105 protein-coding genes, 1 tRNA gene and 1 riboswitch (2 of these 107 cut by a window edge) are annotated in these 112,078 nt (G+C 73.2%); of the genes, 51 read left to right on the top strand and 55 right to left on the bottom strand.

Annotated features, from left to right (window positions below):
* From OHA81_RS17960 to OHA81_RS17945, 4 genes are all read right to left on the bottom strand, one after another.
* On the bottom strand, positions 1-1,509 hold the 5' portion of the coding sequence (locus tag OHA81_RS17960; RefSeq protein ID WP_329197192.1) for an ATP-binding protein. 450 nt of this gene lie to the left of the window's left edge; the window shows 1,509 of its 1,959 coding nt (coding positions 1-1,509); it begins with the start codon at positions 1,507-1,509; the stop codon falls past the left edge of the window.
* 8 nt (positions 1,510-1,517) lie between these two features.
* Positions 1,518-3,116 (bottom strand): acyl-CoA carboxylase subunit beta, encoded by a 1,599-nt coding sequence (locus OHA81_RS17955; protein WP_329197190.1) that lies wholly within the window; start codon positions 3,114-3,116, stop codon positions 1,518-1,520.
* Entirely contained in the window at positions 3,113-4,789 is a 1,677-nt protein-coding gene (locus OHA81_RS17950; protein ID WP_443056775.1) for an acyclic terpene utilization AtuA family protein, read from the bottom strand. Before OHA81_RS17950 ends, OHA81_RS17955 begins: the two co-directional genes overlap by 4 nt.
* Positions 4,790-4,860: 71 nt before the next feature.
* On the bottom strand, positions 4,861-5,694 hold the full coding sequence (locus tag OHA81_RS17945; RefSeq protein ID WP_329197187.1) for a TIGR03084 family metal-binding protein: 834 nt from the start codon (positions 5,692-5,694) through the stop codon (positions 4,861-4,863).
* 504 nt (positions 5,695-6,198) lie between these two features.
* Between OHA81_RS17945 and OHA81_RS17940 the strand changes: the two genes are divergently transcribed.
* Positions 6,199-7,821 carry an alpha/beta fold hydrolase gene (locus OHA81_RS17940; RefSeq protein WP_329197186.1) on the top strand — a complete coding sequence of 541 codons (1,623 nt, stop codon included), beginning with the start codon at positions 6,199-6,201 and terminating at the stop codon, positions 7,819-7,821.
* A gap of 99 nt (positions 7,822-7,920) precedes the next feature.
* On the opposite strand, the gene OHA81_RS17935 is transcribed toward OHA81_RS17940, so the two are convergent.
* Positions 7,921-8,877 carry an EamA family transporter gene (locus tag OHA81_RS17935; RefSeq protein WP_329197184.1) on the bottom strand — a complete coding sequence of 319 codons (957 nt, stop codon included), beginning with the start codon at positions 8,875-8,877 and terminating at the stop codon, positions 7,921-7,923.
* 76 nt (positions 8,878-8,953) lie between these two features.
* Positions 8,954-11,776: an FAD-binding and (Fe-S)-binding domain-containing protein gene (locus tag OHA81_RS17930; RefSeq protein ID WP_443056571.1), complete on the bottom strand. Its 2,823-nt coding sequence runs from the start codon at positions 11,774-11,776 to the stop codon at positions 8,954-8,956.
* On the opposite strand from OHA81_RS17930, the gene serC reads away from it, so the two are divergent.
* Together serC and OHA81_RS17920 are read left to right on the top strand one after the other, a co-directional pair.
* Positions 11,748-12,869: a phosphoserine transaminase gene (serC, locus tag OHA81_RS17925; RefSeq protein ID WP_329197182.1), complete on the top strand. Its 1,122-nt coding sequence runs from the start codon at positions 11,748-11,750 to the stop codon at positions 12,867-12,869. The genes OHA81_RS17930 and serC overlap by 29 nt on opposite strands.
* Positions 12,870-13,079: 210 nt before the next feature.
* Positions 13,080-16,208 carry a sacsin N-terminal ATP-binding-like domain-containing protein gene (locus tag OHA81_RS17920; protein ID WP_329197180.1) on the top strand — a complete coding sequence of 1,043 codons (3,129 nt, stop codon included), beginning with the start codon at positions 13,080-13,082 and terminating at the stop codon, positions 16,206-16,208.
* A gap of 28 nt (positions 16,209-16,236) precedes the next feature.
* Here the strand turns inward: OHA81_RS17920 and OHA81_RS17915 are convergent, their stop codons facing one another.
* Together OHA81_RS17915 and OHA81_RS17910 are read right to left on the bottom strand one after the other, a co-directional pair.
* Positions 16,237-18,732 (bottom strand): HAD-IC family P-type ATPase, encoded by a 2,496-nt coding sequence (locus OHA81_RS17915; protein WP_329197177.1) that lies wholly within the window; start codon positions 18,730-18,732, stop codon positions 16,237-16,239.
* 125 nt (positions 18,733-18,857) lie between these two features.
* The gene (locus OHA81_RS17910; protein ID WP_329197176.1) at positions 18,858-19,148 is read right to left on the bottom strand and encodes a DUF2530 domain-containing protein; all 291 of its coding nucleotides are present in this window, start codon (positions 19,146-19,148) and stop codon (positions 18,858-18,860) included.
* Positions 19,149-19,341: 193 nt separating this feature from the next.
* Here OHA81_RS17910 and OHA81_RS17905 point away from each other — a divergent pair, with 193 nt between their 5' ends.
* Entirely contained in the window at positions 19,342-20,769 is a 1,428-nt protein-coding gene (locus OHA81_RS17905; protein ID WP_329197175.1) for an NCS2 family permease, read from the top strand.
* 9 nt (positions 20,770-20,778) lie between these two features.
* Here OHA81_RS17905 and OHA81_RS17900 read toward each other — a convergent pair whose 3' ends face one another.
* Positions 20,779-20,961 carry a ribbon-helix-helix protein, CopG family gene (locus OHA81_RS17900; RefSeq protein ID WP_328969847.1) on the bottom strand — a complete coding sequence of 61 codons (183 nt, stop codon included), beginning with the start codon at positions 20,959-20,961 and terminating at the stop codon, positions 20,779-20,781.
* Between the two features lie 201 nt (positions 20,962-21,162).
* On the opposite strand from OHA81_RS17900, the gene OHA81_RS17895 reads away from it, so the two are divergent.
* The 4 genes from OHA81_RS17895 (at position 21,163) to OHA81_RS17880 (ending at position 25,189) form a co-directional block, all read left to right on the top strand.
* Positions 21,163-21,600, top strand: coding sequence for a MarR family winged helix-turn-helix transcriptional regulator (locus tag OHA81_RS17895; protein ID WP_190182830.1), 438 nt, complete (start codon positions 21,163-21,165; stop codon positions 21,598-21,600).
* Positions 21,601-21,627: 27 nt separating this feature from the next.
* Positions 21,628-22,962, top strand: coding sequence for an MFS transporter (locus tag OHA81_RS17890; RefSeq protein ID WP_329197172.1), 1,335 nt, complete (start codon positions 21,628-21,630; stop codon positions 22,960-22,962).
* Positions 22,963-23,402: 440 nt separating this feature from the next.
* Entirely contained in the window at positions 23,403-23,963 is a 561-nt protein-coding gene (gene thpR / locus OHA81_RS17885; protein WP_329197170.1) for an RNA 2',3'-cyclic phosphodiesterase, read from the top strand.
* 233 nt (positions 23,964-24,196) lie between these two features.
* Positions 24,197-25,189 (top strand): aldo/keto reductase, encoded by a 993-nt coding sequence (locus OHA81_RS17880; RefSeq protein WP_329197168.1) that lies wholly within the window; start codon positions 24,197-24,199, stop codon positions 25,187-25,189.
* Positions 25,190-25,217: 28 nt separating this feature from the next.
* Here the strand turns inward: OHA81_RS17880 and OHA81_RS17875 are convergent, their stop codons facing one another.
* Entirely contained in the window at positions 25,218-25,907 is a 690-nt protein-coding gene (locus OHA81_RS17875; RefSeq protein WP_329197165.1) for a GDSL-type esterase/lipase family protein, read from the bottom strand.
* A gap of 76 nt (positions 25,908-25,983) precedes the next feature.
* Between OHA81_RS17875 and OHA81_RS17870 the strand changes: the two genes are divergently transcribed.
* Positions 25,984-26,973, top strand: a complete 990-nt coding sequence (locus OHA81_RS17870) for a WD40 repeat domain-containing protein (protein ID WP_329197163.1) — start codon at positions 25,984-25,986, stop codon at positions 26,971-26,973.
* A gap of 63 nt (positions 26,974-27,036) precedes the next feature.
* Here OHA81_RS17870 and OHA81_RS17865 read toward each other — a convergent pair whose 3' ends face one another.
* Positions 27,037-27,945 carry a DUF3027 domain-containing protein gene (locus OHA81_RS17865; RefSeq protein WP_329197161.1) on the bottom strand — a complete coding sequence of 303 codons (909 nt, stop codon included), beginning with the start codon at positions 27,943-27,945 and terminating at the stop codon, positions 27,037-27,039.
* Positions 27,946-28,299: 354 nt separating this feature from the next.
* Between OHA81_RS17865 and OHA81_RS17860 the strand changes: the two genes are divergently transcribed.
* From OHA81_RS17860 to OHA81_RS17840, 5 genes are all read left to right on the top strand, one after another.
* On the top strand, positions 28,300-29,658 hold the full coding sequence (locus tag OHA81_RS17860) for an MFS transporter (RefSeq protein ID WP_329197159.1): 1,359 nt from the start codon (positions 28,300-28,302) through the stop codon (positions 29,656-29,658).
* A 104-nt stretch (positions 29,659-29,762) separates the two neighbouring features.
* Entirely contained in the window at positions 29,763-30,746 is a 984-nt protein-coding gene (locus OHA81_RS17855; protein ID WP_329192635.1) for an IS481 family transposase, read from the top strand.
* 176 nt (positions 30,747-30,922) lie between these two features.
* Complete coding sequence (locus tag OHA81_RS17850) at positions 30,923-31,420, top strand: DUF2771 domain-containing protein (protein WP_329197157.1); 498 nt, start codon at positions 30,923-30,925, stop codon at positions 31,418-31,420.
* A 7-nt stretch (positions 31,421-31,427) separates the two neighbouring features.
* The gene (locus OHA81_RS17845) at positions 31,428-32,156 is read left to right on the top strand and encodes a futalosine hydrolase (RefSeq protein ID WP_329197155.1); all 729 of its coding nucleotides are present in this window, start codon (positions 31,428-31,430) and stop codon (positions 32,154-32,156) included.
* Complete coding sequence (locus tag OHA81_RS17840) at positions 32,140-33,021, top strand: 1,4-dihydroxy-6-naphthoate synthase (RefSeq protein WP_329197153.1); 882 nt, start codon at positions 32,140-32,142, stop codon at positions 33,019-33,021. Before OHA81_RS17845 ends, OHA81_RS17840 begins: the two co-directional genes overlap by 17 nt.
* Before the next feature lie 58 nt (positions 33,022-33,079).
* On the opposite strand, the gene OHA81_RS17835 is transcribed toward OHA81_RS17840, so the two are convergent.
* On the bottom strand, positions 33,080-33,463 hold the full coding sequence (locus OHA81_RS17835) for a cold-shock protein (protein ID WP_030961842.1): 384 nt from the start codon (positions 33,461-33,463) through the stop codon (positions 33,080-33,082).
* 175 nt (positions 33,464-33,638) lie between these two features.
* Between OHA81_RS17835 and OHA81_RS17830 the strand changes: the two genes are divergently transcribed.
* Positions 33,639-33,908, top strand: a complete 270-nt coding sequence (locus tag OHA81_RS17830) for a hypothetical protein (protein WP_329197150.1) — start codon at positions 33,639-33,641, stop codon at positions 33,906-33,908.
* A gap of 10 nt (positions 33,909-33,918) precedes the next feature.
* On the opposite strand, the gene OHA81_RS17825 is transcribed toward OHA81_RS17830, so the two are convergent.
* Complete coding sequence (locus tag OHA81_RS17825) at positions 33,919-34,572, bottom strand: HAD family hydrolase (protein ID WP_329197148.1); 654 nt, start codon at positions 34,570-34,572, stop codon at positions 33,919-33,921.
* Between the two features lie 460 nt (positions 34,573-35,032).
* Positions 35,033-36,046 carry a hypothetical protein gene (locus tag OHA81_RS17820; RefSeq protein ID WP_329197146.1) on the bottom strand — a complete coding sequence of 338 codons (1,014 nt, stop codon included), beginning with the start codon at positions 36,044-36,046 and terminating at the stop codon, positions 35,033-35,035.
* A gap of 97 nt (positions 36,047-36,143) precedes the next feature.
* Between OHA81_RS17820 and OHA81_RS17815 the strand changes: the two genes are divergently transcribed.
* The 3 genes from OHA81_RS17815 to OHA81_RS17805 all read left to right on the top strand — a co-directional run bounded on the left by OHA81_RS17815 (position 36,144) and on the right by OHA81_RS17805 (position 41,125).
* Complete coding sequence (locus tag OHA81_RS17815; protein WP_329197144.1) at positions 36,144-38,669, top strand: helicase C-terminal domain-containing protein; 2,526 nt, start codon at positions 36,144-36,146, stop codon at positions 38,667-38,669.
* A gap of 110 nt (positions 38,670-38,779) precedes the next feature.
* The gene (locus OHA81_RS17810; protein ID WP_329197143.1) at positions 38,780-39,370 is read left to right on the top strand and encodes a DUF4291 domain-containing protein; all 591 of its coding nucleotides are present in this window, start codon (positions 38,780-38,782) and stop codon (positions 39,368-39,370) included.
* Positions 39,371-39,481: 111 nt separating this feature from the next.
* Positions 39,482-41,125 carry a DNA repair helicase XPB gene (locus tag OHA81_RS17805; protein ID WP_329197142.1) on the top strand — a complete coding sequence of 548 codons (1,644 nt, stop codon included), beginning with the start codon at positions 39,482-39,484 and terminating at the stop codon, positions 41,123-41,125.
* Here the strand turns inward: OHA81_RS17805 and OHA81_RS17800 are convergent.
* Both OHA81_RS17800 and OHA81_RS17795 read right to left on the bottom strand, forming a co-directional pair.
* Positions 41,091-41,954 (bottom strand): glycosyltransferase family 87 protein, encoded by an 864-nt coding sequence (locus tag OHA81_RS17800; protein WP_329197140.1) that lies wholly within the window; start codon positions 41,952-41,954, stop codon positions 41,091-41,093. The two genes, OHA81_RS17805 and OHA81_RS17800, sit on opposite strands and share 35 nt — an antisense overlap.
* A gap of 149 nt (positions 41,955-42,103) precedes the next feature.
* On the bottom strand, positions 42,104-42,289 hold the full coding sequence (locus OHA81_RS17795; RefSeq protein WP_329197139.1) for a hypothetical protein: 186 nt from the start codon (positions 42,287-42,289) through the stop codon (positions 42,104-42,106).
* Positions 42,290-42,848: 559 nt separating this feature from the next.
* Between OHA81_RS17795 and OHA81_RS17790 the strand changes: the two genes are divergently transcribed.
* Together OHA81_RS17790 and OHA81_RS17785 are read left to right on the top strand one after the other, a co-directional pair.
* Positions 42,849-44,840: a HelD family protein gene (locus tag OHA81_RS17790; RefSeq protein ID WP_329202356.1), complete on the top strand. Its 1,992-nt coding sequence runs from the start codon at positions 42,849-42,851 to the stop codon at positions 44,838-44,840.
* A 301-nt stretch (positions 44,841-45,141) separates the two neighbouring features.
* Positions 45,142-45,657: a hypothetical protein gene (locus OHA81_RS17785; RefSeq protein WP_329197137.1), complete on the top strand. Its 516-nt coding sequence runs from the start codon at positions 45,142-45,144 to the stop codon at positions 45,655-45,657.
* Between the two features lie 169 nt (positions 45,658-45,826).
* Here the strand turns inward: OHA81_RS17785 and OHA81_RS17780 are convergent, their stop codons facing one another.
* Positions 45,827-46,513 carry a copper homeostasis protein CutC gene (locus tag OHA81_RS17780; RefSeq protein WP_329197135.1) on the bottom strand — a complete coding sequence of 229 codons (687 nt, stop codon included), beginning with the start codon at positions 46,511-46,513 and terminating at the stop codon, positions 45,827-45,829.
* A gap of 103 nt (positions 46,514-46,616) precedes the next feature.
* Between OHA81_RS17780 and OHA81_RS17775 the strand changes: the two genes are divergently transcribed.
* Positions 46,617-47,258, top strand: a complete 642-nt coding sequence (locus tag OHA81_RS17775; protein WP_329197133.1) for an HD domain-containing protein — start codon at positions 46,617-46,619, stop codon at positions 47,256-47,258.
* Between the two features lie 106 nt (positions 47,259-47,364).
* Positions 47,365-48,585 carry a Cmx/CmrA family chloramphenicol efflux MFS transporter gene (locus OHA81_RS17770; protein ID WP_329202354.1) on the top strand — a complete coding sequence of 407 codons (1,221 nt, stop codon included), beginning with the start codon at positions 47,365-47,367 and terminating at the stop codon, positions 48,583-48,585.
* Between the two features lie 105 nt (positions 48,586-48,690).
* Here the strand turns inward: OHA81_RS17770 and OHA81_RS17765 are convergent, their stop codons facing one another.
* A complete protein-coding gene (locus OHA81_RS17765) occupies positions 48,691-48,957 on the bottom strand; it encodes a DUF4031 domain-containing protein (protein ID WP_329197132.1) in 267 nt (88 codons plus the stop codon).
* Positions 48,958-48,964: 7 nt separating this feature from the next.
* Positions 48,965-49,339 (bottom strand): hypothetical protein, encoded by a 375-nt coding sequence (locus OHA81_RS17760; RefSeq protein WP_190187163.1) that lies wholly within the window; start codon positions 49,337-49,339, stop codon positions 48,965-48,967.
* Between the two features lie 158 nt (positions 49,340-49,497).
* Between OHA81_RS17760 and murQ the strand changes: the two genes are divergently transcribed.
* Genes murQ through OHA81_RS17745 form a run of 3 tightly spaced genes read left to right on the top strand, consistent with a single transcriptional unit; the run spans position 49,498 to position 52,498 of the window.
* On the top strand, positions 49,498-50,421 hold the full coding sequence (murQ, locus tag OHA81_RS17755; RefSeq protein ID WP_329197130.1) for an N-acetylmuramic acid 6-phosphate etherase: 924 nt from the start codon (positions 49,498-49,500) through the stop codon (positions 50,419-50,421).
* 52 nt (positions 50,422-50,473) lie between these two features.
* Positions 50,474-51,955: a PTS transporter subunit EIIC gene (locus tag OHA81_RS17750; protein ID WP_329197128.1), complete on the top strand. Its 1,482-nt coding sequence runs from the start codon at positions 50,474-50,476 to the stop codon at positions 51,953-51,955.
* Between the two features lie 45 nt (positions 51,956-52,000).
* Positions 52,001-52,498: a GNAT family N-acetyltransferase gene (locus OHA81_RS17745; protein ID WP_329197126.1), complete on the top strand. Its 498-nt coding sequence runs from the start codon at positions 52,001-52,003 to the stop codon at positions 52,496-52,498.
* On the opposite strand, the gene OHA81_RS17740 is transcribed toward OHA81_RS17745, so the two are convergent.
* Both OHA81_RS17740 and OHA81_RS17735 read right to left on the bottom strand, forming a co-directional pair.
* Positions 52,499-53,209, bottom strand: coding sequence for a hypothetical protein (locus tag OHA81_RS17740; RefSeq protein ID WP_329197124.1), 711 nt, complete (start codon positions 53,207-53,209; stop codon positions 52,499-52,501).
* Positions 53,206-53,424 carry a hypothetical protein gene (locus OHA81_RS17735; protein ID WP_329197123.1) on the bottom strand — a complete coding sequence of 73 codons (219 nt, stop codon included), beginning with the start codon at positions 53,422-53,424 and terminating at the stop codon, positions 53,206-53,208. The genes OHA81_RS17740 and OHA81_RS17735 overlap by 4 nt, the downstream gene beginning before the upstream one ends.
* 113 nt (positions 53,425-53,537) lie before the next feature.
* Here OHA81_RS17735 and OHA81_RS17730 point away from each other — a divergent pair, with 113 nt between their 5' ends.
* Positions 53,538-54,377, top strand: a complete 840-nt coding sequence (locus OHA81_RS17730; protein WP_329197121.1) for a helix-turn-helix domain-containing protein — start codon at positions 53,538-53,540, stop codon at positions 54,375-54,377.
* Complete coding sequence (locus OHA81_RS17725; protein WP_329197119.1) at positions 54,361-54,627, top strand: DUF397 domain-containing protein; 267 nt, start codon at positions 54,361-54,363, stop codon at positions 54,625-54,627. Before OHA81_RS17730 ends, OHA81_RS17725 begins: the two co-directional genes overlap by 17 nt.
* On the opposite strand, the gene OHA81_RS17720 is transcribed toward OHA81_RS17725, so the two are convergent.
* A complete protein-coding gene (locus tag OHA81_RS17720; protein WP_329197116.1) occupies positions 54,611-55,798 on the bottom strand; it encodes a S8 family peptidase in 1,188 nt (395 codons plus the stop codon). The genes OHA81_RS17725 and OHA81_RS17720 overlap by 17 nt on opposite strands.
* 229 nt (positions 55,799-56,027) lie before the next feature.
* Here OHA81_RS17720 and OHA81_RS17715 point away from each other — a divergent pair, with 229 nt between their 5' ends.
* On the top strand, positions 56,028-56,381 hold the full coding sequence (locus OHA81_RS17715) for a protease inhibitor I9 family protein (protein ID WP_329197114.1): 354 nt from the start codon (positions 56,028-56,030) through the stop codon (positions 56,379-56,381).
* 34 nt (positions 56,382-56,415) lie between these two features.
* Here the strand turns inward: OHA81_RS17715 and OHA81_RS17710 are convergent, their stop codons facing one another.
* Positions 56,416-56,826, bottom strand: coding sequence for a nuclear transport factor 2 family protein (locus OHA81_RS17710; protein ID WP_329197112.1), 411 nt, complete (start codon positions 56,824-56,826; stop codon positions 56,416-56,418).
* A gap of 144 nt (positions 56,827-56,970) precedes the next feature.
* On the opposite strand from OHA81_RS17710, the gene OHA81_RS17705 reads away from it, so the two are divergent.
* Positions 56,971-57,441 carry a hypothetical protein gene (locus OHA81_RS17705; protein ID WP_329197110.1) on the top strand — a complete coding sequence of 157 codons (471 nt, stop codon included), beginning with the start codon at positions 56,971-56,973 and terminating at the stop codon, positions 57,439-57,441.
* Between the two features lie 19 nt (positions 57,442-57,460).
* Here OHA81_RS17705 and OHA81_RS17700 read toward each other — a convergent pair whose 3' ends face one another.
* Positions 57,461-59,050: an alpha/beta hydrolase gene (locus tag OHA81_RS17700; RefSeq protein ID WP_329197107.1), complete on the bottom strand. Its 1,590-nt coding sequence runs from the start codon at positions 59,048-59,050 to the stop codon at positions 57,461-57,463.
* A 12-nt stretch (positions 59,051-59,062) separates the two neighbouring features.
* On the bottom strand, positions 59,063-60,622 hold the full coding sequence (locus tag OHA81_RS17695) for an alpha/beta fold hydrolase (protein ID WP_329197106.1): 1,560 nt from the start codon (positions 60,620-60,622) through the stop codon (positions 59,063-59,065).
* A gap of 200 nt (positions 60,623-60,822) precedes the next feature.
* Between OHA81_RS17695 and OHA81_RS17690 the strand changes: the two genes are divergently transcribed.
* Positions 60,823-61,740 (top strand): DUF4436 family protein, encoded by a 918-nt coding sequence (locus OHA81_RS17690; protein ID WP_329197104.1) that lies wholly within the window; start codon positions 60,823-60,825, stop codon positions 61,738-61,740.
* A 12-nt stretch (positions 61,741-61,752) separates the two neighbouring features.
* Here OHA81_RS17690 and OHA81_RS17685 read toward each other — a convergent pair whose 3' ends face one another.
* From OHA81_RS17685 to thrC, 6 genes are all read right to left on the bottom strand, one after another.
* On the bottom strand, positions 61,753-62,496 hold the full coding sequence (locus OHA81_RS17685) for a beta-glucanase (protein ID WP_329197102.1): 744 nt from the start codon (positions 62,494-62,496) through the stop codon (positions 61,753-61,755).
* A gap of 70 nt (positions 62,497-62,566) precedes the next feature.
* Entirely contained in the window at positions 62,567-63,193 is a 627-nt protein-coding gene (locus OHA81_RS17680; RefSeq protein ID WP_329197100.1) for a phosphoribosylanthranilate isomerase, read from the bottom strand.
* A 247-nt stretch (positions 63,194-63,440) separates the two neighbouring features.
* Complete coding sequence (groL, locus tag OHA81_RS17675; protein ID WP_190187179.1) at positions 63,441-65,063, bottom strand: chaperonin GroEL; 1,623 nt, start codon at positions 65,061-65,063, stop codon at positions 63,441-63,443.
* A 338-nt stretch (positions 65,064-65,401) separates the two neighbouring features.
* Positions 65,402-65,608 (bottom strand): cold-shock protein, encoded by a 207-nt coding sequence (locus OHA81_RS17670; protein WP_030009783.1) that lies wholly within the window; start codon positions 65,606-65,608, stop codon positions 65,402-65,404.
* A 407-nt stretch (positions 65,609-66,015) separates the two neighbouring features.
* Positions 66,016-66,294: a MoaD/ThiS family protein gene (locus OHA81_RS17665; RefSeq protein WP_329197098.1), complete on the bottom strand. Its 279-nt coding sequence runs from the start codon at positions 66,292-66,294 to the stop codon at positions 66,016-66,018.
* Positions 66,295-66,336: 42 nt separating this feature from the next.
* Positions 66,337-67,632 (bottom strand): threonine synthase, encoded by a 1,296-nt coding sequence (gene thrC / locus OHA81_RS17660; protein WP_329197096.1) that lies wholly within the window; start codon positions 67,630-67,632, stop codon positions 66,337-66,339.
* A gap of 17 nt (positions 67,633-67,649) precedes the next feature.
* Positions 67,650-67,807, bottom strand: a riboswitch (SAM riboswitch).
* Between the two features lie 207 nt (positions 67,808-68,014).
* On the opposite strand from thrC, the gene OHA81_RS17655 reads away from it, so the two are divergent.
* Complete coding sequence (locus OHA81_RS17655) at positions 68,015-68,965, top strand: glucosyl-3-phosphoglycerate synthase (protein ID WP_329202352.1); 951 nt, start codon at positions 68,015-68,017, stop codon at positions 68,963-68,965.
* Positions 68,966-69,036: 71 nt separating this feature from the next.
* Complete coding sequence (locus OHA81_RS17650; RefSeq protein ID WP_329197094.1) at positions 69,037-70,473, top strand: alpha,alpha-trehalose-phosphate synthase (UDP-forming); 1,437 nt, start codon at positions 69,037-69,039, stop codon at positions 70,471-70,473.
* Positions 70,474-70,992: 519 nt separating this feature from the next.
* On the opposite strand, the gene otsB is transcribed toward OHA81_RS17650, so the two are convergent.
* The 3 genes from otsB to OHA81_RS17635 form a co-directional block, all read right to left on the bottom strand.
* Positions 70,993-71,844 carry a trehalose-phosphatase gene (gene otsB / locus OHA81_RS17645; RefSeq protein ID WP_329197092.1) on the bottom strand — a complete coding sequence of 284 codons (852 nt, stop codon included), beginning with the start codon at positions 71,842-71,844 and terminating at the stop codon, positions 70,993-70,995.
* A 33-nt stretch (positions 71,845-71,877) separates the two neighbouring features.
* The gene (locus OHA81_RS17640) at positions 71,878-72,114 is read right to left on the bottom strand and encodes a DUF3263 domain-containing protein (protein WP_329197090.1); all 237 of its coding nucleotides are present in this window, start codon (positions 72,112-72,114) and stop codon (positions 71,878-71,880) included.
* A gap of 74 nt (positions 72,115-72,188) precedes the next feature.
* A complete protein-coding gene (locus OHA81_RS17635) occupies positions 72,189-73,493 on the bottom strand; it encodes an extracellular solute-binding protein (protein ID WP_329197089.1) in 1,305 nt (434 codons plus the stop codon).
* A gap of 209 nt (positions 73,494-73,702) precedes the next feature.
* On the opposite strand from OHA81_RS17635, the gene OHA81_RS17630 reads away from it, so the two are divergent.
* From OHA81_RS17630 to OHA81_RS17620, 3 genes are all read left to right on the top strand, one after another.
* Positions 73,703-74,635: an ROK family protein gene (locus tag OHA81_RS17630; protein WP_329202350.1), complete on the top strand. Its 933-nt coding sequence runs from the start codon at positions 73,703-73,705 to the stop codon at positions 74,633-74,635.
* The gene (gene nagA / locus OHA81_RS17625) at positions 74,635-75,786 is read left to right on the top strand and encodes an N-acetylglucosamine-6-phosphate deacetylase (protein ID WP_329197087.1); all 1,152 of its coding nucleotides are present in this window, start codon (positions 74,635-74,637) and stop codon (positions 75,784-75,786) included. The genes OHA81_RS17630 and nagA overlap by 1 nt, the downstream gene beginning before the upstream one ends.
* Positions 75,787-75,887: 101 nt before the next feature.
* The gene (locus OHA81_RS17620; RefSeq protein ID WP_329197085.1) at positions 75,888-76,814 is read left to right on the top strand and encodes a 1-phosphofructokinase family hexose kinase; all 927 of its coding nucleotides are present in this window, start codon (positions 75,888-75,890) and stop codon (positions 76,812-76,814) included.
* Positions 76,815-76,821: 7 nt separating this feature from the next.
* On the opposite strand, the gene OHA81_RS17615 is transcribed toward OHA81_RS17620, so the two are convergent.
* Positions 76,822-77,850 (bottom strand): CBM35 domain-containing protein, encoded by a 1,029-nt coding sequence (locus OHA81_RS17615; protein ID WP_329197083.1) that lies wholly within the window; start codon positions 77,848-77,850, stop codon positions 76,822-76,824.
* 68 nt (positions 77,851-77,918) lie between these two features.
* Positions 77,919-79,598, bottom strand: a complete 1,680-nt coding sequence (gene cdgB / locus OHA81_RS17610; RefSeq protein ID WP_329197081.1) for a diguanylate cyclase CdgB — start codon at positions 79,596-79,598, stop codon at positions 77,919-77,921.
* A 313-nt stretch (positions 79,599-79,911) separates the two neighbouring features.
* Between cdgB and OHA81_RS17605 the strand changes: the two genes are divergently transcribed.
* On the top strand, positions 79,912-80,481 hold the full coding sequence (locus OHA81_RS17605; protein WP_443056570.1) for a flavin reductase family protein: 570 nt from the start codon (positions 79,912-79,914) through the stop codon (positions 80,479-80,481).
* Between the two features lie 30 nt (positions 80,482-80,511).
* Here the strand turns inward: OHA81_RS17605 and arfB are convergent, their stop codons facing one another.
* Positions 80,512-80,937, bottom strand: coding sequence for an alternative ribosome rescue aminoacyl-tRNA hydrolase ArfB (gene arfB, locus OHA81_RS17600; protein ID WP_190187189.1), 426 nt, complete (start codon positions 80,935-80,937; stop codon positions 80,512-80,514).
* Positions 80,938-81,107: 170 nt separating this feature from the next.
* On the opposite strand from arfB, the gene OHA81_RS17595 reads away from it, so the two are divergent.
* Positions 81,108-81,683, top strand: coding sequence for a TerD family protein (locus OHA81_RS17595; RefSeq protein WP_136213763.1), 576 nt, complete (start codon positions 81,108-81,110; stop codon positions 81,681-81,683).
* Positions 81,684-81,809: 126 nt separating this feature from the next.
* On the opposite strand, the gene OHA81_RS17590 is transcribed toward OHA81_RS17595, so the two are convergent.
* Both OHA81_RS17590 and OHA81_RS17585 read right to left on the bottom strand, forming a co-directional pair.
* Positions 81,810-83,231 (bottom strand): M1 family metallopeptidase, encoded by a 1,422-nt coding sequence (locus tag OHA81_RS17590; protein WP_329197077.1) that lies wholly within the window; start codon positions 83,229-83,231, stop codon positions 81,810-81,812.
* 35 nt (positions 83,232-83,266) lie between these two features.
* Complete coding sequence (locus tag OHA81_RS17585; RefSeq protein ID WP_329197075.1) at positions 83,267-83,794, bottom strand: GlcG/HbpS family heme-binding protein; 528 nt, start codon at positions 83,792-83,794, stop codon at positions 83,267-83,269.
* Positions 83,795-83,963: 169 nt separating this feature from the next.
* Here OHA81_RS17585 and OHA81_RS17580 point away from each other — a divergent pair, with 169 nt between their 5' ends.
* The 3 genes from OHA81_RS17580 (at position 83,964) to OHA81_RS17570 (ending at position 86,850) form a co-directional block, all read left to right on the top strand.
* Positions 83,964-85,307 carry a sensor histidine kinase gene (locus tag OHA81_RS17580; protein ID WP_443056569.1) on the top strand — a complete coding sequence of 448 codons (1,344 nt, stop codon included), beginning with the start codon at positions 83,964-83,966 and terminating at the stop codon, positions 85,305-85,307.
* Positions 85,304-85,927 carry a response regulator transcription factor gene (locus tag OHA81_RS17575; protein WP_329197073.1) on the top strand — a complete coding sequence of 208 codons (624 nt, stop codon included), beginning with the start codon at positions 85,304-85,306 and terminating at the stop codon, positions 85,925-85,927. Before OHA81_RS17580 ends, OHA81_RS17575 begins: the two co-directional genes overlap by 4 nt.
* 419 nt (positions 85,928-86,346) lie before the next feature.
* The gene (locus OHA81_RS17570) at positions 86,347-86,850 is read left to right on the top strand and encodes a hypothetical protein (protein WP_329197071.1); all 504 of its coding nucleotides are present in this window, start codon (positions 86,347-86,349) and stop codon (positions 86,848-86,850) included.
* Between the two features lie 69 nt (positions 86,851-86,919).
* Here the strand turns inward: OHA81_RS17570 and OHA81_RS17565 are convergent, their stop codons facing one another.
* Both OHA81_RS17565 and OHA81_RS17560 read right to left on the bottom strand, forming a co-directional pair.
* Positions 86,920-87,606 carry a pentapeptide repeat-containing protein gene (locus OHA81_RS17565; RefSeq protein WP_329197069.1) on the bottom strand — a complete coding sequence of 229 codons (687 nt, stop codon included), beginning with the start codon at positions 87,604-87,606 and terminating at the stop codon, positions 86,920-86,922.
* A gap of 37 nt (positions 87,607-87,643) precedes the next feature.
* Complete coding sequence (locus OHA81_RS17560) at positions 87,644-88,138, bottom strand: GNAT family N-acetyltransferase (RefSeq protein WP_329197067.1); 495 nt, start codon at positions 88,136-88,138, stop codon at positions 87,644-87,646.
* 117 nt (positions 88,139-88,255) lie between these two features.
* Here OHA81_RS17560 and OHA81_RS17555 point away from each other — a divergent pair, with 117 nt between their 5' ends.
* Positions 88,256-89,635, top strand: coding sequence for an NAD(P)/FAD-dependent oxidoreductase (locus OHA81_RS17555; protein WP_329197066.1), 1,380 nt, complete (start codon positions 88,256-88,258; stop codon positions 89,633-89,635).
* Between the two features lie 73 nt (positions 89,636-89,708).
* Here OHA81_RS17555 and OHA81_RS17550 read toward each other — a convergent pair whose 3' ends face one another.
* The 3 genes from OHA81_RS17550 to OHA81_RS17540 form a co-directional block, all read right to left on the bottom strand.
* On the bottom strand, positions 89,709-90,080 hold the full coding sequence (locus OHA81_RS17550) for a hypothetical protein (protein WP_329197064.1): 372 nt from the start codon (positions 90,078-90,080) through the stop codon (positions 89,709-89,711).
* Positions 90,081-90,229: 149 nt separating this feature from the next.
* Positions 90,230-90,304: transfer RNA gene (locus OHA81_RS17545), tRNA-Thr, on the bottom strand.
* 16 nt (positions 90,305-90,320) lie between these two features.
* The gene (locus tag OHA81_RS17540) at positions 90,321-91,088 is read right to left on the bottom strand and encodes a hypothetical protein (RefSeq protein WP_329197063.1); all 768 of its coding nucleotides are present in this window, start codon (positions 91,086-91,088) and stop codon (positions 90,321-90,323) included.
* 173 nt (positions 91,089-91,261) lie between these two features.
* Between OHA81_RS17540 and OHA81_RS17535 the strand changes: the two genes are divergently transcribed.
* From OHA81_RS17535 to OHA81_RS17525, 3 genes are all read left to right on the top strand, one after another.
* Complete coding sequence (locus OHA81_RS17535) at positions 91,262-92,353, top strand: ABC transporter ATP-binding protein (RefSeq protein ID WP_329197061.1); 1,092 nt, start codon at positions 91,262-91,264, stop codon at positions 92,351-92,353.
* Positions 92,354-92,557: 204 nt separating this feature from the next.
* Positions 92,558-92,971: a hypothetical protein gene (locus OHA81_RS17530; protein ID WP_329197059.1), complete on the top strand. Its 414-nt coding sequence runs from the start codon at positions 92,558-92,560 to the stop codon at positions 92,969-92,971.
* Positions 92,972-93,043: 72 nt separating this feature from the next.
* Positions 93,044-93,814, top strand: coding sequence for a nucleotidyltransferase family protein (locus OHA81_RS17525; RefSeq protein ID WP_329197058.1), 771 nt, complete (start codon positions 93,044-93,046; stop codon positions 93,812-93,814).
* Between the two features lie 190 nt (positions 93,815-94,004).
* Here OHA81_RS17525 and OHA81_RS17520 read toward each other — a convergent pair whose 3' ends face one another.
* The 6 genes from OHA81_RS17520 to OHA81_RS17495 form a co-directional block, all read right to left on the bottom strand.
* Positions 94,005-95,576 (bottom strand): DoxX family protein, encoded by a 1,572-nt coding sequence (locus tag OHA81_RS17520; protein WP_329197057.1) that lies wholly within the window; start codon positions 95,574-95,576, stop codon positions 94,005-94,007.
* Positions 95,577-95,739: 163 nt separating this feature from the next.
* The gene (rlmB, locus tag OHA81_RS17515; protein ID WP_329197055.1) at positions 95,740-96,711 is read right to left on the bottom strand and encodes a 23S rRNA (guanosine(2251)-2'-O)-methyltransferase RlmB; all 972 of its coding nucleotides are present in this window, start codon (positions 96,709-96,711) and stop codon (positions 95,740-95,742) included.
* Positions 96,712-96,805: 94 nt separating this feature from the next.
* Positions 96,806-98,206, bottom strand: a complete 1,401-nt coding sequence (gene cysS, locus OHA81_RS17510) for a cysteine--tRNA ligase (RefSeq protein WP_329197053.1) — start codon at positions 98,204-98,206, stop codon at positions 96,806-96,808.
* A 137-nt stretch (positions 98,207-98,343) separates the two neighbouring features.
* The gene (gene ispF, locus OHA81_RS17505; RefSeq protein WP_329197050.1) at positions 98,344-98,883 is read right to left on the bottom strand and encodes a 2-C-methyl-D-erythritol 2,4-cyclodiphosphate synthase; all 540 of its coding nucleotides are present in this window, start codon (positions 98,881-98,883) and stop codon (positions 98,344-98,346) included.
* Entirely contained in the window at positions 98,873-99,637 is a 765-nt protein-coding gene (ispD, locus tag OHA81_RS17500; protein ID WP_329197049.1) for a 2-C-methyl-D-erythritol 4-phosphate cytidylyltransferase, read from the bottom strand. The genes ispF and ispD overlap by 11 nt, the downstream gene beginning before the upstream one ends.
* A 263-nt stretch (positions 99,638-99,900) precedes the next feature.
* Complete coding sequence (locus OHA81_RS17495) at positions 99,901-100,383, bottom strand: CarD family transcriptional regulator (protein WP_003953493.1); 483 nt, start codon at positions 100,381-100,383, stop codon at positions 99,901-99,903.
* 615 nt (positions 100,384-100,998) lie between these two features.
* Between OHA81_RS17495 and OHA81_RS17490 the strand changes: the two genes are divergently transcribed.
* Positions 100,999-101,667: a DUF461 domain-containing protein gene (locus OHA81_RS17490; RefSeq protein ID WP_329197048.1), complete on the top strand. Its 669-nt coding sequence runs from the start codon at positions 100,999-101,001 to the stop codon at positions 101,665-101,667.
* A gap of 133 nt (positions 101,668-101,800) precedes the next feature.
* On the opposite strand, the gene OHA81_RS17485 is transcribed toward OHA81_RS17490, so the two are convergent.
* Entirely contained in the window at positions 101,801-102,481 is a 681-nt protein-coding gene (locus OHA81_RS17485; RefSeq protein WP_030387286.1) for a response regulator transcription factor, read from the bottom strand.
* Positions 102,478-103,731, bottom strand: a complete 1,254-nt coding sequence (locus OHA81_RS17480; RefSeq protein WP_329197047.1) for a sensor histidine kinase — start codon at positions 103,729-103,731, stop codon at positions 102,478-102,480. Before OHA81_RS17480 ends, OHA81_RS17485 begins: the two co-directional genes overlap by 4 nt.
* Positions 103,732-103,996: 265 nt before the next feature.
* Between OHA81_RS17480 and phoU the strand changes: the two genes are divergently transcribed.
* Positions 103,997-104,674 (top strand): phosphate signaling complex protein PhoU, encoded by a 678-nt coding sequence (gene phoU / locus OHA81_RS17475; RefSeq protein WP_329197046.1) that lies wholly within the window; start codon positions 103,997-103,999, stop codon positions 104,672-104,674.
* A gap of 206 nt (positions 104,675-104,880) precedes the next feature.
* On the top strand, positions 104,881-105,039 hold the full coding sequence (locus OHA81_RS17470) for a hypothetical protein (protein ID WP_168714046.1): 159 nt from the start codon (positions 104,881-104,883) through the stop codon (positions 105,037-105,039).
* Positions 105,040-105,111: 72 nt separating this feature from the next.
* Here the strand turns inward: OHA81_RS17470 and OHA81_RS17465 are convergent, their stop codons facing one another.
* Positions 105,112-105,870 carry a phosphoglyceromutase gene (locus OHA81_RS17465; RefSeq protein ID WP_329197043.1) on the bottom strand — a complete coding sequence of 253 codons (759 nt, stop codon included), beginning with the start codon at positions 105,868-105,870 and terminating at the stop codon, positions 105,112-105,114.
* A gap of 185 nt (positions 105,871-106,055) precedes the next feature.
* On the opposite strand from OHA81_RS17465, the gene OHA81_RS17460 reads away from it, so the two are divergent.
* Positions 106,056-107,336 carry an MDR family MFS transporter gene (locus tag OHA81_RS17460; RefSeq protein ID WP_329197042.1) on the top strand — a complete coding sequence of 427 codons (1,281 nt, stop codon included), beginning with the start codon at positions 106,056-106,058 and terminating at the stop codon, positions 107,334-107,336.
* A 56-nt stretch (positions 107,337-107,392) separates the two neighbouring features.
* On the opposite strand, the gene OHA81_RS17455 is transcribed toward OHA81_RS17460, so the two are convergent.
* Entirely contained in the window at positions 107,393-107,884 is a 492-nt protein-coding gene (locus OHA81_RS17455) for a YbjN domain-containing protein (RefSeq protein WP_329197041.1), read from the bottom strand.
* Positions 107,877-109,259 (bottom strand): D-inositol-3-phosphate glycosyltransferase, encoded by a 1,383-nt coding sequence (mshA, locus tag OHA81_RS17450; RefSeq protein WP_329197040.1) that lies wholly within the window; start codon positions 109,257-109,259, stop codon positions 107,877-107,879. Before mshA ends, OHA81_RS17455 begins: the two co-directional genes overlap by 8 nt.
* Positions 109,260-109,507: 248 nt before the next feature.
* On the opposite strand from mshA, the gene OHA81_RS17445 reads away from it, so the two are divergent.
* The 3 genes from OHA81_RS17445 to OHA81_RS17435 all read left to right on the top strand — a co-directional run.
* The gene (locus OHA81_RS17445) at positions 109,508-110,320 is read left to right on the top strand and encodes a class I SAM-dependent methyltransferase (protein ID WP_329197039.1); all 813 of its coding nucleotides are present in this window, start codon (positions 109,508-109,510) and stop codon (positions 110,318-110,320) included.
* 170 nt (positions 110,321-110,490) lie between these two features.
* Positions 110,491-111,591, top strand: a complete 1,101-nt coding sequence (locus OHA81_RS17440) for a C40 family peptidase (RefSeq protein WP_329197037.1) — start codon at positions 110,491-110,493, stop codon at positions 111,589-111,591.
* 197 nt (positions 111,592-111,788) lie between these two features.
* A protein-coding gene (locus OHA81_RS17435; protein ID WP_329197035.1) for a PP2C family protein-serine/threonine phosphatase crosses the window boundary here: on the top strand, positions 111,789-112,078 show its beginning. It continues 994 nt past the right edge of the window; 290 of the gene's 1,284 nt are visible here — the first part of the coding sequence; its start codon is at positions 111,789-111,791; its stop codon lies off the right edge, out of view.

The raw sequence follows: 112,078 nt of genomic DNA, 5'->3' as shown, positions 1-112,078 counted from the left end.
CCCGCTGCGCGCCGGGTGGTAGGCAACCTCGTATTCGGCGCCGGCCACGGCGTAGCGCCGTACCTGCGGCTGCGAGCGCAGGTTGCGCCAGCCGCCCAGCCGGGTCGCGAGCCCGGCCTCCGGTCCCGGCGCGGCGTCGGAGAGGGCCGCGGCGAGCGCGGCCAGGGACGCGGCCCGCTCCGCGTCCGGGGCGGGTTCGGTGAGCGCGGCGAGGTGGCGCTCGTAGAACCCGGTGTCGAGCTGCCCGGCGGTGAACTCCGGGTGCCGCAGGGACCGTACGAGGAGGTCCCGGTTGGTCGTCACGCCGTGGATCCGCGCTCCGGCGAGGGCATGGGCGAGACGGCGGACGGCCTCGGCCCGGGTCGGGGCGTGGGCGACGACCTTGGCCAGCATCGGGTCGTAGTGCACGCCGACGCCGTCCCCGTCCGCGAAGCCGGTGTCCACGCGCACCGCGCCGGGCACGGCGAGGGTGTGGAGCACCCCGGTCTGCGGGCGCCAGTCCCGGGCGGGATCCTCCGCGTACAGGCGGGCCACGACCGCGTGCCCGGCGGGCTCGGGGGGCGCCGGCGGCAGCGCCGCACCCTCGGCGATCCGCAGCTGGAGGGCGACGAGGTCGAGGCCGAAGACGGCTTCGGTGACGGGGTGTTCCACCTGGAGGCGGGTGTTCATCTCCAGGAAGTACGGGCGGCCGTCGGCGGTCACGAGGAACTCGACGGTACCGGCGCCCTCGTAGGAGACGGCCCGGGCGGCGGCCACGGCGGCCTGGTGGAGGCGCTCGCGCAACGGTCCCGGCAGGCCGGGTGCGGGGGCCTCCTCGATCACCTTCTGGTGGCGCCGCTGGAGCGAGCAGTCGCGGGTGCCGAGCGCCCAGACGGTGCCGTGGGCGTCGGCCAGTACCTGCACCTCCACGTGGCGGCCCCGTTCGACGTACGGCTCGGCGAACACCTCGTCGTCGCCGAAGGCGGAGCGGGCCTCCGCCCGGGCGGCCTCCAGCTCCTCCTTGAGGCGGTCGAGGTCCCGTACGACGCGCATCCCGCGGCCGCCGCCGCCCGCCGCGGCCTTGAGCAGCAGGGGCAGGTCGGCGGCGGTGACCCCGGCCGGGTCGACGGGGTCCAGGAGCGGCACGCCGGCCGCGCGCACGAGCTCCTTGGCCCGGGTCTTGGAGGCCATGGCCTCGATGGCCTCGGGCGGCGGGCCGATCCAGGTCAGCCCGGCCTCGCGCACGGCACGCGCGAAGCCGGCGTTCTCGGAGAGGAACCCGTAGCCGGGGTGCACGGCGTCGGCTCCCGCCGCGAGGGCGGCCCCCACGAGCAGGTCGGCGCGCAGGTAGGTGTCGGCGGGCGCGGTGCCGGGCAGCCGTACGGCCGCGTCGGCGCGGCGCACGTGCAGGGCGTCGGCGTCGGCATCGGAGTGCACGGCGACGGTGGCCAGGCCCAGGTCACGGGCGGTCCGGAAGATCCGTACGGCGATCTCGCCGCGGTTGGCGACGAGCAGCGAGGTGATGGTCATCTGCGGGCTCACATCCGGAAGACGCCGAAGCCGCCACGGGCGCCCTCGACGGGGGCGTTGTGGACGGCCGACAGGCACAGGCCGAGGACGGTACGGGTGTCGCGCGGGTCGATGACCCCGTCGTCGTACAGCCGCCCGGACAGGAACATCGGCAGGGACTCCGACTCGATCTGCGCCTCCACGTAGGCGCGCATCCCGGCGTCGGCCTCCTCGTCGTAGGGCCGGCCCTTCGCGGCGGCGGACTGCCGGGCGACGATCGACAGCACACCGGCCAGCTGCGCGGGCCCCATGACGGCGGACTTGGCGCTGGGCCAGGCGAAGAGGAACCGCGGCTCGTAGGCCCGGCCGCACATGCCGTAGTGGCCGGCGCCGTAGCTGGCTCCGATGAGGACGGACAGGTGCGGGACGCGGGAGTTGGAGACGGCGTTGATCATCATCGAGCCGTGCTTGACGATGCCGCCCTGTTCGTACTCCTTGCCGACCATGTAGCCGGTGGTGTTGTGGAGGAACAGCAGCGGGATGTCACGCTGGTTGGCGAGCTGGATGAACTGGGCGGCCTTCTGCGACTCGGCGCTGAACAGCACGCCTTGGGCGTTGGCGAGGATGCCGACGGGATGGCCGTGCAGGCCGGCCCAGCCGGTGACCAGGCTGGTGCCGTAGAGGGGCTTGAACTCGTCGAAGTCGGAGGCGTCGACGATCCTGGCGATGACCTCGCGCGGGTCGAAGGGCGTCCTCAGGTCCTCGGGGACGATGCCGAGGAGTTCCTCGGGGTCGTACAGCGGCTCGGGTGCGGCCGGCGGATCCTGGTACGGCTTGCGGTGGTTGAGCCGGGCGACGATCCGGCGGGCCTGGCGGATGGCGTCGTACTCGTCGAGGGCGTAGTGGTCGGCGAGACCGGAGGTCCGCGCGTGCATGTCGGCCCCGCCGAGGGACTCGTCGTCGCTCTCCTCGCCGGTCGCCATCTTGACCAGGGGCGGACCGCCGAGGAACACCTTCGAACGGTCCTTGATCATGACGGTGTGGTCGGACATCCCGGGGATGTACGCGCCTCCGGCGGTGGAGTTGCCGAAGACGACGGCGACCGTGGGGATGCCGTCGGCCGACAGCCGGGTGATGTCCCGGAAGACGGCGCCGCCCGGGATGAAGATCTCCTTCTGCGAGGGCAGGTCCGCGCCGCCGGACTCCACGAGGCTGACGCAGGGCAGCCGGTTCTGCCGGGCGATCTCGTGGGCCCGCAGGGCCTTCTTGAGGGTCCAGGGGTTGCTGGCGCCGCCGCGGACGGTGGGGTCGTTGGCGGTGATCAGGCACTCGACGCCCTCGACGGTGCCGATGCCGGTGATCATCGAGGCTCCCACCGGGTAGTCGCTGCCCCACGCGGCGAGCGGGGACAGTTCGAGGAACGGCGTGTCGGGGTCCAGCAGCAGCTCGACGCGTTGGCGGGCCAGGAGCTTGCCGCGGCCGAGGTGGCGGGCGGTGTACTTCTCGCCGCCCCCGCGCAAGGCGCCCTCGTGCTGCGCGTCCAGTTCGGCGAGGCGCTCCAGGGCGGCGGCGCGGGCCGCGGTGTGCTCGGGCGCGTTCGGGTCGACGGTCGTGGTCAGGCGGGTCATGAGCCGGTCCCCTCCGGGGCGGACAACAGGTGGTCCGGGATGTCGAGGTGGCGGGCGCGCAGCCATTCGCCGAGCGCCTTGCCCTGGGGGTCGAAGCGGTGGGCGGAGGCGACGCCGTCGCCGAGGATGCCGGTGACGGTGAAGTTGAGGGCGCGCAGGTGGGGCAGGACGTGCCGGGTGACGGGCAGGGCCGCGGTCTCCGGCAGCAGCTCCCGCAGCAGCTCGGTGGTCAGCGTGCGCCGCAGCCACGCCCAGGCGTCGTCGCTCTCGACCCAGACGCCGATGTTGGCGTCCCCGCCCTTGTCGCCGCTCCGCGCCCCGGCCAGCCGCCCGAGCGGCGCCCTGGTGACCCCCGCGTCCCCGGCCCCGGGCGCAGGCCCGGGCGGTTGCGACGGCGGCTCCGACGGCGGCTCCGGTGGCGGCTCCGGTGGGGTCTGCGGTGCGGCGCTCACCGGCGCGGCCGGGATGCGGAGGCGGGTGCCGTCCGGGAGGACCGCCGTGTGCGGGACCTCGGCGGCCGGGACGGACTCCGCGGTGAAGACCCCGTACGGCTGCGCCGGGCCCGGCGGGGCCGTGACGTGGAAGCCCGGGTAACTCGCCAGCGCCAGCTCGATCGCCGCCGAGGTCAGCGACCGTCCCACCCGGTCCGGGGACGGGTCCCGCACCACCAGGCGCAGCAGTGCGCTCGCCGTCTCCTGCGTCGGCGCGTCCTCGTGGTCCGTGCGGGACAGCGTCCAGTCCACGACGGCCACCTCCCGCAGCGCGTCCGCGAGTTGCTCCCGGACCAGCCCGGCCTTCTCCTCGATGTCCAGGCCGGTCAGCACGAACACCACCTCGTTGCGCCAGCCCCCCACCCGGGTCACCCCCACCTTGAGGGTGTCCGGCGGCGGTTCCCCCACGACCCCCGAGATCCGCACCCGGTCCGGCCCGGCCGGCGCCAGCCGGACCGTGTCCAGGCGGGCCGTCACGTCGGGGCCGGGGTACCGCGCGCCGTGGGTCTCGTAGAGGAGCTGCGCGGTGACCGTGCCGGGAGTGACGGCCCCGCCGGTCCCCGGGTGCTTCGTGATCACCGACGAGCCGTCCTCGCAGACCTCCGCGAGCGGGAACCCGGGGCGGCCCACGTCGTGCCGCGTGAAGAAGGCGTAGTTGCCACCGGTGGCCTGCGTCCCGCACTCCAGGACGTGTCCCGCCACCACCGCCCCCGCCAGCCGGTCGAAGTCGTCCGGCGCCCAGTCGAACCACCAGGCGGCAGGCCCGCTGACCAGCGCGGCGTCCGTGACCCGGCCGGTGACGACCACGTCCGCGCCCGCCCGCAGGCAGGCCGCGATCCCCGCGCCGCCGAGGTAGGCGTTGGCCGTGAGCGCATCACCGCGCGCGGACGCGTACGGCGTCAGGTCGTCACCCTCCACGTGCGCCACCGCCACGGGGACGCCCGTCTTCGCGGCCAGCTCGCGGATCGCGGCCGCGAGTCCGGCCGGGTTGAGGCCGCCCGCGTTGGTGACGATCCGTACGCCCCGCTCGTGCGCGAGGCCCAGGCTCTCCTCCAGCTGGCGCAGGAAGGTCTTCGCGTAGCCGAGTTCCCGGTCCTTCAAGCGGTCGCGGCCGAGGATCAGCATGGTCAGCTCGGCCAGGTAGTCCCCGGTCAGGACGTCCAGCGGGCCGCCCGTCAGCATGTCGCGCACCGCGTCGAAACGGTCCCCGTAGAAGCCGGAGGCGTTGCCGATGCGCAGCGGCCGCCGCCCGGTCACCGGTCGTCCCGCCCGCCGGCCGAAGGAGCACGCCCGCCCGCCGAGGGTGCGCGGCCGGGGCCGGCCGGGCCGGCGAAGGCCTGGGCGATGTCCAGCCAGCGCGCGGCGTCGGGGCCGGTCGCCGTCAGGGCCAGGTCGGCGCGGTGGGCGCGCTGGGTGACCAGCAGGCAGAAGTCCAGCGCCGGCCCCGCGACCCGCTGCCCGGCGTCTTCGGGCCCGAACGCCCAGATGCCGGAGCCGTCCGGGGCGAGCAGTTCCACCCGGAACTCCTCGCCGGGCGCCGGAAGGCCCCGTACCGCGTACGCGTAGTCCCGCGCCCGCACCCCGATCCGTGCGACGTGCCGCAGCCTGGCCGTCGGGACCCGCCGGACGCCCAGCGCGTCGGCGACGTCCTGCCCGTGCGCCCAGGTCTCCATCAGCCGGGCGCTCGCCATCGAGGCGGCTTTCATCGGCGGCCCGTACCAGGGGAAACGGGCCCCCGGATCGGCGGCGGCGAGCGCCGCGTCGAGGGCGGCCCGCCCCTGGCGCCACCGGACCAGCAGCTCGGCGGCGCCCAGCAGGGCCCCCTCGGCGGCGCCCTCGTCCACGAAGGTGTCGGGGGCCTTCGCCGCCTCCTCGGCCATGACCGCGAAGCTCTCGGCGTCGGTGAGTGCGAGCAGCGAGGCCCGGTCGGTCCAGTGCAGGTGGGCGATCTGGTGGGCGACGGTCCACCCGGCGGCGGGTGTGGGCTCCGCCCAGCCGGCCTCGGGCAACTGGCCCACCAGCGAGTCGAGTTCGTCTCCCTCCGCGCGGAGATCGGCGAAGACGGCGACAGCGGACGGATCGGGCACGGTGCGCTCCCCTTCTCGGCGTGGGGGGAAGCCTGGCAGGGGTCGGTAAAACAATCAAGCGTGCTTGCATGATTTTGGCGATACGCCGGACGGACCCGGTCGCGTTCCCGCCACCCACGGCAACTCCCCCTGGCCGAGACCGAATCGAGGCGGTCCGGTGTCCGGCATGGGCGGCTGCAGTGGACGGCAGCCGTGGGCCGCCGGTCGGCACGGGGGCGCTTTCGGCCGTACGCCGGAAACTCGCGGAACGTCTGCGATGTCGCGCCGATACTGAATTCCCCGCCGCCCGCCGCACGGCAACCGCACCCGCACGGCCGCCCCCACCGCCCCCGCACCGCCGCACGGCATCCGCACCCGCACGGCCGCACGCCCGCCGCACCGCATCCGCTCCCGCACCCGCACGGCCGCCCGCGACACGCCCGGGGCAGGGCCCCCGCGGCGCAGCGCGGACACCCGTTCCTGTCATGGCACGTGAGGCACTCGACGCGAAGAGGACGAACCGACGTGACGTACGCGAACCCAGCCGACTCCTCCCTCTACCCCGAACTCGACGCCGCCGCCCTGGCCGCCTTCGTCGCCGCTCTGGAAACCGGCGACGTCACGGGGCTCTCCCCCGCCCGGGCCTCCGAGGTCGCCGAGGTGCGCTCGCTCGCCGTGTTCGGCCGGGGCAAGGTGGCCGGCGCCGGCGGCGCCCTGCTCGACGCCGCACTGTGGCGGCACACCGGACCACAGCCCCGCCCGGTGATCGTGATGCCCTCGCCGTGGACGGACGCCGGCTGGCTCCCGTACGCCGTCCAGGCGAGCCTGTTCGCAGCCCGCGGCTACGACGTCCTGGCCTACACCGCGCGCGGGTTCGGCGCCTCCGAGGGGCAGGTCGAGGTCGCCGGCCCGCTCGACATCGCCGACGGCAGCCGCGCCCTGGACCACCTCATCGAGCGCACCTCCGGGCCCGTCACGAAGATCGGCTTCCTCGGGGACTCGTACGGCTCCGGCATCAGCCAGCTCGTCGCCGCGCACGACACCCGCGTCGACGCGGTGGTGGCCCTGAGCACCTGGGGCGACCTGGGCGAGGCCTTCCTGGAGAACTCCACCCGCCACGTCGCCGCCGTGCAGGCCCTGCTGAACGCGGCGGCGCGGGCCCGGCTCAGCCCGCAGACGGAGGGCGTCTTCGAGAACGTGCTGACCAACCGGGACGTGGAGGGCACCCTGCGCTGGGCGGAGCCCCGCTCGCCCTTCACCCACATCAAGGAACTCAACCGGCGCCGGGTCCCCGTCCTGTTCGCGCAGGCCTGGCACGAGACGCTCTTCCCGGGCAACCAGACCCTCAAGATGTTCAACGCACTCACCGGACCCAAGCGCCTCGACTTCTCCATCGGCGACCACTCGGGCCCCGAGATGCCCGGCCTGCTCGGGCTGCCGAACCGCATATGGACCGACGCCCACCGCTGGTTCGACCACCACCTCAAGGGCATCGAGACCGGCATCGCCGCCGAGGGGCAGGTGGTCGCCGAGGTGATGTGGAGCAAGACCCTCGAAGCCAGTCCCACCTGGGACGCCCTCACCGGACGCGTCCGCCGGGTGCACCTCGCGGACGGCGGGGAACTGGCCGAGAAGCCCGAGGCGGGGTGGACCTCGACCGTCGTCTGCGGGATCGACACCCCGGCGACCGTCGCCGACCGGATCGTCCGCTCCGGGTACGCGGAGATCGCGGGACGGCCGAAGGCCTACCCGACCGGCGACATCGACCGCACCGTGGCCGCCGTCTGGGCCGCGGCGCCCGAGGAGGCCGTCCTGCGGCTGCGCGGCACGCCCCGGCTGCGGGTGACGTACCGGGCCGCGAACCCGGGCTCCGGCTTCGTCGCGTACCTCCTGGACACCGCGCCCGACGGAACGGCCCACATCATCACGCACGCCCCGTACAGCGACCTCGGCTCGGCGCCGGACAGCCTGATCAGCGCGGACATCGACCTCCAGGCAACGGCCTACGACGTCCCGCGAGGGCACCGCGTCCTGCTGGTGGTCGACGCCCGCGACCCGTTCTACTCGGACCCCAACCTGCCGCGCGCGACGCTCTCCTTCACCTCACCGGAACAGACGCCCTCGTACCTGGACCTGCCCCTGGGGTGACCGGTGACCTCACCGGGAGAGGGGCGGCCCAAGAGGGACTCCTCAGGAGGAGGCGGACGCCTCGAACGGAGGGGGGTTCCTCAGGAAGAGGGGGATTCCTCAGGAAGAGGGGCGGGCGACCTGCGACCGCACCGCGCCCATGCTCGCCGCGATCACCAGCGCGACCGCGACGGCGTCCCCGACCGACATGGCCTGGTGCAGCACCAGGAAGCCGGCGCTCGCCGCGATGGCCGGCTCCAGGCTCATCAGGATCGCGAAGGTCGGGGCGGGCAGTCGGCGCAGGGCCAGCAGCTCCAGCGTGTACGGCAGCACGGAGGACAGGACGGCCACGCCCAGGCCCAGTGCCAGGGTGCTCGGGACGATCAGGTCGGAGCCGGCCTCGACCACCCCGAGCGGCAGCGAGATGACCGCGGCGACGGCCATCGCCAGCGCCAGGCCGTCCGCCTGCGGGAAGCGCCGGCCCGTACGGGCGCTGAACACGATGTACGCCGCCCACATCCCGCCCGCCGCGACCGCGAAGGCCGCGCCCAGCGGGTCGAGACCGCCGAACCCGCCCCCGCCGTGGCCGGCGAGCAGGGCCACTCCGGCCAGGGCCAGGGCGGCCCACAGCACGTTCACCAGGCGCCTGGAGACGACCACCGACAGGGCGAGCGGGCCGAGCACCTCCAGGGTGACGGCGGGGCCGAGCGGGATGCGGTCGATGGCCTGGTAGAAGAGGCCGTTCATGCCCGCCATGGTGACGCCGAACCAGAACACGGTGACCCAGTCCGCCCGGGCGTAGCCGCGCACCTTGGGCCGGCACACCAGCAGCAGCACGAGCGCGGCCGCCGCGAGCCGCAGGGTGACCACGCCCGCGGCGCCCGTCCGCGGCATCACCATGACGGCGAGGGCGGCGCCGAACTGCACCGAGATCCCCGCCGAGACCACCAGCGCGACCGGCCCGAAGCGCGCACGGGCACGGTCGGGGCCACCGGTGGCGGACGGCGAGCGCACACCGGCGGCGGAGGACGGGGCCGAGGAGGGAGCCGAGGGGGCAGCCGAAGAGGACGGGGTCATTCCACCAGGCTAAGGGGTACGTAACGGGTGCCATGCCCCGTTCCGCCTTACCTTGCGCACACCCCTGTAACCCCCGCTAAAGCCCCTCCGCGAGGACCTCCGCGAGGTGGCGGGCCCGGCGCCCGCCGCCCAGTTCGGCGATCTGGGTCCGGCAGGAGAAGCCGTCCGCCAGGTACAGGGCCCCCGCCGGCGCGGCCCGCAGCGCGGGCAGGAGCTGTTCCTCCGCGCAGGCCACCGACACCTCGTAGTGGCCCGGTGCGAAGCCGAAGTCGCCCGCCAGGCCGCAGCAGCCGCCGCTGAGCCCGCCCGTCAGACCGGCCCGCTCGCGCAGCCGGCGGTCGGCCGCGTCGCCCAGCACGGCGTGCTGGTGGCAGTGGGTCTGGCCCGCGACCGGCCGGTCCAGGCGCGGCGGCCGCCACTGCGGGGCGTACTCCTCCAGGGTCTCGGCGAAGGTACGGACGGCCGCCGCCAGGCGCGGGGCGCGCGGGTCGTCGGGCAGCAGGGCCGGCAGGTCGGCGCGCAGGGCCGCCGCGCAGCTGGGTTCGAGGACCACCACCGGGCCCCGGACCTCCCCGAGGGTGTCGAGCGTGCGGGTGAGCACCTTGCGGGCGCGCTCCCTGCGGCCGGTGGAGAGGTACGTCAGACCGCAGCAGACCCGCCCGGGCGGGAGGGACACCCCGAGCCCGGCCGCCTCCAGTACCCGTACGGCGGCCCGTCCCGTCCCCGGCGACAGGTGCTCCGTGAAGGTGTCGGGCCACAGCACGACGGCGGCCGGGCCGCGCGACTGCGCCCCGGCGCGGCGCCACCACCTCGTGAACGGCTCCCGGGCCGGCGGCGGCAGCGCACGGCGTCGGTCCAGGCCCGGCACGGGCAGCCGCCGGGCCAGGGCGCCGGCCGGCCCCGCCGCCCGCAGCGCCGCGATCAGCCGCAGCCACTGCGGCAGCCCGCCCAGCGCGTAGTGGGACAGCGGCCGGATCCGCCCCGCCCAGTGGCGCTCCAGGAACTGGGACTTGTACGTGGCCATGTCCACGCCGACCGGGCAGTCGCTGCGGCACCCCTTGCAGGCCAGGCACAGGTCCAGGGCCTGCGCGACCTCCTCGGAGCGCCAGCCGTCGGTCACGATCTCCCCGGCCAGCATCTCGTGCAGCAGCCGCGCCCGCCCGCGCGTGGAGTGCCGCTCCTCCCCCGTGACCCGGTACGAGGGACACATCACCTCCGCCCCGGCCGGCTCCGTACCGCGGCACTTCGCGACGCCGACACAGCGCGCCACCTCCCCCGCGAAGGGTGTCGCCGGCAGCACCGCGAAGCGCAGGTCCTCGTCCAGGCGGGCCGGGCGCACCAGCATCCCCGGGTTCATGCCGCCCGCCGGATCCCACACGTCCTTGTAGGCGCGGAACAGTTCCATCACCTGCGGCCCGTACATCCTCGGCAGCAGTTCGGCCCGCGCCTGCCCGTCCCCGTGCTCCCCCGACAGGGAACCGCCGTGGGAGACGACGAGGTCGGCGAGGGCCGAGGAGAAGTCCCGGAACCGGGCCACCCCCGCCGCCGTCACCAGGTCGAAGTCGATCCGTACGTGGACGCAGCCCTCCCCGAAGTGCCCGTACGGGGACCCGCGCAGCCCGTGCTCCGCCAGCAGCGCCCGGAACTCCCTCAGGTACGCGCCGAGGCGCGCCGGCGGCACCGCGCAGTCCTCCCAGCCCGGCCAGGCCATCTCCCCGGTCGGCAGCCTCGTCGCCGTGCCCGCCGCGTCCTCGCGGATCCGCCACAGCGCGCGCTGCCCCGCCGGGTCGGTGACCAGCGCCGACTCCACGGCGTCGGCGGCCCGCACCAGCGCCCGGGCGGCGCCCTCGTCCCACATCTCGGCGAACAGCCACGCCCCGCCCCGCGGCAGGTCGTGCGCCGCCGCGCCGGCCAGGTCCCGGGCCATGCCCTCCACCGTCAGCGGCCGGTGCGGGAGCAGGCCGGCCGCGGCTTCGGCCGCCGCGCTCTCGTCGGCGTACCCGAGCACCGCGAGCACCGGCGCGCGCGGCGCTTCCACCAGGCGCACCACCGCCTCCGTCACCACCCCGAGCGTGCCCTCGCTCCCGCAGAACGCGCGGGCCAGCCCCACCCCGCGTTCGGGGAGCAGTGCGTCGAGGCCGCCGTAGCCGGAGATGCGGCGGGAGAAGCCGCCGGCCATGCCCGTGCGCAGGACCGCCAGGTTCTGTGACACCAGCTCGCGCAGGCCCCGCGGCGCGCCCGCCCAGCCGGCGGCGATCCGGTGGGAGGTGCCCCCGTAAGCGGTCACCGCCAGCTCCGTCACGTTGTCGGCGGTGGTGCCCCAGGCCACCGAGTGGGCCCCGCAGGCGTTGTTGCCGATCATCCCGCCCAGGGTGCACCGGGAGTGGGTGGAGGGGTCGGGCCCGAAGGTCAGCCCGTGCGGGCGCGCCGCGTCCCGCAGCCGGTCCAGGACCAGGCCCGGTTGGACCACGGCCGTCCGGGCGGCCGGGTCCAGCGCCACCAGGGAGTTCATGTGGCGGGTGAGGTCGAGCACCACCCCGGTGCCGGTCGCCTGGCCCGCGAGGGAGGTGCCGCCGCCGCGCGGCACGACCGGGACCCCGGCCCCGGCGCACACCCGCAGCGCCACCGCCACGTCCTCGGCGTCGCGCGGGGCGACGACGGCGACCGGGACGCGCCGGTAGTTGGAGGCGTCCATGGTCACGAGCGCCCGCGCGGCGGCGCCGAAGTCCACGTCCCCGCGCAGCTCGGCCCGCAATGTCCGTTCGAGTTCACCGGGTGCCGTCACACCCTCCACCCTGCCACCGCCGCGACGCGTCTCACCGGGTGGACGCGCTTCCGGGGCGGCGTCCGGGACCCGATACGCTCCGCTCGTGGCTGAGATCCAGATTCCCGCTGACATCAAGCCCGCCGACGGACGCTTCGGCGCGGGCCCCTCCAAGGTGCGGACCGAGGCGCTCGACGCCCTGGCCGCCACCGGTACCTCCCTGCTCGGAACCTCACACCGCCAGGCCCCGGTCAAGAACCTGGTCGGCTCGGTGCGCCAGGGACTCCGGGACCTCTTCTCCCTGCCCGAGGGCTACGAGGTGATCCTGGGCAACGGCGGCTCCACCGCCTTCTGGGACATCGCGACGGCCGGTCTCATCGAGAAGAAGTCGCAGCACCTCACCTTCGGTGAGTTCTCCTCCAAGTTCGCCACCGCCGCGAAGCTCGCGCCGTGGCTGGACGCACCCTCGGTCATCTCCTCCGAGCCGGGCACCCACCCCGAGCCGGTCGCCGAGGCGGGCGTGGACGTCTACGCGTACACCCACAACGAGACCTCCACGGGTGTCGCGGCGCCGATCAAGCGCGTCGCGGGCGCCGACGCCGGGTCCCTCGTCCTGGTGGACGCGACCTCGGGCGCCGGCGGTCTGCCGGTGGACATCACCGAGACCGACGTCTACTACTTCGCCCCGCAGAAGTCCTTCGCCTCCGACGGCGGCCTGTGGCTCGCGGCGTTCTCCCCGGCGGCCCTGGAGCGCGCTGCCCGCGTCCACGCCTCGGGCAGCCGGCACATCCCCGAGTTCTTCTCGCTGCCCACCGCGATCGACAACTCGCTCAAGAACCAGACGTACAACACCCCCGCGCTCGCCACCCTCTTCCTGCTGGACCAGCAGCTGGAGTGGATGAACGGCCGGGGCGGCCTGGAGTTCACCACCGGCCGCACCGCGGAAAGCGCGCGCCACCTGTACGGCTGGGCGGAGGCGTCGAAGTACGCGACCCCGTTCGTCGCCGACCCGGCCAAGCGCTCCTCCGTCATCGGCACGATCGACTTCTCCGACGACATCGACGCGGCCGCCGTCGCCAAGGTGCTGCGCGCCAACGGCATCGTGGACACCGAGCCCTACCGCAAGCTCGGCCGCAACCAGCTCCGCGTCGCGATGTTCCCGGCGATCGACCCGGCGGACGTCCAGGCCCTCACGGCCTGCGTCGACTACGTGATCGAGAAGCTCTGACCTCCCCCGAGTAGTCACCGCTCCCCGAAGGCCCGGGCCACCGCCCGGGCCTTCTGCCGTCCCCCGCCCGGATCGTGGCCGGCCGTGCCCGTAGCGCGGCGGGGTGGTGTTCGCGCACCTCAGCGGCCGGAAGGGGATCCGTACGCGGTACCGTCAGGTCGGGGACCCGGGGCCCTGGGTGCGAGTGCGGTGATACTTGGAGGCAGCGGCGTGAGCGTGCGAGTGACGGCGGCCCAGAGCGGCGTGGACCCCTTCGGTACGGCCCGGTTGCGGCGCGGGGTGCTCGACGCGTGGGGCGCGGGGCCGGCCCGGTTCCGCGAGGACGCCAACGCCGAGGAGGACCTGGCCCTGGGCGGTTACCGCGACCGGCTCGTGGTGGAACTGGCCCAGAACGCCGCCGACGCGGCCGCCCGCGCCGGGGTGGCGGGCCGGCTGCGGCTCACCCTGCACCCCGGTGACGCGGAATACGGCCACGCGGTGCTCGCCGTCGCCAACACCGGCTCCCCGCTGGACGCGGCCGGCGTGGAGTCGCTGTCGACCCTACGGGCCTCGGCGAAGCGGGAACCCGCCGCCGCGGCGGGCTCCGCGCAGACCGTGGGCCGCTTCGGCGTCGGCTTCGCGGCCGTCCTCGCCGTCACCGACGAGCCGGCCGTGCTCGGCCGGCACGGCGGGGTCCGCTGGTCCCTCGCCGAAGCCCGCGAACTGGCCCGGGACGCCGCGGGCGGCAGCCCCGGCCTCGGCGACGAATTGCGCCGCCGCGACGGCCACGTCCCGCTGCTGCGCCTGCCGTTGCCCGCCGAGGGCACCGCGCCGCAGGGCTACGACACCGTCGTGGTCCTCCCGCTGCGCGACGCCGCCGCCGAGGAACTGGTCGAGCGGCTGCTGGCCGGCATCGACGACGCGCTGCTCCTGACGCTGCCCGGGCTGCGCGAGGTCGTCGTGGAGACCCCCGCCGCCGGGCACCGGGTGCTGTACCGGCGCACCGAGGGCCCGTACACCGTCATCGAAGACTCCGCCTCCGGCACGCACCGCTGGCGCACCGTCCGCCACAGCGGCCCCATCGAGGCGGCGCTGCTCGCCGACCGGCCCGTGGAGGAGCGGCTGCGCCCGTTCTGGACCGTCACCTGGGCCGTGCCCGCCGACATCGAGGGCACACCCCTCTACCCGCGCACCGCCCCCGTCGTCCACGCGCCGACCCCGACCGACGAGCCGCTGGGCATCCCCGCCCTGCTCATCGCGTCGCTGCCGCTGGACACCAGCCGCCGCCACCCCGCGCCCGGACCGCTGACCGACTTCCTCGTGGAGCGCGCAGCCGACGCCTACGCCGAACTCCTCGGCGACTGGGACCCGGTGAGCACCGGCCTCATCGACCTGGTGCCCGGCCCGCTCGGCAAGAGCGAACTCGACGGTGCCCTGCGCGCCGCCGTCCTCCAGCGGCTGCCCCGCACCGCGTTCCTCGCGCCCGCCGCGCCCTCCGAGGAGCTGAAAGCGCTGCGCCCCTTCGAGGCCGAGGTGGTGGAGGGCGCGGGCGCCGACACCGTACGGGTCCTCGCGGAGGTGCTGCCGACCCTGCTGCCCGCCGGGCTGGAGCGCCGCCCCGAGCTGCGCCACCTGGGCGTCGGCCGGCTTCCGCTGGGAGACGCCATCGAGCGGATCGCGGGCATCGAGCGCACCCCGCAGTGGTGGTACCGGCTCTACGACAGCCTCGCCGGCGTCGACCCGGACCGGCTCTCCGGCCTGCCCGTGCCGCTGGCCGACGGCAGGACCGCGATCGGGCCGCGCCACATCCTGCTGCCCGGCGCGGACACCCCCGCGAGCCTGGCCCGCCTCGGGCTCAAGGTCGCCCACCCCGACGCCGCGCACCCGCTGCTGGAGAAGCTCGGCGCGCTCCCGGCCACCCCCCGCGCGGTGCTGACGACCCCGCAGGTGCGGGCGGCGGTGGCGGCCTCCCTGGACGCGGGCGAGATCTGGGACGAGGACGCGCTGGACGCCGACGAGCTGGCCGAGGTGGTCCTCGCCCTGGTCCGCGACGCCGCCCTGGAGCCGGGTGACGAACCCTGGCTGGGCGCGCTGGCCCTGCCCGACGAGGACGGCGAACCGACCCCGGCCGGCGAACTGCTGCTGCCCGGGTCCCCGCTGGCGTCGGTGGTCCGCGAGGACGAGATCCCGTACCTGGACGCCGGCTTCGCCGAGCGGTGGGACGCCCGAACCCTGACCGCCGTCGGGGTACTGGGCACCTTCCAGCTCGTCCGCGCCACCGACGTGGTCCTGGACCCCGACGAACTGGAGCCCCGCGAGGGCGACTTCGCCGAGCCCGACGACGCGGGCCTGCTCGACGCCGTCGACGTGTGGTGCGAGGACCTCCTCGACCAGCTCCCCGACACCCCCCTGCCCCCGGTGGCCACCGAACTGATCGGGGTACGCGACCTGGACCTCGTCGACGACGACCGCTGGCCCCAGGCCCTGGCCATGCTCGCCCAGCCCCCGCTGCGCGACGCGCTGACCCAGCCCGTGCGGGTCCTGCTCCCCGACGGCACCACCCGCTCCGTGCGCCCCTACACGGCCTGGTGGCTGCGCGACCACCCCGTGCTCGACGGCCGGCGTCCGGCCGGTCTGCGCGCGGCGGGCGGCGACCCGCTGCTGGCCGGGCTGTACACCCCCGCCGACGCCACCGGCTTCGAGGACGAGCAGGTGCTGCGGGCGCTGGGCGTACGGACCTCCGTGCACGCCCTGCTGGAGGAGCCCGGCGGCGCGGCCGAGCTCCTGGGCCGGCTCGCCGAACCCGACCGGGAGGTGTCCGACCGGCAGTTGCACGCCCTCTACGGGGCGCTGGCCGAGCTGGACCCCGAGCAGGTCACCCTCCCGGACGACCTGCGGGCGGTGGTGGACGGCGAGGTGCGGGTCGTGGACGCGGCCGACGCGGTGATCGCCGACGCCCCCGACCTGCTGCCGCTGACCGCCGGCCTGCCCCTGCTGCCGGTCGCGCCCGCGCTGGCCGCCGACCTCGCGGAACTGCTCCAGGTGCGCCGCCTGTCGGAGACCGTCCCGGCGGAGGTCACCACTCCGGGCGAGGAGCACGAGGTCCCGGAGGCCGTACGGATCCTGCTGGGCCCCGCCACACCGCACACGTACGTCGAGCACGAGGAACTCGTCGCGGGCGGCGTCGAACTGGACTGGCGGCTCACGCCGGACGGCACCCTGCACGCCGCCACCCTGGAGGGCGTCGCGGCAGGTCTCGCCTGGTCGGCGGGCCAGTGGCCGCGCCGCTTCGAGGTCGCGGCCCTGCTGGAGGACCCCTCGCGCACGGCGGAACTGGCCCGCGACCGCTGGTTCGACTGAACGGCGGCGGCCGCGGTCCGGGAGCCGGCTAAGCCGCGAAGCGGCGGTCGACCCAGCGGAACGTGAACTCGATCAGCACGGCGGCGGCCGCGGCGACCGCGACCGCCGTCCACGGCAAGGCCGCGCCCACCAGCCTCAGCTGGAAGAAGTCCTGGAGCCACGGCACGACCAGCACGAGGAGGAACGCCCCGCCCATCGCCGCGACCAGGGCGATCCGCCACCACGTGTACGGGCGGGCGATGATCGCCAGCACCCACATCGAGGCCAGGAACAGGGTCAGCGTCGCGGCGCTGGTCTCGGCCTCGAGGCTGTCCGCACCGGTGTAGTGGTGGCGGGCGAGCAGGTAGGTCACGAAGGTGGCGACCGCCGCGATCACCCCGCCCGGGATCGCGTACCGCATCACCCGTTTCACGAAGTGCGGTCTCGCCCGCTCCTTGTTGGGGGCGAGCGCGAGGAAGAACGCGGGGACGCCGATGGTGAGCGTCGACAGCAGCGTCAGGTGGCGCGGCAGGAACGGGTACTCCACCTGCCAGCAGACCACGAGGACGGCCAGCAGCACCGAGTAGACGGTCTTCACGAGGAAGAGGGTCGCCACCCGGGTGATGTTGCCGATCACCCGGCGGCCCTCGGCGACCACCGAGGGCAAGGTGGCGAAGCTGTTGTTCAGCAGCACGATCTGCGCGACCGCGCGGGTGGCCTCCGAACCGGAGCCCATGCTCACCCCGATGTCGGCGTCCTTGAGGGCGAGGACGTCGTTGACCCCGTCGCCCGTCATCGCGACGGTGTGCCCCTTGGACTGGAGCGCGGCGACCATGTCCCGCTTCTGCCGCGGGGAGACCCGGCCGAAGACCGCGTGGCCGTCCAGGACCTCGGCCATGTCGGCCCTCTCCTCGGGCAGTTCGCGCGCGTCGACCGTGTTCTGGGCGCCGGGCAGCCCGAGTTTGCCGGCCACCGCGCCGACGGAGACGGCGTTGTCACCGGAGATGACCTTGGCCTTGACCTCCTGGTCCTCGAAGTAGCGCAGCGTGTCGGCGGCGTCGGGCCGCAGCCGCTGCTCCAGGACGACGAGGGCGGTGGGCCGGGCCCCGTCGGCGACGGCCGGGTCGTCCAGCTCCCGGGCCGAGCGGGCCAGGAGGAGGACCCGTAGGCCCCGCTCGTTGAGGGCGCCGATCTCCTCCAGCGCCGGGTCCGCGGCGGGCAGCAGCACGTCCGGGGCGCCGAGCAGCCAGGTGGTGTTCTCCCCGTCGCCCTCGCTGAAACTGGCGCCGCTGTACTTGCGGGCGGAGGAGAACGGCAGCGACTCGGTGCAGCGCCACTCCGCTGTGTCGGGGTAGGCGTCGATGATCGCCTGGAGGCTGGCGTTGGGGCGCGGGTCGGACTCGCCGAGCGCGCCGAGCACCTTCTCCACGTACGCGCCGTCCTCGCCGCCGAGCGGGCGCAGCTCGGTGACGTCCATACCGCCTTCGGTGAGGGTGCCGGTCTTGTCCAGGCAGACGACGTCGACGCGGGCGAGGCCCTCGATGGCGGGCAGTTCCTGGACGAGGCACTGCTTGCGGCCCAGCCGGATGACGCCTACGGCGAAGGCGACCGAGGTCAGCAGGACGAGCCCTTCCGGGATCATCGGCACGATGCCGCCGACGGTCCGGGCGATGGAGTCCTTGAGGTCGGACTTCTTGACGACGAGCTGGCTGATGATGAGGCCGATCGAGGTCGGGACCATCATCCAGGTGACGTACTTGAGGATGGTGGAGATGCCGGTGCGCAGCTCGGAGTGGACGAGCGTGAAACGGGACGCCTCTTCGGCGAGCTGGGCGGCGTAGGCCTCGCGGCCGACTTTGGTGGCCGTGAACGCGCCTCCGCCGGCGACCACGAAGGACCCCGACATCATGCGGTCGCCGGGCTTCTTGAGCACCGGGTCGGCCTCGCCGGTCAGCAGGGACTCGTCGATCTCCAGGCCTTCGGCCTCGCCGAGGACCCCGTCGACGACGACCTTGTCGCCGGGTCCGAGTTCGATGACGTCGCCGAGGACGATCTCCGAGGTGGAGATCTCGGCGGTCCGGCCGTCGCGGCGGACGCCGGGTTTGGCCTCGCCGATGACCGCGAGCCCGTCGAGGGTCTTCTTGGCGCGCATTTCCTGGACGATGCCGATGCCGGTGTTCGCGATGATCACGAAGCCGAAGAGGCCGTCCTGGATCGGCGCGACGAAGAGCATGATCAGCCACAGCACGCCGATGATGGCGTTGAAGCGGGTGAAGACGTTCGCCCGGACGATCTCGGACGTGGAGCGCGAGGAGCGCACGGGTACGTCGTTGACGTCGCCGCGGGCCACGCGTTCGGCGACCTCCGCAGTGCTGAGGCCGCCCCGCTTGAACCGGGGCGCCGGTGGGCGCACGGGGTGGACCGGGTCCAGCTCGGCCCCCGCGTCGATGGCGGTGCCGTAGGCCGCCGCTCCACCGCCGCCCGTACCGCCGCCGCTGCCGCCCGGCTCCGGTCCGTTCGTGTCGGTCTTCGCCCGCTGCGTCATGCTTTCGACGGTAAAGGGCGTTCGAACGCTCCACCCGCCGAGCGGACGGAAGATCCGACTTCGGGATGACCCGAACAGTCCCCTGGTAGGGGCCGGCGGGCGGCAGGCGGGCCCGGCGGCTCCCGTCAGGCCTCGGGGTGGGGCTCCCCGGCTTCCGCGGCCCGTGCCGCCTGGTCCCTGTGCCGGCTGATGGCCGCCTCGCGGCCGCGGGCGTACCAGATGCCGAACAGGCCGAGGGCCGCGCCGGCCGCCGGGGTCCAGACCCACCACAGCATGCCCCGGTCCGCGAACCACCCGTAGAAGGGGAGCTGAACGAGGAAGAGGACGAACCAGATGATCGTGCCACCGACGACGGTCGCGACGACGGGGCCCTCCAGGGGCTCGGGGGCCTCGTGCTGTGCGGTCCATTTCGCCATGCGGCCAGTCTAGGCGGGCGGGTGACGGCGGCCGCAGAGAGGCCGCCTGCGGCCGTCCGGGGCGGACCGCACCACGCCCGCGTGTGTCTACGCGCGGAGATGGACGGGGGTTCCCTCATCTGTTCATACTGAAACGGTTTGCCTGCGACCGGTTTTATTCGTATGAATAACCAAATGACCCTTTGAGGACCGCATGAGCACCTCGGCACCCGCCGCGGCCCCCACCAACGCCACGGACCGCTTCTTCAAGATCTCCGAGCGCGGTTCGACCATGGCCCGCGAGGTCCGCGGCGGTTTCGCGACCTTCTTCGCGATGGCCTACATCATCGTGCTGAACCCGATCATCCTCAGCAGCGCGAAGGACATGTACGGCCACCAGCTCGACGGCGGCCAGCTGGTCACCGCCACCGTCCTGACGGCCGCGTTCTCCACCCTCCTCATGGGCGTCATCGGCAACGTCCCGATCGCGCTCGCGGCCGGCCTCGGCGTCAACACCGTCGTCGCCCTCCAGCTCGCCCCCCGGATGAGCTGGCCCGACGCCATGGGCATGGTCGTCCTGGCCGGCTTCGTGGTGATGCTGCTGGTCGCCACCGGCCTGCGCGAGCGGGTCATGAACGCCGTCCCGCTGGGCCTGCGCAAGGGCATCGCGATCGGCATCGGCCTGTTCATCATGCTGATCGGCCTCGTCGACTCGGGCTTCGTCTCGCGCATCCCCGACCTCGCGCACACCACGGTGCCCCTCCAGCTCGGCGCCGGGGGCCACCTGCACGGCTGGCCCGTGCTGATCTTCGCGCTCGGGGTGCTGCTCACCCTGACCCTGCTGATCCGCAAGACGCCCGGCGCCATCCTGATCTCCATCGTGGCCATGACCGTGCTCGCGGTCGTCGTCCAGCTGGTCACCGACCTCCCGGCCTCGGCCTGGGGCCTGACCGTGCCGCAGTGGCCGGGCAACCCCGTGGCCGCACCCGACTTCGGGCTCGTCGGCCAGGTCAGCCTGTTCGGCGGCTTCGGCAAGGTCGGCTTCCTCACCGGCACCCTGTTCGTCTTCACCGTGCTGCTGTCCTGCTTCTTCGACGCGATGGGCACGATCCTCGGCGTCGGCGACGAGGCCAAGCTGACGAAGCCGGACGGCACCTTCCCCGGGATCAACCGGGTCCTGCTCGTCGACGGTCTGGCCGTCGCCTCGGGCGGCGCCACGTCGTCCTCGGCCACCACCTGCTTCGTGGAGTCCACGGCCGGCGTCGGCGAGGGAGCGCGCACGGGCATGGCCAACGTGGTGACCGGCGCCCTGTTCGCCGTCTCCCTCTTCCTCACCCCGCTGGCGACGATGGTCCCCTCCCAGGCGGCGACGCCCGCCCTGGTGGCGGTGGGCTTCCTGATCCTGGCCGGCTCCGTCAGGGACATCGACTGGAGCGACTTCACCATCGCCGTCCCCGCCTTCCTGGCGATGGTGATGATGCCCTTCACCTACTCGATCACCAACGGCATCGGCATCGGCTTCATCAGCTTCTGCACCCTGCGCCTGACGACCGGCCGGGCCCGCGGCGTCCCGGTTGCCATGTGGGTGGTGGCCGCCGTGTTCGTCTTCTACTACGCGATGCCGGCCCTCGGCCTGACGTAGGCACCGGGCTCAGGTGAGCCCGTAGAACTTCTCCGTCTCGTCGACGGCCGCCTTGAAGCGCTCGTCGAAGTCATCGCGAATGAGCGTCCGGACGACATAGTCCTGGACGCTCATTCCGCGTTTGGCGGCGTGATCGCGGAGGCGGTCGAGCAGCTCCCCGTCTATGCGCATGCTCAGCACATGAGTCCCCATGCCGCAAAGAGTCGGGGCACCGCCCGGGGACGCGTGTCACTTTCCGCACGCAGCTCACCCGGACGAGTGACGGAGCCCGTGCGGTGTCCGGTGGTGTGACGCGCGGCGCCCGGCGGTGTGACGCGTGGTGTCCGGTGGTGTGACGCGCGACGCCCGGAAACCGGTGTTCTTTAGCGAGAGTAATGAGTTATTCTAAAGAACATGCACGACCTTTCCCATGGCGACGACGCCGCCGCCGTGAACGACCTCCGCTCCGCCGTCATGCGGCTGGGCCGCCGGCTCAAGCACCAGCGCGTCGACGAGTCACTGAGCCCGACCGAGATGTCGGTGCTCGGCACGCTCGCCCGCTGCGGCCAGGCCACCCCCGGCGAGCTGGCGCGGCGCGAGCACGTGCAGCCGCCGTCGATGACGCGCATCGTCGCGCTGCTGGAGGCCAAGGGACTGGTACGGCTGGAGCCGCACCCCGACGACCGCCGCCAGAAGGTGGTCAGCCAGACGGAGGAAGCCGAAGCGATGCTCGAAGAGAGCCGTCGCAAGCGCAACGCCTTCCTGGCCGGGCTCGCGGCCGAGCTCACCGAGGACGAATGGGCCAAGCTGCGTGCCGCGGCGCCCGTCCTGGAGAAGCTCGCGCACTTGTAACCGTCCGACGCCAGGAGGCGAACGCTTTTGAGTACGGGAACCGGAGCAGACTCCGCACCCGGCCACACATCCACCACTACGCGACCCGCGAGCCGGAACTCCATGTTCAGCTCGCTGAGGATCCGGAACTACCGGCTCTTCGCCACGGGACAGGTCGTCTCCAACACCGGTACCTGGATGCAGCGCATCGCCCAGGACTGGCTGGTCCTGTCCCTCACCGGCTCGGCCTCCGCGGTGGGCATCACCATCGCGCTGCAGTTCCTGCCGATGCTGGTGTTCGGCCTCTACGGAGGCGTACTCGCCGACCGGCTGCCGAAGCGGCCGCTGCTGCTGGCCACCCAGGGCGCCATGGGCCTGACGGGCGTCGCGCTCGCCGCGCTCACCCTCGCCGGACACGTGCAGGTCTGGCACGTGTACCTCGCCGCCTTCGCGCTCGGCCTGGTCACGGTCCTGGACAACCCGGCGCGCCAGACGTTCGTCCCGGAGATGGTCGGCAAGGACCAGCTCGCGAACGCGGTCAGCCTGAACTCCGCCAACTTCCAGTCCGCGCGGCTGGTCGGCCCGGCGATCGCCGGTGTGCTGATCACCGCCGTCGGCTCCGGCTGGGCCTTCCTGCTGAACGGACTGTCCTTCGCCGCGCCGATCGCCGCGCTGCTGATGATGCGGACGCGTGAACTCCACCCGGTGGAGCGGCAGCCGCGGGGGAAGGGGCAGCTGCGGGAGGGCCTGCGGTACGTCGCCGGGCGGCCCGAGCTGGTCTGGCCGATCGTGCTGGTCGGGTTCATCGGGACGTTCGGGTTCAACTTCCCGATCTGGCTGTCGGCGTTCGTGGGCAACGTCTTCCACGGGGACGCCGGAACCTACGGCCTGTTCAACACCCTCATCGCGGCGGGTTCCCTGGCGGGCGCCCTGCTGGCGGCCCGGCGCGGCCACTCGCGGCTGCGGGTGCTGGTCGCGGCGGCCGTGCTGTTCGGCGGGCTGCTGGTCGTGACGGCCTTCGCCCCGGCGTACTGGCTGTTCGCGGCGCTGCTGGTGCCGATCGGGATGTTCGGCCTGACGGTCAACGTCACCGCGAATTCGAGCGTGCAGATGGCGACCGACCCGGAGATGCGGGGCCGGGTGATGGCCCTGTTCATGATGGTCTTCACGGGCGGCACCCCGCTCGGGGCCCCGCTGGTGGGCTGGATCACCGACACGTACGGCGCCCGCATCGGCATGGCGGCGGGCGGCGCGGTCTCCCTGACCGCCGCGCTCGCCATCGCCGTGGTCCTCTCGCGCGTCGGCAACCTCCGCGTCAGCCTCTCCCGCCACGGCGTGACCTTCGTCCCGACGGCGGGCCGCCAGCTGGTCAAGGCGGCGTGACCCTGCGGGGGGGCCGGGGGGTCCGGGGGCGGGGGTCCGAGGGCCGGGGTACCTCCCGGCGTGGGACGCCGGTCGGCAACTTCCGGCCTCGCCGGCGATTGAGGCGCGGGGTCTGGGGCGGAGTCTGGGGCGGAGCCCCAGAAAGCCCCGAGCGGAGCGAGGGGGCCCACCCACCCGCGCGACGGATCGCCCGTCAGGGGCTGCGCACGGCCTGCCGGCGACCGCTACGCGGCTGACGTGCTCCGGCGCCGGACAGGACGCCGTTACCGGCCCGGTGAGGCGCCGACCCGCGCATCCAGCCTCGTGGGGGCGCCTCCCCGCGGCAGCCGGGGGAGTCCGGGGGCCGCGGGTGGGGGCGGAGCCGCCCCGGGGCGGCGCGCAGCGCAGTGGCGGCGCGGGTGAAGACCCGGGCGTCGCCCCGCAGGGCTAAGGTCACCCCCATGAGGCTGTTCGCCGCCGTTATGCCCCCGGCCGCCGCCGTCGCGGAACTCCGCGAGGCCGTCCGGGCCCTCACCCGGGACCCCGCGCTCCGGTGGACCGCGGAAGCGTCCTGGCACTTCACGCTCGCCTTCATGGGCGAGGTACGGGCCGAGCTGCTCCCCGAGCTGCACGCCCGCCTCGCCCGGGCAGCAGCCCGCACGGAGGCGTTCCCCCTGCGCATCCACGGCTGCGGCCATTTCGGCGACACCGCCCTGTGGGCCGGCGCCGCGGGGGACCTCGACCGGATGCGGCTCCTCGCCGAGCGCGCCGACGCCGCCGCCCGCCGGGCCGGGATCCCGATGGAGCAGCACCGCCGCTACACCCCGCACCTCACGCTCGCGCGCGGCTCCCGCGGTGCCTCGCTCCGCCCCCACCTCGACGCCCTCGCCCCCTTCGAGGGCACGCCCTGGCAGGTCGACACCCTCAGCCTGGTGCGCAGCAACCTGCCCACCCACGGGATCCCCGGCGAGCAGCCCCGCTACGAAGTGGTCGGCGCCTGGCCCCTGTCCGCCGCCGCGTAGGGGCAGACGGCGGCGTGTGAGCGGTGTCGCAGCGGCCCCGCACCGGCGGGCGCCGGGTGTCGCGTTAGGCTCGACGGGTGGATCCGAAGACCAGAAACCGTGTCATGGCCGGTGTGCTCGTGCTGATGTTCGTCGTCGTCGCCGTGGCGGCCGCCGTCGGGCAGTAGTCCCGACGCCCCGACGCCCCCGGCGCTCTTGCTTCGAGTCGACTCCAAGCAGTTGGCTTGGGTCCCATGAAGTACACGCAGCTCGGACGCACCGGACTCAAAGTCAGCCGACTCGTCCTCGGCACGATGAACTTCGGTCCGCAGACAGACGAACCGACCAGCCACGGCATCCTGGACGCCGCCCTCGACGCGGGCCTGAACTTCGTGGACACCGCCAACGTCTACGGCTGGGGCGAGAACAAGGGCCGCACCGAGGCGATCATCGGCACCTGGTTCGCCCAGGGCGGTGGCCGCCGGGACAAGACGGTCCTGGCCACCAAGGTCTACGGGGACATGACCGCCGACGGCGGCGGCCCCTGGCCCAACCACGACCGCCTGTCGGCCCTCAACATCCGCAGGGCCGTCGACGCCAGCCTCAAGCGGCTGCAGACCGACTACATCGACGTCTACCAGTTCCACCACGTCGACCGCCGGACGCCCTTCGAGGAGATCTGGCAGGCCATCGACGTCCTGGTCCGGCAGGGCAAGATCCTCTACGCGGGCTCCTCCAACTTCCCCGGCTACAAGATCGCCCAGGCCAACGAGACCGCCGCCCGGCGCGGGTCGTTCGGGCTGGTCAGCGAGCAGTGCCTGTACAACCTCGCCGAACGGCGCGCCGAGATGGAGGTCATCCCGGCCGCCCAGGAGTACGGCCTCGGCGTCATCCCCTGGTCCCCGCTGCACGGCGGGCTGCTCGGCGGTGTCATCAAGAAGGAGGCGCAGGGCGGGCGCCGCGCCTCGGGCCGCTCGGCGGACGCGCTGGCCAACAGCACCGTGCGGGCGCAGGTGCAGGCGTACGAGGACCTCCTCGACAAGCACGGCCTGGAGCCCGGCGAGACGGCTCTGGCCTGGCTGCTGAGCCGGCCCGGGGTCACCGGACCGATCGTCGGCCCCCGTACGTCCGAGCAGCTCGACAGCGCCCTGCGCGCGCTGGAACTGGAGCTGGACGACGAACTGCTGACGGCGCTGGACGAGATCTTCCCCGGCCCCGGTCCGTCCCCGGAGGCCTTCGCCTGGTGAGCGCCCGGCCCCTGCCGGGCGGCGGACGTCAGACGGCGGCCGGCCGGTAGGGGCCGCCGACGGACCACGCCTGGTGGAGTGCCGACGCGAACTCGGCCGCCAGGCGGTGTTCACCGGAGGCGTTGGGGTGCGTGCCGTCGTACGTGTCCTGACCCAGCTCGTAGCCCTGCGGGCGCGCGGCCAGCAGGATCGGCGAGGCGGGGGTGGAGAGGTCCGCCACCGCCTTGGCGAGCAGCTCGTTGAAGCGGGCCACCTGGGCGGCGAAGGGCGCGTCGTAGTCGGCCCGGACGTTCGGTATGACGGGGAGCAGGACCATCCGGATGCCGGGGCGGGCGGCGCGGGCCCGCGCGATGAACCCGCGGACGTTGACGGCGGTCTGCGGCGCGTCCGTGTAGAAGCCGAGGTCTATCAGCCCGAGCGACACGAGCAGCACGTCCGGCCCGGCGGCGGCGACCGCCGGGCCGATCAGCGGGGCCATGTGCTGCCAGCCCTCGCCCCACCCGGCCAGGTGGCGGCGGGCGTCCTGCGGGAACGCGGGGTCGGCGTACGCGTGGCTGACGGGCGCGTCGGCCGCCGCGTCGTACAGCGCGCTGCGCGGGCCGACGATGCGGAAGGAGTCGCCCAGGGTGGCGCACAGGTGCTGCCACATCCGGTAGCGCCAGGTGTAGTCGCCGGCGCGTCCGATGGTCATGGAATCGCCGACGAACATGAAACGCATCCGGTCATCATCGCGGATCACCGGTCACCGGCAGCTGTGATGCCCGCCACGCCGGGCGGCCTGGCAGGCTTGGGGAATGCGCCTGCTGCCGATCTTGACCGCCTTCGCCGCCGCCGTCGTCCTCACCGGTTCCCCGGCGGCGGCAGCCGCCGCCCCCGGTGCCTCGGACTTCACCATCCAGGACCCGCGCATCAAGGAGTCCAGCGGACTCGCGGCCAGCCGCGTCCACCCGGGCGTCTACTGGACCCACAACGACAGCGACGACGGCCCGTACGTGTACGCCGTCGACTCCGCGACCGGCCGGACGGTGGCGCGGGTGACGCTGACGGGCATCGGGCGGCCGCGCGACGTCGAGGCGATCTCGCTGGGCCCGGACGGGCAGCTGTACGTCGCCGACATCGGGGACAACAGGGACGGCACCTGGGACCACGTCTGGATCTACCGCTTCCCGGAACCAAGGGAGTTGGGGGACGCGACGGTCAAGGCGGAGCAGTTCACGGTGCGGTACGCGGACGGCCCGCGCAACGCGGAGGCGCTGATGGTGCATCCGGTGACGGGCAGGGTCTACATCGCGAGCAAGAACGAGCGGACCGGCGGGCTCTACGAGGGACCCGAGCGGCTGTCGGCCGACGGCACCAACGTGTTCCGGCGGATCGCGGACGTGCCGTGGGTGACGGACGGGGCGTTCTCGCCGGACGGCGGCCGGCTGACGCTGCGCGGGTACTTCTTCGCGAGGACGTACCCGTGGAAGGACGGGCGGCCGCAGGGCGCCGGCGAGCCGGTGTCCGCGCCCTGGCAGGGGCAGGCGGAGTCGGTGACGTACTCGGCGGACGGCTCGGCGCTGATGTTCGGCTCGGAGGGGGTGAACAGCCGGGTCGTCGCGGTCCCGGTGCGCCCGGCGCAGACCGCCCCGCCCACCTCGGCCGCCCCCGTCCCGGGCACCCCGTCCGCTCCCGCGCAGCAGGAGCCGCGACCGGGCACCTTCACCAAGGGCGCCCTGACCCTCGTCGTGGCCACGGCCCTGGTCCTGGCCGGCCGTCGTCTCGTCCGCCGCCGCAAGCGCTGATCCGGCGCCGCCCGCCGGATCCGGCGCTGCGGCGCCGCAGGGGCCCGTCCGCGGCCGGACCCGTCAGGAGTGGCCCAGGTCCGCCGGGGGAAGGTCCGCCACCGGCACCGACCCGGTGTCCTCGGCCGGCCGCAGGACGAACTCGTCCGAGCCCATCGAGTCGAGCACCGGCGGCGCCGGCCGCAAGGGCTTCGGCATGACCGCGGCCTCCGAATGCCCGCCGCACCCGTAGGACAGCGACACCAGCCGCCCGTCCGCCGGACTGAACTCGTTCGCGCACACCCCGAAGGCCTGCCCCAGCGAGCCGCCGACCTTGACGAGGAACCCGCACGACACGCACGACGCCGGCGCCGCCTGCGCCATCGGGGTCTTCGCCCCGAACGCCTCGTCCCAGCGGTCCGCCGCACTGTGCAGCCCGTACCGCGACAGCACCCGCGCCCGGCGCATGCCGAGCTCCTCGGCGACCGAGGTGATGGAGCCCCGTACCGGCACCACGACCCGGTCGGTGACGTCCGCGTCCTCCGCCTCGACCAGCTCGGCCATCTCCTCGGAGACCACCGAGTTCGGCGGCGGCGCGTCCTCGCCCGTCCAGCCCGGCTCCAGCCGCAGGTCATCGGCCTCGGTGGGCAGCAGGTCGCCGGGGCCGAGGTCACCGGGCCGCAGCCGCTCGCTCCACGGCACCCATTCGGGGGCGAGCAGCGCGTCGTCGCCCGGGAGGAGCACCGTTTCGTCGAGGGTGACGAGCTTGGCGCGGGAGGCGCGCGTGACGGTGACGGCCCACCGCCAGCCCCGGTAGGCGGGGTCCTTGCACTCGAAGAAGTGGGTGACGACCCGGTCGCCCTCGGAGACGACGGAGAGGTGCCCGCCCACCACTCCGGGGGCGGCGGCCTCCTCGGCCGCCGCACGGGCGAGGTCTACCGCCTCGGCACACAGGCGGTCGGGGGTACGGCTTCGCGTCGTCGCAGCACTCACAGGTCTCGTTCTCTCCTACGCCGTCTCACGAGTGCGCCGTCCGTACTGTCGTCCACAACGACCCGTCGGTCTTGTCCGTACGTAGCGCGGGCGGAGCGGACCAGAGGGCCGCGTCGACGTCCGCACCCGATCGGCCTCGGGCGCACCTACCTGCAATCCATTCTGCGGGATCGCGAAGAGGCGCGCGGCCAAGAGCAACCGCCGGTGGCGCGCTACGCACGCTACCTCCTCCGACGGCTTCGGCCCACATGCAAGGTCCGATTCGCGGACAACCCGGCACCGGCCAGGTGCCCGAAACGCGCCGGGAGGGGTCCGGGAGGGGTCCGTGAGGGCCCGGTGGGGCACTATGGCCAGGTGACACCCGTACGGTCGTCCGCCGACGGCCCGGGACCGGCCAGGCGGGCCGGCCGGGCCGTCGGTCGTGCCCTGCACCTCCCGATCACCGGGACGGCCCGCGGGATCCGGCGGGCCACGCACGCGCACGGGGCGGGTGAATCGGGGCTCGGCAAGCTCATCGAGCTGCACGCCATCAACGGCGCCGGCGATGTGATGATCACGGTGGCCCTGGCGTCGACGGTGTTCTTCTCCGTCCCCACGGACGAGGCACGCGGCCGTGTGGCCCTGTACCTCGCCATCACCATGGCCCCCTTCACCCTGCTGGCCCCGGTGATCGGTCCGCTGCTGGACCGGCTGCCGCACGGGCGGCGGGCCGCGATGGCGAGCGCGATGCTCGCGCGGGCGCTGCTGGCGGTGATGATGTCGGGCGCGGTGGCCACGGGCGGGCTGGAGCTGTATCCGGCGGCGCTGGGCGTCCTGGTCGCGTCGAAGGCGTACGGGGTCGTGCGCAGCGCCGTGGTACCCAGACTGCTCCCGCCGAAGTTCTCACTCGTCAAGGCGAACTCCCGGGTCACGCTGGCCGGGCTGCTGGCCACGGGCGCGGCGGCGCCGGTCGGGGCCGGGCTCCAGACGATCGGCCCGCCGTGGCCGCTGTACGGGGCCTGCGCGATCTTCATCTGGGGGACCTTCGCGGCGTTCACGCTGCCGCACAAGGTGGACGAGGCGAAGGGGGAGCGGCGGGCGCGGCTGTCCACGCACGAGGCCCACTCGCGCAGGCCGGGGCTGCGGACGATCAGCCGGCCGGTGCTGTGCGGACTGCTCGCGAACGCCTCGATGCGGGTGCTGTCCGGGTTCCTGATCTTCTTCCTGGCGTTCCTGCTGCGCGAACACCCCCTGGCGGGGCAGAGCGCGGCGGTGTCGCTGGGCATCGTCGGCGTGGCGGCGGGCGTCGGCAACGCGGGCGGTACGGCGGTGGGCGCCTGGCTGCGGGCGCGGGCCCCGGAGACCATCATCGCGGCGGTGCTGACGGCCACCCTCGGGGTCGCGGTGCTGGCGGCGGTGTTCTTCAGCGGGCTGATGGTGGCGGTGCTGGGCGCCACGGCCGGTTTCTGCCAGGCCCTCGCGAAGCTCTCCCTGGACGCGATGATCCAGCGCGACGTCCCGGAGGCGGTGCGCACGTCGGCCTTCGCCCGCTCGGAGACGCTGCTCCAGATGGCGTGGGTCCTGGGCGGCGGGATAGGCATCGTGCTGCCGCTGAACGGCGTACTGGGCATGTCGGTGGCGGCCGCCGTCGTGGCCACCGGCACCACCCTCGCCCTCCGCGGCCGCCTCATCACCTCCCACCAGCCGGGCTCCTCCCGGCCCAGGGTGGCCTAGGTGTATTGATCACGAGCGTTGTTAACAGAGCCGGGTCTTGATCATGGCGAAGACCTCCGGTGTGGTGGAGGTGTCTAGGCTCCACACCACACACGGAGGTCTTCGTGTCCCACCGTAATGCCCGGCTGACGGTTCACGGCAGGCGGATCCTGGTCGAGCGGGTTCTGGCCGGGCGGCCGGTCGCCCACGTGGCCGCCGAGATGGGCATATCCCGGCCCACCGCCCACAAATGGGTCCGCCGCTGGCGGGCCGAAGGCGAGGGCGGCCTGCACGACCGTTCCAGCAGGCCGCGTACGACCCCGCACCGCACCCCCGCGACGATCGAGGCCCGCGTCTGTGACCTGCGCCGAAGCCGCAAGCTCGGGCCGGCCCGCATCGGCCCGGTCCTGGGCCTGCCCGCCTCCACCGTCCACCGGATCCTGGCCCGCCACGGCCTGAACCGGCTGGCCTGGCTGGACCGGCCCACCGGCCAGCCGATCCGCCGCTACGAACGGGCCCGACCGGGCGAACTGGTCCACGTCGACATCAAGAAGCTCGGGAACATCCCCGAAGGCGGCGGATGGCGCGTGGTGGGCCGGGCGGCAGGCGACCGCAACCGCCAAGCCACCACCGACCAGCGCAAAAGCTCCACGCCGGTCATCGGCTACAGCTACATCCACTCCGCCGTCGACGACCACTCCCGCCTGGCCTACAGCGAGGTCCTCACCGACGAACGCAAGCAGACGGCCGTCGCCTTCTGGCAGCGAGCCCAGGCGTTCTTCACCGCCCACGGGATCACCGTTGAACGCGTCCTGACCGACAACGGCTCCTGCTACAAGTCCAAGCAGTTCACCCAGACCCTGGCCGCGGCCGGCATCACCCACAAGAAGACCAGGCCCTACCGGCCGCAGACCAACGGCAAAGTCGAACGCTTCAACCGCACCCTCCTCGACGAATGGGCCTACCTACGGCCCTACCAATCGAACAACGAGCGGACAGCGGCCCTGGCAGACTTCCTCCACACCTACAACCACCACCGCTGCCACACCGCACTGGACGGCAAGCCGCCCATCAGCCGAGTGAACAACGCTGCGGGTCAATACACCTAGGCCGTCTCGCCGGGTCCCGCGGGCGTTGCGGGGCGCGGGGTCCGCGGCGCAGCCCCCGGCAGGCCCGGCGCCACCGGGGCCGCACGGCGCAGCGGCGCCGCACCCGCCCCAGACGCAGCCACGCCTGAACACCCCCGTGCGGCGGCGCGGCCGACCGGCCAGATAGCCTTCGGCTCATGACCGCACCGCTTATCCCGGGTAGGGCCCGCCGCAGCGTCGCGGCCCTCGGAGCCGTGTCCGCCGGCCTCCTCCTCATCTCGGCCTGCGACAACGCCAAGCCGACCCCCCTCGCGACCGTGACCGTCGGCAGCTCGACGGTGTCCGCGCAGGCCGCCTGCCGCCCCGCCAAGGGCGAGGAACTCTCCATCGAGAAGGTCCAGGCCTGCCTCGCCAACGTCAAGGACGCCAAGACCATCGAGTACGGCCGCGGCGACACGCTGCGCCTGGGCGTCGAGCCCGCCGTCGTCGAGGACGACAAGAAGTGGCAGGCGGTCCTCGACGGACAGCCGATCACCGAGCCCTCCGCGAACACCTACCGCAGCTTCGCGGGCGCCGACGTCTTCGCCACCGGCGGCCAGGGCGAGGCCCCCGCCTCGAAGATGCTGGGCTTCGTCCAGGTCGGCCCGGACGGCAAGCCGCTCGCCGTCTGGTCCTTCAAGGTCAAGCTCAAGTAGCCGCACCGTGCGCGTGCTCATCGTGACCGCCGTGGCCGCGGAGGCAGACTCCGTGACCGCCGGTCTGACCCCTCATCCGGATCCGGTCACCCCGGAGCCGCGCACGCTGCCCGGCCGGTATCCGATCCACCGCCGGGACCTGCCCGGTCTCGCCGCCGACGTGCTCGTCGGCGGCGTCGGGCCGGCCGCCGTCGCGGCCGCCACGGCCACCGCGCTGGCGCTGGCCGACTACTCGCTCGTCGTCTCCGCCGGCATCGGCGGCGGGTTCCTGCCCGCCGCCCCGCCCGGCTCCCTCGTCGTCGCCGACGCGATCGTCGCCGCCGACCTCGGGGCCGAGACACCCGACGGGTTCCTGCCGGTGGACGCGCTCGGCTTCGGCCACAGCGTGCACCTGCCGCCCGCCGAGCTCGCCGCCCGGGCCGCCGAGGCCACCGGCGCGCTGCTCGCGCCCGTCCTCACCGTCTCCACCGTCACCGGTACCGCCGCGCGGGCCGCCGGGCTCGCCGCCCGGCACCCCCTCGCCGGCGCCGAGGCCATGGAGGGCTTCGGCGTGGCGGAGGCGGCCGCCGCGCACGGGCTCCCCGTCCTGGAGGTCCGGGCGGTGTCCAATCCCGTCGGGCCCCGCGACCGGGACGCCTGGCGGATCGGGGACGCCCTGACCGCGCTCGCCGAGGGCTTCCACGCGCTGGGACCCGTACTCGTCCACTGGGGAGAACACCATGAGCGGCACCCCTGACACCGGCGTCGACGCCACCGGCGCGACGGCGGTCCGCATCGCCTATTCGCCGTGTCCCAACGACACCTTCGTCTTCGACGCCTGGGCGCACGGCCGGGTCCCCGGCGCGCCCGTCCTCGACGTCACCTTCGCGGACATCGACGTCACCAACGGCATGGCCGAGCGCGGCGAGCTCGACGTGCTCAAGGTGTCCTACGCGGTGCTGCCCTGGGTGCTGGAGGAGTACGCGCTGCTGCCCTGCGGCGGGGCGCTGGGGCGCGGCTGCGGCCCCCTCGTGCTCACCCGTGAGCCCGGCACCGACCTCGTGGGCAAGACGGTCGCCGTGCCGAGCGAGCGTTCAACCGCGTACCTGTTGTTCCGGCTGTGGGCGGCCGACGTGCTGCCCGCGCCGGTCGGCAAGGTGGTGGTGCTGCCGTTCCACGAGATCATGCCGGCGGTGCGCGACGGCCGGGTGGACGCCGGGCTGGTCATCCACGAGGCCCGGTTCACCTATCAGGACTACGGGTTGCACTGTCTGGCCGACATGGGCGAGCACTGGGAGACCACCACCGGCCTGCCCATCCCGCTCGGCGCGATCATCGCCAAGCGCTCGCTGGGCACGGACGCGCTGCGCGCGCTGGCCGAGTCGGCCCGTGCGTCGGTGCGGATGGCCTGGGACGACCCCGAGGCGTCCCGTCCCTACGTGCGCGCGCACGCGCAGGAGCTGGACCCGGCCGTCGCCGACCAGCACATCGGGCTGTACGTCAACGAGTTCACCGCGGACCTCGGTGACGACGGCTACGCGGCCGTCCGCGGGCTGCTGACCCGGGCGGCCGCGGAGGGTCTGGTTCCCGCCATCGCGCTCGACGCACTGCGCTTCCCGTAGCCGCGAACGCCGGTGCCCCGCCCCCCTGCAGGGGGGCGGGGCACCGGCGTTCGCCGTCTCAGACGTCGAGCTGGTCGGCGACCGCCCGCAGCAGCCCGGCGATCTTCGTGCCGTGCGTCTTGTCGGGGTAGCGGCCGCGCTCCAGCATCGGCGTGATGTTCTCCAGCAGGGTCGTCAGGTCCTGCACGATGGAGGCGAGCTCGTCCGGCTTGCGGCGCTGGGCGGCCGCGACGGACGGTGCCGGATCCAGCACCGTCACCGAAAGCGCCTGGTCACCGCGCTGTCCGGCGACCACGCCGAACTCCACGCGCTGGCCGGGCTTGAGGGCGTCCACCCCGGCGGGGAGCACCGACGAGTGGACGAAGACGTCCCCGCCGTCGTCGCGGGAGAGAAAGCCGAAGCCCTTCTCACTGTTGAACCACTTGACCTTGCCGGTAGGCACGTCCGTCCTCTGTTCTTGTGCGTGTCGGGTCCGAAGGGCCGTGTGACGGCTCCGGACAGCAGTGCAGCGGGTCCCCTGACCCGCCACCTCCAGGCTAATGCTCAGGAAACGGGTGACAAGTCGTTACCCGGTCCTTCCCGCACCGCTGCTTCGGCCAGGGAACTACCCTGGTGGGGTGACTGTTACTCCTCATCCCGATCACGACGACGCGCCCCGGCCGGGCGACGGACTGATCCGGGCCGGCGGCGTCGTGTTCATCGTCGGTGCCGTCGCCACGCTCGTGACGATGGCGCCGTTGTTCCTCGGCACCGACCCGTTCCCGTCGTACGCGTGGGCCGTGTGCATGCTGATGGGCGTGGGGTTCGCCGTCTCGGCGGCGGGCGTGGTCCGCTCCGCCGCCGCGCAGCGCAGGGCGGCCCGGGAGTCCGGGGCCGCCGCGGGCTGAGGTCCGCAGGTCAGACCTCGCGGGTACGGACGTACTCCGCGAGCCACTCGGGCAGCGCGGTCAGGTCCTTGAGTACGACGTCGGCACCGGCCGCGCGCAGCTCGGGCTCGGGGCACGGGCCGGTCGGCACGGAAACCGACACCGCCCCGGCGGCGCGCGCCCCGCGCACGTCGCCGACGTGGTCGCCGACGTAAACCTGCGCCCCGTACTCGCGCAGGGCCTCCGCCTTGGCCTCGGCCCACAGCCAGCCGATGACGGCGTCGGGCTCGATGCCGAGGTGCTCCAGGTGCATGCGGGCGTTGGGCTCGTTCTTGGCGGTCACGACGATCGCCCGCCCGCCCATCCCCTGCACGGCCTTGATCGCCTCACGGGCACCGGGCATCGCGGGGGTGGAGTGGATGGCGTGCGTGGCGTAGATCTCCCGGTACCGGTCGACCATCGCCGGGATCTGCTCTTCGGGGAACCACCGGGCGATCTCCTCCTCCAGCGGCGGTCCGAGCCGGGTGACGGCCTCGTCGGCGTCGATGAAGGTCCCGGTCTCCGCGGAAAGCGCCTGGTAGTTGGCTCTGATGCCGGGGCGGGAGTCGATGAGAGTCATGTCGAGGTCGAATCCGACCGTCAACTGCGGGACGGGGGGTGCGGTGGGGGGCGTCTCGGAACTCATGGGTGCCATTGTGCCGAGACCGGTCGGACCGGAGGGAACAGGTGCGCGGCCCCGGGTGGCCGGGGGATGAAATGTGCGGACTTGTCAGCCCAGAACCCCCCTCCTGCTATAGGCCCCCTCAAGCAATCCATGACGCCGTGTCGAAGCAACCGGAAACCCCACCACCGCTTACCGGCCGGTAAGTCCGAAATCCACCCTCGTGCGGTGCGCCCTTTTCAGCCCAGTCCCCCCTAAATCCGGCCACCCGAGCCGCTCCGACCGGGCACCACCTCGGCAACCCAGCCCCGCCGGCGCCCCGCCAAATCCAGCCCCGCCGACGCCCCGGCAAACCCAGCCCCGCCGGCGTTTGAGGCGCGGGGTGCGGGGCGGAGCCCCGGAAAGCCCGGCGCAGCCGGGGCCGCTTCGCGCCGCTGCACCGCAGACGAACCCGCCCGCAGCGCAGCGGCCCCGCACGCGCACCTCAGGCCCGGCGCGAGCGCCACGCCACGTACGCCGCCGCCACCAGGCCGGACACCCGCGCCAGCACCGGCCACATGTCCTGGAAGACCGCCCCCAGCTCCTGGTCCCCCAGCGCCTCCCCCCAGCGCCCGGCGTGCCGCCCCCACAGCCACACCACGGCCCCCGCGAACACCACCCCCGGCACCCCGAACACCACCGCCTTGCGCTCCGTCGGCCCCAGCACCCGGGACCCGTACGGCAGCAGGAAGCCGACCGCCAGGACCAGCCAGTACCCCGACACCGCCCCCGCGACCAGCACCACCGCCGCCAGCAGCAGGAACATGTTCGGCTTCGGCCGGGCAGCCACCACCGGAACCACCGCCGCCGCCGGCGCAGCCGCGGCCGGGACCCCCTTCCGCCGCTCCCGCAGGGCCCGTACGACCACCCGCACCCGGGACGGCGTACCCGGCGCCGCCCCGGCGACAGGGGCCGCCCCCTTCTCGGCGCCCTCGGCACCCTCGGCGTCCTCGTCCTCCCCGAACCGGTCCGGGATCTCGATCCCCCCGGCGAACCCCTCCACCTGCGGCCCCGCCCCGTAGCCGCTCGGCCCGAGCCGCCACCAGTCCGGCTCGCCGTCGTCGCCGTCGCCCAGCTCGTCCAGACCGGCCAGGTGCGGCGGCACGTTCTCCGCCGGCCGCGGCTCCGGCGTCTGCTTGCGCCGCACGCCCCCGCGCCCACCGCCCCGCTGCTCCGGCACCGAAGACACGGACGGCACCGAAGGCGCCGACAGCACCTCCGGCGAGGCCGCCGCCCCCGGCACCCCGGCCAGCACCTCCTCCGGCGTACCGATCCGCTCCAGGATCCGCCGGACCGCCGCCGGCGTCTCCGGCTCGTACTTGGCGCGCCGCCGGTCGATCTCGTCCCGCAGCCCCGCCACCAGCCGCATCCGGTCCCCCGACGACAGCTGCCTGCGCTGCGCCAAGTCCCCGACCCTGCTCAGGTATTCGTAGACCAGCTGGTCACTCTCGATCCCCACGCCCCGCCTCCTCCCGTCCCGCCTGACCCGAAGGTAGCGCGTACGCCGTGGGGCCGCTGGCGGCGCAACGGAGACCGCAGCGGATACCGTTGACCGGATGGGGACCGGCCGACGGACCGGCCGACGCGACCAGGAGGCGACCGTGCCCGACCCAAGCACCGCGGAGCCAAGCACCGCCCAGGCCCGCACCGCGGAGGCCACCGCCGCCGCGGCCACCGCCCCGCGCTCCCTCGCCGAGGCGCTCCGCGCCCGCGACGACGTGGCCCTCGCCGCGCTGCTGCACGCCCGCCCGGACCTGCTGACCCCGGTGCCCGGCGACGTCACCCAGCTCGCCACCCGCGCCGGGACCCGCGCCTCCGTGGTCCGCGCGCTGGACCGCCTCGACCGGTTCGCCCTCCAGACGGCCGAGGCCCTGGCGGTCGCCCCGGACCCCTGCCCGTACCCGGTGCTGGAGTCGCTGCTGGCCGGCGACACCGGCAGCTCCGGCGAGGACAACGGTGCCCGCGCCGCCCTCCCCCGGGCCCTCGGCACCCTGCGCGACCAGGCACTGGTGTGGGGGGACGACGACCGGCTCCGCCTGGTCCGCACCGCCCGCGAGCTGCTCGCCCCGTCCCCGGCCCGCCCCTCCCCCACCGGCCTGGGCCCCACCGTCGCCGAGGCCACCTCCGGGATGTCCCCGAACCGGATCCAGGAGATCGTGGCGACCGCCGGGCTGCCCGCCACCCACGACCCCGTCTCCGCCGTGTCCGCGCTGACCGCCCTGTTCACCGACCCCGAGCGGATGTCGGCGCTGCTGGACCAGGCCCCGGCGGAGGCCCACCAGGTGCTGGGCCGGCTCGTGTGGGGGCCGCCGTACGGGGAGGTGACCCCCGATCCGACTCCGCCGGTGCGCTGGCTGCGCGACCGGGGTCTGCTGCTGCCCGCCTCGGCGCGCACCGTCGTACTGCCCCGCGAGGTGGCGCTGTACCTGCGCGGCGGGCTCGCCCACCGGGTGACGGAGCCGGTCGCGCCCCCCGTACGGCTGCACCGCGAGCACCGTCCACAGCTTGTGGACGCGAACGCGGCGGGGCAGGCGCTGGCGGCGCTGTCGACCGTGGAGGAGCTCGTCAAGTCCTGGGAGCACGCCGGTCCCCCGGTGCTGCGGGCCGGCGGCCTGTCCGTACGGGACCTCAAGCGGACCGCGGCCGCCCTGGACACCACCGAGCAGTCGGCGGCGTTCTGGGCCGAACTCGCCTACGCCTCCGGACTGGTGGCCGGTGACGCCGAGGCGGACGAGCGGTACGCGCCCACCCCCGCCTTCGACGGGTGGCTCGAACTCCCGCCCGCCGAGCGCTGGTCGGCGCTGGTACGGGCGTGGCTGCCGGCGACCCGCACGGCCGGGCTGGTCGGCGAACAGGACAGCAAGGGGCGCACGTTGTCGGCGCTCGGCCCCGACCTGGACCGCTCGGCCGCCGCCGAGGTCCGCCACCGCGTCCTCGTGCTCCTCGCCGAGCTGCCGGAGGGCGGCTCGCCCGAGCCGGACGCGCTGCTGGCCCGGCTCGCGTGGGAGCGCCCGCCGCGCGGCACCAGCGACCTGCGGGCCCGCCTCGCGCACTGGACGCTGACCGAGGCGGAGGTCCTCGGCGTCACCGGCCGGGGCGCGCTCAGCGCGTTCGGCCGCGCCCTGCTGGAGGGCCGCGACCCGGCGCCGGTGCTCGCCCCGCAGCTGCCGGAACCGGTGGACCACGTCCTGCTGCAGGCCGACCTGACGGCCGTGGCCCCGGGCCCGCTGCGGCGGCCGCTCGGCGACACCCTGGCGGTGCTCGCGGAGGTGGAGTCCAAGGGCGGCGCGACGGTGTACCGCTTCACGCCGGGCTCGGTGCGCCGGGCCCTGGACGCCGGGCACACCGCCGTCGACCTGCACGCCTTCCTCGCCGAGCACAGCCGTACCCCGGTCCCGCAGCCGCTGTCGTACCTCATCGACGACGTGGCCCGGCGTCACGGGCACCTGCGGGTCGGCGCCGCCTCCTCGTACCTGCGCTGCGACGACGACGGCATGCTGAACGAGATCCTGGCCGACAAGCGCTCCGCCGGGCTGGGGCTGCGGCGGCTCGCGCCGACGGTGCTGGCCGCGCAGGCCGAACCGGGGGCCCTGCTCGACGGGCTGCGCGCGATGGGCTACGCGCCGGCCGCGGAGTCCCGTTCGGGCGACGTGGTGGTGGCCCGGGCGGACGCGCACCGCACTCCGGCGCGGTCGGCGCCCGCGCCGGTGCCGGACGGCCCGCCGGTGCCCGACGCGACCCTGCTCGGGGCGGCCGTACGGGCGATCCGCGCGGGCGACCTGGCGGCGACGGCGGTGCGCAAGGACCCGGCCGGCCCTGCCCCGGGCGGCAGCCGCCCCGGCGACCTCCCGCGCACGAGCGCGGCGGAGACCCTCGCGACGGTGCAGGCGGCCGCGCTGACCGGCTCGGCGGTGTGGATCGGGTACGTGAACGCGGAGGGCGCGGCGAGCCAGCGGGTCATCGCCCCGGTCCGGGTCGAGGGCGGCTTCGTCACCGGCTACGACCACACGGCGGACGAGGTCCGCACCTTCGCCCTCCACCGCATCACGGGCGTGGCGGAACTCGCGGAGGACCAGGTGTAGGGCGGAACGCGCACAGGACCAGGTCCAGGCCGTCTCTCCCGGATCGTGCCTGACCGCGCCGCCGGCGAAAACCGCTGGCCCGGCGGCGGCTGCGCCCGCACCCTGGGGGCATGTCCGCACAGCCCGCCCGCGCGATCCGCGCCGCCCACACCGCCTCCACCGTCACCGTCTACCAGGCGTACGCGCCCGCCCTGGGGCTCCCGGCGGCCCGTGACGGGCGGTTCCCGGCGGCCTGGAAGCGCGAGCGGATGACCTGGATCAAGCCCTCGTTCCTGTGGATGATGTACCGCTGCGGCTGGGCCACCAAGACCGACCAGGAGACGGTGCTGGCCGTCGAGATCACCCGCGAGGGCTTCGACCGGGCCCTGGCCGGGGCCTGCCTGTCCCACTTCGAACCCGGCACCCATACCGACCGCGCCGCCTGGCGCGAGGCGCTGTCCCGCTCGGCGGCCCGCGTGCAGTGGGACCCCGAACGCGACCTGCACCTGAATCCGTTGCCGTACCGCTCGCTCCAGCTGGGCCTGTCGGGCCCGGCCTCCCGCGCCTACGCCGACACCTGGACGGTCTCCATCCGCGACGTCACCCCGCTCGCGCGGGAGGTCCACGCCCTGCTCCGCTCCGGCCGCGCGGACGCCGCCCGTGCCCTGCTGCCCGCCGAACCCCCGTACCCCACCGCCCCCCTCCCCCACCTGGGCGCGTAGTCCTCCTCACTCGGCGGCCCGCGAACCGCCCCGACCACGCGGCGATGCGGCAGACTGGAGGTTTGGCCGTCCGCGCCCGGGCGGCCCACCCCACGCCGGAAAGGGACGCGTGTGAACGGGCCTCTCATCGTCCAGAGTGACAAAACCCTTCTTCTCGAGGTCGACCACGAGCTGGCCGGGGCCGCGCGGCGGGCCATCGCGCCCTTCGCCGAGCTGGAGCGGGCGCCCGAGCACATCCACACCTACCGGATCACCCCGCTCGGGCTGTGGAACGCCCGGGCCGCCGGGCACGACGCGGAGCAGGTGGTGGACGCGCTCGTCGAGTTCTCCCGCTACCCCGTGCCGCACGCGCTGCTCGTCGACGTCGCCGAGACCATGGCCCGCTACGGGCGGCTGACCCTGTCCAAGCACCCCGTCCACGGGCTGGTGCTGACCAGCACCGACCGGCCCGTGCTGGAGGAGATCCTGCGGTCCAAGCGGATCACCCCCCTGGTCGGGGCCCGGCTCGACCCGGACACCGTGGCCGTGCACCCCTCCGAGCGCGGTCAGATCAAGCAGACCCTGCTCAAGCTGGGCTGGCCGGCCGAGGACCTCGCCGGGTACGTCGACGGCGAGGCGCACGCCATCGACCTGGTCGAGGACGGCTGGGCGCTGCGGCCGTACCAGCAGCAGGCCGTCGAAGGGTTCTGGCACGGCGGCTCCGGCGTCGTCGTGCTGCCCTGCGGCGCCGGCAAGACGCTCGTCGGCGCGGGCGCCATGGCGATGGCCAAGGCGACCACGCTGATCCTCGTCACCAACACCGTCTCGGCCCGGCAGTGGAAGCACGAGCTGGTCAAGCGGACCTCGCTGACGGAGGAGGAGATCGGCGAGTACTCCGGCACCCGCAAGGAGATCCGGCCCGTCACCATCGCCACCTACCAGGTGCTGACGACGAAGCGGAAGGGCGTCTACCCGCACCTGGAGCTGTTCGACTCCCGGGACTGGGGCCTGATCCTCTATGACGAGGTGCACCTGCTGCCCGCGCCGGTCTTCAAGTTCACGGCCGACCTCCAGGCCCGGCGGCGGCTCGGCCTGACCGCGACCCTGGTCCGGGAGGACGGCCGCGAGTCGGACGTGTTCTCCCTGATCGGCCCCAAGCGGTTCGACGCGCCGTGGAAGGAGATCGAGGCGCAGGGCTACATCGCGCCGGCGGACTGCGTCGAGGTGCGGGTGAACCTCACCGACTCGGAGCGGCTCGCGTACGCGACCGCCGAGACGGAGGAGAAGTACCGCTACTGCGCGACGACCGCGACGAAGCGGAAGGTCACCGAGGCGCTGGTGCGCAAGCACCGGGGCGAGCAGACCCTGGTCATCGGGCAGTACATCGACCAGCTCGACGAACTCGGCGAGCACCTCGACGCGCCCGTCATCAAGGGCGAGACCTCCAACGCGCAGCGCGAGAAGCTCTTCAACGCCTTCCGCGAGGGCGAGATCAACGTGCTGGTCGTCTCGAAGGTCGCGAACTTCTCCATCGACCTGCCGGAGGCGACCGTCGCGATCCAGGTGTCCGGCACCTTCGGCTCGCGCCAGGAGGAGGCGCAGCGCCTCGGCCGTGTCCTGCGCCCGAAGGCGGACGGGCACGAGGCGCGGTTCTACTCGGTCGTCGCGCGCGACACGATCGACCAGGACTTCGCCGCGCACCGCCAGCGCTTCCTGGCGGAGCAGGGCTACGCCTACCGGATCATGGATGCCGACGAGCTGCTGGCGAGCGACTGACCCCGGCCGCACCGGCTTCGGGCGGGCGGCCCCCGGCCCGCCGGGGCGCGCCCGCCCGCGAGACGGATGACCTCGGCGGGGGCACCCTCGCGGCCGGGTCCCGGCGGCGGCCTGCGGCGCGCGTCAGGAACGCCAGCAGCGGAACGCACCAGACCCACAGGTGCGGCAGCTCCGGCAGCAGGGCCCGGCCCCCCACGGCGAGGTGGCGGGTCCAGAAGTCGGCGGAGGCCTGCGGCAGGACGAGCAGGCCCAGCAGGCCGGTGCCGGCGAAGGCGGCCAGTGCGGTCAGGCCGGTCCGGATCCGCCCGGTCAGCAGCAGGTACGGGATGAGGACCGCCGGGGTCAGCGTGATCCCGGCGGCGGTGCCCAGCGCGAAGCCCTTGCCCAGTGCCGCGCGCGGCCGGCCGAGGTCCCAGACGGCGACGCAGGCCAGCGCCAGGTTGATCTGGCCGGGCAGCGGGCTCTGGAACAGCGGCTCCACCCACAGCCCCGCGACGGTTGCGGCCAGGACGTGCCCCGGCCGGGCCCGCAGTCCCGCGAGGCGGCAGGACCACAAGGTCAGCAGGGCGAGCAGGCCCGCGCTCCCCAGGACGAGCACGGCCTTGAGGACACCGGCCGGCAGCCAGGCGGCGGGCGTGAACAGGATCGCGGCGAACGGCGGATAGGCGGTGGGCGGGCGCCACTCGGCGGCGGAGAAGCCGTGGACGAGGGCGTTGGCCACCGGGACGCGCGGGGCGAGGCACAGCACCCCCAGCGCGAGCAGCGAGCCGGTGATCAGCAGGCGGTAAAGGGGCGACGGCGAGCGGGCGGGCTCGGGGCTCGGGGTCACGCGCGTGACCCTAGTGGATCAGTGGTCCCGGCAGTGGACGACAGTGGCCCGGCAGCGGATCACTGGCCGGACGCCGTCGGGATCAGGCTGGTTCGCGGCAGGCGCCGACCGCCGTGGACCGGCACCGCTGCGCCCGGGTCACCCCGCGGTCAGCGGCGTATGAGGCCCGTCTCCTCGGAGTACTCACCGAGGACGACGACGCTCACGGCGGTCGCGGCGAAGACCTTCGCGGCGCGCAGGACGTTGCCGACGCGGTGGCGGGGACGGTGGTCGGAGGTGGCGGTGGCGCCGCGAGGGCGGCCGCCCCGGATCGGGGTGAAGGTTGCGCTGCTCATGTATCCATGGTGCGTTTCCTCCCCCGATGTCGCATCGCCCTGAGGAAGGAACCGCCAGGCCCTCCGCCTCCTCCTCCGGGCGCATGGCCGCCCCTAAGGCCCTCCCTCAGGTCTGACACCCCGACGTATGACACCCACACGGAGTACCGGTCACACGACCCTGCTCACGGGACCCTGCGCCGGTCACCGGCCCTGCCGCCGGTCACCGGCCCTGCCCTGGCCGTGGCTCCCCGGCCGTGGCTCCCCGGCCGTGGCCGCCGGCCGGGCCCGGCCCGTAATCCATTCGCGTACCGGCCGCCCGATGGCTACACTCGCCGCTCTTGCCGCCTCCCTCCGCCCCATCGGGAGAGCGCCCGCCGGCCGGTACCGGCGGGCACGTGTCCGTACCGCACCGCTCCTGTGGAGCGAGCTCCCGCACACCAGCCGTTGGAGGCAGTCCGTGCCCGCGCACGCCCCCGAACCCGCCGCCCCCGCCCGGGCGGAGGAGGAAACCGACGCCGCCCACCCCCTCGCCCGCGAGCAGGCGCACCTCACCGCCTCCCGCGCCGCGCTCCGCGCGATGCGCGAGGACGTGGAGTCCCTCGACATCCGCGACGTCACCGCTAACTGGGTCAACGCGGCGGTCCTCCAGGGCCAGATCGACGACCGCATCAAAGCCCTCGCCGACCTCGCCCACACCCCCCTCTTCTTCGGCCGCCTCGACTACCTCCACGCACCCGGCGCCGACCTCGCGGAGGGCGCCGCAGGCGAGCAGTTCTACATCGGCCGCCGCCACGTCCACGACGCCGACGGCGACCCCATGGTCATCGACTGGCGCGCCCCCGTCTCCCAGCCCTTCTACCGCGCCTCCAAGGCCGACCCCCAAGACGTCGGCCTGCGCCGCCGGTTCGGCTACACCGGCGGCGAACTCACCGCGTACGAGGACGAGCACCTCAGCGACCCCACCGAGAGCGCCGCCGTCAGCAAGCTCCTCCAGCAGGAGATCGAGCGCCCGCGCGTCGGCCCCATGCGGGACATCGTCGCGACGATCCAGCCGGAGCAGGACCGGCTCGTCCGCTCCGGCCTGTCCGGCTCCGTCTGCGTCCAGGGCGGCCCCGGCACCGGAAAGACGGCGGTCGGCCTGCACCGGGTCGCGTACCTGCTGTACGCGCACCGCGAGCGGCTGGCCCGCACCGGCACGCTCGTCGTCGGGCCGAACCGTTCCTTCCTCCACTACATCGAGCAGGTCCTGCCGGCCCTGGGCGAGCTGGAGGTCAAGCAGGCCACCGTCGACGACCTCGTCGCCCGCGAGGGCCTGGAGGTACGCGCCGCGGACGCCGCCGCGACTGCCGTGGTCAAGGGCGACGCCCGGATGGCGGAGGTGCTGCGCCGCGCCGTCCGCTCGCACGTCGCCGCGCCGGTCGAGCCGCTGATGGTGGTGCGCGGGTCGCGCCGCTGGCGGGTGCCCGCGTACGAGCTGGAGGAGATCGTCCGCGAGCTCCTCGACCGGGACGTCCGCTACGGCGCCGCCCGCGAGGCGCTGCCGCAGCGGATCGCGCACACCGTCCTCGTCCGCATGGAGCAGGCGGGCGAGGCCCCCGACGACCGGGTCCAGGACGCCGTCGCCCGCAACGCGGCGGTCAAGGCGGCGGTACGGGAGATCTGGCCGCCCGTGGAGCCGGCGAAGCTGGTGCTGCGGCTGCTGTCGGACGCGGAGTTCCTCGCCGCCCACGCGGACGGCGTCCTGACGGACGACGAGCAGAAGCTGCTGCTGTGGCCGAAGCCGTTCCGCAGCGTGAAGTCGGCGAAGTGGACGGCCGCGGACCTGGTCCTGATCGACGAGGCGGCGGACCTGGTGGAGCGCACGCACTCGCTGGGCCACGTCGTGCTCGACGAGGCCCAGGACCTCTCGCCGATGCAGTACCGGGCGGTGGGGCGGCGCTGCACGACGGGCTCGGCGACCGTACTGGGCGACCTCGCACAGGGCACCACCCCGTGGGCGACGCGCAGTTGGGACGAGGCGCTGGCGCACCTGGGCAAGCCGGAGGCGGTGCTGGAGGAGCTGACGGCCGGGTTCCGCGTACCGCGCGAGGTGATCGCGTACGCGTCACGGCTGCTGCCGGTGATCTCGCCGGGGCTGGCGGCGGTGTCCTCGGTCCGTGGGACGCCGGGCTCGCTGGTCGTCTCGGCGGTGGCGGCGACGGACACGGGTACGGAGCTGACCGCGGCCGTGGTCGCGGCGTGCCGGGACTCCCTGCGGCACGAGGGCTCGATCGGCCTGATCGCGGCGGACGCCCGCGTCCCGGAGCTGGCGCGGGCCCTGGAGGCGGCGGGGCTGCCGTACCTGGCGCCGGGCGAGGAGACGACGCAGCGGGCCCGGTTGACGCTGTTGCCGGCGTCGCTGGCGAAGGGCCTGGAGTACGACCACGTCGTGCTGGACGAGCCGGCGGCGGTCGTCTCGGGCGAACCGGACGAACGCACCGGCCTGCGCCGGCTCTACGTCTGCCTCACCCGAGCCGTCTCCGGCCTCCACCTCCTCCACGCGGCCCCGCTCCCCGAAGCCCTGGCCTGACGCTCCCGGCGGCCCTCGCACCGGAGCGGGCAGCGGACCGGATGTCTGCTCACCTGTAACTCCGGTGGACAGGGGGCGGGGACGGCCGGACGATGGAAGCACCTCGTGAAGGTGCCCCGGGCCGCCCCTGCGGGCGGGGTCCACGAGGTGCGGGGCCCGTGAGGGGCCACCGCCCCGGGAGGCCCGTGGGCCCCCGTTCCCGCCGGGCCGGCCCGCGCCGCACGCTGGTTGCCGCGTGGTGCCCGCTCAGCCGTCGCGTGGTCCCCGCTCGGCCGTCTTGTCTCCGAGAGAAGGACGAACAATGAACCGACGTGTACGACTGGCCGTTCTGACGCCGCTGGCGGTGTCCTCGCTGGCCTTCGGGTCGGTGTCGCTCCTGGCGGGTTCCGCGCAGGCGGCGGCGCCCTCGCTCACCTGCAGCGTGAAGCAGACCCCGACCAGTCCGGGCCGCTACGACGTCAACGTCACGGGCGCCCAGCCCGGAGTGGAGGTGTCCGTCCAGGGCGGCACCGCCACCCACAGGTTCACCGCCAGCGGCTCCGCCGACGACGACGGTGTGTTCAACTCCAGCGGCTTCATCCCGGCCGGCAAGGTGACCGCCTCTTCGGGCGACGACAAGGCCACGTGCGGCACGGTCAAGGAAGCCGAGCAGAAGGGCGCTCAGGACCAGTACGCCAAGGGCTACGCGAAGGGCTTCAGCGACACGAAGGCCAACTGCAAGATGATCGCGCAGAACAACCTCACCCAGCTCGACCCGAACTACGAGAAGGGCTACAACGCCGGCGCGAAGGCCGCGCTGGAGAGCAAGTTCTGCTGACGCTGCCCAGCCGCCGGGCATCGCGGCGCCCGCGCACCGGGGTTGACTCGTCGTCAACCCCGTTGCGTGACGGCCCTGCGACACCCGGCACCCCGGCACCCGGCGCGCAGCCGCTCGGCGCGCAGCCGCTCGGATGAGGCCGCGCGCCGGCTCCGCGTCGGAGCGCCGCTCAGCCGAGGGCCGTGCGCCACTCGGCCACCGCGGCGGCCGAGACCGGGCCCGACCAGCCCGACGGCCTGGCCGCGCCGCCGATGTGGAAGGCGTCGATGCCCGCCGCCCGCAGGGCCGGGAGGTGGGCCAGCGCCAGGCCGCCGCCGACGAGGATCCGTGCCTTGTACCCGGGCTCACCCCGGCGCGCCGCCTCCGCCGCCAGCACCGGGAGCCCCGCGTCCACCCCCGCCGCCGACCCGGCCGTCAGGAACGTGTCCAGCCCCGGCAGGTCCGCGAGGGCCTTGCGGGCCTGGTCCCGGTCGGCCGCCCGGTCGATGGCCCGGTGGAAGGTCCAGCGGCAGCCGTCCAGTTCCGCCACCACCGCTTCGACGGCGGCGAGGTCGGGCCCGCCCTCCGGGCCCAGGAAGCCGAGGACGAACTCCCGCGCACCCTCCGCCCGCAGCTCCCGCGCCTGCGCGGCGAGGAGGTCGATCCGGCCGGCGGCGAACCCGTCCGTCCGGCGGAGCATCACGCGCAGCGGGATGTCGACCGCCGCCCGGATCGCCGCGAAGGTCTCGCGCGAGGGGGTGAGCCCGTCGGCGGCCATGTCGGTGACGAGTTCGAGACGGTCCGCCCCACCGGCCTGGGCCGCGACCGCGTCCTCCACGTCGAGGGCGATCACCTCCAGGAGCGCACGGTTGCTCATTCGATCGATCCCATCCTCGGAAAAATAGGTCTAGTCCAATCTCAGAATACGGGCCCACGCCCATCCACCACCAGCACCGGCGCGCCACCCCCAGAATGTGCCCATGACCGCAGACCTCCGCGACCGCTGGCGGGCGACCGCCGCCGCCGCCGGCGCCGCCCCCGGGCTCGACGCCACGCCCTACGCCGACCGCCTCCTCGCCGCCTGGGCGGAGCCGCAGCGCCGGTACCACACCACCGCGCACCTGGCCGACGTCCTCGCGCGCATCGACGTGCTCGCGCCGCACGCGCAGGACCAGGCCGCCGTCGAGCTCGCGGCCTGGTTCCACGACGCCGTCTACCGGCCCGACCGGTCCGAGAACGAGGAGCGCAGCGCCGCCCTCGCCGAGCGCGCCCTGCCGGAACTGGGCATCGACGCCGCCCGCACCGCCGAGGTCGCCCGGCTGGTCCGCCTCACCGTCACCCACGACCCCGCGCCCGGCGACACCAACGGCGAGGTGCTCTGCGACGCAGACCTCGCCGTCCTCGCCGGGCCCCCGGACGCCTACGCCGCCTACGTCGCCGCCGTCCGCGCCGAGTACGGCTTCGTCCCCGACGACGCCTTCCGTGACGGCCGCGCCGCCGTACTGCGCCAGCTGCTGGGCCTGCCCCGGCTCTTCCGCACCCCCTACGGCACCGCGCACTGGGAGGCCACGGCCCGCCGCAACCTGGCCGCCGAGCTGGCCACCCTGACGGACGCCGGCTGACGGACGCGCCGGGGGCGGAACCTGACGGACGTACCGGCGGTCGGGAATGCGCCACCGTTCCGGCTGGTTCATGCACTACATGCCCGCAGCCCCCGCACGCTCCCGCATGCCCGTCGCCGTGTACGTCCTCGGCCTGTCCGTCTTCGCCCTCGGCACCAGCGAATTCATGCTCTCCGGGCTCCTGCCGCCCATCGCCGAGGACATGGGCGTCACCATCCCGCAGGCCGGCCTGCTGATATCGGCCTTCGCCATCGGCATGGTCGTGGGGGCCCCGCTGCTGGCCGTCGCCACCCTGCGCCTGCCGCGCCGTACGACCCTGGTGAGCCTGATCTCCCTCTTCGGCCTCGGGCAGGTCGCGGGCGCGCTGGCCCCCTCGTACGAGCTGCTCTTCGCCTGCCGCGTGGTCTCCGCGCTCGCCTGCGCCGGGTTCTGGGCGGTCGGCGCGGCCGTCGCCATCGCCATGGTCGACAAGGACCAGCGCGCGCGGGCGATGTCCGTCATGATCGGCGGGCTGTCGATCGCCAACGTCCTCGGCGTGCCCGCCGGGGCCTTCCTCGGCGAGCAGCTCGGCTGGCGCTCGGCGTTCTGGGCGGTCGGCGCGGCCTCCGCGATCGCCCTGGCCGGAATCCTGGCGCTGATCCCGCGCATCCCGCTGCCCGCCGAGAAGCCGCGGCTGCGCAGGGAGCTGCGGATCTACCGGGACCGCCAGGTGTGGCTGTCGGTCGGCGTCACCTCGCTCGCCGCGGGCGGTGTCTTCTGCGCGTTCAGCTACCTGTCCCCGCTGCTCACGGACGTGGCCGGGCTGGACTCCGGCTGGGTGCCGTGGACCCTCGGCCTGTTCGGGGTGGGCGCGCTCGTCGGTACGACCATCGGCGGGCGGGTCGCGGACGCCCACCTGTTCGGGGTGCTGCTGTGGGGCATCGCCGCCTCGACGGTGTTCCTCGTCGCGCTGGCCCTGCTCGCGTCCTTCGCGGTGGCGGCGGTCGCGCTGTCGTTCCTGATCGGCTTCTCGGCCTTCTTCACCGCCCCGGCGCTGAACGCCCGGCTGTTCAACGTCGCCGGGGCCGCCCCCACCCTCGCGGGCGCCACGACCACCGCCGCGTTCAACCTGGGCAACACCGGCGGCCCCTGGCTCGGCGGCACCGTCATCGACGCCGGTCTCGGCTTCGCCTCCACCGCCTGGGCGGGCGCCGCGATGACGGTCACCGCCCTCGCCCTGACCGCCCTCGCCCTGCGGCTCGACCGCCCCACGCGCTCCCGCGTCCTGGCCTCCTCCACGCCCCGCCCGGCCCACTCCGACGCCCTGAGCGGGGCGCAGGACCGCTGAGGGGGCGGGACCGCCGACCCGGGCGCTGGACCGCCGACCCGGGCGCTGGACCGCTGAGCGGGCCGGACGGCCCCGCTCAGAGCCTGCGGGGGCCGGACGGCCCGCTCAGAGCGTGCGCCCCTTCGGGCGGCGCAGGCCCGCCTCCGTGATGCGGCGGACCAGCTCCTTGCTGCCCACCTCCACCGCACCCGCCGCCACCGCGTCCGCGTACCGGTACGACGGCACGTCGTAGTGGTCCCGCTCGAAGGCCCGCGGCGGGCAGCCGATCGACGCCGCGAAGGCGTGCAGCTCTTCGTAGGAGACGTCGCTGACCAGGTGCGACCACATCCGGCCGTGCCCCGGCCAGGTGGGCGGGTCTATGTACACCGTCACCCGCCGCTCACCGCCGGCCGAAGACGGGGCCGAGTCCGCCCACCGCCGCCACCCGCACGCCCGCCTCCGAGCACACCCAGTGCGGATCCGGCCCGAGCTCCGGCTCGACGTCCAGGGAGTGCGGATCACCGTGCGCGCACACCGGGCACAGCGGCCACCGCCCGTACTTCTCCAGCAGCGCGTCCTGCACGTCCTGCGCGACGAGTCCGGCGAGGTAGTCGACCCCCTCCGGCCACTGCTCCACCCACCAGCGGCGGTGCGTGACCGAGTCCTCCACGAGGGACACGACATCGGCCTCGGCGACCTCGCCCGCGACGAGATCGGCGAGTACAAGGGCACGGGCGGCATGCAGCGCCTGCTCAAGGGGGGTCGCGTGGTCCATGGGCCCATTGTGAACCCGTACGGGCGAGTACGGGGAAAGCCGGTGCCCCTTGCCCCGCGGCCCCGCCCCGGGCATGGCGCCTTGACCCCCACCCCGGACGAAAATACGGTGCCGACCTCAGCCCCGAAGCGAGACGCCCCCAGCGCGAGGACCCGCCCATGACCGCCCACGCGGAACTGCGTGCCCAGCTCGACGCCCTCACCACCGAGGCCTTCCGGCCCGACCTCGCCGAGATCGACCGGCTGCCCACCCTCGACATCGTCCGCCTCATGAACGCCGAGGACGCCACCGTCCCGGCCGCCGTCGCCGACCGGCTCCCGCAGATCGCCGCGGCCGTCGACGCGATCGCCGCCCGCATGGCCCGCGGCGGCCGGCTCCTCTACGCGGGCGCCGGCACCGCCGGCCGCATGGGCATCCTCGACGCCAGCGAGTGCCCGCCGACCTTCAACACCGACCCCCGCCAGGTCGTCGGCCTGATCGCGGGCGGCCCCACCGCCATGGTCCGGGCAGTCGAGGGCGCCGAGGACTCCACCGCCCTCGCCGCCGAGGACCTCACCGCACTCGACCTCACCGCCACCGACACCGTCATCGGCATCTCCGCCTCCGGCCGCACCCCGTACGCGGTCGGCGCCGTCGAGTTCGCCCGTACGCGCGGCGCGCTCACCGTCGGGCTGTCCTGCAACGCCGGCTCCGCGCTCGCCGCGGCCGCCGAGCACGGCATCGAAGTCGTCGTCGGCCCCGAATTCCTCACCGGATCCACCCGGTTGAAGGCCGGGACCGCCCAGAAGCTCGTACTGAACCTCATCTCGACCGTCACCATGATCCGCCTCGGCAAGACGTACGGGAACCTGATGGTCGACGTCCGCGCCACCAACGACAAGCTGCGTGCCCGCTCCCGGCGCATCGTCGCCCTCGCCACCGGCGCCCCGGACGACGAGATCGAGGCCGCGCTCGCCGCGACCGGCGGTGAGGTCAAGGACGCGGTCCTCGTCATCCTCGGCGGGGTCGACGGCCCCACCGCCGCCACCCTCCTCGCGGACGCGGACGGCCACCTGCGCGCGGCCCTCGCCCGGACCCGCTGACCCCCACCGACCAGCAGCCGCCCACCGACCAGCAGCGAGGCGATCCCCACCCATGTCCCCCGACACGCACCGCGCCACGGCCGCCGCGATCCTCCCCCTGGTCGGCGGCCCGGACAACGTCACCTCCATCGCGCACTGCATGACCCGGCTGCGCCTCGGCCTGCGCGACCGCGCCCTCGTCCAGGACGAGGCCCTCAAGGCCGTCCCGGCCGTCCTCGGCGTCGTGGACGACGACACCTACCAGATCGTGCTCGGCCCGGGCGCCGTCGCCCGGGTGACGCCCGAGTTCGAGGCGCTGGTGCGGCAGGCACCCCCCGGACGGGCCGCACCCTGCACGCCCCCCGCCACCGCCGAGGCCCTCCGGGCGCGCGGGACGGCGCTGAAAGAGGCCCGCACGGCGCGCAACTCCACCCCCGTCAAACTGCTGCTGCGCCGCATCGCGAACATCTTCGTCCCGCTGATCCCGGCCCTCATCGGCTGCGGCATCATCGCCGGGCTGAACGGCCTGCTCACCAACTCCGGCCTGCTGCCCGCCGTCGTCCCCGCCCTCGCCGCGATCGCGTCCGGCTTCATGTCCCTGATCGCCGTGTTCGTCGGCTACCACACCGCCAAGGAGTTCGGCGGCACGCCCGTACTCGGCGGCGCCGTCGCCGCGATCATCGTCTTCCCGGGCGTGGCGAAGATCGAGGCGTTCGGCCAGCACCTCGCGCCGGGGCAGGGCGGTGTGCTCGGCGCGCTGGGCGCCGCACTGCTCGCCGTGTACGTGGAGAAGTGGTGCCGGACCTGGGTCCCGCAGGCCGTGGACAACCTGGTCACGCCCACCCTCACCGTCCTCCTCCCGGGCCTGGTCACCCTCTTCGGCCTGATGTACCTCGCCGGTGAAGTCGCCGAGGGCATCGGCTGGTTCGCCGACCGGCTCCTCGCGACCGGCGGGGCGTTCGCCGGGCTGGTGCTGGGCGGCCTCTTCCTGCCCCTGGTCATGCTGGGCCTGCACCAGGCCCTGATCCCGATCCACACCACCCTCATCGAGCACTCCGGCTACACCGTGCTGCTGCCGATCCTCGCGATGGCGGGCGCGGGCCAGGTCGGCGCGGCCCTCGCCGTGTACTGCCGCCTCCCGCGCAACCGGTCGCTGCGCACCACCATCAAGTCGGCGCTCCCGGCCGGTTTCCTGGGCGTCGGGGAACCGCTGATCTACGGGGTCTCCCTGCCGCTGGGCCGCCCGTTCGTCACCGCCTGCGTCGGCGGGGCGGCGGGCGGCGCGTTCGTCGGCCTCTTCAACCAGCTGGGCGCCGGCTTCGGCTCGACGGCCATCGGCCCCTCGGGCTGGGCCCTGTTCCCGCTCCTGGACGGCCCGACGGGCCTCGGCACGGCCGTCGCCGTCTACGCGGGCGGCCTGTCGGTCGGCTACACGGCCGGCTTCGCCGCGACCTACTTCTTCGGTTTCACCCCCCGCATGCTCGCGGAACTCGACACGGACCCCGACCCGTCCCCGGCCACGGCACCCCCTTCCCCCGAACCGGCTCCGGCTTGACCGGTTCTCCGGCCCGCGCGGGGACGGCGTGCATAAGGTGATCGGATGATCGACATTCGCCGCGCCATGCCGTCCGACGGGGACGCGCTCGGGGAGATCCACGCCGCCTCGTGGGAAGCGGCGTACGCCCCCTTCTTCGAGGCGGAGTTCGCCTCCCGGGAAGTACGCGCCCGGCTCACCCGCTGGCACGCCCGGGTCGCCGACGACACCGCCACGATCCTCCTCGCCCGGCTCGACGGCCGCCCGCTCGCCATGTCCTCCTCCGGCCCGTCCGCGGACCGGCCCGCCCTTGCGGAGATCCACACCTTCTACGCCCACCCCGACGCCTGGGGCACCGGCATCGCCGACGCCCTCATGACCGCGACGCTCCGGCGCCTGCACGACGACGGGTACGGCGGCGCACACCTGTGGACGCTGCGCGACACGCCCCGCTCCCGCCGCTTCTACGTGAAATCCGGCTTCGCCGAATCCGGCGCCGTGCGCACCCACGACTTCGGCGACGGCACACCCCTCGCCCAGGTCGAGTACGTCCGCGGCCGCTGATCAGGCCCCCCGCGCCCCGGCGGCGGTGCGGAGGTAGGCCACCAGGTCCTCCACGTCGTAGCCCAGCTTCGGGCCGCGTTCGGCGGCCATCAGCAGCAGCTGCCCGACGATCTCCGCGCCCCAGCCGTCCGGGCCGTCCTGCGACCACTCCCACAGCTTCTCGATCCCGAGCCCGGTCATCAGCAACCCGTATCCGGCGCGGATCTCCCCGCACAGCGGCGCCACGGCGTCGAGCAGCCGCGCCCCCGGCCGCTCGCAGCGCAGCCCGAAGCACCCGCCGAAGTCCTCGACCACGCAACCGGTCGGCGGGCACGCCTTGATCGCGTCGTAGCGTCTGTCGTCGAACCCCGGGAACTCGCCGGCCGGGCTGTGCACCAGCGAGAACCGCTGCCAGCCCGGCGGCGGGGGCGGCTGCGGGCGCCACGCCTTGAGACCGAACGCCTCCTGCACCAACGCCGTCGCCTCGTCCGCCGTATCGGCCGTCTCGCTCACCCTCCGCTTCCCGTCATCGCCGACAGCGGTCCACAACCCGCTGCGCCCGTCCTGCGACACGCGCACCGAAAGGCCCATGCCCGCACGCTTCCACCCGGCTCTCTCCAGCCCCTTCTCCAGCCAGCACAACTTCCACGCCAGCTCGAACTCCCACCCGCGCGCGGCCTCCGCCAACCCCTTCAAGACCGCCTCGCACCGCGCCCGTTCGTCTCCCGTCACGGATGCGCCCGCTCGTGCAGCACGGCGGCCAGCCGCAGCGCGGTGTCGAGGTTGCAGCGCCCGAGGTCGACCAGCGGCAGCCCGTACGTCCCGGCGGCGGACACCCCGTCCACGCCCAGCGACGGGAAGACCACTCCCACATCACCGAGGGCTTCCTTCAACTGCCCCACGGCCTCCTCGGCCGCCAGCATGCGTTCCTTCGGTGTGAGCACCATGACGTTTCCCTTTCGCTCTGGGTAATCGCATTCTGCACACAGAGTGGCCACTCGGTAGCTAGCCTTTCAACGTCGGACCCTGCACAAACGCACGTGTTGGACCAGGAGTTGTTATGCCGGGACCAAAGAACCTCGACCCCTCCTCCTCACCCCGCGCCCTCCTGGGCGCGGAACTCCGAGTCGCCCGCGAACGCGCGGGCCTCACTCAGGCCGAACTGGCCGAACGACTTTTCGTCAGCGGCTCGTTCATCGGCCAGCTCGAAGCCGGGACGCGCCGGATGCACCTCGATGTCGCCCGCCAGATAGACGAGATCCTCCACACGGACGGCTTCTTCGCCCGCAACTGCGAGGCCGCGGCCAAGTCCAAGTACCCGGACCACTTCGCGGCGGCGGCCGAGGCGGAGGCGCTGGCGAAGACCATCCGGGAGTACGCGCCGCTGATCGTCCCGGGTCTGTTGCAGACGGAGGCGTACGCGCGGGCCGTGTTCCGCGCGTACCAGCCGACGGCGGCGGAGGACGTGATCGACGAGCTGGTACGGAACCGCCTGGACCGGGCGGCGCTGCTCGGCGATCCAACAACCCCCATGTTCTGGTGCGTGCTTGACGAGGCGATCCTGCGCCGGAGCGGGGACGACCCGTCGATCCTCGCCGAGGCCCTGCGTCACATCGCGAGTCTGATCCGGTCACACCGGATCGTCGTGCAGGTGCTGCCGTTCAGCGCGGGCCCCCACGCTTCATTGGCGGGCACCCTCAAACTGATGTCCTTCGACGACGCTCCCCCGCTCGCGTATGTCACAGGGCTCGGGACGGGCCAGCTGTTCGACGATCCGGCCACGGTGGCCCAACACACCCTGACCTACGATCTCCTCATGGCCAACGCGCTCTCTCCGCGGGAGTCGCTAGCCCTGATCGAGTCGGTGGCGGAGGAGTACGAAAATGACCAGAACGCCTGAGTACGACCTGTCGGCAGCCATCTGGCACAAGTCCAGCTACAGCGCCGGCGATGGCGGCGACTGCCTGGAGATGGCGACCTGGCGGAAGTCCACCCACAGCGGAGGCGACGGCGGCGACTGCCTCGAAGTCTCCGACGGCCACCCCGCCATCGTCCCCGTCCGGGACTCCAAGCAGCCCGAAGGCCCGCACGTGGTGTTCCGCGCGCAGGCCTGGGCCCACTTCGTGGGATCGCTCAGAGACCGTTGGTGAACAGCAGCCGGTTGGGGCTGGCCGGGCTGACGCTGGTCAGGACGTCCTTCGTGGACGCGTCGCCCAGGAAGTCCGCGACCTCCGCCGGGGTCGCGGCCGGGTGCGCCTGCTTGTAGAGCACCGCGACGCCGGTGACGTGCGGCGAGGCCATGGACGTACCGTTCAGGGCCACGCTGCCGCCGCCGAGCTTCGCGGAGGTGATGTCCTGGCCGGGCGCGTAGATGCTGACGCAGCGACCGTAGTTGGAGAAGCTCGTCTCCTCGTCCCACCTGTTGCTCGCCGCCACCGTCACCACGCGGTCGGCGGACGCGGGCGAGACGTTGCACGCGTCCTCGGAGCTGTTGCCCGCCGCGACGACGGGCAGGACCCCCCGGTCGGAGAGGGCGTTCGCGGCGTTGTTGACCGCCTCGGACCAGGGGCCGCCGAGGGAGGCGTTCAGTACCGCGGGCTGCTTGGCGTTGTTCGCGACCCAGTCCATGCCGGCGATGATGCCCGAGTAGGAGCCCGTGCCGTCGCAGCCCAGGACGCGGACGGCGACCAGGTTGGTCTTGCGCGCGACCCCATACGTCTTGCCGCCGACCGTTCCCGCGACGTGCGTGCCGTGGCCCTGGCAGTCCATGCCCTGCCTGCCGTCGCCGACGGCGTCGAAGCCGAAGGTCGCGCGGCCGTCGAACTCGTCGTGGTCGTAGTCGATGCCGGTGTCCAGGATGTACGCCGTCACCCCGGCGCCGTTGCCCTTGGTGGTGAAGTCATCGTCGAGCGGCAGCGTCCTCTGGTCGATCCGGTCCAGGCCCCAGAGCGACGTCGGGGAGCTCATCGCCCGCCCGTCGTCGTCCGAGCCGTCCGACACGGCCGAGATCCTCGTGTCCTCCTCGACCGTCTTCACCCCGACGGTCTTCCGTGCGGCCTCCAGCTGGAGCCGGGTCATCGGCACGGCGAAGCCGTTGATGGCGTGGCGGTACATGAACCTGGGCCTCAGGCCCAGCTTCCTCGTCAGCGCGGCCGCGTCGACGCCCTTGTCCAGCGTGACGATGTACTGGCCGGGTACCGCGTCCGTCGAGGCGATCAGCGGTGCCGGGGTCGGCTCGGGGGCGGCCGCGGACGCGCTGCCGGTGAGGGCGGGGGTCATGGCGAGCAGGGCGGCGGTCGTCACACGGGCGAGCAGGCGCATGGAGGAGCTCCAGGGAAGGCGGCGGGGGATGCGGGGCCCGCCGCCCACGGACGAGTGCACCGGGAGGGGCGCGCCCCTTCCCTGCATCGGGCACCTACCGGTGCGCCTTGAGGAGCCTTGCCCGGTTGGCCGACAGGGAGGGGGCGCATTCGGTGTTCACCACCGCCGGGCCGGGGCCCGCCGTCGGGCCTCGTTGACCGGGACCTGCGTGCGTGATGGCCTCGCGCCCATGCGCTCTCGACCGAGTGGGACCCGCCGGGCGGCCGTCGCCGTCACCGTCCTCGCCGCCGTGGCCGCCCTGCCGGTCACCGCCACCGCCGCCGCCCCCCATGACCCCGCGCCCCTTGCCGCCCACCCGGCTCCGGCCGAGTGGCCGACGTACGTGGTGACCGTCCGCAGGGGCATGGACCCTGCCATGGTGGCGGGCCACCACGGGATCAGGCCCGTGCACGTCTTCCGCACCGCGATGAACGGCTTCGCCGCCCCGCTCTCCCCCGACCAGGTCGCCGGCCTGCGGGCGAACCCGCTCGTGGAGTCCGTCGAGGAGGACGGAGTCGGCTCCTCGTTCGGTACGCCCGCCTGACCGGACCGCCTGACGGGCCGCCCGACCGGACCGGTCAGCTCTGGTCGGTCTCCACCGTGTCCGCGTGGCGGTGGCAGACCTTCCACTCGCCGTCCTCGCGGCGGTAGACCTGGGTCGCCCGCAGGACGTACCGGCGCGGCTCGCCGTTGACGCGGACCCGGGTGCGTTCGTAGCCGGTGGTGTAAGCCATGTCGCCGATCACGTCGGCCGCGACGATCTCGTGCTCGTAGGAGGTGCAGTCCGAGAACGACTCGGCCAGCTCGTGGAAGAGCGCGCCGACCTGCTCGTGCCCGACGGCCGACTTCCAGGCCCCCATCACCGAGACCGGCTCGCGGCGGGACCAGATCGCGAAGCGCGGCCCGGCGTCCCCGTCGTGCAAGGCGTTCTCGGCGTCCCGCAGTCGGGTCCGCGCCCATGCGAGGAACACGTCACGTTCGTCGCTCATCGCCGGCCTCCCAGGCTCCGGGGACGACACCCCGACTCGATCACTTCCCACCGTAGACGCGGGCGGGCGCGAGGGCCTGCGGGTGGAGACTTGGAGGAGGGGGGAAGCCGAGGACGGCTCTCCGCGACAGGTCTTGGAGGCGTCATGGCACAGGGCGAACAGGTTCTGTGGCGGTCACACGCGGCGAACCGGTGGATGCAGGCCTCGGCCGTGTTCCTCGCCCTCATCGCGGTCGGGCTCGCGGTCGTCGGGCTGGTGGGTCCGGTGGTCACCGTGTGGGCCCCGGCGGTGGTGCTGTTCCTGTCGGCCCTGCTGCTCCTGGTGTTCGCCTCCGTGACCGTGCGGATCACCGGCCGGGCGCTGGAAGTGGCCTACGGACCGATTGGGCGGCCCGTGCGGCGCTGGTCCCCCGCCGACCTCGAGGCACCGGCCCGCGTGGAGGAGCGCAGGCCCCTGCAGGTCGGCGGCTGGGGTTACCGCATCAGCGGGCTCGGTACGACGGTGATGGTGCGACGGGGCCCCTGCCTCGTGGTCCGCTCCCGGGGCAGGGACTTCGCGGTCAGCGTGGACGACGCCGAGCGGGGCGCCGCCCTGCTGAACTCCCTGCCGCGCTGACGCACCCGTCGCCGCCCGCTCAGGAACCGGTCTCGAACGCGGGCGGCTTGAGGCTCTTGAGGCATCCCGGTTCCGGTGCGGCCGGGTCGTCGAAGAAGGAGACGGCGATCTCCTGGGCGCACTTCGAGGTCGCGAACACCACGTGCGGCTCGTAGGGGACGGTGACGACCTTCGCCCTGCTCAGCGTACGGGCGACGTACGGCCCGTTGTCCGCGCCGGTCTGGGAGTCGAAGCTGCCCGACAGGGCGAGGGTGGGGATGTCGCCGCGCGTGACGTCCCGGATCGAGGGCGCCGCCGCGGGGACGTTCCAGACGTCGCAGTCAGGACGCAGGAAGGCGAGCTGCGGGGCCTGGGCCTGCACCGACCGGGGGAAGGACGGGAACGCCGCCTGTCCGCCCCGCAGCGCCTGTTCCTGGCTCTCGTAAGGCGTCCACTCGCTGCAGAAGACGCCGTAGCCGAGGCCGTGCGCGACCCTGCCCATGGCCGCCGGGCTGAGCTTGCCGCCCGCCCACTGCGTGGCGATCCGCTGGGGCTTGCCGTGCGCCAGCTCGTCCAGTGCGATCGGGACCTGGGGCGCCACGTGGGTGGCGGAGGTCATCCAGGTCACCAGCGCCCCGCCGTCCAGTACGACCTTCACCGGCTTGTCGCTGCCGGGGAGCGTGACGGTGGTCGTGACCGGCTTGGCTTCGAGGTCGCGGACCAGCTTGTCGAAGGTGGCCGACAGGTTCGGGTAGCGCTTGTTGCAGGCGGGCTGGTCGGCACATGCCTTGAACAGGCCGTCGAAGCCCTGCCGGGCGCTGCTCCAGGTCAGGGCCGAGCCGCCCTTGGAGGGCGGCAGGATGCCGTCGAGGCCCACCGAGCGGAGCCCGGCCGGGTGCAGGCGCATGTAGACGAGCGCCAGGTGGGTGCCGTAGGAGATGCCGTACAGGTTCCACTGCTTGACGCCGAGCGCGTTGCGCAGGTCCTCGTAGTCGGCGGCGCTCTCGGTGTCGTTGTAGGCGCCGAGGTCGATGCCGCGGGCCGCCAACCGGTCGCGGCAGGCCTTCGTGGCCGCGACGTGCAGGCGCTCGGTGGACGGTGCGCCGTAGACGAGGCCGACGGCTTTCGCGTTGAACTCGTCGATGTTGGGGCACAGCAGGTTCGGCTCGGCCGAGTACGTACCGCGCTGGGACATGAAGACCACGTCGCGGTCGCGGTTCAGGCCGCCGTCGATCGCCATCTTCGCCTCGCCGACCGCGTCGTCGCCGGGGCCGCCCGCCAGCCACACGATGGGGTCGGGTTTCGGTGTGGCGGACTTGGCGGGGACGATCGCGACACCGAGCCTGATCGTCTTGCCCTTCGGCTCGGCCCGGTTCTCGGGGACGGTGAGGGTTCCGCAGCGGGCTCCCTTGAGCGCCTCGATCGGTTCCGGTGTCCTGGGGCAGGGGCCCGGCTCGTAGCGGGCGTCGCCCACCGTGCGGGCGGCGGTGCCGATCGGCGCCCCGGGGCTGGGGCTCGGGCTGGTGCCGGTGCGGGACTGGGCCTGGGCGGGCGCTGCGAGCAGGCCGCCGACGAGGAGACCGGCCGCCATGCGCACGGTGCTCCGACGGGGCGTGTGATGGCGTGTCATCTGCCCTCCCGGTTACTTCGGGACGATCGTGAACGGTTCGGGTTCGAGACCGTCCACGCACGAGGTGTCGGGAGCGGTCGGACGGGCGAAGAACGAGGCCAGCACGCGCTGCGCGCAGGGGGACTGCGGGACCACCCAGTGGCCGATCCCGGGGACCTGCACGGCGGTCGAGCGGGACAGGTTGCGGGCCACGCCCTCCGCCCAGCTCGCCCCGGTCTTCACGTCGAACGTGCCGGAGACCAGGAGCGCCGGGACCGGGCTGATCGTGGGCACCCGCTGGACCTCCGCGCGGTCCGCAACGTCCCAGATTCCGCACACCGGGTACTGGAAGGGCAGTTGCGGCACCTGGGCCAGGACCGTGTCGGGCCACCCGGGGAAGGCCTTGCGCCCCGCCTTGAGCACGTCGGGTTCCGCGTAGCCCGGCGCCCACTCGGCGCACGCTATCGAGTTCGTCAGGCCGTGCGCGAACATGCCGACGTGCTGGACCGAGCCGGCCGCGCGGGCCTTGGCGAAGCGCTCGGGGTTCCCGCGGCTGAGCTCGTCGAGCGCCGCCGGGAGGTCCTTGGGCCGGGGGGTGAAGGCGACGATCAGGTTCAGCAGCGCGCCCCCGTCGAGGACGGTCTTGACCGGCTTCCCGCCGTTCGGCGGCGCGACGTCCAGGGTCAGGGGGTGGGCCTCCAGCTTGCGCACCTGCTCCGTCAGCGTGCGGGGGAGGTCCGGGTAGCGGTCCTTGCATGCGGGCTGTGCCGCGCACGCCTCGAAGATGTTGCGGATGCCCTCGGCGGTGCTGCCCCACGCCCACGGCAGGGTCACGACCTGGGGAGGTGTCACCGAGTCGATCGCCACCGCGCGGATCCCCTCGGGGTGCAGGCGCAGGTAGGTGAGGGCCAGGTTGCTGCCGTAGGAGTACCCGTAGACGTTCCACCGGGGGATGCCCAGCGCGGTGCGCAGGTCGGCGAAGTCGGCGGCGTTCTCGGTGGTGTTGTAGGCGCTCAGGTCGACGCCGGCGGCCGTCAGACGGGCCCGGCAGTCCTTCACCGCCTTCAGCATGACCTGCTCCGCCTGCTGCGAGTCGTAGCCCAGGCCCACGGCCTGCGCGTTGAACCGGTCGACCTCCGGGCAGGCGAGGTTCGGCTGGTCGTACAGGTTGCCGCGCTGGGCCATGACGATCAGCTCGCGGTCCTTGTTCAGGCCGGAGTCGATGAGGAAGGCGATGTCGTCGAAGGTGTCGGCGCCGGGGCCGCCCGCCATGAACACCACGGGGTCCGCGGCGGGCTTCTGCGCGGCCGCCGCAATGCGCGCCACGGCCAGCTTGATGGTTCGGCCGCCGGGGCGGGAGCGGTTCTCGGGGACCTCCAGGAGGCCACAGCGCGCCTTGCTCAGCGCGGCGACGGGCTCGGGCGTCTTCGGGCAGGCGCCGGGCACGAACCGGGGGGCTGCCGTGCTGGGCGTCGGGCCGGACCCGGTCGCGCGGGCGGCTGCCGCCGGGGCACCGGCCGGTACGGGGCCGAACGCTGCCAGGCAGGCCAGAGCGGCCGCGGCGGTCACCGCGTGGAGGGTGTGCTGTGGCATGTGGTCTCGTTCCTTCGCCGACATCGGCGGCCGCCACTGACGGGAGGGGCCGCGGTGGTTCGTGGGGAACGTTCCGGCCGGAATGCGCGCGTTTTCGACGCTACCGGGTGAAGCGTTCTGGTGCACGCGGAGTGGTCACGGCCCTCGGCCCCGGGCCGCCGACACGATGGGGCGCCCCTGCCCACCTCGCCGGAGCCACCATGACCCCACCCTCGGACACGCCGCCCGGCCCACCCCCGGACCCGCCTCGCGCCCGCCGCTCCGGGGGGTCGCTCCTGCCGGTCCTGCTGCCCATCGCGGTGCTGATCGTGGTGGCGGTGGGCGTGGGCTCGTGGCTGCAGTTCACCGAGCGGCAGGCGGTCGACACGGTCCACGCCGTCGGTTCCTCGGCCGCCGACCGCGTGGACGTGGAGGCAGTCGTCCAGAGCGTCGACGCCAAGGCCAGGGAGCTGGTGCTGCGCGTCTGGGTCACCCCCCGCGGGAACCTCGGCGAGGCGGAGGGGGCCGCCCCGGTGGCCGACCTCAGTCTGGCCACCTCCGGCGCCACCCAGGAAGACCTGGAGTTCAAGGCGCACGAGCGGCTCGCGACCACGGACACTCAGGTCGCGCTCACGGGCGGGTCGATCAGCGACTACCCGTTCGACACCTACGAGACGGTGATCGGGTTCCGGGCGCAGCTGGGCGGCAAGCAGGTGCCCGTGCGCCTGCTGTTCTCCAACAACGACACGCTCTTCTCCGCCTCCGCCCGGCCGGCGCCCTCCCGGCAGGAGGCCGCCCTGGCGCTGAGGCTGTCCCGGTCGGGCAGCGTGCTCGTCTTCGCGGTCTTCATGATGGTGGTGATGTGGGCGCTCGCGGCGTCCGTGCTCCTCGGCGCCTGGTACCTGACGACCCGCGGCAACGGCCTGGTCTGGCCCGCCCTCGCCTGGATGGCCGCCACCCTGTTCGCCCTCTCGGCGTTCCGCGGCACCGCCCCCGGCACACCCCCGATCGGCTGCGTGCTGGACTGGTTCGCGTTCCTGTGGGCCGAGACCGTCATCGCCCTGTGCCTGGTCACCGTGGTCGTCACCGGCGTCCGCACCGCCCTGCGGCCCGAGGACGACCCCGGGCCCACCCGCTGAGGCGGTGCGCCGCTACGAAGCGTCCCGGTACACGTGCAGCTCGGAGACCTCGTAGGACATCTCGCTGACCTCCGGCTCCGGCGCCGGGTGGTAATTGCCCGCGCACACCGACAGGTTGACGATGAGGTACGCGCGCCAGCCGCGGCCCACGCCCCGGCGGTCGGAGAAGACGCGGGCGCCGTTGACCCGCCAGACGACCGAGTTGCGCCCGAACTCCACGCGCAGGTCGACCCAGGCGCCGGGCCGGACCGAGGGGTCGCGATGGTAGCGGTGCGCCTCGCGGACGTGGTTGGAGAGTTCGAGCAGGTCGGGGTTGTCCGGGTGGTACTCGAAGACGTCGATCTCCTGGCCGCCGTCCCGCCAGGTCCAGATCGCGGGCCAGGCCCCCAGTTCCACGGGGAGCCGCACCCGCGCCTCCAGTACGTCGCCGGTGCGCACCATGAAACCCTCGTCGCTGCCCTCGGTGGTGAGCAGGCCGGTGTCCCAGTTGCCGTCGGGGCGGCGGGTGGCGCGGAAGACGCCGCTGCGGCTGTAGGCGGGGTCTTCCACGAGGTGGTCGAGCTTGTTGTCGCCGGGGTTGACGGGGCCGCCGTCGGGATACGCCCAGGAGCGGCCTGCCACCCACTGGGAGGCGGAGGTGAAGTCGGCGGTGAAGACGGGGGCGCGGCGGGGTCCGGGCACCGCCGCTCCGCCACCGCCTCCCGGGGCGAGGCGGGACGTCAGGCGCCCCAGCCAGCCGAGCAGGTCCGTGTTCATGTGGAATGTCTGCCCGCAGGCGGAGCGGGCCATGCCGGATTCATCGCCCTGGGTAATCGGGGAGTTGCGTTCAGCTACGGGTGTCGCGTGCTGCCGCGAGGAAGGCGCGGATGAGCTCCGGTGACTTCACTCCGCGCTCCCGCTCCACTCCGCTGGAGACGTCCACGCCCCAGGCGCCGGTGGCCTCCAGGGCCGCCCGGACGTTGGCGGGGTCGAGGCCCCCGGCCAGCAGCCAGCGGCCGCGCGGCGCGGTGAACTCCTCGGAGCCCCAGTTCCACGGCTTGCCGGAGCCGGGGTCGGGGGCGTCGAGCAGCAGCAGGTCCTCGCCGTACTCCCCGGCGGCCGCGACGGCGGTGGCGGTGGCGCGGATCAGCGTCCGCCCCTGCGCGCGCAGTTCCTCGTAGTACTCGGGCCCCTCGTCGCCGTGGAGCTGCACGGAGCGCACCCCGCTCTCCAGCGTCAGCCGCCGCACTTCCGCCACGGACTGCCCGCGGAACACCCCGACCGTGAGCACCCCCGCCGGCACCCGCCCGACGAGCCCCCGCACGGTGGCGGCGTCGACGGTCCGCGGACTCCCGGCGGCGAAGACGAACCCCACGGCATCCGCCCCGGCCTCCACGGCCACCTCGACGTCCCGCCCGGTCCGCAGCCCGCAGATCTTCACGAAGGGCCCGCCGGCTCCGCTGCTCTCGCTCATACCCCGAGTCAACCAGACCGGCCCGACGGATGCGGTCCCGTCCCGAGTGCCGGGCAAGGACGGGCGCGGCAGGGCGCAACGGAGCGCGCAAGGGGAGCGCGGCCAGCGAGGGCGCGGCACCAGGGCGGGGTACCAGGGCGGGGTACCAGGGCGCGGGCAGCCGTGAACGCCCGAGGGCGGCACCCCTGGTGGGGTGCCGCCCTCGGAACGTGGAGCGTGGTGCGGACTGCCGATCAGTCGGGGCCGATCAGAAGTCCATGTCGCCGCCCGGCATGCCGCCCGGCGCACCGGCGCCGGCCTTCTCGGGCTTGTCGGCGATGACGGCCTCGGTGGTCAGGAACAGCGCGGCGATCGACGCGGCGTTCTGCAGCGCGGAGCGCGTGACCTTCGCCGGGTCGATGATGCCCTCGGCGATCATGTCGACGTACTCGCCGGTCGCGGCGTTCAGGCCGTGGCCGATCGGGAGGTTGCGCACCTTCTCGACGACGACGCCACCCTCGAGACCACCGTTGACGGCGATCTGCTTGAGCGGGGCCTCCAGCGCGAGCTTCACGGCGTTGGCGCCGGTCGCCTCGTCACCGGTGAGCTCCAGCTTCTCGAAGACCGAGGAGGCCTGGAGCAGGGCCACGCCACCACCGGCGACGATGCCCTCTTCGACGGCCGCCTTCGCGTTGCGAACGGCGTCCTCGATGCGGTGCTTGCGCTCCTTGAGCTCGACCTCGGTCGCGGCACCGGCCTTGATGACGGCCACGCCGCCGGCCAGCTTCGCGAGGCGCTCCTGGAGCTTCTCGCGGTCGTAGTCCGAGTCGGAGTTCTCGATCTCGGCGCGGATCTGGTTGACGCGGCCCTGGACCTGGTCGCTGTCACCGGCGCCGTCGACGATGGTCGTCTCGTCCTTGGTGATGACGACCTTGCGGGCGCGGCCGAGCAGGTCGAGACCGGCGTTCTCCAGCTTGAGGCCGACCTCCTCGGAGATGACGGTGCCGCCCGTGAGGATGGCGATGTCACCGAGCATGGCCTTGCGGCGGTCGCCGAAGCCCGGGGCCTTGACGGCGACGGACTTGAAGGTGCCGCGGATCTTGTTGACGACCAGGGTCGACAGGGCCTCGCCCTCGACGTCCTCGGCGATGATCAGCAGCGGCTTGCCGGACTGCATGACCTTCTCCAGGAGCGGCAGCAGGTCCTTGACCGAGCCGATCTTGGAGTTGACGATCAGGATGTACGGGTCGTCGAGCGACGCCTCCATACGCTCCATGTCGGTGGCGAAGTACGCCGAGATGTAGCCCTTGTCGAAGCGCATGCCCTCGGTGAGCTCGAGCTCCAGACCGAAGGTCTGGGACTCCTCGACGGTGATGACGCCTTCCTTGCCGACCTTGTCCATGGCCTCGGCGATGAGCTCGCCGATCTGGGTGTCGGCGGCGGAGATGGAGGCCGTCGAAGCGATCTGCTCCTTGGTCTCGACATCCTTGGCCTGCGCGAGCAGGGCGGCGGAGACGGCCTCGACGGCCTTCTCGATACCACGCTTGAGGGCCATCGGGTTGGCGCCGGCGGCCACGTTGCGCAGACCCTCGCGGACGAGCGCCTGGGCCAGCACGGTGGCGGTGGTCGTACCGTCGCCCGCGACGTCGTCCGTCTTCTTGGCGACTTCCTTGACCAGCTCGGCGCCGATCTTCTCGTACGGGTCCTCGAGCTCGATCTCCTTGGCGATGGACACACCATCGTTGGTGATCGTGGGGGCGCCCCACTTCTTCTCAAGGACGACGTTGCGACCCTTGGGGCCAAGGGTGACCTTGACGGCGTCGGCGAGCTGGTTCATGCCACGCTCGAGACCGCGCCGGGCCTCCTCGTTGAACGAAATGATCTTGGCCATCTGAAGTGGTCCTCCAGGACTGGGGTGGATTGCTCCTGGACCGCGCCCGCGCCCGCGACGGACGGCCTGCGAGCCCGGCGGTTCCTTCCCGCCGGACCCTCGGGCCTCACCGACCCGGTCCTCGTTTCAGTAGCACTCTCACCTGGAGAGTGCTAACGCCAATGATTAGCACTCGACCCCGTCGAGTGCAAGCGGCTTCGGCAACGCCGGGCCACGACGCGCCCGGGACGCACGAGGGGCCCACATCCCGTCTCCGGGATGTGGGCCCCTCGTGCGCCTGACGCCTCAGAGCGTCCGGCGACTGTAGACCTGTTGCGTCGGTGGTCGATCGCGCCGGGTTAGCCGAGTGCGAGCTTGACCATGTCCGCCTGAGGACCCTTCTGGCCCTGCGAGATCTCGAACTCGACCCGCTGACCCTCTTCAAGGGTGCGGTACCCGTCCATCTGGATGGCGCTGTAGTGGACGAACACATCCGCACCACCGTCGACCGCGATGAAGCCGTAGCCCTTCTCCGCGTTGAACCACTTGACGGTGCCCTGAGCCATGCCTAACTCCCCTATTACTGGCCCTTGCGCAGGACCGCACTTCGCGGACCCGGGTCAGAACTTGCGCCGGAACGCCTCGACCGCGGCTGAATGTATCCGCACCGGTGCTGTCTGCAACAGGTCATTCCGACGAGAATTCTGGACAAGAAGGAATATGGAAATCACGTGAAAAGTAGGCATATTCCCGGGCAACTCGGGCCCGACATCCGGCACCAAAGGCCCATACCAGACTCGCATGTTGACTCAATGTCAACCCTCCGGCGGCCCGCTCATATGCGGCGGGCAAGAACAGCGGAGGGGACTTCCCCAACTCTACCGCGCCCAATCAAGCAGAATTACCCCCTCCACTTTTAGCGGAGGGGGCAATTCAGGTGTGACTGGACGGGACGGGAACGGGAATCCCGGTGTCAGCAGCCGCCGGCCACGGCCGGGATGATCGACACTCCGGCGCCGTCCGGCGTCGCCGTCTGCAGGCCGCCCTCGAAGCGCACGTCGTCGTCGTTGACGTAGACGTTCACGAAGCGGCGCAGCTTGCCCTGGTCGTCCAGGACGCGGGCCGCGATGCCCGGGTGGTTCTTCTCCAGGGACTCGATGACCTCGGAGAGGGTCGCGCCCTCGGCGGGCACCTCGGCCTGGCCGCCGGTGTAGGTGCGCAGGATGGTGGGGATGCGGACGTTGACGCTCATGGCGCTGCTGCCTTTCCGGAAGCGGTGGGGGTGGGTCGTGCCTCAGGCCAGGCCGGCGGCGCGGAACGCGTCCAGGCTGGGGCGGATGGTGGCGGTCTGGCCGCTGTCCGAGGCCACCGCCTCCAGGGTCTTGAGGCCGTCACCGGTGTTGAGGACGACCGTGGTCAGGGAGGGGTCGAGCTGCCCGTTCTCGATGAGCTTCTTCGTCACGCCGACGGTCACCCCGCCCGCGGTCTCGGCGAAGATGCCCTCGGCCCGCGCGAGGATCTTGATGGCCTCGACGACCTGCTCGTCGTTGACGTCCTCGACGTAACCCCCGGTGCGGCGGGCGATGTCCAGGACGTAGGGGCCGTCCGCCGGGTTGCCGATCGCCAGGGACTTGGCGATGGTGTTCGGCTTCTGCGGGCGGACCACCTCGTGCCCGGCCTTGAAGGCGGTCGACACGGGCGAGCAGCCCTCGGCCTGCGCGCCGAAGATCTTGTACGGCTTGTCCTCGACCAGCCCGAGCTTGATCAGCTCCTGGAGGCCCTTGTCGATCTTCGTCAGCTGCGAGCCCGACGCGATGGGGATCACGATCTGGTCGGGCAGCTGCCAGCCGAGCTGCTCGCAGATCTCGTAGGCCAGCGTCTTGGAGCCCTCGCCGTAGTACGGGCGCAGGTTGACGTTGACGAAGCCCCAGCCCTCGCCCAGCGGGTCGCCGATGAGCTCCGAGCAGAAGCGGTTGACGTCGTCGTAGTTGCCCTCGATGCCGACGAGGTCGCCACCGTAGACACCGGCCATGACGACCTTGCCCTGCTCCAGGTCGTGCGGGATGAACACGCAGGACCGGAAGCCGGCCCGGGCGGCCGCGGCGCCGACGGCGCCGGCCAGGTTGCCGGTGGAGGAGCAGGAGAGCGTGGTGTAGCCGAACGCGCGGGCGGCCTCGACGGCGATGGCGACGACACGGTCCTTGAAGGAGTGCGTCGGGTTGCCGGAGTCGTCCTTGACGTAGAGCTTGCCGGTGACGCCGAGCTCCTTGGCCAGGTTGGCCGCGTCCACCAGCTTGGTGAAGCCCGGGTTCAGGCTGGGCTTGGAGGCCACGTCCGCGGGGACGGGCAGCAGCGGGGCGTAACGCCAGATGTTGTCGGGCCCCGCCTCGATCGCGGCGCGCAGCGCCTCCGGGTCACCGGTCGGCAGGTCGTACGCGACTTCGAGCGGTCCGAAACACTCGGCGCAGGCGAAGATCGGGCCGAGCGCGAAGCGGGTTCCGCATTCGCGGCAGGACAGGCCGGTGGCGGGTCCGAGATCGACAGGGGCGCCGGTGGATCCGGCAGAGGTGGCGACGGTCTGTGCAGCCATGATGGCGAGGCCCTTTCTCCTCATCTTCCCCATGGCGCACTTCGCCATGAGACGGAATTGGCACCTTCCCTAGCCGGGGACCTCGCTGACGTCGCTGTGTGCGCGATCGCGAGAACCGACTGGAGGGTTGCCGGGGCTTCAACGGGCCGTGTCCCTCTGCCCCTCTGGATGAGCGGTATGGCACCGGCGCGCGCTCTGCGGCGCCTCCGGGCGTTTGTGCACGAGGACCCCGGCATGCCGTGGTCCTTCGCGTTGTTCAAGACTGTAACCGAAGGCCCGGGTGGTTGAGACAGCCGTCCGAACGGCGAGATGGATCGTATTTCGCCCGAAACCGCCTGCCGACCCGTTCGCCCCGAACGCATCGATCCCAGGAGTGCCCGAAGTGCTGGAAGAGGTGGAGCGCTGGCTGGCCGACCGCTCCTGGTCGGCCGACGACCGTCCGCTCGGCCGGCTGCTGGAGCGCAAGCGCGCGTCGGGAGCCACCGTCAGCGTGGTGCTGCCCGCGCTCGACGAGGAGGCCACGGTCGGCGCGATCGTCGAGGTGATCCGCCGCGACCTGATCGAAGGGCTGCCGTTCCCCTTGGTGGACGAGCTGGTCGTGGTCGACTCCGGGTCGAGCGACCGTACGGCGGAGGTCGCCGCGAAGGCGGGCGCGCGCGTGGTGCACCGCGACGCGGTCCTGCCGCGGCTGCCGGCGGTGCCCGGCAAGGGCGAGGTGCTGTGGCGCTCGCTGCTCGCCACCACCGGCGACATCGTCTGCTTCGTGGACGCCGACCTGCGGGACTTCTCCTCCGCGTTCGTCTCCGGCACGGTCGGCCCGCTGCTGACCGAACCCGACGTGCAGTTCGTCAAGGCGATGTACGACCGCCCGCTCGGCGACGCGCCGGGCCAGGGCGGACGCGTCACGGAGCTGGTGGCCCGGCCGCTGCTGAACCTGCACTGGCCGCAGCTGGCCGGGTTCGTCCAGCCGCTGGGCGGCGAGTACGCCGCACGGCGCTCCCTGCTGGAACGCCTCCCCTTCCCCGTCGGCTACGGCGTGGAACTGGGCCTGCTGGTGGACGCGCTGCACACGGTGGGGCTGGACGCGCTGGCCCAGGTCGACGTCGGCGTACGGCTGCACCGCCACCAGGACGGGCAGGCGCTCGGCCGGATGGCCGCGGCGATCTACCGCACCGCGCAGCTGCGGCTCTCGCGCGGGCACCTGGTACGGCCGGCGCTGACCCAGTTCGAGCGGGGCCCGCAGGGCTTCGTGGCGCGGACGTACGCCGTGGACACCGAGGAGCGGCCGCCGATGCTGGAGATCGAGGAGTACGCGGTGCGCCGCGTGGCCTGACGCCGTGGCGTGACGCGTGGCGTGACGCGGCGGCGGGTTTGAGGCGGGTGCGGCGGGGTTAGGTTCGCGGCATGGCTTCCCAGGTACTCGTCGCCGCGAACCGCGGCCCCCTCTCGTACGCCCACGCCCCCGACGGCACCCTCAGCGCCCGGCGCGGCGGGGGCGGTCTGGTCTCCGGACTCTCCGCGGCGCTCGCGGAGCAGCCGGACGCGGTGTGGATCTGCGCGGCGCTGTCGGAGGGCGACCGGGAAGCGGTGCGGCGGGGGGTTTCCGAGCCGGGTGTCCGGATGCTGGACATCGATCCCGCGGTCTACGACGCCGCGTACAACGGCATCGCGAACTCGGTGCTCTGGTTCACCCACCACCACCTGTACGACATCCCGCGCGAGCCGGTCTTCGACGCGGAGTTCCGGCGGCGCTGGGACGCGTACGTCCTGTACAACCGGGCCTTCGCGGACGCGCTGGCGGCGGAGGCGGGCGAGGGCGCGGCGGTGCTGGTGCAGGACTACCAGCTGGCGCTGGTGCCGGGGATGCTGCGCGTCCTGCGGCCCGACCTGCGCATCGCGCACTTCACGCACACCCCGTGGGCCTCGCCCGACGTCCTGCGGATGCTGCCGCGGTACGTCGTGGAGGAGCTGACCTGGGGCATGCTCGGGGCGGACCTGCTGGGCTTCCACACCGGGGAATGGGCGCGGGCGTTCCTGGCGGCGATGCCGTTCGACGGCGCCGAGGGCAGCGCGGAGGAGGTCCGGGAGGGGACCGTGGAGCACCGGCGGGAGTCGGGGTGGCCGCGGCGCACGACCGAGGTCCGGGCGTTCCCGCTGGGCGTGGACGGGGACGACCTGCGGGCGCTGGCGCACCGGCCGGAGGTCGACGACAAGCTGGCGGGGCTGCGGGCGGAGGTCGGCGACCGCAAGACGATCGTCCGGGTGGACCGGACGGAGCTGTCCAAGAACATCCTGCGCGGCCTGCTGGCGTACCGGGAACTGCTGACGACGCACCCGGAGTGGCGGGAGCGGGTCGTGCACATGGCGTCGGCGTACCCCTCACGGCAGGACCTGGCGGTGTACCGGGAGTACACGACGGCGGTCCGGGATCTGGCGGCGGAGATCAACGCGGAGCTGGGGACGGCGGACTGGCAGCCGGTGCTGGTCTCGGTGGAGGACGACTTCGCGCGCTCGCTGGCGGCGTACCGGATGGCGGACGTCGCCCTGGTGAACCCGGTCCGGGACGGGATGAACCTGGTGGCGAAGGAGATCCCGGTGGTGTCGGAGGCGGGCTGCGCGCTGGTGCTGTCGACGGGGGCGGGGGCGTACGAGGAGCTCCGCTCGGACGCGTTGACGGTGAACCCGTACGACGTGTCGGAGACGGCGGCGGCGTTGCACGCGGCGCTGGCGATGCCGGACGCCGAGCGGGCGGAGCGCACGAAGCGCCTCTCGGCCGCCGCCACCGCCCTCCCCCCGACGACCTGGTTCACGGCCCAACTCTCCGCCCTCCAGTCCCCCTGACCCCTCCCCCACCGCCCCTCCGCCACGCCTCCAGCCCCGCGGCGTCCCCCCACCCCCGCCGGCGCTTGAGGCGCGGGCGCCCCTCCAGCCCCGCCGGCGTTTGAGGCGCGGGTCTGGGCGGAGCCCAGGTACACCCCCAGCCCCGCCAGCGCTTGAGGCGCGCGTCCGGGCAGAGCCCAGGTACACCCCCAGCCCCGCCGGCGTTTGAGGCGCGCGTCCGGGCGGAGCCCAGGTACACCCCCAGCCCCGCCGGCGTTTGAGGCGCGCGTCCGGGCGGAGCCCAGGTACACCCCAGCCCCGCCGGCGTTTGAGGCGCGGGTCTGGGCAGAGCCCAGGGAACGGTGGAAGGGCGGGTAGGGGACGGCTCCGCGCAGCGGCAACCCGGGCTGCGCCCGGGCCTTGCGGGGCTCCGCCCCGCACCCCGCGCCTCAAACGCCGGCGAGGCTGAATCAGCCCGACCGGGTCGGCCCCGCGGGGGCCACACCTCAAACGCCGGCCAGGCTGAACGGCCCGACCCGGTCAGCCCCGCAGGGTGGCGGCCAGGGTGGCCAGGAACGCGGCGACCTCCGCCGGCCCCGGGAGGACCAGGTCGGCCCGGGAGGCGAGCTCCGGGACCTCCGACGAGCTGCAGACCAGCAGCCCCGGCACCCCCTCCGCCCGCCGCTTCTCGACAGCGGCATAGGCCGCGAGGTCCCCCAGGTCGTCCCCCGCGTACAGCACCGCCTCCGCCCCGACCTCCTCCAGGTACTCCGTCAGGGCGACGCCCTTGTCCATCCCCGGCGGCCGCAACTCCAGCACCGCCCGCCCCGGCTCCACCATCAGCCCGTGCCGCGCCGCCAGCTCCGCCAGCGGCTCCCGCAGCGCCTCGAACGCCGCCTCCGGATCCTCCGCCCGCCGGGTGTGGACGGCCAGCGCCCGGCCCTTCTCCTCGATCCAGGTCCCCCGCCACGCCCCGATCGACTCCAGGAACCCCGGCAGCTCGGCCCGTACGGCCGCCACCCCCGGGTGCTCGGCGGGCGCGTGGACGAGCCCGCTCACCGCGTCCCACCGCTCGGCCCCGTAGTGCCCGAGCACGACGAGGTGTTCCAGCCCCGGCACCCCGGCGAACCCGCCGTGCCGCACGGCGACCCCGGCCGGCCGGCCGGTGACGACGGCCACGGACAGCACCTCGGGCGCGAGCGCGGACAGCGCCGGTACGGCGTCCGCGTGGGCGCGCGCCTGGTCGGGGTCGGGAACGATCTCGGCGAGGGTGCCGTCGAAGTCGAGGGCTACGACGGATCGGCGCGGCGCACGGAGGAGGGCTTCGAGTCCCTCGCGTCCGGCGGCGGTGGCGGGCACGGGCATCGGCGTATCGTGCGCATGGCTCCCCATGGGAACGACCCTAACGGTCCAGTCGTACGACTGCTATCGCCGGGCCCGCTGCGCCGCGCGGATCCGCCGGAGCCGGTGGACGGTGCCCGGCGCGTGTTCCAGCGCCCGCGGGTCGTCCATCAGGGCGTTGAGCAGCTGGTAGTACCGGACCGGGGTCATCCCCAGCCCTTCCCGGATGGCCCGTTCCTTGGCTCCGGGCCCGGACCAGGTTCGTCCCTCGTACGCGAGCACGGCGGCCTCGGCGGCCGTCAATCGCCCGTCGTCCGTCATACGGCCAGATTAACGCCGCCCACCGACACGCCCCCGGGCGGCCCGACGGCACCCGCCCCGCCGGGCCCGCCCGCTCAGCGGTCGCCGTCGGCCTTGCGCGCGGACTCCGCGATGTCGCCGAGCACCTTCTCCGGCCGGCCGCCCGGTTGCACCACCTTGCCGATGTTCTGCTTGACGTCCTCGCTCACACCGGCCCACGACTTCTTGCCCACGGGGTACAGCCGCGCCGTCGGCAGCGCCGTCAGGAAGGTCTTGAGCTGCGGCGCGGAGCCCCCGGTGGCGGCTTCCATGGCCCGGTAGCCGGTGGTGGTCACGGGCAGCAGGTCGTACTTGCTCGTGAACGCCGTCACGTTCTTCGCCTCGTACAGGTAGTCGAGGAACTTGCCCGTCTCCGCCTTGTGGCCGTTCTTGAAGGCCATGACCCAGTCGGCGACGCCCATCGTCGGGTGATCGGTGCCGTCGGCCGTCGGCATCGGCACCATCCCGTACTTGATCCCCTTGCCGCCGGCCTGCTTGAGCAGGGTCGGGTGCCCGTTGAGCATGCCGACCTCGCCGCGCGCGAAGGCGTCGAAGGCCGCCTGCCGGTCGAGCTTGCCCGGCTCGACGGGGCCGGTGAGGCCCTGGCCGACCATCCTGTCGCGCAGGAACTCGAAGGTCTTGACGTTGTCCGCGGAGTCGATCTCGTAGCTGTCTTCGTTGTCGGTGTAACCGCCACCGCCCGCCAGCATCCACATCATCGTCTCGGCCTGCGCCTCTTCCCGGCCGAGCGGCAGCGCGAAGGGCGTCTGCACACCGGCGGCCTTGAGCTTCTTGGCGGCCGCCTCCAGGTCCGCCCAGCTCTTGGGCTGCCAGCCGCCCTTGGCGTCCTTGGGTATGACACCGGCGTCGCCGAGCAGCTTCTCGTTGTAGAAGAGCAGCCGGGTGCTGGCCACGAAGGGCATGCCGTACTGGGTCTGCCCGACCTTGCCGGCGTCGGCGAGCGGCGCGAGGAAGTCGGCCTCGGTCTGGACGGAGAGCAGTTCCTCGGCGGAGTAGAGCTTGCCGGCTCCCGCGTAGTCGGCGTACGCGCCGATCTGCGCGATGTCGGGGGCCTTGTGCGCCTTGACCATCTCGGCGACCTTGGCGTCGACCTCGGTCCAGGAGTAGACGCTGACCTCGACGTTGACCCCGGGGTGGGTCCTCTCGAAGGAGCTCGCGAGGTCCTTCCAGTAGGTGGCGGAGGAGTTCTGCGGATTGTCGCCGTAGTCGGCCGCCACGACCCGCAGGGTCACCTCGTTGTTCCCGGTGAGGCCCTGCACGGTTCCGCAGCCCGTCAGGGTCACGGCGGTCAGGCAGAGCGCGGCCCCGGTCGCGGCCAGGCTCAGGTAACGGCCCTTCACAGTTCTGATCCACCCCTTGTCGTACCTACTATTCGTCGTAAGGTCTACACCACTTTCGGGCTGCTTCACATCCGGAACGCGCCGCCCGTGCGGACCGTGTCCGGACCGTTGCCGGAGCGGGCTCCCGGATTTGTATGGCCGCTCAACATTCCTCCCAATGGACTAGACCTTTGCCTCCCGAGCACGCGAGACTGTCGTCTGTGAAACCCGTGAAACACGTCATCGCCCTCGATGTGGGCGGCACCGGGATGAAGGCCGCCCTCATCGCCGGGGACGGCTCCCTGCTGCACGAGGCGCGCCGCGCCACCGGCCGCGAGCGGGGCCCGGAAGCCGTCGTCGAGACGATCCTCGGCTTCGCCGCCGAACTCCTCGCCCTGGGCCGCGAGCGCTTCGGCCGGGCCGCCTCGGCCGTCGGCGTCGCCGTACCCGGCATCGTCGACGCCGAGAACGGGACCGCCGTCTACGCGGCGAACCTGGGCTGGCGCGACGTACCGATGCGCGCGCTGCTCAGCGAGCGCCTCGGCGGCATCCCGGTGGCCCTCGGGCACGACGTGCGCACGGGCGGCCTCGCCGAAGGCCGCATCGGCGCCGGCCGGGACGCCGACCGGTTCCTGTTCGTCCCGCTCGGCACCGGCATCGCCGGCGCCATCGGCCTGGGTGGCCGCATCGAGGCCGGCGCCCACGGCTACGCGGGCGAGATCGGCCACATCGTGGTCCGCCCCGGCGGACCGGCCTGCGGCTGCGGCCAGCACGGCTGCCTGGAGACCCTCGCCTCCGCGTCCGCAGTCAGCCGCGCCTGGGCCGCCGCCAGCGGCGACCCCGACGCCGACGCCGCGCACTGCGCCAAGGCCGTCGAATCCGGCGACCTCCGCGCCCGGGAGGTGTGGCTGGCCGCCATCGGCGCCCTCGCCGACGGGCTGGTCACCGCGATCACCCTGCTCGACCCGCGCACGGTGATCATCGGTGGCGGCCTCGCGGAGGCGGGGGAAACCTTGTTCACACCACTTCGGACGGCCGTCGAGGAGCGCGTGACGTTCCAGCGGCTGCCCGAGATCGTTCCGGCGGCCCTCGGGGACACCGCCGGATGCCTGGGCGCAGGGTTGCTCGCCTGGGACCTACTCGCCACGGAGGTACCTGCCTGATGGCCGCAAGCACACAGAGCACTGTTCTGTCCGGTGCCAGGGTGGTGCTGCCCACCGGGACCGTGGCGGGCGGCCGCGTCATCGTCGACGGCGAGCGGATCGCGGGCAGCGCCTCCCCGGGCACGCCCGTGGCCGACCTCAGCGGGCACTGGATCGTCCCCGGCTTCGTGGACATGCACAACCACGGCGGCGGCGGCGCCTCCTTCACCTCCGGCACCGCCGAGGAGGTCCTCAAGGGCGTACGGACCCACCGCGCGCACGGCACGACCACCCTCATCGCCTCCACCGTCACCGGCGAACTGGACGAACTCGCCCGCCGCGCCGGGCTCCTCGCGGAGCTGACGCAGCAGGGCGAGATCGCGGGCATCCACTTCGAGGGGCCCTTCATCAACGCCTGCCGCAAGGGCGCCCACAAGGCCGACCTGCTGCGCGACCCCGACCCGGCCGAGGTCCGCAAGCTGGTCGACGCCGCGCACGGCGCCGCCCGGATGGTCACCCTCGCCACCGAACTGCCCGGCGGCCTGGACTCCGTAAGGCTGCTGGCCGAGCACGGGGTCATCGCCGCGATCGGCCACACCGACGCCACCTACGACCAGACCCGCCGCGCCATCGACGCGGGCGCCACCGTCGCCACCCACCTCTACAACGCGATGCCGGGCCTCGAACACCGCGCACCCGGCCCGATCGCCGCGCTGCTGGAGGACGAGCGGGTCACCGTCGAGCTGATCAACGACGGCACGCACCTGCACCCGGCGATGCTGGAACTGGCCTTCCACCACGCGGGCGCCCACCGGGTCGCGCTGATCACCGACGCGATGGACGCGGCCGGCTTCGGCGACGGCACCTACCACCTCGGGCCACTGGAGGTCGAGGTCAAGGACGGCGTCGCCCGCCTCGTGGAGGGCGGCTCGATCGCCGGCTCCACGCTGACCCTGGACACCGCCTTCAAGCGCGCGGTGACCGTCGACGAGCTGCCCGTCGAGTCGGTGGTCCAGGCGATCTCCGCCAACCCCGCCAAGCTGATCGGCCTGTACGACCAGATCGGCTCGCTGGAACCCGGCAAGTACGCCGACCTCGTCGTACTGGACGCCGCCTTCGACCTCAAGGGCGTCATGCGGCGCGGCGAATGGATCGTCAACCCCGGGGTCTGAGAAGCCGATCGGCTGGACGGTGACGGGCCGTCGCCCCGCGGACTGGGCGGACGGCCCGCGGTTTGGCATGATCCCGGCACACACCAAGACCGGGGCTGACCATGATCCTCACCGTGACCCTCAACGCCGCGCTCGACGTCACCTACCGGGTGCCGCGGCTGCTCCCGCACACCTCGCACCGGGTCACCGGCGCGACCGAACGGCCCGGCGGCAAGGGCGTCAACGTCGCCCGCGTGCTCGCCGCACTCGGCCACCAGGTCACGGCGACCGGCTTCGCGGGCGGGGCGGTGGGCGCGGTCGTACGGGAACTGCTGGCCGCCGACCCCGGCGTGACGGACGCCCTGGTCTCCTGCTCGGGCACCACCCGGCGCACCCTGGCCGTCGTCGACGGAGCCTCGGGCGACACCACCCAGTTCAACGAGCCGGGCCCGCAGATCACTCCCGCGGAATGGGCCCGTTTCCTGACCCGCTACGAGGAACTCCTGGCCGGGGCCCGCGCGGTCGCGCTGTGCGGGAGCCTGCCGCCGGGCGTGCCGGTGGGCGCGTACGCCGTACTGGTGCGCACCGCCCGGGCCGCCGGGGTCCCCGTGCTGCTGGACACCAGCGGCGAGGCACTGCGCAGGGGCGTCGCCGCCCGCCCCGAGATGATCAAGCCGAACGCCGCCGAGCTGGCCGAACTGACCGGCTCCCGCGACCCGCTGCCCGCCACCCGCGACGCCCGCCGCCGCGGCGCCCACGCGGTGGTCACCTCCCTCGGCCCGGCCGGCCTGCTCGCCGCCACCGCCGACGGCACCTGGCAGGCCGCTCCGCCCCGCCCGCTGAGCGGCAACCCCACCGGAGCCGGTGACTCCGCCGTCGCGGGGCTGCTCTCGGCACTGACCGAGGGCCTGGACTGGCCCGCCCGCCTGGCCCGCGCCGTCGCCCTCTCCGCGGCCACCGTGCACGCCCCGGCGGCGGGAGAGTTCGACCCCCGCACCTACGAAGAGGTACGGGGGTCGGTGAAGGTGACGACCGGTCAGGCCGGGTAGCGGCCCGCTACGGCTTCTGCAGCCAGAGCTGGTCGATGATGATCTCGCACTGGTTGCCCGTCTCGCACGACATCTTGACGGTGTTGGGACCCTTCTTCAGGTCCACCAGCGAGTACGTGTACGTCCACTTGTCCCACTCGCCGGGCTTGGCCTTGGCGAAGTTCTTCATGTTTATCGGACGTTCCTGCTTGTCGCCGTTGACCGTGAGCGTGGTGTTGGCGTCCTTGCCGGGGACGTTGTAGCTGATGTAGACGGCGTACTGGCCCGCCTTGGCCACGTCCAGGCTCCAGGTCAGCGCCGCACCCGGCTGGTTGAAGTTGCCGACGTACTGGCCGCCCGCGCTCTTCGCACCGGGCACCGTGCTCGTCAGCGCCGCACCGCCCGTCAGGGTCATGCCCGCGCCCGAGGCGTCCGCCTTGGGCAGCGGGCCCTCCGAGGGCTCCGGGGAGCCGCTCGGCTGCGGGCTCGGGGAGTTGTTCTGCGGCGCGCCCGACTGCTGGCCCTGGCCGTTCGCCTGGTTCTTGTCCTTGTCCTTGCCCTTGTCGCCGAAGGCCAGGGCCGCGCCGATGCCGATGGCGACGGCGACGACCACCGCGACCGCGGCGATGAGCAGGCCGCGACGGCTCGACCCGCCGCCACCGTGCCCGACGTTGCCGGGGAGCGCCTGGGTGTGCGCCTGCTGCTGCGGCACGCCGTAGCCACCGGCCTGGAGCGCCTCGGGGGCCTGGTACTGGGCCTGGTAGCCCTGTTGGCCCTGCGGCTGGCCCTGCTGCGCCGGTCCCGGCTGGTACGGGACGGCACCGCGCTGGCCGCGCCGGTCGCCGACCGTGCGCACCTGGTTGTACGAGGTACGGGGCACACCCGGCTGTGCGCCGGCCTGCCCACCGGCCGCGGGGCCGGGATATCCGTACCCACCGCCGGACCCGGGCGGGGTGGCACCGGCAGCCTGCCCGTCCGCGTAGAGGTAGCCGAACGGATCTTCGTCCTCGGGCTGGTTCGCCCCGCCGTGCGGACCGCTGTTCGCGGGCGTCGTCATCGCAGGTCACTCCTTTCGACCCACGGGAGCCTACCCCGAACACGTGCGCTCCCGGGCGGTCGATCGGCTCAGCCGGCCCGGCGGTGCGCCTTGGAGCGGGACCTTTTCTCGATGTACATCCGCTGGTCGGCGGAGCGCAGCACCTCGTCCGCCGACATGCCGCAGCTGGCCCAGCCGATGCCGAAACTCGCCCCGACGCGGACCGCGCGGCCGTCCACCCGGATGGGCGGGATGATCGCGTTCCGCAGCCGGACGGCCAGGTCGGCGGCGTCGGCCGCGCCCAGCCCGTCGGCGAGGACGACGAACTCGTCACCACCGAGCCGGGCGACCGTGTCCCCGTCGCGCACGCCCGTCGTCAGCCGCCGGGCGACCTCGATCAGTACCGCGTCGCCCGTGTGGTGACCGAACCGGTCGTTGATCGACTTGAAGCCGTCGAGATCGCAGAAGAGCACCGCGAGGCCCTTCGTCCCGTCGTCGATGTCGGTGGCGGGTGCGACGGTGTGTACGTGGTGGTCGTACGGGCCCGCCTCGCCCGGGGCCGCCGCGGGACTCTCGAAGGGGTCGCCGTACCCGTCCGGGCGAAAGCCGTGCTCGCCGGCACCACCCCCCGCCTCCGGGCGCCCCTCGAAGGCCGCGTCCAGCACCTCCACGGCCGTGGCCCGCACGGACTGCGGCCGGCGGCACAGCCGAGCCCCCAGCCGCGAGCGCAGTTCGGCGCTGTTGGGCAGGCCGGTCAGCGCGTCGTGGCTGGCGCGGTGCGCGAGCTGGAGCTCGTGCCGCTTGCGCTCCTCGATGTCCTCGACGTGGGTGAGCAGGAACCGGGGCCCGTCGGCGGCGTCGGCGACCACCGAGTTGCGCAGCGAGACCCACACGTACGTGCCGTCGCGCCGGCCCAGCCGCAGTTCGGCCCGGCCGCCCTCGGCCGAGGTCCGCAGCAGCGTGCCGATGTCCTCGGGGTGCACGAGGTCGGAGAAGGAGTACCGGCGCAGCACGGAGGCCGGCCGACCCAGCAGCCGGCACAGCGCGTCGTTGGTCCGCAGCAGCCGGCCGTGCTGGTCGCCGCCCATCTCGGCGATGGCCATGCCGCTGGGCGCGTACTCGAAGGCCTGGCGGAACGACTCCTCACTGGCGCGCAACGCCTGCTGTTCGCGCTCCAGCCGGACCAGGGCCCGCTGCATGTTCGCCCGCAGCCTCGCGTTGCTGATCGCAATCGCTGCCTGGAAGGCGTACATCTGCAGCGCCTCGCGCCCCCACGCGCCCGGGCGGCGGCCGTTGCGCGGTCTGTCCACCGAAATGACACCCAGAAGTTCCCCGCCGGACGCGTACATGGGTGCATAGAGCCGGTCTTCGGGGTGCCACTCGTCCGCGAAGCGGGGATCGGGGCCCTCGGTGTGCCACTGGGGCACGTCGTCCTCCAGCAGGACCCAGCCCTCGGTGTGCGGGATGAAGCGCAGTCCGTCCCAGTCCTCACCCATCGTCAGGCGGCGTTCCCAGGAGAGGCGGGAGCCGACGCGACCGGTGATCAGGGCCTCCGCGGCGGGGTCACCTGCGAAGGCGGCCACGACGAGATCCCCGTCAGGGCGTACGAGGTTGACACAGGCGAGTTGGTAGCCGAGGCCCGCGACGATGCCGTCCACGACGGTCTGCAGAGTGTCCGCCAGGCTCCGGGCCGTATTGAGGTCGGCCACCACCCGGTGCAGCTGCCGCAGGGTCGCAAGACGGACGTACGGCTCCGACTCGGTCTCCATTGCTCGCTCTCCCCGAGACCTCGACAGCAACTCCAGGTGTGTCATCGGCGGTTCGTTGCGGTGTCCCGTCCACTGAATCACAGTGAGCTGTGCGGCAGGTACACAGGGTCAACAAATCTTGCCGTCTGTGACTCAAGTCACATGAGATGAAGAACGTGCTCCGAAGAGGCGAGAGGGGCCTCGCCGCGACTGGGAGCGCTCCCTCTCCTTTCCGCGGGCAAACGATACGCGCGGACCTAGGTCCCGGGGTCCGTACGCGCCTCGGACCAAGGCCCGATGTGCGCCGTGAGGGAGCGAGACTAGCGTTCCAGGCGTGCCGAAGACGACCCTGGAACCCGCCCACGCAGCCCCCACCCCGCATCCTGAGGGGGTGACCGAGGAAGAATTCCGTGCCGCGATGTCCCGACTGGCGGCCGGCGTAACGCTGATCACCGCCCACGAGCCCGCGCTGACGGCCGACGGCCCGCGGGGGGAGGACGTCGGCATGACGGCGACCGCCTTCATGTCGGTGTCCCTGGACCCGCCGCTGGTCCTGGTGAGCCTGCGCGAGGGCTCCCGGATGGACGACCTGCTGGCGGAGCAGCCGCTGTGGGCCGTCTCGGTGCTCGCGGACAGCCAGCTGCAGGTCGCGGGCCGGTTCGCGATGAAGGGCCGGATCAGCGACCGGCTGCTGTTCGCGGGCGTGCCCTACGAACGGGGCGCCGTCTCGGGGGCCCTGCTGCTGACGCAGGCACTGGCCACGCTGGAGTGCCGTACGGAGTCCCGCGTCCCGGCGGGCGACCACACCCTCGTCGTCGGCCGCGTCCTGTCGGCCGCTCTTCCCAGCCCCGACGCGCCGCCGCTGACGTACTTCCGCGGGCGCTACCGGCACCTGGCGCGGTAGGGGCGGCCGGGCCGGGGGCGGCCGTGCGGGCTACCAGTCGCGGCCCGTACGGCCCCGCTTCGTCTCCGCCCGCGCCTTCTTCTCCCGCAGCCGGCGCTCGTTGATCCCGCGCGGGATCTTCGTCGCCCGCCGCTGCTTCGGCGGCGGCGCCGTCGCCTCCGCCAGCAGCGACGCCAGCCGCACCAGCGCCATCTCCCGGTTGCGCAGCTGCGAGCGGTGCTCGGACGCCCTGACCGTCAGCACCCCGCCCACCAGCCGGGACGCGAGCCGCTCCAGCGCCCGCTCCTTCCACACCTCCGGCAGCGCCTTCGTCGCCCCGAGGTCGAACAGCAGCTCTACCCGCGAGTCGGAGGTGTTCACGTGCTGGCCGCCCGGCCCGGAGGAACGCGAGAACCGCCAGCCGAGCTCCCCCTCGGGCAGCGCGACGGAACCACGGATGACATAGGGACCAGGCATGCCCCTATGATCCCGCCCCGCACCGCACCCCGTCACCCCATTTCCCCCGAGCCCGGACGCACCGCCCCCGGACCCGTGGAACCTACCGACCCCCTCGCCGCGTTATGCAGGGCAGCGGTAACTTGACCACGTCCGGCGGTCATGTGATTGAGGAAGGGACACCAGTCAAAATGGCAGTAAGCCTGTCCAAGGGCGGCAACGTCTCGCTTAGCAAGGAGGCCCCCGGCCTCAGCGCCGTCACGGTCGGCCTCGGCTGGGACGTCCGCACCACCACCGGTGTCGACTTCGACCTCGACGCCTCCGCCATCGCGGTCAACGCGACGGGCAAGGTCGTCTCCGACGGTCACTTCGTCTTCTTCAACAACAAGTCCACCCCGGACCAGACCATCGTCCACACCGGTGACAACCGCACCGGCGAGGGCTCCGGCGACGACGAGTCCATCAAGGTCAACCTCGCCGGTCTCCCGGCCGATGTCGACAAGATCGTCTTCCCGGTCTCCATCTACGACGCCGAGTCCCGCAGCCAGAACTTCGGCCAGGTCCGCAACGCGTACATCCGGGTCGTCAACCAGGCCGGCGGCGCCGAGATCGCCCGCTATGACCTCTCCGAGGACGCGGCGACCGAGACCGCCATGGTCTTCGGCGAGCTCTACCGCAACGGCGCGGAGTGGAAGTTCCGCGCCGTCGGCCAGGGCTATGCCTCCGGCCTGACCGGCATCGCCCAGGACTTCGGCGTCAACGTCTGATCTCCCCCGGCACGGCCACGGCCACCGGCCACCGGCCACCGGCCACCGGCCACCGGCCACCGGCCACTGTCGAGGCCCCTTCCCGCGATCGGCACCGGGGAGGGGCCTCGCCGCCGACGGGGGCGGCTACGGCTTGGGGCTGTCCTCGCCGTACAGCCACACGTCCCACACCTTCTTCAAATCGCGGCCCGTCTTGCGTTGCGCGTAGGCGGTGAAGTCGGCCGTACACGCGTTGCCGTGGCGGTGGTCCTCGGCCCAGCCGCGCAGCAGGGCGAAGAACCGCTCGTCACCGGCCTCCTGCCGGATCCGTTGCAGCACCATCGCACCGCGGTAGTACACCGGCGCCTCCGAGATGTCGTCGGGCCCGGGCGGCGCCGCCGGCGGGAACGCGTCCCAGTGGGCGGCGTCCGACCCCTCGAAGGACGTGTCACCGGCGAGGAGGGCGTCGAACCGTTTTTGCGCACCGGGACCGCCGTGGTCCTCCGACCACAGCCACTCCGCGTAGGTCGCGAAGCCCTCGTTGAGCCACATGTCCTTCCAGGACTTCGGCGACACCGAGTCCCCGAACCACTGGTGCGCCAGCTCGTGGACGGTGAGCTCCAGCGAAGGGGCACCCGGATAGACGGGTTTGGTCTGCGTCTCCAACGCGTACGGCAGCGTGCCGCCCGCCACCACGATGGTGCCCACCGTGGCGAACGGGTACGGCCCGAACCGCCCCGCTTCCCACTCCACCAGCTCCGGCAGCCGCCCGAGCGCCGCCGCGCTCCCGGCTTCCTCGCCCGGCGCGACCGCGTTGTAGACGCCGATTCCCGAAGAGGTGCGGGCCGTCGCCACCTTGAACTTCCCGATGGCCGCGGTGGCCAGGTAGCTCGCCATCGGTTCGGCGCTGTGCCAGGCGAAGGCCGTCCGCCCGTCACCGGTGTCCCGGCGGGAGGCCAGCTCGCCGTTGGAAACCGCCTCGTAGCCCTGCGGAACGGTGAGCGTGATGTCGTAAGACGCCTTGTCGCTGGGGTGGTGGTTGCCGGGGAACCAGGTCATCGATCCGACGGGCTCACCGACGGCCACGGCCCCGTCCGCGGTCGTGATCCAGCCCTCCGGGGAACCGTCCGCGTCGGTGAGGGGCCTCGGCGTACCGCTGTAGCGGACCTCCGTACGGAACACCCCGCCCTTGGGAAGGTCCATGCGCGGGCGCACGGTCAGCTCCCGGCCCGTGCGGTTGTACCGGGCCGGCTCCCCCTCGACGGTGACCGCGTCGACGCGCAGCCCGCTGAGGTCGAGGTTGAAGGAGCTCAGCGTCTGCTCGGCGCGGGCGGTGATGACGGCCGTGCCGGTCAGCTGCCGGTCGGCGGGCCGGTAGCCGATGTCCAGGGCGTAGTGGTCGACCTGGTAACCGCCGTTGCCCGCCTTGGGGAAGTACGGGTCCCGCAGCCCCGACGCGCCCGGCCGGCCCTGCACCGTCGAGCCCGTACAGCCCGCGGTGAGGGCGAGGAGGGCGGCGACGGCGGGGACGGCGAGGCGGGTGAGACGGTTGCGCGCGCGGTGATCCACGCGTTCGATCCTATGCGGGAGCAGGAAAGACGGTCCTAGTTCTCGAGGGCGTCGACGCCGGCCTTGGCGAACTTCTCGTCCAGGTCACCGCTCGGGGCGCCGGCCACGCCGATGCCCGCGACCGGGGCGCCCTTCGCCTGCACCGGGGCACCGCCGGCCAGGAAGAGGGTGCCGGGGATGTCCTTGAGGTTCGGGGTCTGGGCGAGCCGGCCGGCGAGCACCGAGGTCGGGGCGTTCCAGGACACGGCGGTGTACGCCTTGCGCTGCGCCGACTCGTAGGACTGCGGGCCGGCGCCGTCGCCGCGGAGGGTGACGACGGTGTTGCCGTTGCGGTCCACCACCGCGACCGTGACCTTCTGGCCCTCCTTCCCGGCGGCCTCCAGCGCGGCCTGGGCCGCGCGGGTGGCGGCGCCGACGGTGAGGTGGGTCGAGGTGGTGAAGGTCTTGTCGTCGCCCTTGGGGCCGTCGGACTGGGCGGCGCTCGCGCTGACGGCGCCGAAGGTCCCGGCGCCGAGCGCGACGGCGAGGGCGGTACCGGTGAGGACGCGGGTACGGGTGTTCATGCTGCTACTCCTGAGGTAGGTGGTCCGCTGCTCCAAGCCTCACCCGGGATCCCGCCCCCGCCCGTCCCCGCACCGGCCGACCCCGGGGTCATCCGATCGGCCGATGCGCACCCACCCACCTGCCGGTTTGGCTCAGGATGTACCCAAGCCCCACCCCCAGGAGCCCCCCGTGACCCCGGACCCGAACCCCACCCCCGCCGAGGACCCCACCGGCCCTGCCCGGGGCACCGGCCAGGCCCGGGGCACCGGCCAGGGTGACGGGACCCGGGCGGGCCACGAGGCCCGGGCGGCCCACGAGGCGGACGGCGCCGACACCGGCACCGACGGCGCCCGCGCCACCGCCACCGCCACCGCCACCGCCACCGGGACGCGGACGCTGGCCGCCGTCACGCACGCCGCGTTCTTCCTGCTCCTCGGGGCCTCCGTGGCCAGGTTCCTGCTGCACCACCCCGGCGAGCCCCGTACGCCGTGGGTCATCGCCCTCGGCGCCACCCTCGCCCTGCTGTACGTGCTCGGGCCCGCCGTCGGCGCCGCGCCCACGCTGCGGCGCCTGCTCTGGCTCGGCGTGGTCGTGGCCACCTGGGTGGTCCTCGTCCTGCTCGCGCCCAGCTTCGCCTGGTGCGCAGTCCCCCTCTTCTACACCGCCCTGCGCACCCTGCCCCCGCGCGCGGCGGTCGTCCTCGTCGCCCTGCTCACCGCCCTGGTCGTCGCCGCCCAGCTCAGGCTGTCCCCGTCCTTCGACCCCAACCTCCTCCTCGCCCCGCCCGCCGTCGCCGCCCTCGCCACGGCCGTCTTCGTCCACATGGAGCGCCAGACCCGGGCCCAGCGCACCCTGATCGACGACCTCATCCGCACCCGCCGGGAACTGGCCGCCACCGAGCGCCGCGAAGGCACCCTCGCCGAACGCCAGCGGCTCTCCATGGAGATCCACGACACCCTGGCGCAGCACCTGTCCAGCCAGCAGATGCTGCTCCAGGCCGCCGACCGCACCTGGGACAGCGACCCCGCCACCGCCCGCGCGCACGTCCGGACCGCCACCGACACCGCCGCGCGCGGCCTCGCCGAGGCCCGCCGACTGGTCCACGACCTCGCACCGCCCGAGCTGGCGGGCGGCGGGCGCCTCGCCGACGCCCTGCGGGCGCTGGACGCCGGCCCCGACATCGAGGTCCGCTTCCACCTGGAGGGCACGCCCGCAGCGCTGCCCGACCGCGCCGAATCCGCCCTGCTGCGGATCGCGCAGGGCGCCCTGGCCAACGTCCGGGAGCACTCGGGGGCCCGCACCGCCGCCCTGACCCTGAGCTTCCTGGGCGACCAGGTCGTCCTGGACGTCGCGGACGACGGCCACGGCTTCACCGAACCGCGCGAACCCCGCGCCGACGTCCCCGACCGGGGCCACGGCCTGCCCGCGATACGCGCCCGCGTGCGGCAGCTCGGCGGCACCCTGACCCTCGAATCCACCCCCGGCGAAGGAACCGTCCTGTCCGCCGCGATCCCCCTGGAGCCGGCCCGATGACCACGATCCTCCTCTGCGACGACCACGTGGTGGTCCGCGCCGGCCTGCTGGCCCTGCTGGGCAGCGAACCCGACATCGAGGTCCTCGGCGAAGCGGGCAGCGGCGAGGAGGCGGTCGCGCTGGCCGCGAAGCTCCGGCCCGAGGTGGTGCTGATGGACCTCCAGCTGGGGGTCGGCATCGACGGGGTGGAGGCCACCCGCCGCATCACCTCCGCCCCGAACCCCCCGCACGTGCTGGTCCTGACGACGTACGACACCGACGCGGACATCACCCGGGCCATCGGGGCGGGCGCGACGGGGTACCTCCTCAAGGCGGAACGGCCCGAGGAACTCTTCACCGCGATCCACTCGGCGGCAGCCGGCCGCACCACCCTCTCCGCGCCGGTGGCCAGCCGTGTGATGGCCCGCATGCGGGGGTCACGCCCGACGCTGACGGACCGTGAACTGGACATCCTCGGCCAGCTGGCCCGCGGCCTCGGCAACCGCGACATCGCCCGGGCCCTGTTCATCAGCGAAGCCACGGTCAAGACCCACCTGGGCCGCATCTACGACAAACTCGGCGTCGACACCCGCGCGGGAGCCGTCTCGGTAGCCAAGGAACAACGCCTCCTCCCGTCGTAACGCCACCCCCGCCAACCCCAGCCCCGCCGACGTTCAAGGCACGCGGCCCCGCCAAATCCAGCCCGCCACGTCCGAGGCACGCGGCCCCGCCAAACCCAGCCCCGCCACGTCCCAGGCACGCGGCCCCGCCAACCCCAGCCCCGCCGACGTTCAAGGCACCCGGCCCCGCCAACCCCAGCCCCGCCGACGTTCAAGGCACCCGGCCCCGCCAAATCCAGCCCCGCCGGCGTTTGAGGCGCGGGGGCCCGGGGCCGGCCCCCGCAACGGCGCCGCACCCTCCCACCCACACACACCGCACGCGGGCCGGCCCCCACCCACGGCGGAACCCACCGGCCAACCCCACCGGCCAACCCCACCGGCCATACCCACCAACCCAACCCACCCGGCGGAGCCACCCCACCCCGTGACACCATCTCTACGTGCTCGACATCGGCTACTCCCTCTCCCGACGCTTCCCCGACCCCCCGCAGACCGACTACCGCTCGGCGGACATCCACACCCTGCGCCACGACCTCTTCTGCGGAGACGTCTACCTCGCCGACACCCACGCCGACCGCGAGCTGTCCACAGCCTGGGGATGGGTTCCCGTCCTCGACTTCGCCTGGGCGCTCTGCGACATCGTCGAGCAGCTCGACCAGGATCCGCGCGGCAGCCGCTCCGCCAACCGCCAGTACGCGGAACTCGACTTCACCGAGTCCTCCGACCGCATGCTGTTCGAGCGCCGCTTCGGCTGGGTCGACATCGAGGCCGACTGGATGCCGCCCGAGGAAGCCCCCCTCACCTTCACCCACCGCCTGCTCCGCCGCGAGGCCCGCGACTTCCTCCACGACCTCATCGCCGACCTCGTCGACATGCACGACGGCCTCGCCGACAACCCCGCCATCTGGACCCTCCAGGCCCGCTTCCCCCGCGTCCCCGCCTGAGGGCCGCAGCAGCCGCCCGCACAGCGGCTCCCCCCTCCCCCTCCATCGGCGCAGCCCCCGCCGACACGGCTACGGCACCACCCGCACCCCCAGCTGCGCGGCCAGCGCCGGGGCCAGGTCGTACAGCTGCGCCGGACTGATCACCGCCCCCGCCAAGGCGTCCACCCCCCGCGCGATCCCCAGTTCCACCGCCTCCCGCAGGTCCACGTCCGACATCCGCGCCCCCTGGAAGTCCGCCCCCCGCAGCGTGCAGTCCCGGAACTCCACCCGCTCCAGCACCGCCCCCGCGAAGTCCGGCTCCACCAGCACGCACCCCTCGAAGACCACGTCTTTGAGCTTCGCCTTGCGCAGGTTCAGGTAGTCGATCTTGCCGCCCCGCACGACCACCCGCTCCAGCACCGCCCCGTGCAGCTGGACGCCGCCGAGCCGCGCCTCCACCAGCTCCACGTCCCGCAGCGAGGCCCCCGACAGGTCCGTCCCCACCCCCCGCACCCCCTCCAGCACCGAATCCAGGATCCGCGCCTTCGCCAGCCCCGCCTCGTCCAGCGCGCACCGTCGCAGCGCACAGTCCATGAACCGGGCCCCGATCCCCTCCTGCCGGCCGAAGTCCACGTCCACGAACTCCACCGCGTCGTAGTCCCCGTCCGGCTCCAGCCCACCCCCCTGCCACGCCGCCAGCTCCGGCAACCGCACCTCCGCGCGCTTCGCCGCCTTCACCGGCCCGCCCCGCCCCCGGTCCTGCCCCTTTCGCACCATGCCCCCATCGTGACGCACCCCACTGACAACGCCCCGCCTAACCCGCAGCCCCCGACTCCGCCGGCCCCGCCAGCCCCGCCAGCGCCTCGTCCGTCAGCCGGTACACCGTCCACTCGTCCTGCGGCCGCGCGCCCAACGCCTCGTAGAACGCGATCGTCGGCTCGTTCCACTTGAGCACCGACCACTCCAGCCGCCCGTACCCCCGCTCGCCACAGATCCGCGCCAGCTCCGCCAGCAGCGCCTTGCCGTGACCACCACCGCGCGCGCCGGGACGCACGTACAGGTCCTCCAGGTAGATCCCGTGCACCCCGCGCCACGTCGAGAAGCTGAGGAACCACAGCGAGAACCCGACGGCCTCCCCCTCCTCCGTCTCCGCGACGTGCGCGAAGGCCGCCGGCAGCTCCCCGAACAGCGCCTCCCGCAACTGCTCTTGGGTGGCCCGCGCCTCCTGCGGCACCTTCTCGTACTCCGCCAGCTCGCGGATCATGGACCAGATGACGGGAACGTCCGCCTCCACAGCGTTGCGAATCATGCCCGCACCCTACGACCGGCCCGCCCGCGCGCATCAGCCAACCAGCCCCCGATCCGGCCTCGGAACGCGACATCCCGTCCCTGGACACCCCTCGGAAACGGGGTGTAGCAACTCCCCATGACGATCAACGGCGGCATTTCCTTCTGGTACGCGACGGATCACACCGCCACCGCCCCGCCCCGCGCCCCCCTCACCTCCGACGCCACGGCAGACGTCGTCATCGTCGGCGGCGGTTACACCGGCCTGTGGACCGCCTACTACCTCAAGTCCTCCGCACCCGACCTCCGCGTCACCGTCCTGGAGCAGAAGTTCTGCGGCTACGGCGCCTCCGGCCGCAACGGCGGCTGGCTCTACAACGGCATCGCCGGACGCGACCGCTACGCCGCACTCCACGGCCACCAGGCCGCGCTCCGCCTCCAGCGGGCCATGAACGAGACCGTCACCGAGGTCATCGACGTCGCCGCCAAGGAGGACATCCGGGCCGACATCCACCACGGCGGCGTCCTCGAAGTCGCCCGCACCCCCGCCCAGCTGTCCCGCCTGCGCGCCTTCCACGAGGGCGAGCTCGCCTTCGGCGAAACGGACCGCGTCCTGCACGACGCCACCGACACCCGCGCCCGCATCGACATCGCGGACGCCGTCGGCTCCAGCTGGACCCCCCACGGCGCCCGCATCCACCCGCTGAAACTCGTCACGGGCCTCGCGGCGGCCTGCGAACGGCTCGGCGTTGTCATCCACGAGTCGACCCCCGTCACCGAGATCGCCCCCGGCCGCGCCCGCACCCCGTACGGCACCGTCCGCGCCCCGTACGTCCTGCGCTGCACCGAGGGCTTCACCGCCGCCCTCAAGGGCCACAAGCGCTCCTGGCTCCCCATGAACTCCTCGATGATCGTCACGGCCCCCCTGCCCCCGTCCACCTGGCAGTCCCTGAACTGGTCCGACTCGGCGCTCCTCGGCGACATGGCCCACGCCTACATGTACGCCCAGCGCACCGCCGACGACCGCATCGCGATCGGCGGCCGCGGGGTCCCCTACCGCTACGGCTCCCGCACCGACAACGACGGCACCACCCAGGAACGCACCGTCGCCTCCCTCACGGCCCTGCTCACCTCGTTCTTCCCGCTGCTCACCGGAGTGGAGGTCACCCACGCCTGGTCGGGCGTCCTCGGCGTCCCCCGCGACTGGTGCGCCACCGTCACCCTCGACCGCACCACCGGCCTCGGCTGGGCCGGCGGCTACGTCGGCTCGGGCGTGGCCACCGCCAACCTCGCCGGGCGCACCCTGCGCGACCTGGTCCTGGGCGAGGCCACGGACCTCACCGCCCTCCCCTGGGTCAACCACCGCGTCCGCCGCTGGGAACCGGAACCCTTCCGCTGGCTCGGCGTCCAGGCCCTCTACGCCGCCTACCGCGAGGCCGACCGCCGCGAAACCGCCACCCACACCCCCACCACCACCCCGCTGGCCCGCCTCGCCAACCGCATCTCGGGCCGCCACTGAAACACCGGCAGAAACGCCGTAAGGCCCCGGACCACCGCCCGGGGCCTTCCTCTTCGGATTCAGATCGAGCTGATCATCGGCGACTGTGCCGCCGGGACGGTCCGTCATCACCGGTCCGCGCACCGACCGCGCCTCGTATGTGACGGCTGGCGGGAGGCTGCAAGTCATCCCGCATCAACCGCTGCAGCGAATCCAGCTCCGCAAAGAACGGGCGTATGACCTGCTGATACTCAGGGTCTTCGAAGGTCACATCATCGTCGGCAAGCATGTCGCGCGCTGCCCGAAGCTGGTGATAGACCGGCACGGCGGCCTCGTAGATGTGGTCCGGCGCCGCAATGGCCAGCTCTCGGAGAACGGACTTGGCGTCCGAGTGCTGGGGATCGCTGAGAAACGCGTCGTGGATGGCCTGCGTGCGGGAGGGCCCGCCCTCCACGGTGCGGAGCACTGCCCGGCCCCGGGACCTGGCTCCGGAGCCGTGTCTGAGACCAGAACTGAGACAGAGAGCACCCGTGCGGCCCTCGCCCGGCGCCGCCGCAAGATTCGGTGAAACACGAAAGCCCAGCTCAGACGAGGTCTGAGCTGGGCTTCCACCAGAGCCCCCTGTCGGATTCGAACCGACGACCTACGCATTACAAGTGCGTTGCTCTGGCCGGACTGAGCTAAGGAGGCAGTGCACACCCGCCGGTTACTCGGGCGGGACCGCCATCACTCTACACAGCGCGCGAATCCGTCGGCCATCACATTCGACGGCCCTCCACGGGGTACCCCGTCGACGCCAGCGCCGCCGCCACGGCGACCGGGTCCGCTTCCGGGGCCAGGGTTTCGAGCACCTCGGACGTGAGGGGGCGCAGGGCGTGGACGTGGCGGATCGCGTCCGGATCGAGCTGCCGTGCGTAGTAGTCCTGGCGAAGGCGTGGTACGCCTCCGGCGTGCCGGCCGCCAGGACGTGGAAGAGGTGGCCGGTGCCGTCGTCGGCGTACTCGGCGTACTCCACCGGCCCGGCCCGCCAGGCGGTGTCGTGCGTCTCCCGCCAGAAGACGACCGTGGCCACCCGCACCTCGTCGTCGCAGAACGCCGGCTCGTCGAGCAGCGGCCGGAACACCTCGGGCAGGGTGTCCACCAGCCCGGGCCACAGGGCCATGTCCTCGTTGGTGTAGGGGCTCATGGAGGACTCGTGGTCGAAGCCGCGGCCGAAGACCCCGTCGGGGGTGAAGAGGATCGCGTACTCGTCACCCGCGCCGTTGTTCATCAGCCCGGCCTCGGTCCCCGGGCCCCACCCGGGGTCGTAGTCGAAGTACCTCCCGCTCCGGCCGCCCATCAGGACGTCGAGGGCCGCCAGGGCCCGGCAGCGGTCGCGCAGGACGTGGACGTCCGGGAGGACGGCGATCAGTTCGTGGACGGTGTGGGGGCGCGGTGCGGCGGCCATGCGGGTCATGCGGGTCATGCGGGTCATGCGGGTCATGAAAGCAGGCGGGTCCGACAGATCGCACAAAGTTCGAAGTCATCGCGGTGCGGTGCTGACAGTGGAGGGCACGGCCGGTAGCGTCGGGCGGAGTCCGGATTCTGGACTAGACCTTCCACTCGGATCGTCCGGCACGTTCCTGCCGGTAGAAGGGATTCACCACCATGGCTTCTGTCACCTTCGACAAGGCGACCCGGCTCTACCCGGGCGGCGACAAGCCCGCCGTCGACCAGCTCGAGCTGGAGATCCAGGACGGGGAGTTCCTCGTCCTCGTCGGCCCCTCGGGCTGCGGCAAGTCCACCTCGCTGCGCATGCTCGCCGGCCTGGAGGACGTCAACGGCGGCGCCATCCGCATCGGTGAGCGCGACGTGACGCACCTGCCGCCCAAGGACCGGGACATCGCGATGGTGTTCCAGAACTACGCGCTCTACCCCCACATGTCCGTCGCCGACAACATGGGCTTCGCCCTCAAGATCGCCGGTGAGGACAAGGCGACCATCCGTCGCAAGGTGGAGGAGGCGGCGAAGATGCTCGACCTCACCCAGTACCTCGACCGCAAGCCGAAGGCGCTCTCCGGCGGCCAGCGCCAGCGCGTCGCCATGGGCCGCGCGATCGTGCGCAAGCCGCAGGTGTTCCTCATGGACGAGCCGCTGTCGAACCTCGACGCCAAGCTCCGCGTCTCGACCCGCACGCAGATCGCCGCGCTCCAGCGGGACCTCGGCATCACCACCGTGTACGTCACCCACGACCAGGTCGAGGCCATGACCATGGGCGACCGGGTCGCGGTCCTCAAGGACGGTCTGCTCCAGCAGGTCGACACCCCGCGCAACATGTACGACCGGCCCGCGAACCTGTTCGTCGCCGGGTTCATCGGCTCTCCCGCCATGAACCTGGTCGAGGTGCCGATCACCGACGGCGGCGTGAAGTTCGGCGACAGCGTCGTCCCCGTTTCCCGCGAGGCGCTCGCCGCCGCCGCCGACGCGGGCGACCGCACCGTGACGGTCGGCGTGCGTCCCGAGCACTTCGACATCGGTGACACCGGCGGCCTGACGATCACGGTCAACGTGGTCGAGGAACTCGGCGCCGACGGCTACGTCTACGGTTCCGTCGCCGACGCCACCGCCGGCAAGCAGGACCTCGTGGTCCGCGTCAACGGCCGCCAGGTGCCCGAGAAGGGCTCGACCCTGCACGTGGTGCCGCGCCCCGACGAGATCCACGTGTTCTCGACGTCCTCGGGCGCCCGCCTCTCCGACTGACGGTTCCGGCAACGGCGGAGGAAGGGGTGCCCCGCCAAGGGGTGCCCCTTCCCGGCGAGTTGCCGCGGCCGTGTCCGGATTCCCGGGCAGATCGGACCATTCGGCCCTACTCGTCAACCCGGGAATCGAAAAGCCGCGTCGAACCATCCCCCGACCGGGTGACTGAATGTCGCCACGTCTTCACCGAGCGCTACTCTCGCCCTCGTGACCCACACTGCCCGCCGTATCGGCCGTTCCCTCGCCCTGGTCCTGCCCGTCGTCCTGGTCCTGTCCGGGACGCTGGCGGTCACCATGGTCCCCTGGGCGGACAACTCCTCCTCCCAGATCCTGACCGCCTCCGCAGAAGGCGTGTCCGTTCCCGCCAAGCCGCGTGCCGCACAGGACCTGTTGCGCGAGAAGCTGCTCACCGAGCTGCGTCAGGGTGAGGAGCCGGGCGACGTCCTGACGCACCTCCAGCAGGAGGTCGACCGGCGGCCCTCGCTCGCCGAGCACTGCGTGGGCATCGCGCGGGCCCTGGGCCGGGCCGCCGTCGAGGCCTACGGGCCGACGAAGGCCCAGTCCTTCGCCCGCCCCGTCTGCGACACCTCGTACGCGTCCGGCGTCGCCTCCATGGGCTGACGGTCCGACCGGCGGGTTGACGGCCGTCGCGTCGGCCGTCGCCGCGGGGGCGTCCTGCCTACGCTGGCGGGCATGACCGACGTTCCCCCCGTACCGCCCCAACCCACGCACGACGCGGCCGCGTTCCCGGCTGCCCCCACCCAGGCCGTGGTCCTGGCGGGCGGCCAGGGCACGCGGCTGCGGCCGTATACGGACGACCGGCCGAAGCCGATGGTCGAGATCCCGGGAACGGGCGTGCCGATCATCGGGCACCAGCTCGCCTGGCTGGCGGCGGAGGGGGTCACCGACGCCGTCGTCTCCTGCGGGCACCTCGCCGGGGTGCTCCAGGACTGGCTCGGCCGCACCCGGCTGCCGCTGCGGGTGACGACAGTCGTGGAGGAGGAGCCGCTCGGCCGGGGCGGCGGCCTCAAGTACGCCGCGCGCCACCTCCCGCACGCGGACCAGCCCTGGTACGCGACCAACGGCGACGTCTGGACCCGGTTCTCGCTGCGCGAGATGGCCGCCTTCCACAAGGAGCGCGACGCGGTGGCCACGCTGGCGCTGGCCCGGCCGCGGATCCCGTGGGGGGTCGTGGAGACCAACGAGTTCGGGCAGGTACTGGACTTCATCGAGGCGCCGCAGTCGCCGTACCCCGTGAACGCCGGCGTGTACGTGTTCGGCCCCGCCTTCGCGGCGCTGCTGCCCGACCTGGGCGACCACGAGCGGACCACCTTCCCCCGGCTGGCCCGGGAGCGCCGCCTCGCGGGCTTCCCGCTGCCCCAGGGCGCCTACTGGCGGGCGATCGACACGGCGAAGGACCTGACCGAGGCGGCCCGGGAGTTGGCGGCGTACGGAGGCTCCTGAGCGGCCGTGCCCGGCCCCGCGCACGCCCCGCACCGGCCCCCACCGCCCCGCGAAGCCCCGCGAAGCCCCGCGAAGCCCCGCTCCCTCCTCCGCGCTACGCCGAAGCGCCCCGCGCACGCCGAAGGGCCCGGCGCGCTCCTCGCGCGCCGGGCCCTGGGCCACGTACGGGTACCGGTTCCGTGTACGGTCCTCAGCCGAGCAGGCCGCCGACCAGGCCGGGCTTCTTGGCGGTGCCGCCGCTGCCGCCCCCGCTGCCGCTGCCCGAGGAGGACGTCGGCGGCTGCTGCGGGCTGGACTGGCGCGGCGTGCTGCGCGGGGTGCTCTGCCCGCTCCCGGCGCCGCTGCGGCTCGCGGCCGGTGACTGCGCGCCCGTCCCGGCGCTCTGCGAGGGTGCCGAACCCGCCCCGGTACGGCCGGACTTGGCGGCGGGGGCGGAGGCGCTCGCCGAGGGCGTGGCGGGCTTGGACGGCTGCTGCGAGGGCGGCTGCTGCCGCTTGGCCGGCGCCTGCACCGGAAGCGGGGTGCCGGGCAGGTAGTTGCTCGGGGCCCGCCCGGGCCCCGGAACGGTGACCACGGCGGTGGACCGGACGGCCCCGCCGAGGAGGGAGCCGACGAGCAGGGCGAGCCCGCAGATCACGCCGCCCATGAGGGCTCCGCGCCGCAGTACGCGCCGGCGCAGCTGCCAGACCTCGGAGCGCGGGCCGAGCGTGCGCCAGGCTTCTCCGGCGAGGCGTCCGTCGAGCGAGTAGACGGGGGCGCCTGCGATGATCAGCGGGCTCCAGGCGGCCAGATAGATGATGTCGGGCGCGTCGTACGCCGGGACGGTCTTCCAGCTGACGGTCATCAGCAGCGCCGCGGACAGCAGCGCGCCGAAGCAGGCGGCGAACCGCTGCCAGAGCCCGAAGACCGTGAGCACGCCGACGATGACCTGGAGGAACGCCACGGTGAGCCCCGCACCGACGGGGTGCGCGAGCGCGAAGTCGCGCAGCGGTTCGGCCAGCGGCCAGGGGTGCAGGGTGTGCAGCCAGCTGACCATGGAACCGCGTTCGCCGCCGTCGAAGTAGACGGGGTCGCAGAGCTTGCCCATGCCGGCGTAGATGGAGATGAAGCCGAGGAAGACGCGCAGCGGGAGCAGCACGACGCCGAGGTTCATCCGACGGCCCGGGTAGTACGAGGCTTGTGCACGGGTGTCGGGGGCGGGCCGCCGGGACTCGTCCCCGCTCTCGCCGTCCCCGTCGTACCCGGAGCCGTACCCGTCGTACGGCCCGTAGTCGTAGGAGGGCCCCGCGGGCTGCCGGACCGCGCCGAGGCGGCGGGTCTCGTCGGGGTCGCCGTAGGTGCGCTGGCCGATGACGGTCGGCGTGGCGAGGGTGTCGTCGGCGAGGTCGTGCGCGAGGTCGACGCGCGGGATGGTCTGGGTGGCGCCCCCGTCGAAGCCGTCCCGGCCGCGGCCCGCCTCCCGTGCGGCCTGGAGCAAACCGCCCATCGCGGCCGTGTCGCCCTGGTCGGCCTTGCCGCTCCAGACGACGGGGGCCCGGCGTCGGGTCGCCCCGGCGGCAGCGGCCACGGCACCGCCGAGGACGGGAGCCCGGCCGGGTGCGCCTGCGGGCAGCGAGGTCTTGGAACGCGCGCTCGGGCTCGGTGCGAGCCGCACGCGGAAGCTTGCGTGGTTGACGATGACCTGTGCGGGATCGCACGGCACCTTGACCATGCTCAGCGCGGGCTGGTCGTCGAACCCTGACGTTCTGGTGTCCACACTCATCTAACCGAGTGACGAGTGATAAGGACACTGCCTTGACAGCAGGGATGTGTCCGAGACCCGTCAAGATCAAGTCACCCCGCCCGGAAGGGGCGGGGTGACACGCTCACGGGTCACGCTCTCTGAGCCAACTGGATCAAGGGAGTGGGCCGGGTGGGCCCGGCGATCAGGTGCGCGGCGCCTCGGCGCGACGGCGGGCGGCCTCGTAGAGCACGACGCCCGCTGCGACACCGGCGTTCAGCGACTCCGCGCCACCCGGCATCGGGATGCGCACGAGGTAGTCGCAGTTCTCGCCGACGAGCCGGCCGAGGCCCTTGCCCTCGGAGCCGACGACGATGACGACCGGGCCGGCCAGCGCCGGCAGGTCGTTGACGGTGTGCTCGCCTTCGGCGGCGAGACCGACGATGGCGATGCCGGCCTTCTTGTACTCCTGGAGCGCGCGGGTCAGGTTCGTGACGCGGGAGACCGGGGTGCGGGCGGCGGTGCCGGCCGAGGTCTTCCAGGCGCCCGCGGTCATACCGGCGGCGCGGCGCTCGGGGATGACCACGCCGTGGCCGCCGAAGGCGGAGACGGAGCGGACGATCGCGCCGAGGTTGCGCGGGTCGGTGACGCCGTCGAGGGCGACGATCAGCGGGTCCTCGCCGTTGTCGTACGCGGCGGTGGTGAGGTCCTCGGGGTGCGCGTACTCGTACGGCGGGACCTGGAGGACCAGGCCCTGGTGGTTGAGCCCGTTGGTCATGCGGTCGAGCTCGGGACGCGGGGCTTCCATCAGGTTGATGTTGCCGCGCTGGGCGGCGAGCTGCAGGGCCTCGCGGACGCGCTCGTCGTTGTCGATGAACTGCTGCACGTAGAGGGTGGTGGCGGGGACGCCGTCGCGCAGCGCCTCGAAGACCGGGTTGCGGCCGACGACCATCTCGCTGGTGCCCTTGGGTCCGCCGCGGCGGGGGGCGGGGCGGCGCTTGGCGGCCTGGCGGGCCATGGCGTTGCTGATGCGGTTCGCCTTGTGCTTCTTGCGGTCCTCGGCCTTGGGCGTGGGGCCCTTGCCTTCCAGGCCCTTGCGCCGCTGGCCACCGCTGCCGACCGTAGCGCCCTTCTTGTTGGACGTGCGGCGGTTCCTGCGCTGGCTGTTCCCGGCCATGACCTCTACCTGTTTCGTTGGTGCTGCGGTGTGTACGTATGAAGAGTGTGCCGCCCGGGACGCCGGGCGGCACAGCGGGACTGCTCCGGCGGGCTCAGCGGGGGCCGAGCGTCCAGCGGGGTCCCGTGGGGCTGTCCTCGATGACCAGGCCGGACTGCTGGAGCTGGTCGCGGATGGCGTCGGCGGTCGCCCAGTCCTTGCGGGCCCGGGCGGACTCGCGCTGCTCCAGGACCAGGCGCACGAGGGTGTCGACGGCGCCGTGGAGGTCCTCGCCGCGGTCGGCCTCGCCCGCCCAGGACGGGTCGAGCGGGTCCAGGCCGAGGACGCCCAGCATGGCCCGTACCTCGGACAGGCGCGCGATGGCGGCGTCCTTGTCGTCGGCGGCGAGGGCACTGTTGCCCTGCCGGACCGCCGTGTGGACGATGGCGAGCGCCTGCGGCACGCCGAGGTCGTCGTCCATGACCTCGGCGAAGGCGGGCGGCACTTCGGCGGCCGGTTCGACCGGCCCGCCGGCCTTCTCGACGACGCGCTGGCAGAAGCCCTCGATGCGCGCGAAGGCCGACTCCGCCTCGCGCAGCGACTCCTCGCTGTACTCGATCATCGAGCGGTAGTGGGGGGTCCCCAGGTAGTAGCGCAGCACGATCGGGCGCCACTGCTTGAGCATCTCGGAGACGAGCACCGAGTTGCCGAGGGACTTGGACATCTTCTCGCCGGTCATGGTGACCCAGGCGTTGTGGACCCAGTACCGCGCGAACTCGTCGCCGAAGGCCTTGGCCTGGGCGATCTCGTTCTCGTGGTGCGGGAAGATCAGGTCCAGGCCGCCGCCGTGGACGTCGAAGACGCTGCCCAGGTACTTGTGCGCCATCGCGGAGCACTCCAGGTGCCAGCCGGGACGGCCGCGGCCCCAGGGGGTCTCCCAGTCGGGCTCGCCGGGCTTGGAGGCCTTCCACATGGCGAAGTCGCGCTGGTCGCGCTTGCCGGTGATGCCTTCCTCGGTGGGCTGGCGCAGGTCGTCGATGTCCTGGTTGGACAGCGCCAGGTAGCCGGGGAAGGAACGCACGTCGAAGTAGACGCTTCCGTCCGCCTCGTACGCGTGACCGCGCTCGATCAGGCCGCGCATCATCTCGATCATCTCCGGCACGTGGCCGGTGGCGCGGGGCTCGTAGGTCGGCGGGAGGCAGCCGAGGGCGTCGTAGCCGTCGTTGAAGGCGCGCTCGTTCTCGTAGCCGATGGACCACCAGGGGCGGCCCTGCTCGGAGGCCTTCTTGATGATCTTGTCGTCGATGTCCGTGACGTTGCGGATGAAGGTGACGTCGTAGCCGCGGTAGGTGAACCAGCGGCGCATGATGTCGAAGTTCAGGTACGACCGGACGTGCCCGATGTGCGGGGCGGCCTGCACCGTGGCGCCACAGAGGTAGATCGAGACACAGCCCGGTGTGACGGGGTTGAAGTCGCGGATCTGCCGGGCGCTGGTGTCGTACAGGCGAATAGTCACGGCATCCAGGGTAGTGCGCCCGTAGCAGTGCCCCGCGACCCTTTGGCGACCCGGGGGCCCGTTTGTTGCCGCAGCCGCCCCGTTTGTCGCCGAGAGGGTGTCGCGGCACGGGCCCGCCACGGGGTGCGTACGTACCTCTAGGACGGGTTCGTCCGGTAGACGAGGGCCGTGGCGATGGCGGCGAGGCCCTCGGCGCGGCCGGTGAGACCGAGACCGTCGGTGGTGGTGCCCGAGACGGATACGGGGGCGCCCGCGGCGGCCGCCAGCGCCTTCTGCGCCTCTTCACGCCGCTTGCCGATCTTCGGGCGTACGCCGATCACCTGGATCGCGATGTTGCCGATCTCGAAGCCCTCGGCCCGGACGATGCGGGCGGCCTCCGCGAGGAGCGTGACGCCGGCGGCGCCGGACCACTCGGGCCGGGAGGTGCCGAAGTGCGCGCCGAGGTCGCCGGCCCCGGCGGCCGAGAAGAGGGCGTCGCAGGCGGCGTGCGCGGCGACGTCGCCGTCGGAGTGTCCGGCGAGGCCGTCCTCGCCCTCCCACAGCAGGCCGGCGCACCACAGTTCGCGGCCGGTCTCGAAGGCGTGCACGTCGGTGCCGATGCCGACGAGCGGGATCAGCGGGGCGGCGGGGGCGCCGGCGGCGTCGGGGCTGGCGGGACCGGCGGGACTAGTAGGCATCGGTGGCCCTCCTGCGGGCGAGTACGGCCTCGGCGAGGACCAGGTCGAGCGGGCGGGTCACCTTGAACGCCTCTTCGTGGCCGGGGACCGTGACGACGGTGACGCCGAGGCGCTCCACCATGCCGGCGTCGTCCGTGGCGCCCTCGCCCTCGGCGCCGGGACCGGTGGCCGAGGCGAACTTCTCGTGGGCGCGGCGCAGCGTGGCGAGGTCGAAGCCCTGCGGGGTCTGGACGGCGCGCAGCCGGGCCCGCTCGGGGGTGGCGACGACGGGCTCCGGCTCGCCGGGCTTGCCGGGCTCGACCTCCTTGACGGTGTCGGCCAGCGCCAGCGCGGGCACCACGGCGGGGGCGCCGTCGCGGACGGCCTCCACGACGGCGTCGACCGTCTCGACGGGGACCAGCGGGCGGGCCGCGTCGTGGACGAGTACGCAGGTGACGTCTGCCGGGAGCGCCTCCAGGCCCGCGCGTACGGATCCCTGGCGGGTCTCGCGGCCCGGTACGACCAGCACCTCGGTCCGCTCCGGCAGCGGATGCTCGTCGAGCAGGCGGCGCACCTCGGGCGCGCCGTCGGAGGGGGCGACGACCACGACGAGCGAGACCGCGCGGGAGCGGGCCATGGCGCGGACGGCGTGGATCAGCATCGGTGTCCCGCCGATGGCCCGCAGGGCCTTGGGGGCGCCGGGGCCGAGGCGTACCCCACGCCCGGCGGCCGGGATGACGGCGGCGGTGCGGTGGGGGCGCGATTCGTCAGACATCAGTAGCTCCGAGCCAGGTTTGTGACTTCGGCCGACATGGGTATGGCGTTGAGGGTGACTCCGGGTACGACGCCATCGCCCCTTCCGTGACGACCGGGCGAGTCGGCTGGGCAGGATGGGGGGTACGGGGTACAGACATGCCGCAGCGCCCGGCAACAAGTTTCCTTGTCATCGGGCACCGCGGCACAACTGTCTGCGAAGGGCCTGTACGACGGGATCCGTGGAACGGATCCGTCCGGCTCGTCGCGTACGGGTTCCTCGCGTCAGGACGCGAGGACCTCGTCGAGGAGGGCCTCGGCCTTGTCCTCGTTGGTGTTCTCGGCGAGCGCGAGCTCGCTCACCAGGATCTGGCGCGCCTTCGCGAGCATGCGCTTCTCGCCCGCGGAAAGCCCGCGCTCACGCTCACGGCGCCACAGGTCGCGCACCACTTCGGCGACCTTGATGACGTCGCCAGAAGCGAGCTTCTCCAGATTTGCCTTGTAGCGCCGGGACCAGTTCGTCGGTTCTTCTGCATACGGTGCGCGGAGCACCTCGAAGACCCGGTCCAGCCCGTCCTGGCCGACTACGTCGCGAACGCCGACGAACTCCGCATTGTCCGCAGGCACACGAACCGTCAGGTCGCCCTGGGCGACCTTGAGCACCAAGTAGGTCTTGTCCACGCCTTTGATCTGACGAGTCTCAATGGCCTCGATCAGCGCGGCCCCGTGATGGGGATAGACCACGGTGTCGCCAACCTTGAACGTCATGTGACAGGTACCCCTTCCGTGGCTATCCAGGGTAACACGAGAACTGACCGTTATGAATGGCGTTTTCGCAGGTCAGGGCACATCTCGGGGCTTGACAACAGCGACACGTACGTGCTGCGGAAGGCTTCCGGAAGGGGGTATTCGCAGGTCGGAGGCGCTGTGCGGACCGGACGAAACGACCACGCTACACCTGGCGAACGCGTCGTTCAGTGTGATGTACGTCCCGTTTTGCCGGGTTCGAAGGCTGTAAAACGAACTACTCCGTTCGACTGGCGGGCACCCGTACGGAGCGGTTCCGGCCCAATCCGCGATTTGATCACCGGGCCCGCCGGCGGGAAAGCGGGAATTGATCAACGGACGGCGGGCGGAGGGGCCCGCGAACCGCGCGTCGGCGATCTCCGCGCGATATGGGGAATTGGTGATCGCCCGGACCCGTACCGGGCAGGTCGGGCACTGCGGAGGGTCGGGTGCGGGGGCGGGGCGGCGGCTCGGTAACCTAAGCGCGCTGACACACCCTTAGGGCGGCTTTACCTCAGCCGTCCGACGGGGCACCTCCCCCAGCGCGAGCTGGGGTCGTCCACCTTCCGTCCGTACGTCCAAGGAGTTGCCGCCGCCGTGAGCCGCAGCCTTCGACGCGGCGCTCTCGCCGCTACCGCCATCGTGTTCTCGATCGCTTCGCTCTCCGCATGCGCTGCGGGCACCGACGCGCAGACTCTGGAGATCAAGCCGGACAACGCCGCCGTCACCAAGGGCAACATCAAGATCCAGAACGCACTGGTGATCACCCAGAGCTCCAAGGAGAAGAAGGGCCCGGCCGCCGTCTCCGCGACCGTCTTCAACGCCGGCGACACCCCGCAGACCCTCGACGGCATCACCCTCGCGGGTGGCAAGACGAAGGTGACGCTCAAGCCGGCCGAGGGCTCCGGCAAGATCACCGTTCCGGCCGGCGGCTCCGTGGTGCTCGGTGGCAAGGGCAACGCCTCCGCCGTGGTCGAGGGCGGCCGCGAGGCGGTCCAGGACGGCAACGTGCAGGAGGTCGTCTTCCAGCTGAGCAGCACGGGCGACGTGAAGCTCGACGCCTACGTCGTCCCCGGCGCCGGCATGTACGCCGCCTTCGGCCCGACCGAGGCCCCGGCCCCCGCCCCCGGCGCGGCCGGCGCGAGCCCCTCGGGCAGCCCGTCCGGGACCCCCTCGGGCGCGCCGTCGGGCAGCCCGTCCGGTGCCGCTTCGGGCGCGCCGTCCGGCACCCCCTCGGGTTCGGCTTCGCACGCCGCCGGCCACTGAGGCGCGTAGGCACGACGTACGGGAAGGGCCCCCCTCCGCTGCGGAGGGGGGCCCTTCCCGTGTTCACCGTTCCTGCGGCTGCGACTGCGGCTGCCACTGCGGCTGAGGCTGCCGCTGCGGCCCGGGCTGCGGCTTACGGCTCGAACTTGTAGCCCAGGCCGCGGACGGTGACCAGGTAGCGCGGCGCGCCCGGGTCCGGCTCGATCTTGGCGCGAAGGCGCTTGACGTGGACGTCGAGGGTCTTGGTGTCACCCACGTAGTCGGCGCCCCAGACCCGGTCGATCAGCTGCATGCGGGTCAGGACGCGGCCCGCGTTGCGCAGCAGCATCTCCAGCAGGTCGAACTCCTTGAGCGGGAGGTCCACCTTCCCGCCGGCGACGGTGACCACGTGCCGGTCGACGTCCATCCGTACCGGCCCGGCCTCCAGGGCGGCCGGGGTGACCTCCTCCGGCTCGCCGCGGCGGCGCAGGACCGCCCGGATGCGGGCGACCAGTTCCCGCGAGGAGAAGGGCTTGGTGACGTAGTCGTCGGCTCCTATCTCCAGGCCGACCACCTTGTCGATCTCGCTGTCCTTGGCGGTCACCATGATCACCGGGACGTTGGAACGGCCGCGCAGCTGGCGGCAGACCTCCGTGCCGGGCAGGCCGGGGAGCATCAGGTCGAGGAGGACGAGGTCGGCGCCGTTGCGCTCGAACTCGTCAAGCCCGTCGGGGCCGGTCGCGGCGATCGCGACCTCGAAGCCCTCCTTGCGGAGCATGTAGGACAGGGCGTCGCTGAAGGATTCCTCATCCTCGACGACGAGCACTCGGGTCACGGAAGGACCTCCGGGGCAGGGATGGCTGTTTCAGAGTCGGTCTGGGTTCGGGCGGAGGGGGCGGCGGCGGCGGGGGCGGTGGCCTGGGGGGCGGGTGCGGCCGCTTCGGGAAGGCGAAGGGTGAAGGTGGACCCCTGTCCCTCGGAGCTCCAGACCGACACCTCGCCGCCGTGCGAAGCCGCCACGTGCTTCACGATGGCGAGGCCCAGCCCGGTTCCTCCCGTGGCGCGGGAGCGGGCGGGGTCCACACGGTAGAAGCGCTCGAAGATGCGCTCACGGTCCTTTTCCGGGATGCCGATGCCCTGGTCGGTCACGGCTATCTCGATCAAGTCTCCCCCCGGCGCGGCCACCCGGCGCGCGGCGATGCCGACGCGGGTGCGGGCCGGGCTGTAGTTGACGGCGTTCTCCACGAGGTTGCCGAGGGCCGCCGCGAGCTGGCCGCGGTTGCCCCATACCCGCAGGTCGGCGGTGCCTCCGGCGGCCATGTGGATCTGCTTGGAGGTCGCGGTGTGCCGGCAGCGGTCGATGGCCTCCGCGACCAGGGTGTCCACGCGGACGGGCTCGGCGTCCTCCAGCGGGTCGTCGTTCTGTACCCGGGAGAGGTCGATGAGCTCCTGTACGAGGTTGATCAGGCGGGTGGCCTCGATCTGCATGCGGCCGGCGAAGCGGCTGACCGCCTCGGGGTCGTCGCTGGCGTCCATGACGGCCTCGGAGAGCAGGGAGATCGCCCCGACGGGGGTCTTCAGCTCGTGCGAGACGTTCGCGACGAAGTCGCGGCGGACCGCCTCGATCCGGCGGGCCTCCGTCAGGTCCTCGACCAGCAGCAGCACCAGGCGGGAGCCGAGCGGCGCGACGCGGGCGGAGACGGCGAGGGCCTCGCCGCGGCCGGTGCCGCGGCGCGGCAGGTCGAGCTCGACCTGGCGTATCTCCCCGTCCCGCCGGGTGTCGCGGGCCATGTGGAGCATCGGCTCCACGGCGAGCTTGCCGCCGCGGACCAGGCCGAGGGCGTACGCCGCCGAGCTGGCCTTGACGACCGCGTCCCCCTCGTCGAGCACGACGGCGGAGGAGCGGAGCACGGAGAGGACGGTGTCCACTCCGGGCGGGAGTACCGCGTTGATGTCGGGGCGCATGGAGCTCCTGGTGGGGCGGGCCTGGTCGCGCTCGCTCCAGCGGAACGCCAGCATCGCGATCACGCCGGTGCAAAGACCGGCGATCGCTGCAGCTGCGGCGACCGCCGCGTTCACGTCCATGGATCCAGGTTAAGCAGGCGTCGTGACACTTCCACAGCCGTTCGGGTGGCAGCTCGAACACTCGTCGCCCAGAGTTCACCCTGACGACCGTGCTGATTCACTTGGGGTGCCGGAGTCGGACGCGTTCGCCGCCGACCGTGTCAACGTGGGGCCGGGCGGCCATGCGGCCGCCGGAGCGCCCCACGGCTCCTGAACAGCTCCTGATGAGCGAGCGGTGACGAGCGGTAAGCAGTAGCAGTAAGCGAGCAGGCAAGAGAGGGACACCATGCGCGACGCGTACCACGAGGAACTGGACTCGATCGGAGAGAGCCTGGTCGAGATGGCGCGGCTCGTCGGTTCCGCGATCGGGCGGGCCACGACGTCCATGCTCGACGCCGACCTCAAGCTGGCGGAGAGCGTCATCGCCGCCGACCAGAAGGTCGACGACCTCCAGCACGACCTGGAAGCCCGCGCCATCGCGCTGCTCGCCCGGCAGCAGCCGGTCGCCACCGATCTGCGCATCGTCGTGACCTCGCTGCGCATGAGCGCCGACCTGGAGCGCTCCGGCGACCTGGCACAGCACGTGGCGAAGCTGGCGCGGTTGCGCTTCCCGGACACGGCGGTGCCGCGGGACCTGCACGCCACCATGCTGGAGATGGGTCAGCTGGCGCAGCGGTTGATGGCCAAGGCTGCCGAGGTCATCATCACGAAGGACGTGGACCTGGCGCTCCAGCTGGAGCAGGACGACGACGAGATGGACCAGCTGCACCGCACGCTGTTCCAGCACCTGATGGACGACCGCTGGAAGCACGGCATCGAGACGGCGGTCGACGTGACGCTGCTGGGCCGCTACTACGAGCGCTTCGCGGACCACGCGGTGTCGGTGGCGAAGCGGGTCGTCTACCTGGTGACGGGCGAGCACGCGGACGAGCTCCAGCCCCCGACCCAGGTCGAGGGCGTCTGAGGGAACCCGAGCGCGCCGGGCCCGGGACACGTCGGGCACTGGCACGCCGGGCCCGGGAAACGACGGGCACGGGGCACGTCGGGCACGTCCCACGTGCGGGGCACGTCGTACGCGCCGAGCTCCAATGCGCCGTTGACGCGCCGCGGGCACTGGGCGTGAATGGGGACGAAGGCACACCGCCCGCGCACCGCCTGCGAGGAGGATCCATGCCCGATTCCCCCGTCCCCATCACCCCGGAGCACGAGCAGCCGCAGCCACCGCCGTCGCGGGAGCCGCTGCGCCTGCCGCTGCTGGCGGCCTGCGGCTGCGGCTCGGGCTGCGGCTGCGGCTGCCAGTCCGGCGCCCCCTGCCAATGCGGCGGCTGACCCGGCCCGGCCCGCACGAAGGCCCCCCGCCCGCGGATCCTCCACGGCCGGGGGGCCTTTGCGTGCGTGGGGTTACTTCTTGCCCTGGTTCTTGACGGCCTCGATGGCGGCCGCGGCGGCGGTCGGGTCGAGGTAGGTGCCGCCCGGGGTGAGGGGCTTGAAGTCGGCGTCCAGCTCGTAGGAGAGCGGGATGCCGGTCGGGATGTTCAGGCCCGCGATGTCGGCGTCCGAGATGCCGTCCAGGTGCTTGACCAGGGCGCGCAGGGAGTTGCCGTGGGCGGCGACCAGGACGGTGCGGCCGGTCAGCAGGTCCGGGACGATGGCGTCGTACCAGTACGGGAGCATGCGCACGACGACGTCCTTGAGGCACTCCGTGCGCGGGCGCAGCTCCGGCGGGATCGTCGCGTAGCGCGCGTCGTCGGACTGCGAGAACTCCGTGCCGTCCTCGAGGGGCGGCGGCGGGGTGTCGTACGAGCGGCGCCACAGCATGAACTGCTCCTCGCCGAACTCGGCGAGCGTCTGCGCCTTGTCCTTGCCCTGGAGCGCACCGTAGTGGCGCTCGTTCAGGCGCCAGGAGCGGTGGACCGGGATCCAGTGGCGGTCGGCGGCCTCCAGCGCCAGCTGCGCGGTGCGGATCGCGCGCTTCTGGAGCGAGGTGTGCACGACATCGGGGAGCAGGCCGGCGTCCTTGAGCAGCTCACCGCCGCGGACCGCCTCCTTCTCGCCCTTCTCGTTGAGGTTGACGTCCACCCAGCCGGTGAACAGGTTCTTCGCGTTCCACTCGCTCTCGCCGTGGCGGAGGAGGATCAGCTTGTACGGTGCGTCGGCCATGCGTACGAGCCTAATGGACGGCCCGGGGCGCCTGCGCGCGGTGTCCACGCCTGCCGCGGGCCCCTTGCGCACCTGTCGCGTTCCCCGCCGGATTGACACGCGGCGTCAATTGGGTGGCGGTCCGACCGCGCACGCTCGTAGCGTGCGGAGCGCCGGAGAGACACTTACTTCCTGGGGGGATCCGTATGTCGGTGGGCCGTTTGACACGGGGGGCACGCGAGAGCGTGTCAGGGCTGCCGCGCGCCTTCTGGTGGCTGTGGACGAGCACGCTGGTCAACCGGCTCGGGGCCTTCGTCGCCACCTTCATGACCCTCTACCTGACCATCGACCGGGGCTACTCGGCCTCGTTCGCCGGTCTCGTCCTCGCCCTCCACGGGCTGGGCGGCGTGCTGTCCTCGCTGGTCGCGGGTGTGATGACGGACCGGCTGGGGCGGCGGCCCACGCTGCTCGCCGCGCAGCTCTCGACCGCGTTCTCGGTGGCGCTGCTCGGGTTCATGGAACGTCCGGCGGCGATCGCCGCGGTCGCGCTGCTCGTCGGCATGACCTCGAACGCCTCCCGCCCGGCGGTCACGGCGATGATGGCGGACATCGTCCGTCCCGAGGACCGGGTACGGGCCTTCGCCCTGAACTACTGGGCGATCAACCTGGGCTTCGGCGTCAGCGCGATGGCGGCCGGACTGGTGGCGGAGTACAGCTACCTGGCCGGGTTCCTCGGAGAGGCGACGCTGACCCTGCTGTGCGCGGTGCTGGTGTTCGTGAAGCTCCCCGAGTCCCGGCCGGTGAGGGACGCCGCCGCGGGCGGGGACGCCGGGCCGGCGATCGGGCTGGGGACGGTGCTGCGCGACGGGCGGTTCATGGGGGTCGTCGGGCTGTCGTTCCTGATCTCGCTGATCTTCACCCAGGGGTCGGTGGGCCTGCCGGTGGCCATGGGCGCGGCCGGGTTCTCGGCCGGGGACTACGGTCTGGTCATCGCGTCGAACGGGCTGCTGATCGTGCTGCTCCAGATCCCGGTCACCCGGTTCATCGAGCACCGGGACCCGCAGCGGCTGCTGGTGGTCTCGGCGCTGCTGGCGGGGTACGGGTTCGCGATGACGGCCTTCGCCGGGTCGCTGTGGACGTACGCGCTGACGGTGTGCCTGTGGACGCTGGCGGAGATCGTGAACTCGCCGACGCAGATGGGGCTCGTGGCGCGGCTGTCGCCGGTGCACGGGCGGGGGCGCTACCAGGGCATGTACACGCTGTCCTGGGCGGTGGCCTCGCTGCTGGCGCCGCTGATGGCCGGCTACGTGATCGACCGCCTCGGGGCCGGGTGGCTGTGGGGGGCGACCGGGGTGCTCGGGTCGGTGGCCGGGCTGGGGTACTGGCTGCTGATGCGGCGGCTGCCGGCGGAGGGCTCCGCGGTGCTCGCCGCTCCGGCGGCCACCGCCTCCCCCGCCACGGCGCAGGTCGCGGACGCCGCCGCCTGAAAGGGCGGCGGGTCCGGCTCGGGCCGGGCCGTCGGGCCTGCTCGGGCCGGGGCGGCTCAGGCCGGGCGCGTCAGGTGCCGGAAGGCGTCCAGGTTGCGGGTGGATTCCCCGCGCGAGACGCGCCACTCGTACTCGCGCCGGATCGCGCTCGCGAAGCCCAGCTCCAGCAGCGTGTTGAACGCCCCGTCCGCCGCCTCCAGGACCGTGCCGAGCAACCGGTCCAGGTCGGCCGGGGTGACCACGCTCAGCGGGAGCCGCGCCGTGAGGTAGACGTCGCCGAGGCCGTCGACCGCGTACGCCATCCCGTACAGCTTGAGGTTGCGCTCCAGCAGCCAGCGGTGGACGCCCGCCTCGTTCTCGTCGGGGTGGCGGATGACGAAGGCGTTCACCGACAGGGAGTGCTTGCCGACCCGCAGCGAGCACGTGGTGCTCAGCTTGCGCGTGCCGGGCAGCTGGACGACGTACGAGCCCGGTGACGGGCTCTCCCAGTCCAGTCCGGCCTCGGACAGGGTGCTCTCGACGATCGCGGCGGTGTCAGCGTCAGCCATGGTGGGAGCGTACGCGACGGCGATGATCATGCATCGCCGCGGTGTACACGTCCGCCGTGCCGCTCGCCGCCGTGTCCCAGCCGAAGAACTGCGCGTGCCGCGCGGCCTCGGCGCCCATCCGGTCCGCGAGCGAGGGTTCGTCCAGGAAGCGGCGCAGCTCCCTCGCGTAGTCCACCGGGTCGTGTCCGGGTACGAGGATCCCCGTCACGCCGTCGTTGACGGCGACCGGCAGTCCGCCGACCTCCGCCGCGAGCACCGGGGTGCCGGTCGCCTGCGCCTCGATCGCCACGAGCCCGAAGGATTCGTTGTACGAGGGCATGACCAGCACCGACGCCGCCCGGAACCAGTCGGCGAGGCGGTCCTGCGCGACCGGGGGGTGGAAGTGGACGACGTCCGCGATGCCGAGCTTCGCCGCGAGCTTCTGCAGCCCCTCGGGCTTGGCGAGGCCGCTGCCGCTGGGGCCGCCGACGACGGGTACGAAGAGGCGCGCGCGCAGCGAAGGATCGCGGTCGACCAGTACGGCGACCGCCCTCAGCAGGATGTCGGGGGCCTTGAGCGGCTGGATCCGGCCCGCGAAGAGGGGGATCACGGCCTCCTGCGGGAGCCCGAGGCGGGCGCGGGCGGCGGCCCGGCCGTCGCCGACGGTGAAGCGGTCGAGGTTCACGCCGGGGTGGACGACGGCGACCTTGCCGGGGTCGGCCTCGTAGTGCCGCACGAGTTCGTCGGCTTCCTCGGCGGTGTTGGCGATGAGCCGGTCGGCGGCCTTGACGATCTGCGTCTCGCCGATGACGCGGGCGGCGGGCTCGGGGGTGTCGCCCTCGGCGAGCGCCGCGTTCTTGACCTTGGCCATGGTGTGCATGGCGTGTACGAGCGGCACGCCCCAGCGTTCGGCGGCGAGCCAGCCGACGTGGCCGGAGAGCCAGTAGTGGGAGTGGACGAGGTCGTAGTAGCCGGGGCGGTGCCCGGCCCATGCCTGCATCACGCCGTGGGTGAAGGCGCACAGCTGGGCCGGCAGCTCCTCCTTGGCGAGGCCTTCGTACGGACCCGCGTCCACGTGCCGGACGAGGACCCCCGGGGCCAGCTCGACGCGGGGCGGGAGCCCGCCGGTGGTGGCGCGGGTGAATATTTCGACCTCGATGTTGATCGCGGCCAGCCGCTTGGCGAGCTCGACGATGTACACGTTCATACCGCCGGCGTCGCCGGTGCCGGGCTGGTGCAGGGGTGAGGTGTGCACGCTGAGCATGGCGACGCGGCGGGGCTTGCGCGAGTGGCCCACGGCCGGCAGGCGCAGGCGGGGCGGCTCGTGCCGGGTCGAGCGGGCGGCGGCGATGCGGCCGCTGATACTGCCGCCGAAGCGGGACACGTACTGGCTCAAGGGAGCAGTTCCTCTCGCTCGGACGGCGCGCTGGGGCTGGCGCAGGGCATGACTCGCGGAGCGCGGTGTGCGCCCTGCAAGGAGTGCAACCCGTGCGGGCGCGTCCCGCATTCCGGGGTGGACGGATTTCCCTCTCCTTATCTTTCGGGGGCCACGCTCACCACGGCCTCGGGAGACGCCCGCCCCGGGCGCGGCGGGGGCGCCCGGCTGGTTTTCCGCTCCCCCGCCCGCCCGCATACGCTCGGCGCATGGTTTCCCGCAGCACCCCACCGCCCCCCAGACGCCCCGTGGGCACGGTCACGCGCGGGACCACGAACCCCAACCGCCTGCGCCGGATGGACCGCTGGATCGCGGCCACGCACGGGGCCGCCCTGCGGCGTGCCGAGGCACCGGTCGCGGTGGACCTCGGCTACGGGGCCGCGCCCTGGACGGCGGTCGAGCTGCTGGCCCGGCTGCGGGAGGCGGCTCCGGGGGTGCGGGTGGTCGGCATCGAGATCGAGCCGGCCCGGGTGGCGGGGGCGAAGCCGTACGAACGGGACGGGCTCAGCTTCCGGCACGGCGGCTTCGAGGTCCCGCTGGACGGCGGAGCGGCGCCGATGCTGATCCGCGCGGCGAACGTACTGCGCCAGTACGACGAGGAGCAGGTCGAGGCGGTGTGGCGGCGGCTGTGCGCACGGCTGGCCCCGGGCGGGCTGCTCGTCGAGGGGACGTGCGACGAGATCGGGCGGCGGCACGTATGGGTCGCACTCGGCCCGGAGGGGGCGCGCACGGTGACCTTCGCGACCCGGCTGGGCTCCCTGGAGCGCCCCTCGGACCTGGCGGAGCGGCTGCCGAAGGCGCTGATCCACCGGAACGTGCCCGGTGAGCCGGTGCACGCGTTCCTGCGCGACTTCGACCGGGCGTGGGCGGCGGCCGCCCCGTACGCCTCGTACGGGGCGCGGCAGCGCTGGATCCGGACGGCGCGGGCGCTGGCCGTCGACTGGCCGCTCGCGGACGGGCCGGTGCGGTGGCGGCAGGGGGAACTCACGGTGCGCTGGGAGGCGTTGCGCCCGGCGGGGTGACTTCCGCGTGGGCGACCGTCGCCCGTCGGGTGGTGCGGGGGTTATCCACAGAGGGTGTCGGAATTCACCGACGCGTGGCACCATCCCGAAAGCAGCAACAAGTTACTGATGAATAGTCAGATGTGATGTCGGGTGATGTCCCCTCTGACTGCAGGCGCATGGGGGGAACCATGGGGACCGTGAAGCGAGCGCGGCGACGCGGCGCGTCCGCTCTCACTCTGCTGTGCGCGATGGCGGTACTGGCGGCGGCGCCGGCCCTCGGTCTTCCGACGACCGCCTACGCGGCGCCGGTCGCGCCGGGTGCGCCGGGTGTGCCCGTGGCGCCGGAGCCGGGGACCAAGACCCTGGAGCAGGTCCGCAAGGAGATCGAGGACCTGTACCGCCAGGCCGGGACGGCCACGGACGCGTACAACCAGGCGGAGAGCGAGACGAAGGCGCAGTCCGAACGGGTCGTGGAGCTCGCCAAGCTGATAGCGGCCGGCCGGGACCGGATCACCTCCTTGAAGGACCGCGCGGGTGCCGCCGCCCGCGCCCAGTACCGCTCGGGCGGCCTGCCGCCGGGCGCGCGGCTCGCGCTGAGCGGCAGCCCGGGCCAGTACCTGGACGGCGCGGACCGGCTGCGGCAGGGCGAGAAGGCCACCGCGGACCTGCTCGCCGAACTGAACCGCACCCAGAACGACCTCCAGCGGTACGCGAAGGACGCGAGCGCGCTGTGGCAGAAGCTGGAGGCGAACCGGGTCAAGCAGGAGGCCTCGAAGAAGCAGATCGAGGAGAAGATCAAGGCGGCGCAGGAGCTGGAGAGCAAGCTCCAGGCCGAGGAGAAGGCCCGGCTGCTCCAGCTGGAACAGGACGCGCAGCGTCAGGCACAGACGGCCTGGCTGTCCTCGGGCGTCTTGAAGGAGATCAACGGCACGGCGTCGGAAGCGGGCAGGAAGGCGATCCAGTTCGCCACCGCCCAGGTGGGCAAGCCGTACGTGTGGGGCGCGGTGGGCCCGCAGTCGTACGACTGCTCCGGCCTGACCTCGCAGGCGTGGCTGGCGGCGGGCCGGCCCATCCCGCGGACCTCGCAGGAGCAGCTGCGGCTGCTGCCGAAGGTGGCGGTCAAGGACATGCGCCCGGGCGATCTGATCATCTACTTCGACGACGCCAGCCACGTGGCCCTGTACGTGGGCGACGGCGCGATCATCCACGCACCGCGCCCCGGCCGCAACGTCACCGTCGCGGGCGCGGGCTCCATGCCGATCAAGGCGGTGGTCCGCCCGGACGCGTGACCCGGGTCCCGCGGCGGCGGCGCGGGCCCGGCCCCGCCCCGGCGGGGTCCTGTCTCGATGGGCGGGACGGGGCGGGTGCGGCGGTGGTGACGTTCGTCATCCCGCGCCCCGGCTTTCCCCGCGATAACGGCATATGACGCGGGCTCCGTCCCGCGCCGCCGTTCCCCCGCCCGCACCGGCCCGCTAGGGTCAACCGCATGAGCGCACCCTCGGGGGGAGCGAAGGAACCGGAGACGATGCCCGCACCCGTACCGCGGCAGCGGGACACCCTTGTCACCACCCAGGTCGGCCAGGTGGCCCTGCCCGCCGCCCCCTCCCTGACCCTCCTGGTCATCGAGGACGACCCCGCCGGCGACCTCACCGTCCCGGAGATACTCCACGCCGACGGCCACCGCATCCGGCTCCGCACCGCCCGCAACCTCACCGAGGCGGCCCGGCTCCTGACCCCCGACGTGCAGTGCGTACTGCTCGACCTCTCCCTGCCCCA

This window comes from Streptomyces sp. NBC_00667 (assembly GCF_036226825.1).
GTDB lineage: Bacteria > Actinomycetota > Actinomycetes > Streptomycetales > Streptomycetaceae > Streptomyces.
This window is presented reverse-complemented; position numbering and strand designations above follow the sequence as displayed.

What these genes read in the sequence shown, in the direction of transcription:
- OHA81_RS17785 (WP_329197137.1), top strand. Translation starts at nt 45,142, where the DNA reads ATGAACCGACGTGTACGACTGGCCGTTCTGACGCCGCTGGCGGTGTCC.
- OHA81_RS17595 (WP_136213763.1), top strand. Translation starts at nt 81,108, where the DNA reads ATGGCAGTAAGCCTGTCCAAGGGCGGCAACGTCTCGCTTAGCAAGGAG.
- OHA81_RS17565 (WP_329197069.1), bottom strand. Translation starts at nt 87,606, where the DNA reads ATGGTGCGAAAGGGGCAGGACCGGGGGCGGGGCGGGCCGGTGAAGGCG.
- OHA81_RS17470 (WP_168714046.1), top strand. Translation starts at nt 104,881, where the DNA reads ATGCCCGATTCCCCCGTCCCCATCACCCCGGAGCACGAGCAGCCGCAG.
- OHA81_RS17745 (WP_329197126.1), top strand. Translation starts at nt 52,001, where the DNA reads ATGATCGACATTCGCCGCGCCATGCCGTCCGACGGGGACGCGCTCGGG.
- thpR (WP_329197170.1), top strand. Translation starts at nt 23,403, where the DNA reads ATGAGGCTGTTCGCCGCCGTTATGCCCCCGGCCGCCGCCGTCGCGGAA.
- OHA81_RS17910 (WP_329197176.1), bottom strand. Translation starts at nt 19,148, where the DNA reads ATGGCGAAATGGACCGCACAGCACGAGGCCCCCGAGCCCCTGGAGGGC.
- OHA81_RS17730 (WP_329197121.1), top strand. Translation starts at nt 53,538, where the DNA reads ATGCCGGGACCAAAGAACCTCGACCCCTCCTCCTCACCCCGCGCCCTC.
- OHA81_RS17540 (WP_329197063.1), bottom strand. Translation starts at nt 91,088, where the DNA reads ATGACCCGCATGACCCGCATGACCCGCATGGCCGCCGCACCGCGCCCC.
- rlmB (WP_329197055.1), bottom strand. Translation starts at nt 96,711, where the DNA reads ATGGCCGGGAACAGCCAGCGCAGGAACCGCCGCACGTCCAACAAGAAG.
- OHA81_RS17455 (WP_329197041.1), bottom strand. Translation starts at nt 107,884, where the DNA reads ATGGCTGACGCTGACACCGCCGCGATCGTCGAGAGCACCCTGTCCGAG.
- OHA81_RS17795 (WP_329197139.1), bottom strand. Translation starts at nt 42,289, where the DNA reads ATGAGCAGCGCAACCTTCACCCCGATCCGGGGCGGCCGCCCTCGCGGC.
- OHA81_RS17760 (WP_190187163.1), bottom strand. Translation starts at nt 49,339, where the DNA reads ATGGACCACGCGACCCCCCTTGAGCAGGCGCTGCATGCCGCCCGTGCC.
- cdgB (WP_329197081.1), bottom strand. Translation starts at nt 79,598, where the DNA reads ATGGAGACCGAGTCGGAGCCGTACGTCCGTCTTGCGACCCTGCGGCAG.
- OHA81_RS17955 (WP_329197190.1), bottom strand. Translation starts at nt 3,116, where the DNA reads ATGACCCGCCTGACCACGACCGTCGACCCGAACGCGCCCGAGCACACC.
- OHA81_RS17695 (WP_329197106.1), bottom strand. Translation starts at nt 60,622, where the DNA reads ATGCCACAGCACACCCTCCACGCGGTGACCGCCGCGGCCGCTCTGGCC.
- nagA (WP_329197087.1), top strand. Translation starts at nt 74,635, where the DNA reads ATGGCCGCAAGCACACAGAGCACTGTTCTGTCCGGTGCCAGGGTGGTG.
- OHA81_RS17615 (WP_329197083.1), bottom strand. Translation starts at nt 77,850, where the DNA reads ATGACGACGCCCGCGAACAGCGGTCCGCACGGCGGGGCGAACCAGCCC.
- OHA81_RS17725 (WP_329197119.1), top strand. Translation starts at nt 54,361, where the DNA reads ATGACCAGAACGCCTGAGTACGACCTGTCGGCAGCCATCTGGCACAAG.
- ispF (WP_329197050.1), bottom strand. Translation starts at nt 98,883, where the DNA reads ATGCCTACTAGTCCCGCCGGTCCCGCCAGCCCCGACGCCGCCGGCGCC.
- OHA81_RS17705 (WP_329197110.1), top strand. Translation starts at nt 56,971, where the DNA reads ATGGCACAGGGCGAACAGGTTCTGTGGCGGTCACACGCGGCGAACCGG.
- OHA81_RS17520 (WP_329197057.1), bottom strand. Translation starts at nt 95,576, where the DNA reads ATGAGTGTGGACACCAGAACGTCAGGGTTCGACGACCAGCCCGCGCTG.
- OHA81_RS17525 (WP_329197058.1), top strand. Translation starts at nt 93,044, where the DNA reads ATGACCGACGTTCCCCCCGTACCGCCCCAACCCACGCACGACGCGGCC.
- OHA81_RS17935 (WP_329197184.1), bottom strand. Translation starts at nt 8,877, where the DNA reads ATGACCCCGTCCTCTTCGGCTGCCCCCTCGGCTCCCTCCTCGGCCCCG.
- OHA81_RS17815 (WP_329197144.1), top strand. Translation starts at nt 36,144, where the DNA reads ATGGGGACCGGCCGACGGACCGGCCGACGCGACCAGGAGGCGACCGTG.
- OHA81_RS17665 (WP_329197098.1), bottom strand. Translation starts at nt 66,294, where the DNA reads ATGAGCGTCAACGTCCGCATCCCCACCATCCTGCGCACCTACACCGGC.
- OHA81_RS17620 (WP_329197085.1), top strand. Translation starts at nt 75,888, where the DNA reads ATGATCCTCACCGTGACCCTCAACGCCGCGCTCGACGTCACCTACCGG.
- murQ (WP_329197130.1), top strand. Translation starts at nt 49,498, where the DNA reads ATGACCGCCCACGCGGAACTGCGTGCCCAGCTCGACGCCCTCACCACC.
- thrC (WP_329197096.1), bottom strand. Translation starts at nt 67,632, where the DNA reads ATGGCTGCACAGACCGTCGCCACCTCTGCCGGATCCACCGGCGCCCCT.
- OHA81_RS17460 (WP_329197042.1), top strand. Translation starts at nt 106,056, where the DNA reads ATGTCGGTGGGCCGTTTGACACGGGGGGCACGCGAGAGCGTGTCAGGG.
- OHA81_RS17440 (WP_329197037.1), top strand. Translation starts at nt 110,491, where the DNA reads ATGGGGACCGTGAAGCGAGCGCGGCGACGCGGCGCGTCCGCTCTCACT.
- OHA81_RS17780 (WP_329197135.1), bottom strand. Translation starts at nt 46,513, where the DNA reads ATGAGCAACCGTGCGCTCCTGGAGGTGATCGCCCTCGACGTGGAGGAC.
- OHA81_RS17445 (WP_329197039.1), top strand. Translation starts at nt 109,508, where the DNA reads ATGGTTTCCCGCAGCACCCCACCGCCCCCCAGACGCCCCGTGGGCACG.
- OHA81_RS17700 (WP_329197107.1), bottom strand. Translation starts at nt 59,050, where the DNA reads ATGACACGCCATCACACGCCCCGTCGGAGCACCGTGCGCATGGCGGCC.
- OHA81_RS17710 (WP_329197112.1), bottom strand. Translation starts at nt 56,826, where the DNA reads ATGAGCGACGAACGTGACGTGTTCCTCGCATGGGCGCGGACCCGACTG.
- phoU (WP_329197046.1), top strand. Translation starts at nt 103,997, where the DNA reads ATGCGCGACGCGTACCACGAGGAACTGGACTCGATCGGAGAGAGCCTG.
- OHA81_RS17905 (WP_329197175.1), top strand. Translation starts at nt 19,342, where the DNA reads ATGAGCACCTCGGCACCCGCCGCGGCCCCCACCAACGCCACGGACCGC.
- OHA81_RS17870 (WP_329197163.1), top strand. Translation starts at nt 25,984, where the DNA reads ATGCGCCTGCTGCCGATCTTGACCGCCTTCGCCGCCGCCGTCGTCCTC.
- OHA81_RS17880 (WP_329197168.1), top strand. Translation starts at nt 24,197, where the DNA reads ATGAAGTACACGCAGCTCGGACGCACCGGACTCAAAGTCAGCCGACTC.
- otsB (WP_329197092.1), bottom strand. Translation starts at nt 71,844, where the DNA reads ATGGGGAGCCATGCGCACGATACGCCGATGCCCGTGCCCGCCACCGCC.
- OHA81_RS17825 (WP_329197148.1), bottom strand. Translation starts at nt 34,572, where the DNA reads ATGAGTTCCGAGACGCCCCCCACCGCACCCCCCGTCCCGCAGTTGACG.
- OHA81_RS17690 (WP_329197104.1), top strand. Translation starts at nt 60,823, where the DNA reads ATGACCCCACCCTCGGACACGCCGCCCGGCCCACCCCCGGACCCGCCT.
- OHA81_RS17950 (WP_443056775.1), bottom strand. Translation starts at nt 4,789, where the DNA reads ATGCTGACGGGCGGCCCGCTGGACGTCCTGACCGGGGACTACCTGGCC.
- groL (WP_190187179.1), bottom strand. Translation starts at nt 65,063, where the DNA reads ATGGCCAAGATCATTTCGTTCAACGAGGAGGCCCGGCGCGGTCTCGAG.
- OHA81_RS17895 (WP_190182830.1), top strand. Translation starts at nt 21,163, where the DNA reads ATGCACGACCTTTCCCATGGCGACGACGCCGCCGCCGTGAACGACCTC.
- OHA81_RS17840 (WP_329197153.1), top strand. Translation starts at nt 32,140, where the DNA reads ATGAGCGGCACCCCTGACACCGGCGTCGACGCCACCGGCGCGACGGCG.
- OHA81_RS17535 (WP_329197061.1), top strand. Translation starts at nt 91,262, where the DNA reads ATGGCTTCTGTCACCTTCGACAAGGCGACCCGGCTCTACCCGGGCGGC.
- OHA81_RS17650 (WP_329197094.1), top strand. Translation starts at nt 69,037, where the DNA reads ATGGCTTCCCAGGTACTCGTCGCCGCGAACCGCGGCCCCCTCTCGTAC.
- OHA81_RS17560 (WP_329197067.1), bottom strand. Translation starts at nt 88,138, where the DNA reads ATGATTCGCAACGCTGTGGAGGCGGACGTTCCCGTCATCTGGTCCATG.
- OHA81_RS17465 (WP_329197043.1), bottom strand. Translation starts at nt 105,870, where the DNA reads ATGGCCGACGCACCGTACAAGCTGATCCTCCTCCGCCACGGCGAGAGC.
- OHA81_RS17715 (WP_329197114.1), top strand. Translation starts at nt 56,028, where the DNA reads ATGCGCTCTCGACCGAGTGGGACCCGCCGGGCGGCCGTCGCCGTCACC.
- OHA81_RS17680 (WP_329197100.1), bottom strand. Translation starts at nt 63,193, where the DNA reads ATGAGCGAGAGCAGCGGAGCCGGCGGGCCCTTCGTGAAGATCTGCGGG.
- OHA81_RS17930 (WP_443056571.1), bottom strand. Translation starts at nt 11,776, where the DNA reads ATGTCAGCGGGAATCTGGATCTCAGCCACGAGCGGAGCGTATCGGGTC.
- arfB (WP_190187189.1), bottom strand. Translation starts at nt 80,937, where the DNA reads ATGCCTGGTCCCTATGTCATCCGTGGTTCCGTCGCGCTGCCCGAGGGG.
- OHA81_RS17575 (WP_329197073.1), top strand. Translation starts at nt 85,304, where the DNA reads ATGACCACGATCCTCCTCTGCGACGACCACGTGGTGGTCCGCGCCGGC.
- OHA81_RS17770 (WP_329202354.1), top strand. Translation starts at nt 47,365, where the DNA reads ATGCCCGTCGCCGTGTACGTCCTCGGCCTGTCCGTCTTCGCCCTCGGC.
- OHA81_RS17915 (WP_329197177.1), bottom strand. Translation starts at nt 18,732, where the DNA reads ATGACGCAGCGGGCGAAGACCGACACGAACGGACCGGAGCCGGGCGGC.
- OHA81_RS17735 (WP_329197123.1), bottom strand. Translation starts at nt 53,424, where the DNA reads ATGGTGCTCACACCGAAGGAACGCATGCTGGCGGCCGAGGAGGCCGTG.
- OHA81_RS17480 (WP_329197047.1), bottom strand. Translation starts at nt 103,731, where the DNA reads ATGGACGTGAACGCGGCGGTCGCCGCAGCTGCAGCGATCGCCGGTCTT.
- OHA81_RS17875 (WP_329197165.1), bottom strand. Translation starts at nt 25,907, where the DNA reads ATGCGTTTCATGTTCGTCGGCGATTCCATGACCATCGGACGCGCCGGC.
- OHA81_RS17720 (WP_329197116.1), bottom strand. Translation starts at nt 55,798, where the DNA reads ATGCGCCTGCTCGCCCGTGTGACGACCGCCGCCCTGCTCGCCATGACC.
- OHA81_RS17750 (WP_329197128.1), top strand. Translation starts at nt 50,474, where the DNA reads ATGTCCCCCGACACGCACCGCGCCACGGCCGCCGCGATCCTCCCCCTG.
- OHA81_RS17685 (WP_329197102.1), bottom strand. Translation starts at nt 62,496, where the DNA reads ATGAACACGGACCTGCTCGGCTGGCTGGGGCGCCTGACGTCCCGCCTC.
- OHA81_RS17585 (WP_329197075.1), bottom strand. Translation starts at nt 83,794, where the DNA reads ATGAACACCCGTACCCGCGTCCTCACCGGTACCGCCCTCGCCGTCGCG.
- OHA81_RS17670 (WP_030009783.1), bottom strand. Translation starts at nt 65,608, where the DNA reads ATGGCTCAGGGCACCGTCAAGTGGTTCAACGCGGAGAAGGGCTACGGC.
- ispD (WP_329197049.1), bottom strand. Translation starts at nt 99,637, where the DNA reads ATGTCTGACGAATCGCGCCCCCACCGCACCGCCGCCGTCATCCCGGCC.
- OHA81_RS17810 (WP_329197143.1), top strand. Translation starts at nt 38,780, where the DNA reads ATGTCCGCACAGCCCGCCCGCGCGATCCGCGCCGCCCACACCGCCTCC.
- OHA81_RS17640 (WP_329197090.1), bottom strand. Translation starts at nt 72,114, where the DNA reads ATGACGGACGACGGGCGATTGACGGCCGCCGAGGCCGCCGTGCTCGCG.
- OHA81_RS17775 (WP_329197133.1), top strand. Translation starts at nt 46,617, where the DNA reads ATGACCGCAGACCTCCGCGACCGCTGGCGGGCGACCGCCGCCGCCGCC.
- OHA81_RS17555 (WP_329197066.1), top strand. Translation starts at nt 88,256, where the DNA reads ATGACGATCAACGGCGGCATTTCCTTCTGGTACGCGACGGATCACACC.
- OHA81_RS17495 (WP_003953493.1), bottom strand. Translation starts at nt 100,383, where the DNA reads ATGACGTTCAAGGTTGGCGACACCGTGGTCTATCCCCATCACGGGGCC.
- OHA81_RS17850 (WP_329197157.1), top strand. Translation starts at nt 30,923, where the DNA reads ATGACCGCACCGCTTATCCCGGGTAGGGCCCGCCGCAGCGTCGCGGCC.
- OHA81_RS17790 (WP_329202356.1), top strand. Translation starts at nt 42,849, where the DNA reads ATGCGCGAGGACGTGGAGTCCCTCGACATCCGCGACGTCACCGCTAAC.
- OHA81_RS17900 (WP_328969847.1), bottom strand. Translation starts at nt 20,961, where the DNA reads ATGGGGACTCATGTGCTGAGCATGCGCATAGACGGGGAGCTGCTCGAC.